Origin of the sequence: Mycoplasmopsis agassizii (assembly GCF_002272945.1) — a bacterium.
GTDB classification, from domain to species: Bacteria; Bacillota_I; Bacilli_A; order Mycoplasmatales; family Metamycoplasmataceae; genus Mycoplasmopsis_B; species Mycoplasmopsis_B agassizii.
In genome coordinates this window covers 263,662-358,395 of record NZ_NQMN01000002.1, presented here as the reverse complement: position 1 = coordinate 358,395, position 94,734 = coordinate 263,662, and the positions used below count along the sequence as shown (strand labels likewise).

General features: G+C 28.3%; 70 protein-coding genes. 24 read left to right on the top strand and 46 right to left on the bottom strand.

Annotated elements, in window-relative coordinates; translation table 4 throughout:
• From CJF60_RS05240 to rpmH, 12 genes are all read right to left on the bottom strand, one after another.
• On the bottom strand, positions 1-311 hold a 311-nt coding region (locus tag CJF60_RS05240; protein WP_180737981.1), incomplete at its 3' end, for a hypothetical protein.
• Positions 312-629: 318 nt separating this feature from the next.
• Positions 630-1,952 (bottom strand): hypothetical protein, encoded by a 1,323-nt coding sequence (locus tag CJF60_RS04065; protein ID WP_084232853.1) that lies wholly within the window; start codon positions 1,950-1,952, stop codon positions 630-632.
• Positions 1,939-3,939 carry a S8 family serine peptidase gene (locus tag CJF60_RS04060; RefSeq protein ID WP_095279149.1) on the bottom strand — a complete coding sequence of 667 codons (2,001 nt, stop codon included), beginning with the start codon at positions 3,937-3,939 and terminating at the stop codon, positions 1,939-1,941. Before CJF60_RS04060 ends, CJF60_RS04065 begins: the two co-directional genes overlap by 14 nt.
• A gap of 253 nt (positions 3,940-4,192) precedes the next feature.
• Positions 4,193-5,530, bottom strand: coding sequence for a hypothetical protein (locus CJF60_RS04055; RefSeq protein WP_084232828.1), 1,338 nt, complete (start codon positions 5,528-5,530; stop codon positions 4,193-4,195).
• A gap of 400 nt (positions 5,531-5,930) precedes the next feature.
• Complete coding sequence (locus CJF60_RS04050) at positions 5,931-7,241, bottom strand: hypothetical protein (protein ID WP_084232829.1); 1,311 nt, start codon at positions 7,239-7,241, stop codon at positions 5,931-5,933.
• The gene (locus tag CJF60_RS04045) at positions 7,228-7,530 is read right to left on the bottom strand and encodes a hypothetical protein (RefSeq protein ID WP_084232830.1); all 303 of its coding nucleotides are present in this window, start codon (positions 7,528-7,530) and stop codon (positions 7,228-7,230) included. The genes CJF60_RS04050 and CJF60_RS04045 overlap by 14 nt, the downstream gene beginning before the upstream one ends.
• 256 nt (positions 7,531-7,786) lie before the next feature.
• Entirely contained in the window at positions 7,787-9,121 is a 1,335-nt protein-coding gene (locus tag CJF60_RS04040) for a hypothetical protein (RefSeq protein WP_084232831.1), read from the bottom strand.
• Between the two features lie 397 nt (positions 9,122-9,518).
• Positions 9,519-10,772 (bottom strand): hypothetical protein, encoded by a 1,254-nt coding sequence (locus tag CJF60_RS04035; protein WP_084232832.1) that lies wholly within the window; start codon positions 10,770-10,772, stop codon positions 9,519-9,521.
• Positions 10,773-11,398: 626 nt separating this feature from the next.
• The gene (locus tag CJF60_RS04030) at positions 11,399-12,913 is read right to left on the bottom strand and encodes a lipoprotein 17-related variable surface protein (protein WP_084232833.1); all 1,515 of its coding nucleotides are present in this window, start codon (positions 12,911-12,913) and stop codon (positions 11,399-11,401) included.
• Positions 12,914-13,205: 292 nt separating this feature from the next.
• The gene (gene yidC, locus CJF60_RS04025; RefSeq protein ID WP_084232834.1) at positions 13,206-15,224 is read right to left on the bottom strand and encodes a membrane protein insertase YidC; all 2,019 of its coding nucleotides are present in this window, start codon (positions 15,222-15,224) and stop codon (positions 13,206-13,208) included.
• A complete protein-coding gene (gene rnpA / locus CJF60_RS04020) occupies positions 15,211-15,540 on the bottom strand; it encodes a ribonuclease P protein component (RefSeq protein ID WP_084232835.1) in 330 nt (109 codons plus the stop codon). The genes yidC and rnpA overlap by 14 nt, the downstream gene beginning before the upstream one ends.
• A 2-nt stretch (positions 15,541-15,542) precedes the next feature.
• Positions 15,543-15,689 (bottom strand): 50S ribosomal protein L34, encoded by a 147-nt coding sequence (gene rpmH, locus CJF60_RS04015; RefSeq protein ID WP_084232836.1) that lies wholly within the window; start codon positions 15,687-15,689, stop codon positions 15,543-15,545.
• Between the two features lie 153 nt (positions 15,690-15,842).
• Here rpmH and CJF60_RS04010 point away from each other — a divergent pair, with 153 nt between their 5' ends.
• Positions 15,843-16,670: a Cof-type HAD-IIB family hydrolase gene (locus tag CJF60_RS04010; protein ID WP_084232837.1), complete on the top strand. Its 828-nt coding sequence runs from the start codon at positions 15,843-15,845 to the stop codon at positions 16,668-16,670.
• Positions 16,663-17,832 (top strand): amidohydrolase family protein, encoded by a 1,170-nt coding sequence (locus CJF60_RS04005; protein WP_084232838.1) that lies wholly within the window; start codon positions 16,663-16,665, stop codon positions 17,830-17,832. The genes CJF60_RS04010 and CJF60_RS04005 overlap by 8 nt, the downstream gene beginning before the upstream one ends.
• 74 nt (positions 17,833-17,906) lie before the next feature.
• On the opposite strand, the gene CJF60_RS04000 is transcribed toward CJF60_RS04005, so the two are convergent.
• Positions 17,907-18,668: an Mbov_0400 family ICE element protein gene (locus CJF60_RS04000; RefSeq protein WP_084232839.1), complete on the bottom strand. Its 762-nt coding sequence runs from the start codon at positions 18,666-18,668 to the stop codon at positions 17,907-17,909.
• Positions 18,669-19,241: 573 nt separating this feature from the next.
• Here CJF60_RS04000 and CJF60_RS03995 point away from each other — a divergent pair.
• Positions 19,242-20,270 carry a hypothetical protein gene (locus tag CJF60_RS03995; RefSeq protein ID WP_084232864.1) on the top strand — a complete coding sequence of 343 codons (1,029 nt, stop codon included), beginning with the start codon at positions 19,242-19,244 and terminating at the stop codon, positions 20,268-20,270.
• A gap of 292 nt (positions 20,271-20,562) precedes the next feature.
• On the opposite strand, the gene CJF60_RS03990 is transcribed toward CJF60_RS03995, so the two are convergent.
• The 5 genes from CJF60_RS03990 to CJF60_RS03970 all read right to left on the bottom strand — a co-directional run bounded on the left by CJF60_RS03990 (position 20,563) and on the right by CJF60_RS03970 (position 25,833).
• Entirely contained in the window at positions 20,563-20,931 is a 369-nt protein-coding gene (locus tag CJF60_RS03990) for a hypothetical protein (protein ID WP_143823439.1), read from the bottom strand.
• Positions 20,932-21,044: 113 nt separating this feature from the next.
• Positions 21,045-21,515, bottom strand: a complete 471-nt coding sequence (locus tag CJF60_RS03985; RefSeq protein WP_084232867.1) for a hypothetical protein — start codon at positions 21,513-21,515, stop codon at positions 21,045-21,047.
• A 336-nt stretch (positions 21,516-21,851) separates the two neighbouring features.
• A complete protein-coding gene (hinT, locus tag CJF60_RS03980) occupies positions 21,852-22,199 on the bottom strand; it encodes a histidine triad protein HinT (protein WP_084232464.1) in 348 nt (115 codons plus the stop codon).
• Between the two features lie 2 nt (positions 22,200-22,201).
• The gene (locus CJF60_RS03975; RefSeq protein WP_084232466.1) at positions 22,202-23,542 is read right to left on the bottom strand and encodes a HinT-interacting membrane complex lipoprotein P60; all 1,341 of its coding nucleotides are present in this window, start codon (positions 23,540-23,542) and stop codon (positions 22,202-22,204) included.
• Positions 23,542-25,833: a HinT-interacting membrane complex protein P80 gene (locus CJF60_RS03970; protein WP_084232468.1), complete on the bottom strand. Its 2,292-nt coding sequence runs from the start codon at positions 25,831-25,833 to the stop codon at positions 23,542-23,544. The genes CJF60_RS03975 and CJF60_RS03970 overlap by 1 nt, the downstream gene beginning before the upstream one ends.
• A gap of 77 nt (positions 25,834-25,910) precedes the next feature.
• Here CJF60_RS03970 and CJF60_RS03965 point away from each other — a divergent pair, with 77 nt between their 5' ends.
• Positions 25,911-26,609, top strand: a complete 699-nt coding sequence (locus CJF60_RS03965) for a hypothetical protein (RefSeq protein WP_084232470.1) — start codon at positions 25,911-25,913, stop codon at positions 26,607-26,609.
• Between the two features lie 36 nt (positions 26,610-26,645).
• On the opposite strand, the gene CJF60_RS03960 is transcribed toward CJF60_RS03965, so the two are convergent.
• The 7 genes from CJF60_RS03960 to CJF60_RS03930 all read right to left on the bottom strand — a co-directional run bounded on the left by CJF60_RS03960 (position 26,646) and on the right by CJF60_RS03930 (position 48,890).
• Entirely contained in the window at positions 26,646-34,589 is a 7,944-nt protein-coding gene (locus CJF60_RS03960) for an ABC transporter permease (protein WP_084232472.1), read from the bottom strand.
• Between the two features lie 4 nt (positions 34,590-34,593).
• The gene (locus tag CJF60_RS03955; protein ID WP_084232473.1) at positions 34,594-35,472 is read right to left on the bottom strand and encodes an ABC transporter ATP-binding protein; all 879 of its coding nucleotides are present in this window, start codon (positions 35,470-35,472) and stop codon (positions 34,594-34,596) included.
• Positions 35,473-43,017 carry an ABC transporter permease gene (locus CJF60_RS03950; protein WP_084232475.1) on the bottom strand — a complete coding sequence of 2,515 codons (7,545 nt, stop codon included), beginning with the start codon at positions 43,015-43,017 and terminating at the stop codon, positions 35,473-35,475. It abuts the gene before it with no gap.
• A gap of 213 nt (positions 43,018-43,230) precedes the next feature.
• Positions 43,231-45,189 (bottom strand): ATP-dependent zinc metalloprotease FtsH, encoded by a 1,959-nt coding sequence (gene ftsH / locus CJF60_RS03945; RefSeq protein ID WP_408633941.1) that lies wholly within the window; start codon positions 45,187-45,189, stop codon positions 43,231-43,233.
• Positions 45,190-45,337: 148 nt separating this feature from the next.
• Entirely contained in the window at positions 45,338-46,219 is an 882-nt protein-coding gene (gene tilS, locus CJF60_RS03940) for a tRNA lysidine(34) synthetase TilS (RefSeq protein ID WP_084232479.1), read from the bottom strand.
• Positions 46,219-46,776 carry an aminoacyl-tRNA hydrolase gene (gene pth / locus CJF60_RS03935; protein WP_084232481.1) on the bottom strand — a complete coding sequence of 186 codons (558 nt, stop codon included), beginning with the start codon at positions 46,774-46,776 and terminating at the stop codon, positions 46,219-46,221. Before pth ends, tilS begins: the two co-directional genes overlap by 1 nt.
• The gene (locus tag CJF60_RS03930; RefSeq protein ID WP_084232483.1) at positions 46,767-48,890 is read right to left on the bottom strand and encodes an ATP-dependent DNA helicase; all 2,124 of its coding nucleotides are present in this window, start codon (positions 48,888-48,890) and stop codon (positions 46,767-46,769) included. The genes pth and CJF60_RS03930 overlap by 10 nt, the downstream gene beginning before the upstream one ends.
• A gap of 97 nt (positions 48,891-48,987) precedes the next feature.
• Here CJF60_RS03930 and CJF60_RS03925 point away from each other — a divergent pair, with 97 nt between their 5' ends.
• From CJF60_RS03925 to rplA, 15 genes are all read left to right on the top strand, one after another.
• Positions 48,988-50,370, top strand: a complete 1,383-nt coding sequence (locus CJF60_RS03925; protein ID WP_084232485.1) for a DnaA ATPase domain-containing protein — start codon at positions 48,988-48,990, stop codon at positions 50,368-50,370.
• A 112-nt stretch (positions 50,371-50,482) separates the two neighbouring features.
• The gene (locus tag CJF60_RS03920; RefSeq protein ID WP_084232487.1) at positions 50,483-51,607 is read left to right on the top strand and encodes a beta clamp domain-containing protein; all 1,125 of its coding nucleotides are present in this window, start codon (positions 50,483-50,485) and stop codon (positions 51,605-51,607) included.
• Complete coding sequence (locus CJF60_RS03915) at positions 51,607-51,822, top strand: RNA-binding S4 domain-containing protein (protein WP_084232489.1); 216 nt, start codon at positions 51,607-51,609, stop codon at positions 51,820-51,822. The genes CJF60_RS03920 and CJF60_RS03915 overlap by 1 nt, the downstream gene beginning before the upstream one ends.
• Before the next feature lie 171 nt (positions 51,823-51,993).
• Positions 51,994-52,743 (top strand): ATP-binding cassette domain-containing protein, encoded by a 750-nt coding sequence (locus CJF60_RS03910; protein ID WP_159444207.1) that lies wholly within the window; start codon positions 51,994-51,996, stop codon positions 52,741-52,743.
• Positions 52,744-52,745: 2 nt separating this feature from the next.
• On the top strand, positions 52,746-53,930 hold the full coding sequence (gene cypl / locus CJF60_RS03905; protein WP_159444208.1) for an ABC transporter thiamine pyrophosphate-binding lipoprotein p37/Cypl: 1,185 nt from the start codon (positions 52,746-52,748) through the stop codon (positions 53,928-53,930).
• 72 nt (positions 53,931-54,002) lie between these two features.
• Positions 54,003-55,625 (top strand): hypothetical protein, encoded by a 1,623-nt coding sequence (locus tag CJF60_RS03900; protein WP_143823409.1) that lies wholly within the window; start codon positions 54,003-54,005, stop codon positions 55,623-55,625.
• Entirely contained in the window at positions 55,597-56,262 is a 666-nt protein-coding gene (locus tag CJF60_RS03895) for a phosphotransferase family protein (protein ID WP_159444209.1), read from the top strand. The genes CJF60_RS03900 and CJF60_RS03895 overlap by 29 nt, the downstream gene beginning before the upstream one ends.
• Positions 56,263-56,284: 22 nt before the next feature.
• Positions 56,285-57,610, top strand: a complete 1,326-nt coding sequence (gene mnmE / locus CJF60_RS03890) for a tRNA uridine-5-carboxymethylaminomethyl(34) synthesis GTPase MnmE (protein WP_084232498.1) — start codon at positions 56,285-56,287, stop codon at positions 57,608-57,610.
• 105 nt (positions 57,611-57,715) lie between these two features.
• Positions 57,716-58,519: a hypothetical protein gene (locus CJF60_RS03885; protein ID WP_084232500.1), complete on the top strand. Its 804-nt coding sequence runs from the start codon at positions 57,716-57,718 to the stop codon at positions 58,517-58,519.
• 33 nt (positions 58,520-58,552) lie between these two features.
• On the top strand, positions 58,553-59,332 hold the full coding sequence (locus tag CJF60_RS03880; RefSeq protein WP_084232502.1) for a TatD family hydrolase: 780 nt from the start codon (positions 58,553-58,555) through the stop codon (positions 59,330-59,332).
• A 64-nt stretch (positions 59,333-59,396) separates the two neighbouring features.
• Entirely contained in the window at positions 59,397-61,076 is a 1,680-nt protein-coding gene (locus CJF60_RS03875; RefSeq protein ID WP_084232504.1) for an APC family permease, read from the top strand.
• A gap of 223 nt (positions 61,077-61,299) precedes the next feature.
• Positions 61,300-62,907, top strand: a complete 1,608-nt coding sequence (locus tag CJF60_RS03870) for an APC family permease (protein WP_084232505.1) — start codon at positions 61,300-61,302, stop codon at positions 62,905-62,907.
• Between the two features lie 132 nt (positions 62,908-63,039).
• Complete coding sequence (locus CJF60_RS03865; protein WP_084232507.1) at positions 63,040-64,233, top strand: AlbA family DNA-binding domain-containing protein; 1,194 nt, start codon at positions 63,040-63,042, stop codon at positions 64,231-64,233.
• An 873-nt stretch (positions 64,234-65,106) separates the two neighbouring features.
• A complete protein-coding gene (rplK, locus tag CJF60_RS03860) occupies positions 65,107-65,721 on the top strand; it encodes a 50S ribosomal protein L11 (protein WP_095279147.1) in 615 nt (204 codons plus the stop codon).
• On the top strand, positions 65,718-66,410 hold the full coding sequence (gene rplA / locus CJF60_RS03855; RefSeq protein ID WP_408633940.1) for a 50S ribosomal protein L1: 693 nt from the start codon (positions 65,718-65,720) through the stop codon (positions 66,408-66,410). Before rplK ends, rplA begins: the two co-directional genes overlap by 4 nt.
• A gap of 85 nt (positions 66,411-66,495) precedes the next feature.
• Here rplA and CJF60_RS03850 read toward each other — a convergent pair whose 3' ends face one another.
• The 19 genes from CJF60_RS03850 to CJF60_RS03760 all read right to left on the bottom strand — a co-directional run bounded on the left by CJF60_RS03850 (position 66,496) and on the right by CJF60_RS03760 (position 85,868).
• Positions 66,496-67,263: an Mbov_0400 family ICE element protein gene (locus CJF60_RS03850; RefSeq protein ID WP_143823410.1), complete on the bottom strand. Its 768-nt coding sequence runs from the start codon at positions 67,261-67,263 to the stop codon at positions 66,496-66,498.
• 798 nt (positions 67,264-68,061) lie between these two features.
• Complete coding sequence (locus tag CJF60_RS03845; RefSeq protein WP_084232513.1) at positions 68,062-69,000, bottom strand: hypothetical protein; 939 nt, start codon at positions 68,998-69,000, stop codon at positions 68,062-68,064.
• The gene (locus CJF60_RS03840; RefSeq protein WP_084232515.1) at positions 68,981-69,331 is read right to left on the bottom strand and encodes a hypothetical protein; all 351 of its coding nucleotides are present in this window, start codon (positions 69,329-69,331) and stop codon (positions 68,981-68,983) included. Before CJF60_RS03840 ends, CJF60_RS03845 begins: the two co-directional genes overlap by 20 nt.
• Before the next feature lie 300 nt (positions 69,332-69,631).
• On the bottom strand, positions 69,632-71,287 hold the full coding sequence (locus CJF60_RS03835) for a type 2 periplasmic-binding domain-containing protein (protein WP_084232516.1): 1,656 nt from the start codon (positions 71,285-71,287) through the stop codon (positions 69,632-69,634).
• A complete protein-coding gene (locus CJF60_RS03830) occupies positions 71,274-72,203 on the bottom strand; it encodes an ABC transporter permease (RefSeq protein WP_084232518.1) in 930 nt (309 codons plus the stop codon). The genes CJF60_RS03835 and CJF60_RS03830 overlap by 14 nt, the downstream gene beginning before the upstream one ends.
• Positions 72,196-73,059, bottom strand: a complete 864-nt coding sequence (locus CJF60_RS03825) for an ABC transporter permease (protein WP_095279146.1) — start codon at positions 73,057-73,059, stop codon at positions 72,196-72,198. The genes CJF60_RS03830 and CJF60_RS03825 overlap by 8 nt, the downstream gene beginning before the upstream one ends.
• A gap of 3 nt (positions 73,060-73,062) precedes the next feature.
• A complete protein-coding gene (locus tag CJF60_RS03820) occupies positions 73,063-74,661 on the bottom strand; it encodes an ATP-binding cassette domain-containing protein (RefSeq protein ID WP_095279145.1) in 1,599 nt (532 codons plus the stop codon).
• A gap of 282 nt (positions 74,662-74,943) precedes the next feature.
• Positions 74,944-76,449 carry a sugar ABC transporter ATP-binding protein gene (locus tag CJF60_RS03815; protein ID WP_084232520.1) on the bottom strand — a complete coding sequence of 502 codons (1,506 nt, stop codon included), beginning with the start codon at positions 76,447-76,449 and terminating at the stop codon, positions 74,944-74,946.
• Positions 76,449-76,859: a D-ribose pyranase gene (gene rbsD / locus CJF60_RS03810; RefSeq protein ID WP_084232522.1), complete on the bottom strand. Its 411-nt coding sequence runs from the start codon at positions 76,857-76,859 to the stop codon at positions 76,449-76,451. The genes CJF60_RS03815 and rbsD overlap by 1 nt, the downstream gene beginning before the upstream one ends.
• Positions 76,852-77,793, bottom strand: a complete 942-nt coding sequence (locus CJF60_RS03805; protein WP_159444210.1) for a ribokinase — start codon at positions 77,791-77,793, stop codon at positions 76,852-76,854. Before CJF60_RS03805 ends, rbsD begins: the two co-directional genes overlap by 8 nt.
• A complete protein-coding gene (locus CJF60_RS03800) occupies positions 77,780-78,793 on the bottom strand; it encodes a substrate-binding domain-containing protein (RefSeq protein ID WP_084232526.1) in 1,014 nt (337 codons plus the stop codon). The genes CJF60_RS03805 and CJF60_RS03800 overlap by 14 nt, the downstream gene beginning before the upstream one ends.
• A gap of 12 nt (positions 78,794-78,805) precedes the next feature.
• Positions 78,806-80,584, bottom strand: a complete 1,779-nt coding sequence (locus CJF60_RS03795) for an ABC transporter permease subunit (RefSeq protein WP_084232528.1) — start codon at positions 80,582-80,584, stop codon at positions 78,806-78,808.
• A 246-nt stretch (positions 80,585-80,830) separates the two neighbouring features.
• Positions 80,831-80,998 (bottom strand): hypothetical protein, encoded by a 168-nt coding sequence (locus CJF60_RS05235; protein WP_159444211.1) that lies wholly within the window; start codon positions 80,996-80,998, stop codon positions 80,831-80,833.
• A 315-nt stretch (positions 80,999-81,313) separates the two neighbouring features.
• Positions 81,314-81,547: a hypothetical protein gene (locus CJF60_RS03785; RefSeq protein ID WP_084232532.1), complete on the bottom strand. Its 234-nt coding sequence runs from the start codon at positions 81,545-81,547 to the stop codon at positions 81,314-81,316.
• Between the two features lie 65 nt (positions 81,548-81,612).
• Entirely contained in the window at positions 81,613-82,731 is a 1,119-nt protein-coding gene (locus CJF60_RS03780) for a hypothetical protein (RefSeq protein ID WP_084232534.1), read from the bottom strand.
• Positions 82,732-82,830: 99 nt separating this feature from the next.
• A complete protein-coding gene (locus CJF60_RS03775) occupies positions 82,831-83,052 on the bottom strand; it encodes a hypothetical protein (RefSeq protein WP_084232536.1) in 222 nt (73 codons plus the stop codon).
• Between the two features lie 225 nt (positions 83,053-83,277).
• Positions 83,278-83,925: a hypothetical protein gene (locus CJF60_RS03770; RefSeq protein WP_084232538.1), complete on the bottom strand. Its 648-nt coding sequence runs from the start codon at positions 83,923-83,925 to the stop codon at positions 83,278-83,280.
• A gap of 109 nt (positions 83,926-84,034) precedes the next feature.
• On the bottom strand, positions 84,035-84,298 hold the full coding sequence (locus tag CJF60_RS03765) for a hypothetical protein (protein ID WP_084232540.1): 264 nt from the start codon (positions 84,296-84,298) through the stop codon (positions 84,035-84,037).
• Positions 84,299-84,620: 322 nt separating this feature from the next.
• Complete coding sequence (locus CJF60_RS03760) at positions 84,621-85,868, bottom strand: hypothetical protein (protein WP_084232542.1); 1,248 nt, start codon at positions 85,866-85,868, stop codon at positions 84,621-84,623.
• 1,171 nt (positions 85,869-87,039) lie between these two features.
• Here CJF60_RS03760 and CJF60_RS05400 point away from each other — a divergent pair.
• From CJF60_RS05400 to CJF60_RS03735, 5 genes are all read left to right on the top strand, one after another.
• Positions 87,040-88,503, top strand: coding sequence for an HsdM family class I SAM-dependent methyltransferase (locus CJF60_RS05400; RefSeq protein WP_200807541.1), 1,464 nt, complete (start codon positions 87,040-87,042; stop codon positions 88,501-88,503).
• Complete coding sequence (locus CJF60_RS05395; RefSeq protein ID WP_200807542.1) at positions 88,472-88,987, top strand: DNA methyltransferase family protein; 516 nt, start codon at positions 88,472-88,474, stop codon at positions 88,985-88,987. The genes CJF60_RS05400 and CJF60_RS05395 overlap by 32 nt, the downstream gene beginning before the upstream one ends.
• Positions 88,980-89,189, top strand: a complete 210-nt coding sequence (locus CJF60_RS03750) for a restriction endonuclease subunit S (protein WP_084232544.1) — start codon at positions 88,980-88,982, stop codon at positions 89,187-89,189. Before CJF60_RS05395 ends, CJF60_RS03750 begins: the two co-directional genes overlap by 8 nt.
• 363 nt (positions 89,190-89,552) lie before the next feature.
• Positions 89,553-90,596, top strand: coding sequence for a restriction endonuclease subunit S (locus tag CJF60_RS03740; RefSeq protein WP_084232548.1), 1,044 nt, complete (start codon positions 89,553-89,555; stop codon positions 90,594-90,596).
• Positions 90,597-90,916: 320 nt separating this feature from the next.
• The gene (locus tag CJF60_RS03735; protein WP_084232550.1) at positions 90,917-91,519 is read left to right on the top strand and encodes a hypothetical protein; all 603 of its coding nucleotides are present in this window, start codon (positions 90,917-90,919) and stop codon (positions 91,517-91,519) included.
• Between the two features lie 420 nt (positions 91,520-91,939).
• Here the strand turns inward: CJF60_RS03735 and CJF60_RS03730 are convergent, their stop codons facing one another.
• Both CJF60_RS03730 and CJF60_RS03725 read right to left on the bottom strand, forming a co-directional pair.
• Positions 91,940-93,136: a hypothetical protein gene (locus CJF60_RS03730; RefSeq protein WP_084232747.1), complete on the bottom strand. Its 1,197-nt coding sequence runs from the start codon at positions 93,134-93,136 to the stop codon at positions 91,940-91,942.
• A gap of 416 nt (positions 93,137-93,552) precedes the next feature.
• A partial coding sequence (locus CJF60_RS03725) for a hypothetical protein (protein WP_214608179.1) occupies positions 93,553-94,734 on the bottom strand: 1,182 nt, incomplete at its 5' end.

Genomic DNA, 94,734 nt, shown 5'->3' with positions numbered 1-94,734 from the left:
CCTTCTAATGAATTTACAAAATTTTGATTTTGTAAAATATATTGTTTAGTGATAGGAGAAATATCTCGGGTTTTTTCGTATTCACTAAAATCAACATGATCCTTAATTCTAACAAGAACTTCGACTGACTTATTCAGTCTTGAAAGTCTTAGATTCTCATCGTAACCATTTCTAGTTATTTTGAATAAATTTTCAAAATTAAAATCCTGTAAATGATTATTGGCTTTTTCTGTTTGCACAGTTGAAACAGTTTGGATTGGTAATACAGATGTGCTAACTATATTAGCAATACTTAAAATAACTTTTGCCATTATTTATTCTTTCCAATTATTATTTAAATAAATAATAATTTTTTTATAGTTTTGTAGTGACAATTGACAACTACACCAATATCATATTCTTTTGTCAAAAAAAGCAGATTTAATTAAAAATAAATTATTTTTTTAAAACTTAAAAATTTGAAAAAATAAAAACCTTAATAAAATTAAAGAAGCGTTAGTCAATAATAAAATTATTCAGATTTTTGTTTCTGTCAGTTGGAGAGTATTAATATTTAAATACATCGATAATTTAAAAATAGTTTGTAGACCAAATTGAGGGCTACAAACTATTTAGATAAAATATAATTTTTAAGAATCAAATTCAATAGTTGTTCTTAATTTATTTAAATCTTTTATTAAAGATTTTGGTAGTTTTAGAAATTGCGTGTGCGAGTAATTATCATTGTATCGATGTCATCCTGCAGAATTATAAGCATAATTTGCATTTACTTTGTCAGGGACTTCCTCGGGCATTTCTGGAGGATAGTCGAGAAAAAATATTTCAAACTTTAAATTATTTCCTTCTAATTTTAAATCATATGATTCTTCCACATAATCATACATTAGCCATGTGTGTCCTTGTCAATTACTTCCAGATAGCAAGACTAAAACATTATCATTGAAGAACTCATCTGAAAAATCGTTATTAATTTTTTCATACGTTTCTTTAGGAAATTCTTTTGAAAATTCTTTTTTATAACCAATAGTGAAATTTTCAAGAAGATTGTTTAGTTCAGACTTTGTTTTAATAATAGTTGTCGCATAATCCCCTGATAATGATTTCTTATCTCAAATTATATGTTCTTGATCTTCATACTTTGAAAGATCCTGCGTTATATAAGAATAATAATTCAAAAATCTTTTTGTCATTTTGTTTTCAGGGATGTAACCGTATATTTTTTTTATAATGATGTAATTACCAGGGTTTATATTAAACGTTTTTTTATTTAAAAAATAGACAGCCGAATATGCATGAGTATCGTTTTCTTTGATAGGTGAAGAACTAGTTCAAAAATAGTCCAAAATTATCTCATTTTTTTTCTTTTTTACTCAGATTCTGTTTAAATTTTTAATTTCTTTATCATCATTTACTAGTGGTTGTATTTCTCCACCAAAATCAATTACAATAATATTTTTTTCAAAGTAGCTATCATTAAATTTATTTATGATGTCGTTTTTGTTTGAAAGTAAGTCTTGGACTAAAACATCTTTTGTGAGATTAAGAGAATCTGCAAAATTTTTATCTGAATTAAATTTCTTTAAAACTATTTTTTTTCAATTGTCCATTAGGTTATTTAAATCTTGTTTTGTTTTTAATACTATCGGTTCTAATTTGGTTATATCACTTCCATAAATTTTAGACACTGTCTCAGGATCAAAAGTTATCACACCTAGTTCTTTTTCGCCATTCACGATATTTTGTTCAACCATCGAAATATTGAAAAAAATTGCTGATTTTTTATCTTTAAGATCAGCAACATCTGGCTTTTTATCTTTAAGGTCAACAACATCTATTGGTTTATTATCATTAATATCAACAATATGTTTTGAACAACTAATTGCAACTAAAGTAGATGAAAATAATGAAACAAATGTAAAAATTAAAAACGATTTCTTTTTAAGTGATGACATAAGTTATTGCACCCTTTGTATCTGTTTTACCTTTTGTAGGACTGTTTTGCTTTATAACAACTCTATATTTACCAGATTCCTTGATTTCTAATCTAATAAATTCTATATTACTAGTTAAAGAAGATGAATTAGATACATCTTCTCAAGTATCAGAAAGTTCATTTCATTTTTCTAAATAAATATTTATGTCAGTAGGTATATACCAATTTTCTCCGTATTTTCTTTTTAAATAATCTGTAAAGTTTCAAAATTTTTTATCTTTATCTTTGGCTAGTGATAAATAAGTTTTATCAAAATCTTCATAAGTAGCAGTTTTTTTGACATATGAAGGGTCAAATTCAGAAAATTTTAAATATCCTGCATCGAACAATCATGCAGTAGAAATTGCAATCATTTGCCCTTTGGATAATTTAGGTAATAGTATTTCTTGTCTTTTGTTGTTTTCGTTCACATGTATGCTTTGAACATTATCTGCAGCTTTTTGCATCAATTCATAATTTACTAAGCCTGCACCCACTTTTTCATTTAAGCCATTAGCTTTTTTAGATTTGTACTTACTAATAGGGTTAGATCCTGCAGTTAAAATAGCAAGGATTGCTTCAGGTTTGCCATATAAATTGTAATTATTTCGAATTAACATAGTTATTAAGCCTGTAACAATAGGTGCTGAATAACTTGTTCCTCTTTTCGGCTTACTAAGTGAATTATCATTTTTTTCAAAGGATGGAAAACGATATTCTTCACCAGGAGCAACAATTAGTGGCTTTGCTAATATTTTTTCATCAAAAAATTTATATTGAGATATCGTACTTAATTCATCTCCTGTTATATTGGTTGCTCCAACAGCAATACTATTTTGTGATAAAGTACTACCGCCTGTAACAAATGTGGGTTTATTACCATCATTACCTGCTGAAAATACATTTATAATCCCATATTTTCTGGCTATGAAATCCAGATAATAAGCTCTTTCATTGTATTTATATGTATTAATTTCTTCTAGGGCTTTGTTTCTATCTCCTTCTATTCCGTAACTGTTATTTATAACTTTAACTCCTGATGATATTAGTCAATCAAATTTTTCAATTCTTTCATAAACGAAATCACCTGTTTCTTTTCCAGTTTTAGTATCAAAATTATTTACATGAACACTATATATATCGTCAATAAATGTGTCTAATCCATTTGTTCCTGCAATTATTGATGAAACCTTATCTGCATGACTTGATTTTTCAAAGCTATGTTGAGTAATTCCGTTTTTACTATAAAAATGAAGATTTTTATTTTTAAAAAGAATGTTGTCTTTGGAGATATTATTACTTGCTTCAACAACACCTAATTTAATTTTATTTACTTTATTTTTAAATGAATATCTTTTTTGCAGATCGCTAACAAGAGCATCTTTTTTTCTTCGATCCAGTGCGCCTACCAACTTAAATTGTTTTTCAAATACTGATTGGTCGTAATCATATTGATAACTTAATAGAACTGAACCTGCTGACATATTTCTCTGTGTTTTATCTAATTCATTATCTTCATATGAATTAATTGATACAGAATTTTCTTTGCTTGCAAGTAATAGCAAATTATTTTCTAAATTTTCTCTGCTTTTAAAAACAAAGGTAATGTAAGGTGTTGTATTACTGATTGTATAAAAGGAAAGATCCAATAATAGTCCTTCTAATGAATTTACAAAATTTTGATTTTGTAAAATATATTGTTTAGTGATAGGAGTAATGTCTTTATTTTTCTCATATTCACTAAAATCAACATGATCTTTAATTCGAACGAGAACTTCGACTGACTTATTCAATCTTGAAAGTCTTAGATTCTCATCGTAACCATTTCTAGTTATTTTGAATAAATTTTCAAAATTAAAATCCTGTAAATGATTATTGGCTTTTTCTGTTTGCACAGTTGAAACAGTTTGGATTGGTAATACAGATGTGCTAACTATATTAGCAATACTTAAAATAGCTTTTGCCATTATTTATTCTTTCCAATTATTATTTAAATAAATAATAATTTTTTTATAGTTTTGTAGTGACAATTGACAACTACACCAATATCATATTCTTTTGTCAAAAAAAGCAGATTTAATTAAAAATAAATTATTTTTTTGACACCCTAAAAATAACTTATATCATTATAAATTTATTGCAAAATATATTTGATTTTTAGATCTTTAAAAATAAACTTGCTGATTGAACAGCAAGTACAAAACAATTTTTATAACCAAATTACTCAGTGTAATCTTTATATTGTTTAAGCGAAATATTTGTTTTTAATGATTCAATATTTTTTACTTTATTTTTATCAATTGCAAAGAATAATCATGCATTTGATCCATCATTATTTTTATTTAGATCAATTGCATTATAAAATTTCTCTTCTCTTATAAATTCAGGATTAACTGAAAAACCAAACTTTTCTTGATTATTGCTATCTTCATCTTTGTCGGGTTCATAAAAGGTAATCTCTAAAATATTACCTTTTAAATTTGCATGATAATCTTTTGCATAAACACTATCACTTTGAATTCTTTTTCTAGCTCATTCTGATAAAGAAACCACTACTAAAACATTATTCTTAAAAAAGAAACGATCAAATAATTGTTTCATATTATTCACTACATAATTAGATAAGCCACTTTTTTGATTCAACTCTTTTGCTTTAGCTTCATAATGATCCTGATAAGTACTGATTAAAAGATCAAAATCTTTTTTAGTAGTAACTATTTTGGAAGCATCATAAGGTAAATCAGTTATTCGCTTAACTTCGTTATAAGGTTTGAATTCTCTTTTAATTTTACTTCAATCCTTATATTTATTCTTTAAATATGAACTAGCTAAACCTAAATTAAGATAAGCAAAAGCATTAACTTCTCTATCTTCAAGTTTAACTTCTTCAACATTTGTATCTCATTTTTTAGTTACATGATAAGTTTGATTTTCTTTAAGATCAAAATCTTTATTTTTCATTTCTATTAGAATTGGAAAATAAAGATCGCTTTCATATTTTATTGCAGGTTCTTTATAAACTAGATCAATTTCTTGATCCTTAACAATTATTTTATCAACTGCAAAAGCCTTTTTATTTTCAATTAAAAGTGTGTCACCATGATTAGTTGTTTCTGTACCAATTAGTCCACCATAATCTATTAAAAGCGTATTTTCTGAAAATCACTCTTTTGTATAATGAGCAAAAATAGCTTGAAGTCCTTCATCAAAACCTTTGGTAACAAATAAGGTTTTGGGATTTTTATAGTTAGTTATGTTTTTATTAAAATTGACTCTTCATCAACCTAAAACACTGTAAAGTTTAGCTACAGAATTAATTACATCAGGTTTAATTTTTAAATGATCTTTATTGCTTCATTCATTTTTAGTTGAAATATATTTAGGTAGTAAATTATTAAATGCTGCATATTGGATTCTTTTACCATCTACTATAAATGTATTTTTCATTAATAGATTATCATCAGTTTTTGATGTACATGATACGTGTGAAATAGGTAGTACTAAAAGTGTTGTGCTAGCCATTGCTAGTAACAATAATTTCTTTTTAGTTATTTTCATAATTGAGAATTTACTTTTATCCTTTCTCTTATTTAACTGAATTTTTAAAATAAAAATTCACTTTCTTACTTTTAATATTTACTACATTGCGGTTAATTGCAACTTGGATAATTGCTCGTTTTAAAGTTGTAAATAGTAAAAGTTTTATTAATTTGCGACTTATTTGATATCGCAACCATATTATATTATTTTTGCAAAAAATACTTTTTTTTAAAATTAGTATGAAATAATTAAAAAATAACATTTTAATAAAATAAATTAAAGAAAACCATCTTTTTTGTGTTTCTCTTATTTAGAATAAAATTGAAACAGCAATTAAAAACTCTTATCTCTACTTTTAATAGAAATAAGAGTTTTATTTTTGGGTTTAGTTTATTTACACAAATACATTTATTAATTACTATTTTTGATACTCATATATCTGAGTTTTTGCCTTTTCAGTATCAGATAATTTACTTTTACTAATTGGTATAAAAAGTGTCGCATCTTCACTGGGAAAAGATAATTTTATAGGAATACTCTCAAACTTATTTAAACTAGAACTAAATACTAATTCTGGCTTTTTGCTTGTTACAATATCTGTTCTAACAAAGTTAGTAAATAAAGTTATAGCAACTTCATTATTTTTAATCAAGACATTATAATCATCTATGTAGGGTGAATTTTCTTCATGAATTCAAGATGTTCATGATGATACTGAGACAATTGCTAAAAAATTGTCCTTAAAAAATTCATCATCATAATAAGATAAAACTTTGTCAAACTCTCTAATGTTTTTTTTCTGATCTGGATTCATTTTTAAAAATGAAGATTTTGATTTCAATATTAAATTATCAAACTCGAGCTTTGATTTCAACAATTTACTTTTACCATAAAAACGAACATTGTCATCTGTAATTTCCTTTTGTCAATCTTCATTATAGTAATAAAGATTCGTATTTAAATATGAACCCGCATTAAACTCTCTTTTGCCTTTCAATACTTTTGTGTCTGTATTTCATAACTTGAAAACACTATAATTTTCTTTGCTAGACAACCCAAATGTTTTATTTTCTAACTCATAGATTATGGGTGATTCATATCTAGAATCCTTTTGTTCTTCATCTCTCTTATAAGTAATTTCAATATCTCTTAGGTTGCCTGAGTGATTTACTAAAGAAATATCCATTAGGTTCTCTATCTCTGTTTTCTCCATAAAAAAACGGTTGCTGTCGCTTTTTAACTTAACTTTCTTGTGTCCACCATAATCAATCACTAGTGAATTTTCTTCAAATCATTTCGAAGTATAGACTTCTTCTATTTTTTTTACATTATATTTGAGATCTTCCATACGTATTGAATTGTCACCACGAAAATGTTGCTTAGAAGTTAAATAATCTGAATAATTTTTTTGTCATGAATTAGTTATGGATTTCAGCTTGTCTGCATTATTTACTAATTCAACTTCAGCTGCTGGTTCTTTATCATTCTTATAGTCATTCTTACGAAGATCATCACCATTTTTATTAAAATAACTAAAAAAAGAACTATTTAATGCTGTGTATTTAATTATTTTTTTATTGGATAAAATCACTTGATCTTTACCTATATATGGTGAAAAATCATACTTGCTCAAAACTGAACAAGAAACAAAAACAGTGGAAAATGATAATACAGATGCTAGAGTTATAATTACAAAAAATCTTTTTTTGTTTGTTCTAGTTAATAACATAAGTTAAAGCATTTATAAATGAAGTAATTGAAGATTCATTTTTATTATTATAATGATCTGTAACTTTATGAATGTCCATGGCTTCAGCATCGTTTTTATAGATATCCTTTATTTTTATTCTACTTAAGAATACTAAGATTTTTTCATTACTTTCACTGTTATAACTCACTATATAAGAATCAAAAGATAATCCTATGTTTGCTTGAACTTGGATTATAACCCTTGATTTTTGCAAGGCTTTGTCAACAACATTAGCATTATTCATTAGTGTAAATAAAAACTTGTTCATGTTTATCCTTTTTTTTAATTATCAGGCTATACATGCCATATTAACTTTAACAAGTTAATAAATGGTAAAAGAAGATAATTAGCAGTTATGATTTTTCTTTTTTCATATAGTCGTAATAATGATACGCTTTTGTCTTTTTTTGCCAAAATATTTAAAAATATTTTTTATTTTTAAAACTTTAAAATAAGTGATAACAGAGTAAAAAAATACCAAGCAAAAGTGCTCGGTACTGTTTTTAAGATTATTTTGATTTAGTTTATATAGTATAATTTACAGTGAATGATACATTGATTCTAGAAGTATCAATGTTAGTAAATTTGTTTCTACTTATTGCCATAAATAAGGTTGCGTCTCTATCAGGTCATATCAATGTTATAGGTGTAGTTTTATACTTTTCTGGTCTTGAAGTAAATTTAACTTCTGCTTTTGGATTTACATATTTGCCAGTGATAACATAACTGTATCAAAATAATTTTATATCAACATTATTCTTCACAATATCAGCATTATAATCACCTACAAAGCGATACTCAGATTCTCATCTATAATGATCAAATCAATTATCAACAGCTAAAATGCTTAAGACATTATCTTTAAAAAAATCACTATCAAAATATGTTATAACTTTGTCAAATTCTTCTATTGCTGAATTATCTTCAGCATTAGATTTTAAATATGATTCCTTAGTTATTTTAATTAAGTTTTCTAATTCTTCTTTTGATTTGATGAATCTAGTAGCAACTGAATTGTTTGCTACCTGTATTTCTTCACCTTCACGGGCGTTTGATTTAGACTGAATCAAGTTTTCACCAGGTAGGTTTCATCTTGTTCAACCATTACTATTGTATTTTGAAACATCGATATTTAAGAAAGAACTTGCATTAATCACTCTTTCAGTTTTCAACACTTTTGAATCATCAAGTGAGTATTTTTTAACTAAATAATTTCCTGAACTTGTCAGTTTAAAATCTTTATTTTTTAATTCATAAATTACAGGGCTAATTGTACGAACATATTTCTTATCAGCATAAGTTATTTCAATTTCTTTTTCATTATTAGCAACATTATCAGCATATTGAACAACTTCGATCTTGGCTAAATTTTTAATTTTTGTCTTTTCATTGAAAAAAGAGTAATCGATTTTTTCCAAATTTGCATACCTAGTTCCACCATAATCAATTACTAATGTATTATCTTTAAATCACTCTTTTGTATAAACAGTTCTTAGGTCTCTAGCTGCTTGCAATAATTCTCTTTCATTAGCTTCAAGATTATGTGATACATTTTCTAGCGATCTTTCATATCTAGCATAATTATTAACTCAAGATTGTAATACAGTGTTTAGTCCATCATCACTCGAAATTACTTCGCTTAATTTATGATTCTTACCTTGTTCGTTTAAGTATCTAAAAAATTTTTCGTTTATTGAAGTATATTTAATAACCTTTCTATCATCAGTTAACACTTGATCCTTGCCAATATATGGAGAAGAATCATAACTGCCAAGATCACAAGCAACATATATAAGTGGTAAAGTTGTTATTGATAAAATACCTGCTGTTAATAATATTGTCTTTTTATTTAATTTCATACTTCTGCCTTTCAATTATATAACTAGTTATAATCTGATTGTATTAATTCTATCCTCTAAATTAATAAACTACCAAAACTAAGTGGAGAGGAAAAATTTAAATTTTTATTTTTTTGAATTATTTATTATCCTTGTTAGTGAAGTGAGAATGTTTTCTTTTCTAGGATTTATTCTTTCTATTATTATGTTTCAGTTAAATTATTCAAAAACAAGTTTACACTGATAACAACCCTTTACATGAGTTTTCATTGACTCAGGATTTTTATTACTCAACGAATAAACAACCTTCCTATTTAAACTAGAAAGGTTGCTTTATTAGTGTTAATTAATAGTTTTTATTTCTAAAGTTTAGTAAATAACTAATTCTTTGTTTAAAACATTTAATTAAGTTAGGTTACTATAAACTATTATCTTTACTTAGTGGTTTTACAGTAAGTATAGAATTAGTATTTTCAAGATTTCTAAACTTATTTTTATTGATAGCCATAAATAGTGTTACATCAGGCGAAGAATCTTCAGAAGGGATTCTTTTTGAAGCAAATTTATCAGTTGAATAATTAAAAATAGGGTTATTACTTAGTTCAATAAGTTCTGTATTAACATTAACTGCACTTCTGTATAAAGTTATCTCTACATTATTATCAATAACTTCAGCATTATAATCTTCAATGTATAAAGAATCTCCCTCATGGAAATTATTTACTCAACCATTTACAGAAACTAAAACCAAGATGTTATCTGAAAAGAAATTCTTATCAAAATGATCGCTCATTTTTTGAAGTTGTTCATTTACTTTTGAATCTCATTTTTGATTTTTAGCTAATAACTTACTTTCAGTTATTAGGCTACTTAATTCAACTTGATTTTTAATAATGGTAGTCGCTATAGAATCGTGCTCTAAAATTTTATTATTTATATCTTTAGCAAGACTTCAGTTGTGATTAGCTTGATATAGTGATGCTGTAAAATTTGCTGATGAATTGATTTCTCTGTCTTCAATTTTCACTTTTCTAGTAGTAGTATTTCATAAAGTTTTGATTCCATAGTTAGTACTACTTTCAAGATTGAAATCACTATTTTTTAATTCATACAAAACAGTATTAAATTTTTGGTTTACTTTCAGATTTTCAGGTTTCTTATAAACTATTTCAATAGAATTGTTTGTGAGAGAGATACTTTGTAAGTTTTGAATCTTTACCTTTTCATTTCAAGAATTAACTTTATGATCTATTAATGCACCTTTTTTGTCACCATAATCGATAAGAATTGTGTGTTTTTTAAATCATTCACTATTATAGGTTTCTTTAATTTTATGAATTGTATCACTTATTTGGTCTTTTAGCTTTTCGTTTTCATTACCTGAAATGAGTTCATGAAATTTCAAAAATTCATATTTCAAAGAAACCAAAAAATTTGATAATTTGTCGCTATTATTGATGACAGTAGGAACAGGTAATTGATAATTTTGATCAGATTCTCATGAATAAAAATTATCTAGAACTGCGTAATTGATTTCTTTATTATCCAATTTCATTGAATTCTGAATAATGTTTTCATTTGAAACATTACTGCATGCAACGGATATTAAAGAAACAGAAGTAAAAACTAAAACGCCAGATGTAATAATTAATTTTCGTTTAGTTAATAGCATGTGCTACTCCAGAATTATTTGTTTGTGTCTTTAATGACATAGTTTCTTCAGAGTGTTCACTTGAGAGACCTGTTGTATTTAGTATATTAAAAAGTTTTTTGCTCATTAAATACTCCTTTATATATAGGTTAAATTATTTAGACTATTTGAACTCACAACAAATCTAATTAATTTAATTATTTAAATAGTAATAAAAGTTTTGAATGTTTTTAATAAGCAAAGGTTTTAACGTAGTCTTATAAATTATACTACATCGGTATCCCTATTTAATTTTATAAAGTTTTATTTTTTATTAATTATCAGTTTTTTTATAAAAAAATTAACAAGAAAAAATAACTATGATTTTCAAAGTTTTTTGTATAATTACATAGCCTAAATTTTATCTTAACAAATTTAGGCTATAGAATTGTTTGTAATAATCTTTTTAATTACTTATAATTTCTCGTTTCTGCCTATATCAAGGCGCCATTATTTTTTAAACTCTTTCTAGTTTTTATCTAGAGAGAGTTTTTTATTACTTTCAGTCTCAATTAAATTTATTTTAGCTAGCAAAACCTATAAATTACATTTCAAAAACAAAAAAATAATTACGTGTAGAACGTAATTATTGTAGTTAATAAAATATTTTAACTAGTTACTGTTGCATTACCGATATTTTGAAAACCTTTTAAAACAATTAGGACATCTTTTTGTTTTGTTGTATCAGTATTATCAGCTTTTTGGATTTTAAATTTTAGTTCTAAATTAAAGTTGTTATCAGCAACTTTAGTTAGTTTGCTGCCTAATGAAGCGGGTACTAAACTATAACCATCTAATAAACCAGGTAAACCATTAAAGCCACTTACATTTTGTAAAGCTAATGCTAGATCATCCATTGTTGCAGTAGCTTTATCAGTTGCTACCACTTTTCATAAATCATTAAATAAGTCAATATTTGATTTACCTTGACTATCTAATGTTACTGACTGAAGCAGTGAAACTTTAGTGTCTAAAGTTGTTTTGAAACCACTAATAATATATTTGAACTGATGTGAATAACTTGGTGTAGAAACACCAAGTACTATTTCTACAGTACCTTCTTCATCATTAGCTTTTGCACTTACTATTTCTCAAGCAAAATTTTTGTCAATTTCTAAACCATCAGTGCTAAACTTGAAGTTTTTCTTCATTATAGCGAATATGTCATTTAATTCTTCTTCTTTACCAGGCAGTGGTTTTAAGTGAATAGTTTGGATAACTCGTGTTGGTAATAGTTTTAATAATTCAGCATCGTTTAAAGCAAGTTTTTCATTTTTAAATTTGGTAACTTCTGCATCAAATTTTGCTTTAGAATCTGCATCATCAGTAGGTGCTGTAAAGTTAACTGTTGAACTATTATTGAAGGTAAAAGACATGTCTTTTGTATCTGTAACTATTGCTTCTTTTAATTTAAAAGTAACAATTAATTTATTGTCTTTAACTTCAGCATTTAAAGTAGTAATACTTTTATCATCTAGAGCAAAACTGAATTCTTTAAACCTGTCAACGATGTTTTTCTCAGATTGAACTTTTTCTAATCATGCTAAAAAATCTTGTAAAGTAGTTTTGTACTTTTCAGTGATTACTAGTTTAACAATTTCTTTTGCTAGGTCCTCAGTTAATAACTTATCATCCATTTTAATAGTTTTTAAAAATTCTGATTGTTCTTCAATATTTCTCTTTAATCCTTTGACTATTACATGAACTTCTTTAGAAATTAAAAGAGTAGGTTCAACTGATTCATCTGCAAATAATGCTTCAAGAAAAACATTGATTATTCCATTTTTGTCATCAGCTTCTTGGCGTTTTAAATTTAATTTTAAGGTATTATCAAATTTAAGTGCTTTGCTTAATCTGATTTGACTTTTGAAATCTTCAAATGATTTAAATGGTTGGTCTTTAATGAATTTACTTGGTAAAATATTTTTAGTTTTTGGATCTCTTAGAGTTCCCCATAAACCTTGTTGGTGAAGTACTTTTGAATAAAAACTTTTCTTCAATGCAGGGTCAACAGTCTTACGCTTGGTAGCCATTGGACTACATGCAATCGCTGCTGAAATTGCAACAACACTAACTACTCCTAACATACTAAAGACTAAAGATCTTTTATTTAATTTTTTCATATTAATATCCTTTCAAACATTTTAGAAATTAATGTTTCTAAAATGTTGTTATATCTCCTTGTGCATAGAATACAACTTTTCCAAAAAATGCCTAAAATTAAAAGTTAATTTGAAAAAATTTCAAATGATTTTGACCAAAAAGCAGGATTTTCTTATTTTTATTTACAGAAACGTGATATTTTTTCAAGTTTTGAGGAACTAATGTATTTTTTATAATTATCCGTTTTATAGATAATAAATAACTAATAGTATAAAAACGGTAATAAAAAAATCACATCAAGTGATGTGATTATTATACTCTTCAGCGTACAAAGCGTTCTTTGGATAAATGATCCAAAATTCAGCCTTTGTAGAATTTGGTTCGCTGAATATAGAAGACAAATAGGTGTTGACCGATTGTTCAGATCGCTCCGATGATTCAATAAACTTGAACCCCTGCTTGCAGGATAACCGTGAAAATCAAGAACATAATCAAGACAATATTTTGAGTCCTATTAGACTTTTTAAGTTGCTGTTGTTCAAAAGCGTTGGTTCTTTCTTTCAGTCGTTTCCGCGCTAGCAGTCTTGGTAAAATTTGGGAGACGATTTGGAAAATAACGGCTAATAGAATAACGGCAATGTATTGATATTGTTGCTGATTTAAGACAGCTTGATATGAAGTTGTCGCAAAGTTAATTCCTAAAATTTCATTGGCTTTAATTTGGGGAACGGATTGAATCGTTCTTCAAACAGCTAGGAAAATAGGGGTTGTGTAGAGAATTGAGATAAAGGTATCCGACTGATTAATTCCAGCTCTTTTATAAAGCTGTGAAACTTCTTGTCGTTTACGTTGTTGCATTACTTTATTGCTTTTATCGTATTGAGAATATTTAGCCTCAATTTTTGCTTTCTTAGCATTTAAGTCCATCATTCTTTGGGTTCCAAAAATTCCTCTATATGTTAAGAAGAAGACAGCTAAACGAGAAAGTAAAACAACTAAGATAATTGCTAGAACAACTCCTCAACCACTTTGTCCGATAGCACTAGTAATTGCTGCTGTCACTTGAGCAAAAGGATAAATTATTAGAGCGTAAAACGGTCCATATAATCAGGCTTGATCAAAAGTAACAATTGCTTCAGATGTGCTTTCACCATAACCAAAGTTTCTATAAGATTGATTTGGCGAAGTCAAGTTAGTAGTAATTGTTGAGATACTTTGATTACCTAGTGTAGAAGTATTTGCACTTGTAGCAATGTAACCTGCATCAATAACAACTTGATTAATACTTAATAAAGTATTATAAGCAGCAGCCTGGGTAGGTGTTAAACCTACTCCTGAAAAAATAGTTGTATTATTAAGATCAGTTATATAGTTAGTTGGATTTGCGATAAATTCTAAGAATTGTTCTAGAGTTTGTGCATTTCCACTGACATCAACAATCTGATTAAAGACAGGTTTTGCTATAGTTCATCTTCATAAAGTTTCAACAACATCACGATTATATTTAACTACAGCAGGAGTGTTGGAGTCTTGTTCTAGAGTAACTCTTAATAAGTAAGGTCTTTCTAAAACATAGACAGGATTACCGTTTGCATCGTTTGTAGGTGTTAAAGCATTTGATCTTACAAGCGCATCTGGTGATTGTGAAATTGCATAGATATTACTGTAACTATCATAAAGATTTGTTCATGAAGTGAATTCATTATTAAAGAATAAGTAACGTTTTGTTCCATCTGCAGCTTCTCTATAGAAAACTGATGCAGTGTTTTCACTTTGATTATCAGTTTTTACAGTCTGGAAGTTATTGTTTGCATCCATTCAAATACTTGTATTAACTGAATTAAAGTTAGTTGTATTTGTGTTTGTTAAACTAATTGCACTAGTGATATTTCCTAGACTTGCATAATTTGCACCATGATTTTTAGCTTGCACTTCTAAATCAGAAGTGACCGATTTATTAACAACTACATAGTTAACGTGTGAATTAACAACTGCATTAGCGATTGAATTTTCTGTGTTAACAAGTGTTTGTCCTGCAGAATTAGTTGTTGTCGGTGATACTTCAGCATCTGCTGTTGCATATAAAGTTGTATAAGGTGAAACGTTTTGAGTTGAATTATAGAATTCAAGCCCTTGTCCAGTTTGAGTAGTATTACGAATGACAAAAGACTGCACACAACCTGTTAAGGTCAGTCCAGCCAAAACTACATATAAAAGAATTTTGAAAACAAACAAAATTCTACGAATAATTGTTTTACGTTCTAATTTAGGATCATTATCTTTTTTTCCTTGGAAAAAATCATAATGTTTAGAACGATTATTTTTGTTCACTCAAAATCCTTTCCAGCATTGCTATTAACTCATGCTTTTTCTTTTCGTAAGATAGATTAAAGAAGTTTTTTCTAGTAATAATCACTAAAGTAAAATTTAAAGCCTGATAATTAAAGCCATCAAGAATTGATTTGATTACTCTTTTATTGTAATTACGATTTACTGCATTGGCGAATTTCTTAGGTACACTAATACCTACTTTAAACTCAGTTGCTTTTTTATAGTAAATAACTAGATTCTTATTATTAATCTGTGTTTTATTATCAATAATTTTTTGAAACTCTCAATTCTTTTTCAGGATGAAAGTTCTCTTCATTATTATTTATCTGAAACAGTTAGTTGTTTTCTTCCTTTGAAGCGACGTGCTTTTAGCACTTTACGCCCATTTTTTGTAGCCATACGAGCACGAAAACCGTGTGTTTTGGCGTGTTTGCGTTTTTTAGGTTGATATGTTCTTTTACTCATTTTGTTCTCCGTATTTGATTAAATAGTGGTTTGCCACATAATTTAAAATAATGCAAAATTGCATTTAAATATAGTTTTTATATTTTACAAATTTTTTTGAATTTTTTATGAAAAGTTTTAACAAAATTTGCCCTTCTTATTTATTATTTAAATATGTCTAAATACGCCTTTGTTTTCGATCTTGATGGCACATTATTAAGAAACGACAACACAATTCACCCCCTTACTTTAAAAATGCTCCAAAAACGCCACCAAAATGGTGACATTTTAGCAATCGCAACTGGTAGAGGGATTAAAAAATGTCTAGATGTCATGCAAGAACTGCCCTTCTTAAACTATTTCTTTACAAGTAATTCGACAGTTATGAAGAATTTAAAAACTAATCAAATAACTGTCAACGGTAATCTAGAACTAGATGCTTATGAATTTTTAAAAAATCTTGCGATTAAAGAAAACTTAATCATGCAGATGGATACTTTAGAAGATTCTTACATCCTTTATGATCCTAATAAGCATGCTCACCTAGTTGATCCTAATCGTTTAATGGATTTACAATCAGCTGTTTTAAGCACTTGAGAAAATGCTGATCAAGGTATCTATCAAAGAAAAGAAACTATTTTGCAAATTGCGCTTCGTACTAACGAAGCTATTTCTGAAAAATACTTAAAAGCAACTAAAGAAAATCTTGGTAAAAAATACGAAGTAGTTTTAACTAACAAAATATTTGTAGATATCAACCCTAAAAATATTTCAAAAGCGCTTGCTATTGAATACATCAAAAAACACCATCCTGATACAGAAATTTTTGCTTTTGGCGATAGCAGTAACGATTATAAAATGCTAGAAGCTGCAGACTTTGCAATTACTTTAGAAAATGCAACCAATGATTTAAAAGAAATAGCAAACGTTATTATCGGTGATAATAACACTGATTCAATTGGTACTTTTCTACAAGGTCTAGATAAAGAACAAGATGAATAAAAGAGTTCTTAAAAACATTTTGCTAGCTAATCATGATAGCGAAAAAATAGTCGATATCACTATTATAGATAACAAGATAGTAGAGATTACTAATTCAAAAATCAATGATTTTGAATTAGTAATGATGCCGCCTTTTATCGATGCACATACCCACGGTGGGTATGGTTTTTCTTTTGAAAATTTCTATGATTTAAATAACTATGAACAATTAAAAAAAGACTATTTAGAATATAGAAATAAGGTTTATCAAGAAGGTGTTGCTAGAGTAGTTTTTTCAAGTGTCGTTGCTGATTTAAAGAGTTTAGAAAATTCTTTTATTAACTTTATGAAACTAAGAAAAGATATTTCTGATCAATTTAATTTAGCATGACATTTCGAAGGTCCTTTTATTTCAAAAACCAAAAAAGGTGCTCATGATGAGAGTTTAATAATTCCTGCAGATTTTGATTTTCTCAACAAAATTAAAGAATTAAAACAGAATTTAAAGGTCGTTTTTACAATTGCTGCAGAAGATTCTCAAAACATGTCAGCAATTGTTAAACACAATAAAGACTTTATTTTTTCTTTAGGTCACAGTACTGTTAATGAAGAAACTGCTAAATTAGCAATTAAAAACGGAGCAAAAAAAGTTACACATTTTTTCAACGCAATGAATGGTTATCACCACTCAACTAATAAAAGTCTTGTTAATTTAATCCTAGAAAACGAACACAATTCACTAGGTAAAACTAATGTAGAAATAATTACAGATGGTATTCATATAGATGATACAGTGCTTCGTTTTATCTATAAAAATGTAAACATAGATAACCTATCAATTGTATCTGATTCACTAGTTGCTAAGGGACTAGAAAATGGTAACTACGAGCTAGGAACTTTAAAAGTTAAAAAAATAGATGGAGTTTTCTACCTAGATGATTTATCTTCTTTAGCAGGTAGTGCCAATAAATATAATGACTTACTTAGACATTTTAAAAATGCTACGAGTTGCTCATGAAGTGAACTAGTAAAACTTAGCTCTTATAATCAAAAAGATGTTTTCGATCTTGATTTAAAAGATGTTGAAATTAATGAAAATCAACTAAACAACTTTGTATTAGTTGATAAAGATCTTAATGTTGATGAACTATGAAGCAAAGGTGAATTACTTTATAAAAAGTAAATTATTTTTAAACCTGTTTTGAATTGAATAATAAAATTTTAAGAGTGATTTTGCTATATAAGAGATGTTAATATTTATTTACGATTCGTATCTTTGAGTTCACCTAGAGAAATTTTCTTTTCCAAATTTTTTATTGTTACACTAAAAAAACCAAGATATTTTTTCTGGCTCTGGAGCTTGTAAAAATTTTTTAATATTTGGGACTTAAGTTGATTAATCTCGAAAAAAATTTCCGATTTATTCATGTTTGGTTTATGAATAAAATTATCTGATAACTGATTTTTAGAATAAAGAGAGTTAAATTTGTCTTTCAATGATAAATATTTGTTTAGTCTTTTTCTTGCTGCGTTTTTGTATTGCTTTAAAACACTATTCTCTGCATAAATTAGTTGTGATTGTGTTGATTTGTTCTTGTCAAATGTTATTTCTACTAATGCTATTTTAGGTGGTCGACTAATCATTCTCGTAGATAAGTCTCTCAAAATCTGTTCAATTTCTATATCATTAATGATTCTTACCTTGTTTTTATTTCTTGAAAAAACATTCTTCTGGAGCAATGACTTTTCAACTTTATAGATAATATCATTGTTGATAACACTGTCTTTTGACATTTGATAATGATCGCCTTGCCCTTTTAAAATTATTTTTTTATACATGGAGATTTGTTTATCATATCTGCTTTTGTAACTTCTAAGAGTCATAAAATAATAATTAGTTTCACCTTCAAAAGCAATTATCGGGTGAACATTTTCAACCGGCATATTAAACATATCTCTAAAAAATTTTGGATTTTTAATCATATAAGGATGTAGCATTAAAGGGTCTTTATTAGTCATAATTAATATATTTTAGCAAATAAAAAAGAGCCGTCAAGGCTCTTTTTTTCTGGCGCATGCATGCATGCCAGCCCGTTCCACACTTGAGAACATACTAGTTAGCCAGTTAAATAAATTTAACTCTATCTCATATCTTATGCCTTTAGCAACTTCTATCACGGCAACGGGGCAATACTGATGTGATAGCTTTAACACTAATGTGGCGGATCAAATTGCATAGTAAATAAAAACTAATTTATTTAATATAACCTATGCTTTATAATTATACAATAATTTTTTTGTAGTACCAAAATTTTGAAATTCATTTTTTTATTTTAGCTTAAAACAAATTAGATATTAAAAGTATACAGATTTGTTGTTTTAGGCTAAGCCAAAAAATAAAAATCTGGTTTTTTAAGGCGATTTTTGGATTAATTTTATAATTTGCTCGATAAAGCAAAATAAGAAATTTTAAATGAGTGCAACTCTTAAGTTTGAGTTATTGCATTCTGGCAATACAAAAAAGGAAGTACTATGAGAAAAACTAAAAAAATAATTTGTCTAGAAGAGAAAATGATACAGGTGTGAGCTTAAATGTTGCACTTACCTATTCTGAGTTATAAGAAAAATCGCAAAAAATTGTTTCTTTTTTTACTTTCAACTTTAACTTTTTCATCACTGTTACCATTAATTGCTTGCTCCTATAGAGAGCCTGGTGAACCATTAAAAAAAGGTGCTGCAGTTTATTCAAAAAGAACGCAGAATGGAAATAAACCTTATACACAAATAAATCTGTATGGATATATTGATTATACATTTAGCAATTATTATCCAACATATCAAGATGTTGAAGAATTTGATGGCTACGATGTAGTAGTTAGAAATAGCAGTGAAAAATCTGAAGATCCAAAGTTTGACCACTTCAAAGTAAGAGGCATATTTGAATTAGGAAAAATATCTCCTGAACAAGTCGAGATACGAAAAACATGAGGTATGTTTGCTGCAAAAAAAGAGTGGATATATAAAGATTCTCCTATTTACAATTCTTTAAGTGATGAACAGAAAAAGAATTTTTATTTAGTCGATGCTCTTGAACAGACTAATGAACCTGAATATCAAAGATTTATTAGTCTTATAAAAAATGAAGAAGATTTAAAGTTAAATCTTAGATTAAGTGATGAAGATCAAAAGGTCTACGATGAATATTTAAAAGTTCGTGACTATAAAAATTTAAATGACATGGTTGCTATAAGAAAAGAATATTCACCCTGATCCGATTCATTTAATTATGAATCTGTAAAGCAAAAACTAGACTTAAATAATTCCGACTATATTTTTATTAAAGATTTATCACAATTCATTCGCAATAAAGGTACTCCAACTGAATATTTTCTAGATGGTGGCCTTGAAATAAAAAATTACAAAATCGATGATATAAATAAGACAATTTTGGTTGATTGGGGATGATCTCCAACAACACCATTTGTTAATGGTTCAGTAAATCTTGCAATTCAAACAGGACTTCCAGAAAGATTTCATTCTTTCTTAATTCCTGTTGAAAAAGGAAAAATATTTAATTTCAATGTTTTTGATTGAAAAATGAAACGTTTAACTAAAACTTAAATCTGAGAAATAAAAAGAGTCTTATGCGCAAAGACTCTTTTTATTTCTGAACGCATGCATGCATGTTCGGCCTGTTCCACACTTGAGAACATACTAGTTAGCCAGTTAAATAAATTTAACTCTATCTCATATCTTATGCCTTTAGCAACTTCTATCACGGCAACGGGGCAATACTGATGTGATAGCTTTAGCACTAATGTGGGGGAGCAAATTTTGCTTTGAATTTCAATCTAACTCAACCAGAAAGGTTGAGTAGATATTTCTTTATTGATTGTTTTCTTTAGGCACTTCTTTATTTATCTTTCTTTTTAAGTAATTCTAAAATTACTTCAAGTTTTTCATTTGTTTCCTTGTTTTGTTTTTCAACTTTATCAAGTCTTTTATTGGTTTGCTCAAATTTTTGATCTATTCTTTTTTCCCTTTGTAGACCTTCATCACGCAAAATAGTTACAGCCTCACCTACTGTTAATTTTATTTGCTTCAGCACCCATTCTTTGTTAAAAGCTTCACCATCATCTCCAGGACCAGGTGGAGGAGGTACTACAGGTGGTAAGGGATCACCTTCGGCTTCATATTTATATTTAGCCTTATTTGTGATTGGGTGAATTTCTACTGAATTAATTGTTTCTTTCATATCATGTGTCTTTGTTAACTTTTTCACTTCTGCACACGGTCTATTTACTACTATTTTTGAATCTTTTTAAATTGTAATATCTAACTCAACCAGAAAGGTTGGGTAGATATTTCTTTGGATTGTATTCTTTAGGCGCTTCTTTATTTATCTTTCTTTTTAAGTAATTCTAAAATTGCTTCCAATTTTTCATTTATGTCCTTGTTTTGTTTTTCAACTCTATCAAGTCTTTTATTGGTTTGCTCAAATTTTTGATCTATTCTTTTGTCCGTTTGCTGTCTTTCAGACTTTGACTCCTCAAATTTTTGATCTATTCTTTTTTCCCTTTGTAGACCTTCATCACGCAAAATAGTTACAGCATCACCTACTGTTAATTTTATTTGCTTCAAAACCCATTCTTTGTTAAAAGCTTCGCCATCATCTTCAGGACCAGGTGGGGGAGGTACTACAGGTGGTAAGGGATCTCCTTCAGCTTCATATTTATATTTAGCTTTATTTGTGACTGGGTGAATTTCAACTAAATTAATTGTTTCTTTCATATCATGTGTCTTTGTTAATTTTTTCACTTCTGCACACGGTCTATTTACTACTATTTTTGAATCTTTATTGCTCATATTAATTTAATTATAACTAAAGAAAATAACTATTAAGTTGATTTTTTAGTTTTTTCATATATTGAGTAAAATTTCAACTCATATTGCATGCCAAAAGATCTATTATAATTCTTAAATAAAAAAGAGTCTTTACGCATAAGACTCTTTTTATTTCTGAACGCATGCATGCATGTTCGGCCTGTTCCACACTTGAGAACATACTAGTTAGCCAGTTAAATAAATTTAACTCTATCTCATATCTTATGCCTTTAGCAACTTCTATCACGGCAACGAGGCAATACTGATGTGATAGCTTTAGCACTAATGTGGGGGAGCAATTTATATGTTTATTATAGACTATTTTTCCTTTTTATCTTTTGGATAAAAAGGAATTATATGAATGTGAAGATGGTCAATAACTTGTCCTGCATCTCGACCATTATTAACAACAACTTTGAAATCTTCAAAGTGTCCTTCTTTTCTTCTGATATTTGCTAGTTCAACTGCTTTTGCAAAAGCATAAGTCATATCATCAGTTTTACTATCTTTTAAGTTAACTGAGTGATTCTTAGTAATTACTAAAAAATGACCTGGATTATAAGGAAATTTATCCATGATTGCAATTACTTTATCATCTTCATAAATGATTTCGCTAGCAAGTTCACGGTTAATAATTTTTTTAAATGTTAAGTGTATTTCTTCCATAATTAAGCGTAGTACTCTTCTCCTTCAATATTTTTCTTCAGTGATTCAATATCAGTTGAAACACTGTAACCTAAAGCTTTATAATGAGTTAAAGCTTTAGTAATTAAAGTTGAATCAATCTTATTTAATCAGAAAGTAATTAATCTTTGTTGTTCATTACTTGCTCAAGGTGTACCTGTGAAAGTAAAGGTTTCACTAGTTGTATTAAATAGTGGAGCAATCTTAATTGCATAGGTTGCATTCACTGTAGTTGTACCATTAGTTTCACTCATAACTGTAACTTCTGTAACATCATCTGTACTTGCAGTTGCAGCATTAGCTGTCAATTGTTGTTGAGTATAAAGTACATTACTTGGTAAATCTTGGAATCCTTCGACAATGCCATTACTTGCTGTTCTTGCTTTTAAACTATCCATGGTTCAAGAAAAATCACCTGCAGGAGTTGCTGTTTCACTGAAATTGACAAACCCTTGATAAGCAAATAAAGCTGCTAAGTTATCAGTTGAAGCACCATTAACTGCAAAATTAGTGTTAATTGTCTTTAACTGTTGTGCTGAATCAGTCACAATTGCATTATAATCAGCAACTGATTTAACAGTTGCGATTACACCAGAAGTTATCTGTGATAAAGGCGGCGTAGATGTATATTTTCACTGATTAATAATTTTTGCATCACTTAATAAGTACTTCATTAAGAAGAAATCACTAGTATTTTCTACATTAATTGACTTATAAAGAATTTTAGTTGCATCTGTTTCAGCAGTTGCATCACTCATAATTGTGTCATAGTTAGTTAAAGATTTTTTAACATCTTCTAGAGATTGGTTCAATAAATAACGTTTCACTAATAAGTAATTTACTAGATCATTTCTTATTGTAGAAGTTTGATTCAAGAATAAAGTCTTAAAAGTATTTGCTGATTGATAGTTGTTATCTACATTAATTGTGTTAGTTGTATCTTTAAAATTATATGAAGAGATTCCATTAGTATCTCAAGTACTGCGTTGTTCTTGGAATCAGTTAATGTTATTTAAGATATTAGTTGAAGCATAGAACAATCATGCTGAATAAGCATCTTGATAGAATTCACTATTTGCATCATCTAGGTAAGTATCGTTATTTTGTAAACTATCAATGCCATATAAATTAGCTAAAATAGTTTCTTTATAAAGGCTAAAAACGGCTGCTTTGACAGGTGCTCCACCTAGTGTTCCATCTTGTGTACCTTTTTCTGTTGAATCAACAACCTGCCCACAAGCAACTGCTGAAACTGCAACTGCAGAAAGACCAACTAGTGGTAGTGATAACTTTAAAAAACTTTTTAAATTGAACTTTTTAGCCATTAGTTTGTCCCTTCTTGAATTGCTTTCGCACCTAGTTGTGAACTAAGTTGTCTAAAGATTTGTGTGTTTCAATTTCTTGTAATTTCTACAACACTTGGGAAAGAAGAGTTGTATAGAAAATCTACATAAGTACCTCTTGAAATTGCTGTATTTAAAGCGTTTGTTGCAGCATCAATTACTGTTCTTGAACTAGTAATTTGGTTAGAAACTGCATTGACTCTGACATATTGTTGATATTTAGCATAGTCATTAACGATTGAAGAACCATCTGTTGTACCTAGTTGAGTTCTTAGTGCTGAAAGTAGTTGTCCTTCGTTAGCATTAACCTGTGGTTCCAGTAGCCCTACATAGTATCCGTTATTAATATATTCGCTATTTAATGACTGTAATTTAGTGATTGCCCCAAAGCTAAATCTCTGTGATTCATTAGATAATAAGTTAGCATATAAGTCGTTAATTAAGTAATTGTTAAATTCTGATTTTGTCTTGACAGAATTTGATTTAACAACTCTTAGCCCTGCAGAATCTAGCACAATATATAGATTATTAGTTGCATCATAGTACTGAATTTTTCTAGCATTCTGAGTTGCTTTTTGATCAGCATCATTGGTTAGTGTTTCGTTATATCTTTCACTTACTGAAAAGGCTTGATTCATAACTGCATTGATTGCATTTTGGAAATCGTTTGTAGGAATGTTATCAATCTTATCGTTCATTTCTTGATTCAATTGCACTGCATTATCTGCAGTCACTGTTTCACTAGAAAATAGCGAAGTAAAGGTAGAATGACCCTGAATAGCAGTAAATAACTTAGTAATAGGATTTCAGGCACTATTATCAGTTGCCGAAACTGTTACATTTGTATTAATTAAATTATTTGCAGGTGCCTGTGCTGTACTTGCATTAATTCTTAATAATGCAAGTAATAAAATTGCATCTGTAGTTGCAGCAGGTGCTGGTGTTGCAGGGTTTGTAGAAGCTGCAGGTGCAGGGTTAACTGCATTATAAAGGTCTGCAATTGTTCCAAAACTTAAGAATCCATGGTTAGTTTTACTTGTGTTTGAACTTCTTGTATTAAATCAGAAATTATCAGTAGCAACTTGTGTCTTTTCTGCCTCACTAATGGTTGAATTAGCAAAAACTGTTGCTCCACCATATTTTAAGACTCCGTCATTACTTAAGAAAGTAACTGGGTTAGAATTTCTAATGGCATAGTTAATTAATTTCTTGAAAGTCTCTTTAGAAACTGTTCAATTACCTGTCAAGGTATCAGGTGCTTTAATATCAATATTAAAGCTGCTTACTGTATAAAGTTCACTGTATTCTTGTAAATATCTATCAACTAAAGTGGCTGCTGTAGGTACATTATTAGCAGTTACAACTGATTCAGGTAAGAAGTTTAAGAAACTATTTGTAGAGAAGATTCTTGTTGCTCTAGCACCTTGTGTACCGTTAGGGTTAACTATATAGTTTTGTAGTTTATCGCCTGTAGTAGTTGCGTAATAATTTTGGAAAATCTTGCTTCCACTTGCTAAATAAACATCACCTTTTTTAATCCCTAATGAAGGAATATCACCTTCATAAGTAACATCACTTGTAACAGTTGCGTTTAAGAATGTTTCACTAAAAACATTCAAGACTTGAGCATTGAATCTACGATTTGCATCTGCTTCAATTGCTTTTAAAACTAGATAATTAAAAGCACCTTCTTCGCTACCTGTTTTACCATATTTTTCATCAGTTGCTAATAAGTTGTTTCACTGTGTTAATCAGTTATTGAATCCAAATTGTTGCTGAGTGTTTGCTTTTTGCTCATTAATAACTTGGCGTTGATTAGTCTTAATAGTTTCTAAAGAATTTAATTCAGTAAAGCCTGTTGGTGCTGCAGTTGAAGCAAGTGAAGAAGCTGCAAGCGCTTTTGAAAAAGTTAAAGACATTACATATTCTTCTTGATAAGCAACTTCTGCTAGTGCTTGATTATACTTTGTATAAGTTTGCTGGTTAACTGTTGCTGAAGTTAGACTTCTATTGATCAGTTCATCAATATTGACAACCTTTTTATTATCCCCTGGTAAGTTGATAGTAATTCCTGGATTAGTGCCACTTAAAGCAGGTATCTGCGTAACTGTATTATTAACAATTCCTACTGGTACACCAATACCAATAGCAACTGCCACACCGACTCCACCTAGAATTGATCAGGTCTTAATTGTACGCTTGCGCGACTCATCTTTTTTCTTTGACTTAAAAAGATTTTTAAAATTCAGTTTTGAGAGATTATTTTTTGCCATAGATTTCCTTTTTTTGATTATATAAAATATAATGCATAATTTTCGAGTTTCTCTTAATATAGACTAAAATAAAAATTATGACCAATGATAACGTTATTTCTTTATTGAAATTATTCGATGAGATCTGTTTAAAGCACGATCTCTTTTATTCACTAGCCCGTGATGCTGCCTTTTCTATCTATAAGCAAGATGCTTTTTTAGCATCTGCTAAAAACATCGATGTTTTTATGCGTATCGAGGACTATGAAACTTTAAAAAATTATTACCCTCAGTTCTTTGTAGATTCTTTGAGCGATAGTAATTATAAAATATTAAAACCTAGATTCCTAAGTGATAATAATAATTTTAAGACTGCTGATATATATATTAGCATTTTGCTACTAGTTCCTACAAAAATAATAAAAATAGGAAATTTTGATAACCTTTATTTTAAATTATCTCGTGTCTGGTCACGTTATCAGCAAGATAAAAGTGTTTTTACCTGAAGATTTAAACTAGTGAAGTGGTTTTTCTTACTATTTAAAAAGCACTGAGTACCGATGAATTATAAATATGTTTATGAATTACTTTACGATCGAGAATTTGAAGGTTACTATTCAATTTCTTCGCCTAAAGAACTGAGAAACGTGAACTGAATTACTCACCTAACTTTCACAACCCACCGCTACCAATATGGTGGTAATTACTTTAATTTATTGAATGAATTCAAACTTCACTTTCATAACTATTTTGGTACTGAGTGAGAAAGTATTGAATACGATCCAAATCGAAAATAAATGTGCTCTCTTTTTGAAAGCACATTTTTTCTGTAGTTAGCCAGCACTCATCAACGTGATGGCTTTAATCTTGACAATCCTGATGAAGGATAACATGATTGAGAATAAGACAATAGCTAGCACAATTGCAAATGCTAAAACTATGTGTCATCATTGGATTGAATCAGGTAGTGATAAAGAAGAAGTTTTGGTTAAAATCTCATTTAAAAGCCTGAAGAATAAATAAGTAGCACCAACTCCAATAGTAAAACTTAAGAGCGTGTACGGTAAGAAAATTGTTAAGAAGATTCTTAGTTTTTCTTTAATGTTGTATCCTAGGATAGAGAAAATAGCTATATTTCTTTCATTTTCATTAATGATTAGTGCTGAAATCAAGATTAAAATAACGATTGAAATAACTGTTGTAATTAAGACGATTCAGTTGATAAATCTTGATAGAGCATCAGAAACTGAGCGAGCAAAACTTTCTTCTAATGTACGGTTAGAAACATCTTGAAGTTGCGTTGTATAGATGGCGTTATCATAGAGCGTTATATATTTAGCAACTGCTTCTTCAGTTAAAACTGTACTTGCTGCAATGTCACTTAATGAGTTAACATTAGCAATATTTAATCAGTCTAAAATCTGTTCTTCAGTAAATCCTTTTGAAAGTAGCAAGCCACCTTGTCCAAAAATAGTTTCAAATAGTTGGCTTCTATTGGCTACAGGATAACTGAAGATCGCTGGGTAATATCCACTTTTTGAATAAAAAGCAATGCTTTTTGTTGATAAAGGTGAACTTGAATCGCTAGTTAAAATCCCGTTATAAGGTACTTCTCCTGAAGTTCTTAAGGTTTCTAGACCAGTTATTCTATTAACTATATTTCTTAAACTGATAAATTCATCAGAAACATAAGTGTTATTGATTCCTACAACTTTAAAGTAATAAGTATGTGAAGGGTTAGTTTTTAAAATCTGTTCTCTGAAGCGATTTACATGGTTTTGCACATCAACTTTAAAGAAACTTCCAACTTCTAAATTGTAACGCACTGAACTTACATGGTTCACTAAAATTGGAAAGACTTCTGTAGTTGCACTGATAGAAGGGTCGATATTTCTAATTTCTTGAAGTGCAGAATCTGCGTCAAAATTAGCTAGAGCATCACTTAAGTTATTACTGAATTTATCTCTTAAGGTAACAAAGCGAGAATTATCTTGATAACCATAAATTTTGATTTCTGGTTTTGTAATAGGTGTATCTTTTTGATTCAGTCTTTCTAAATTTGCTCTTGCATAAGAATAAGTTTCATCGGTTTCAGGGTTAAAACTTGAACCTGCAAAAGAAATAATAAAGTCACTTTCTCCATTTTCTTCATACAGCCTTCTGTAACCATCGACTAAGAAATCACGCAGTAAATCTCTTGAAGAAGTATTTTTCTTTTGATAGAAATTATATAGTGTATCACCATTGGTTATTGGTCTAATAGTTGTTTCTTCAGTCCTTTCATCATAGTGAACTAAGAAGAAGGCTGAATAATCAATTTCAGGATTGTCAGGTGCAAAGTTAATGTAAGAATAGATTTTACCTTCTGCATCAACTAAATTATCTCAGTTTTGATCATAAAGACCTGTCGTAGGGCTAGGCAATCTGACAATTGCTCCACCATTAAGTGCTGAAGTTTGATATTTAACTAACTTAGATCCTATGGCTTCTAAGGACAAGTTAATTCTTGATCGGTAAATTTCAGGTAACTGCGTAAATGAAGCGTCTCAAGGGTTAATAGTTGTTGCTCCAGTTAAGGTAAGTGAAGCAGATGCCTTAGTAATAACATGGGGGTCACTACTTGTAGGACTACCGTTTGTAATTCTGTCTGCATTATTGGTTGTGTTACTATTAGGACTATATCCAGGGCTAAAATAATTAGCGCTGGTTGTGTCTGCTTCATTTAAAAGACCAATTGGAACATATAAATTATTTTCTAAGTTAGCCCTATTATAAGAAACAAAAGCACCACCTTCTGTGGTAGGAGTATCTAAATCTTGTCGATATTCATACTTCCTATTTTCATAAGTTAAACTGATTGCATCTGTAAAAGTCAAGCGACTACTAAAGGACAGAATCACAACTATTGAAGTTAATGTTATTCCTATTACTAGTCAAACCAGTTTATAAAAACTGTTGAAGAATAAAGCAACTGAGAATTTACTTTTAATTGTTCTTCTGTTTTTAATGCTATTAATTTTCTTAATAGTTCGTGAGAAAATCAACTTATCAGCCTTAGACATCAAGTTAATTGATTTTCTTTGCAAGAGAACAATGACACTGAAAAAGAGCACGAAAAGCATGAAAACCAGAGGTAAAACAACTGCTATTAAAAATGAAGTTATATCAAAATTAGCAATTGGTGAAGGCGTACTAGTTCAAAATCCCGTTAATAAGGAGATAACTGGTTTTTGGAAAACATAACCTATTCCATAACCTAGGACTCCACCTACTAATGTTGCAGCAATTGCAAAAATTGATGTTGAACTCGCAATTTGGAACTTACTATAACCTTGTGAAATTAAGATCCCTAAAACGGTTGATTTGTTATTTACATAGCGGCGAATTGCGAAAATGAAGGCAATTGAATTTAATGCTAATAATAAAATTATTACCATTAAATTGAAATTTAAGACATATTGAATTAATTTTGCAGGAGTAGTAATTCTTAATGAACGTTCAGGATTAAGTGAATCTAACGCTGTTGCTGCATATACATTTTCAACGTTTTGTGAATCAGAAATAGTTGATGACAATAGACTTCTTGCTTCTTCAACACTTTTTGTAGTTGTAACATTTTCTTTATTTTTAACTAATAAATAATCTTTAACAACTGTTGAAGAATTTAAATTAATTCTGTCTCATCCTTTTTGATTTAAGAAAACAATTGCTTGATAAGTTGTATTAACTCTTAAGTTATTTTCATCAACAACTGGATAAATATAATCTGAAGTAATTCCTGTCCCGATTATTAAGAATGGTAATTGATTAATTGAAAGAACAAATTTTTTGTCTTTATTTTCGTTCATGAAATTAGCCATCTCGATAGTGTTTGTTGGGATTTCTCCATTGTAAACTTCAAGATTATTATTTGATAAGAAGGTATCGTTAACTTTAATTAAATAAGCTGCTGTATCTAAATATTTTCCACTTTCAGCAGTTGCTTCTTCTAACTCGGTGAAAACATCTAAAATAGAATTAAAGATGGCATTAGTTTGGATGTCAAAAAATAAAAAATCTGTTTTAGATGCTGCTTGAGAATTTTTATAATCGACTATTCCTAAACTAATTAATAGATCATAATCCAGTGCAATGCTTTTTGTATCATTAACTTTTTCAACTGCCTGTTGCTGTGGTGCGAGTTGAGCAATTTGATAAAGCATGACTTCACGAGATGCACTACTTTCAGTTATATCAATTATTGCCTGTGCAAAATCAGAAGGTATAACATTATAGATATTTCCATCAACTACTCATGATAAGTCGTCTGTATTAATTCCTAAAATACTTGCAAATAATTTCCCTAAATCTTCATTCGTAACCGATGAAAAATTAAGTAATTTATTATCTACTAAATAAGCTAAATTTGAGCTTCATCTTAGTTCCTGTGAAGTTGAATTTCTATCTGCGGCAACATCAGAGATAAATCATAAAGTTACTTGTGGAAGAGCAGCATTAAATAGTGTATTTAATAAAGTTGAACTTAAATCAAGGCTATTAAATAACTGAGAAGTTTTTTCATTTGAAACTAATTCTTGATAAATTTTTTCAAATGATTTTTCATTTGTAATAGCTGTATTTGTATCGCTAATTAATCAATTATAAAAGTTAACACTTGTGCTTGCTTGTCCTGTTTGAAACACCGATAAAACATTAGGATTAAATTCTGCAAAAGAAGCTAAAATAGCTACATTCTCAACGAACTCATTTTTAATTGATAAAATTAATTCTCTTGTTTTTAATGCTAAAGATTTGAATCATGAATCAAAAGATGCATTATCATATATACCATCTTTTTCACTAAATAATTCGTTAGTGAATAACCTATTAGAAGCAAGCGCTTTTGAAATTTTAAAGTTAACATTTAAAGCAATATTATCACTTGTTGTTGGGTATAAAGTTTTTGAATTTAAGTCATTCATAAATCCAGTTATAAAACTTAATGATCCATTGTTTATGCGGCTATTAAATAGTGCAATATATTTAGCATATTCATCTTTAAATTGTTGTAGATCATCTTTATATAAATAACGTAATCTAAGAATAAAACTATATGCTAAAAATGACTGTCTTGCAACATCATAATTGAAGTCTCCGTTTGCAGCAATTAAACTAACGGGATTTTCTTTTAGAATTTGATTTTTAGCTTGTCTATAAATCTCATCATCAGCGTTTGTAGTCAAGATAACATTAGCTATAGATGCAAAATTATGTTCGCCTTGAACAACCGCATATGCTCTTAAATAATCAATGTGATTTTGAATTAAATTAATAGCTGTTTCTTTATTAGTAATAGTGCTGTAATTAAAGTTATCAATATTATTTATTAATCAATTTAATTCATCATTTGTAAGTTCTGTTTCATTACTAATTTTGGCAGATAAGTTTGTTGTTGTTTGCAATAAATTATTTCAATTATTTAAATTGGTAACAATTCCAGAAGTGGTTGATTGTGCCCTATTTACCGATGTTTCCGTATTATTTCCATTTGTTGCAGAAGGTGGTGCATTTGGGCTTACTGCAGGTTTAATGTTAGATAAATAAGCCATTACTGTACCTATTACAGAAAGGTCAGAAATTGCTATGTGAGTATTGTCATTAAAATTTGGAATGTATCCAATTATGTCATTAAATTCTCCAGCATCTGATAAATTTAATAACTTAATAATTGAGTTTTTAAATGTCTTATCATTACTTGAATCTTGATCATTTGCATTAATTACTAATGATGAAACAAATGAAGAAAGTAATGCATTTGTTGGTATTGTTTTAATTAAATAAACTCTTGTATTTGTGAAATTAGGAAGTTGTTGATAAACTACATTTTGCTTTAAAAAAGAAGCAAATAAATTAGCGTTTCATAAGTCTAAAATGTTTGAGAATTCATCTGCAAAATTAGAATATGGATTTGCTGTTGTGCCACCATTTAATTTTTTAAAAAATGTCTTAACAGTTTCATTATCTTCACCATTATTTGCAACTGCTTTTTGGTATAAAGATGATGTTAAATCTGGGTTCAACATTTTATTAAAATCGATATTATTAAATATCTTTTTAACTTCATTTTTAAAGACTGTAAAATCAATATTATCAAGTAATGGTAATACTAAATCATAAGCTGTTGCTCTAATAATTCTTCCTGAAATTTTCTTACCAACTTGATTATTAAAAAAATCATTTACTTGTGAAACATATTCAACAAAATTAATTGATCGAATAATCTCAATTAACGAAGTTAAGAAAATTCTGGGGTCTTTTATTCATTCAAAAATGTCATCTATATTTAAATTAAAAGGAAGCATTTTTAATAAATCTAAACCAAAATTATTTACAAAAGAATTTAAGTTCTTTAACTGTGTTTTTGTAAATTCAATTTGTTCTTCTAATGAACCAGATGAAGCATTGATTTTGTCAATTAAAGTATTTAAAAAATTAGTAAATAAATTTTCAAATTTATCTTCTCCATAATCATTTACAAAATGATAAACAATGTCAAATGCAAATTTAAGCATTAGATCATTTGAAAGTCTGCTGGTTGCAACTGCAGCAACTAAATTATTTTCATAAACTGATTTAAACCCTGAATTAACAAGTTGATTTATTGTCTCAGCAGTCATGAAACCTTCAGTTGCTAAAGATGTTTTTAAAAGACCTTCTTTAATATTTTGAGCTGAAGTGTCTGCTCTTCCTGTTTCAGAAAATTCTTTTAAAATTGAACGATTAATGGTAACTAAATAATAAGGTAAGTACGCATAACTACCTGATTGTTTTGCCCATGATTCAGCATGGGTTTCTGAAATAGTTAAATTTTGTTGCACAAAATATTTTTGAATCATCGCATCAAGTTGACCTGCATTATAAGACTCTTTTTGATATCAAACACCATTTTCTTTTTCAGCATAAACATAACTAATGTTTTCCTGTGAAAAGAAAATTCCTGCAACAACTTGCTTAGTAGTTTTATCAATAACTTGGATAATTTTTTGTGAAGCGCTTGTGTAAACGTTGTTGAACTGATCAAAATAACTAACTGGTTCTCAGATGTAGTTAACTTTTACATAATCTGGATCAATGAAAAAACTTAATAAACCTCTTTCAATGATAGTATGTAATAGCCCACTAGGTAAAAATTCAGATTTATAAAAATCTGTATTTTCTGATGAAATAGAATTTAGTGAATGTGTTCCACTAAAATCTATTAACTTACCAACATTAGATGCTGTGCCTGCAACTTTGCCTTCTTGATCACCAATATTTACAAAGTGATATAGATAGTTGTTAACTTGATTATTAGCAGTTTCAATTGTACTTAATGTTGTTGTTTGTCTTCTACCAATGTTTGAAGCACCTGAATAACTACTCATTTCTTCAACAATTCTGTCTTTAATATTTCCTGAAGCAGTTGTTTTAAAATTAGCTTCTAATTTTGTTAAAGTTTCTGTATCACTGATAAATCCTAAAGTAACTGGAAGTTGAATTTGTGAAATGTCTGACAGGTTTTCTAGTGTTCTTAAATTGGTTTCAGTAGTTGCTCCTTCTTCAATAATTGCTAGATCTAAATCAGATCTAGTTAACACAAAACTTGTTTCTGAAGATAACTCACCATTGATATAGTTTTTAACTTTTTTAACTCAGAAATAATCTGATTTTAAATTTGGATATTCACCACTATTAATTTTTCTAGCCAAGACTTGATAGATTCCTGAATACTCTTCATCAACAAAGTTGAAATCATAAGTTGTTTTAACAAACTGAACTTCTTGTCTAGTTTCTTTAATGTCATCTTTAGGAAGGTTAAAAACTTCATTAGCATTAACTTCCAATAATTGATTTGCTTGTTGAATGTAGTTAGTTGTTAAAAAAGATAATGAAAATTTACCTGTTAATTCAGCACTATAACTAAGTAAATTTTCATTACCATTAGAAAAATGATTACTAATAGTAATTGTTTTTAAAGGGTTATTGTTATATTCATAAAGTCCATTACTTGTTAATGAATAACCCATTAAATTAGCTAGATTTTCACCAGTTAAAGTGTAAAGTTCATTATCAGCAGCTCAAATCTGTGATTTAGCAAAACTGCGTGTTGCTTCTTTAGTTCTAATGTTTAAATAGATAGAACCAACATTTGAAATTTGATCTTTTTCATTTGTTTTTAAATGAATGTTAACTAAGTCTCTTAAAAAGATGTTTTGATCAAAAGTAAATTCTGTATTGCTTGCAATTGTATAAACAGTTGAAGCAGCAACAAAATTATTACCTACCTTGTTGTAAAGGGTAAAAGTTGTAGGGCTTGCGAAAGTTAAAGTATCACTTTCATAATTAAAATTGAAAGCGTTATTAACTTTTTCTTGATTATAAGTTCTGGTAATTTCAGTAGTATCTATATAGATATTTTCTGAAGCAGCACTACGAAAACTGGATAAAGCTTGGTATCTATTAGGAAATAATAGTTGTTTCTTGGCTTCGCCATTATTGGCTCTATTATAGGTCTTAACAGAAGCGTTATAAAGTCCTTTTTCGGGTAGATTACCTGAAGGGTTGATTTCTAAACCAACTGTGTAATCAGGATTTCCTGAAATGATATTTGTTTCGTTGTATTGAAGTTGGTATGCAGAACGCACATTAAAAATAACTGTTAAAACGGCAGCAGTTAAAAATGCTAGAATACTTAAAAGTAAAATAGTAAATTTATTTTTAAAAAACGATCTAAATACTTCCTTAAACAACTTTTTCATTATTTTATCCTAGTTTCAATTCTGATGGCTTTTTAGGATTAGGGTTGATGACAATGCTTTCAACTGAACCATCTTTTAAATTGATAATCTTATTAGCCATTGCTTTCATCGAACTATCATGGCTAACCATCACAATTGTAGTGTTATATTTTTTATTAGTGTCATACAGAATTTGTAGGACAATTCCTGCTGTTTTTTCATCTAAAGCACCAGTAGGTTCATCAGCAAAAATTATGTCTGAATTTTTTGCTAGCGCCCTTAAAATAGAAACACGCTGGCGTTGCCCCCCTGACATTTGTGCAGGATATTTATTTTTAACTTCAGTTAAATCAAAATAGTCAAACATCTTATTAATGTCAAGTTTTTTAGCTTTATCTTTTTGTAGATATGAACCTGTCTCGACATTATCATAACCTGTAATATTTTCTAGCAAGTTATATGATTGAAAAATAAAAGAAACATACTTTCTTCTAAATAGAGTTAATTTATTGTCACTTAAATAAGGTAAATTAGTGTCGCAAACAATCACGTGTCCTGCAGTTGGTCTATCTAGCCCTGAAATCAAGTTTAAAAGTGTTGACTTACCTGAACCTGATTTACCATAAAGCATGGCAAATTCGCCTCTTTTAATAGAAAAAGAAGTGTTTTTTAAAACAGGGGTTACTAAATTTCCGTTGATGTAACTTTTAGTTACACCAACAACATCGATAATATTACCACTACGATTAGGAGTTGCAATATACTTATCCTTTGGTCTTTTCTTATCGTTAGCTCTTTTAAACTTTCTTAAGTTTTTCTTGCTAACTGTAATTTCTTTATTGGCACCTAAAGAAATTTCTTCAGTTTTGACAAAAGTATTTTTTTCTTTCTTTTTAAAAAACATTTAGGCTCTTTTCATGATCATGATCGGTTTTATTTTATTAATTCAAATTCAACTTAAAGTGGACATGACTAGCAAGATTAAGATAATTGCTACCATTGTCAAGAGGATGTGTCACCAGACAATATTAATAGGTAAGGCTAAGGATGATGATGAGATTAATATCCTATTAAAAATTGCAATAGCACCTATTGAAATAAATGTGGCGACTGTGATTGCGATTCCAATTACAGGAGCAAAAATTGCGAAAAACAGTCTAATTTTTTCCCTAGTATTGTACCCTAAAATTGAGAAAAGGGCTATATTTCTCTCGTTTTCACTAATCATAATGTTGGTGATAATGATCAAAATTATGACTGAGATTAAAATACTTGCAATGATTACGTTATTTAAAACGTTATTGATTAGACTTGTTAAATTACCTGTAAAACCGCTTTCAATATCTTTACTATTGATGTATGTAACAAGGGTTGAATATAGAGAATTTTCATAAAGAGTTGCGTATTTATTTAAAGCTAAACTGATGTTATTTGGATTAGTTTTTATCTCTGCTAATGAATTTACATTATCAAGATCTAACCATCTAATAATTTCTGATTCAGTTACACCTTTAGACTGCAATGTCCCGTTATTTCCGAAGATATAATCAAAAACTTGATTTTGATTATCAAAGTTAAATCCAGTTAGAGCAGGCATATATCCTGAATTAGAATATAGAGAAGAACTAGCAGTAACTTGATCAGGATTTTCACGCTTACTTAAGATTCCGTTGAAGGCTTGTTGCATTGGAGTTGAATCAATTCCAATTAATTTATTAGCAATTTCTTGTGAAGTTACAAACTCATCATTAATATAAGTAGCATTGATTCCAACGACTCTGAATTTGACATTTGTATTAATGTTTTGGTTCTTAATTTGCGAAATAAATCTTTGGCTATGATTTGTAATGTGAGCATCAAAAGTTGAACCTACTCCTAGGTGAAAACGAGCTGCACTAACTACGTTAACAATTACTGGATAAACATTTTCTTCATCTGTTTTAAAGTTAACAACATTGTCCATTAAATTGTTTCCATATTCATCTTTTATAGTTAAATATGTAGAGTTAGGTTTATACCCATTTATCTTAATTGCACTACCTTCTAAATTAGATGAAACATAGGTAAATGTTTCATCAAAACGGTCATCAAAAAGTACTCCTTGGAAGATAATTAAATAGTCACTTAAATTTTGATTTCTAAATAATTTTTGATATCCTGAAATTAAAAATTGACGATATAAATCTCTGACTTTATGGGTCACATTTTCGCTATCAATATAAGTTGAATCTGAAGTAATTGATTCAGGTATATATCTTTTTTCTAAAGCGTTTCAACGTTCATAAAAAATACCGTTTGCGCCATTTAAATTTGAGTAGTAATTAAAGTAATTTAATGGTCTTTCAATTGAACCGAAATAGCTCCTATTATTTTCATCAACAATTAATTTAATTGTTGATTCATCATCTCATTGTGTTTGAGAAAGTAGTGGTCCAATTTTTTGGGTGATCTCATCTATTCTAGTTTTTTGTGTGTCAGGTAAAACATTATAAGTTAATTCTCATGGGTTAACTTTTAGTCCAATATTAACTGCAACACTTGCTCCATATTTAGTAACAATTTTTGAATTAGCAATTGTTGGTACACCATTATTTAAAGCATTAATTGTTCCGTTAGGATTCAATTCTCCGTTAACTGCAATTGAATATCCAGGAGCAAAATAATCGTTATATTCTAGGTTAGCTTCACCTGCATAACCTATTGGCATATATAATGAATTTTCAAGTGAATTTGCATTCGCTTGATTAATTAATCCACCTTCAGTTGTAGGGCTTGTTAAATCAACTTTATAGTTGTAATGTCGGTCTTCATAAGTCTTAGATGCAGCACGTGAAAAGACGTTGCTTGAAGAGATCGAAATCATGATTACAACACTAGTTAAAATAAAGGAAATTGTTAATCAAAATAGTTTGAAAAAACTATTCATTAATAATGAAATATTATATTTAGTTTTTATATTTCGTTTTCTAAAACGAACATAAAATCAATTAGTTAATGAATTAATTTTAACTTCAGAAATACCTGACATTAAGTCAATGCTTTTTGTTCTTAATTGTCATAATGCAATCAAAATGATGAATGCTGACATCGCTAAAATAGGAAGGATAATTGTTAATATAAATGAACCAAAATTAAACGTTTGTAAAGTGGTTGGAATCGACCAATAATTAGAGAATAATTGAATCACATATGATTGTAAAAAGTGACCTGTAATATAACCTAAAACACCACCTACAACTGCCGTAATTAGGGCAAAAGTGGTTAATGATAGAGATATTTGCATTGGTGTATAACCTTGCGAAATTAGGATACCTAAAACAGTTGATTTTTTCTGAATATATCTACGAATAACGAAGATAAAAACGATACTTACTAAAACAATTAAAATGATTAAAGAATATAAATTAAAATTATTAATTGCACGAATGATTGCACGTGGTGCACGTATTCTTAAAGAGCGTTCTGGATTAAGTGGATCTACTTGATTTGCAAGGTATGATTTTTGAATTGTTGTTCCGTCACCTTGTTGACTTGATCTAGTGTATTGATTAATTTCATCAACTATTTGTTGGTCAGTTTTTGCTGTTTCATTTTTAACTAACATGAAGGTTTTTACAGTGCCTGATGCAAACGATTTTACACGGTCAAAACCTTTTTGATTTAGGTAAACAACTGCCTGGGTAGATGTATCAACTTGGATGTTACTTTCATCAATAACTGGGTAGATAAAATCTGATGTAGTTTCAGTTCCGATGATGACAAATTTTGAACCACCAACATTTAAAATTCAATTAGCTTTTTCATTAGCATTTAATCACGCTTGGAAGGTTAAAGCATCAGTTGGAATATCACCTTCATAGACTGCTAAATTATTATTTTTTAAATAAGCAAAATTTACTTTTGCTAAATATGATGAAGGATCTTCGAAGACAATTAGTGAATTATTTCTTTGTTCATAAGTGATTGTATTTAAAGCATTGAAAATAAATTCTTTTACGTTTAAACCAAAAAATTTATTTTCATCAGATGCTGCACCTTCTGCTGAAATTCCTATTTTATTAAAATAATCTATGTCCATTAAAATAGTTGTAACTGCATTAGTTTCTGCAGGACTAGACATCATTTCAGCAGGGAAAATCATTGATGTAATTAAGTCTAATTCTTCATTAGTTAATTCATTAAATTTAATTATTTTATCGTTTAATAAATAAGCTAAATTAGCACGATTTTTTCTCTCTTCTAAAGTGGTATCTTTACTAATTTTTGAATCACTTGTAAATCAAATTACGGCTTGAGGTAAAACTGTTGTACCAAGTGAATTTAGTAAAAAAGATGTGATGTTAATTCTGTCTAAAAGATTGCTTGTTTTAATGCTATTTTCAATATTAAAAGTTAATATTTCTTTTAACTTTTCATCACGGTTAAAAATAGAATTTTGTCCATTAATAATACTTAAAAATGAACGTCTACTTGATGATGTAAAAATTTCAAAAGCGTTAGGATTATATTCTAAAAGACTCGCTAATAAGGCAAGCATTGAAACAAATGATTGTTGATTTTCAATAATTGTTTTTTTGCTTTCTTCACTTAGTGAATCTAGGAAATTCATTAGTGATTGATCAGGATTTGATGCATCAAATAATGACTGTGTAACTTTTCTATTTGCTGCTAAAGCAAGCGAAATATTAAAGCCACCTAAATTAATATTTTGAGCAATATCGTTGTATAAATCTTTACTATTAATTGTATTTAAAAAACTAGAACTAAAAGTAATTGTATTATTATTTTTTGTTGCATTTTTAAATAAAGCTATTAATTTATTATAGTCACTTTCATAAGTTTCAGCATCTTTTGCTTTTAATTTTAAGTAAACTAAAAATTTAAATAAATCAACAAATGATTCACCATAGCCATAATTTATACTTCCATCAGGGTTAGTTGCATTAACAGGGTTTGCTTGTAAAACTTGATTTCTAGCTTGTTTATAAACTTCGTTATCAGGTTCACTTGATAATAAAATATTTGTTAATGAAGCAAAATTTATAAAGTTATTATCAAAAGCATATAAGCTGATTAAAGCGTTATATGAACTAATGTAACTTCTGATTTCTTCATAGTTTTCTCTTGTGAAGTTAGTTATAAAAGGAAACTGACTTTTAAGCGTTTGAATATCTGCATTGGTCAAAGTTGATGTTAAAGTCTTAGCAGAAATTAAATTTAATTCTGCTAATAAATCATTTGTACTTACTTGAAGTTCAGTTAAAGCAGATAAACTTGCTAGACCTAGTTTATTATCGTTTTTAAATAATGGCAAGTAACCTGCTAGGTCGTTAAATTCTCCTGCATCTGATAAATTTAATAACTTAATAATGGCATTTTTAACTAAAATGTCATTATTAGATACTGTTAAGTCTGATGAAATTTTGGTTGCAGCAACAATGAATGAAGATAAAACATCAGTAGTTTTTACACCAAAATAACGATATGGTGTTTCATCATCTTCTTGAAAATGATCTACTCATTTTGCACGTGATTCTAGTTCACTGATAAAGACATCTAAGTTAAAAATATTAATTAATTCAATTAAACCTTCACTGACATTTTTGTAATTATTACCAGCATTAACGTTTTTAAAAACAGTTCTTAAATTAACTAAATTAGGTTTATCAACTGAAAGTTTTGAGTAAATTGAACTATCTAATTCTGGGTTGAAGATTTTATTAAAATCTATATTGTTAACGATAGATATTAAACCATTTTTGATTTCATTCTGATTTGCATTTCTAAAAAATGGTACTAACATGTTGAAATCAGAAATTAGGTTTTGTTTACCATCAACTGTTTTTTGTCAGTTTTCACTATATCAATTTCTGATTTCAGCAATTGCTGAATCAACATCAAAACCATTGACAATTGTGATTAAACCGTCAATCATGCCAACTGGATCAATTGTGTAATTTAAAATGTCTTCAATTGTAATATTTAAAGGTAAGATTGATAATAAATCTGAACCAAAACTTTTAAATACTCCAAGTAATGATTCAATTTGAGTCTGAAAATATTGCTTTTGAGCTTCTAAACCACCTTGTGCTTGAATCATTGCCTTCATGCGACTCAAAATATTATTGACAAAGTTTTGGAAAGTATGTGAACCATAATTTTGGTTCATGTAGTAAATAATATCGATATAGAATTTAGGGAAAACATTTGCGTTTGCTCTCCCTACTGAAAGTAGTTTTTCTATCTGATTTGCTTTAGCTGCAACTGAAGCACTATTAATAAAAATTTCTAGAAATTGCTCTGTAAAAAACCCATTTTCATACAGAGCACTATTTCTAATAGTCTGAGTAACGTTATTAGCAATTGTGGCAAAGTTACCTGTTGTTAAGATTTCATTTAAAACTTCAGGATAAGGTACTCTAGCGACTAAAGGCAAGGTAATTCTGTAAGAATTATCAGGGTCAGTTCTTGCTCAAGCACCATTGATTGTTTTAGAATCAATGGTTAGTTTATTATTAATAAAGAAACTAGTTAAAGCTTGTAAATCCATTGCTTCTTGAGGTCTGATAATTCAGTTATTATCTTCTTTAACAACTGCATAGAATTTATCTTTGTCAGAAATTACACCTTGATTTTGTAAACTAGTTGTTTGTTGTTCTTTAGTAACAACAATTTTTTGATTAGGTAAAGTTGAAACAGTTCCATCAGTATTTTCTCTTAAGACAGGTTCGTATAGAACTGTGGTTACTAAATAGTTAGGATCTAGGTAGTAATTATCAAGTACTCTTCTTGTTAGTGATGCAGAAATATTTGAATCAAGTTCATCGCTTTTGAAGAATAAATCATCTTGAGTAAATTCAGTATTTAGCTTTGTAGGGTTAAAATATTCGTTATATAAACGACCTACATTTTGATTAACGCCTTCTACAGTAAAGTTTTTATCACCTGTGTTGACAAAAGCATAAGAAACGCTTTTGTTTTTTTCTTTATCTATATCGGTGTGAGAAATAGTTTGTCTGATTCCAACGTTTTCAACACCTACTTTCTTAATAACTTCGTCAATTAAGGCTTTTTTAGTAATTGTTTTTGATAAATCAACAATAATTGCTAACCTTTGGTTAGCAATATCGACATTAACTAATTCAGAAAATTCTTTAGCATCTAGGTTAAGTGGATCATTAATATGTTCGATTTCTGCAATTGAAGTTTGATTTTGGTTTGGATTTACAATTGAAGATTGTAAATCTTGGCGAGTTAAAACAACTTTGTTTGTTGAACTTAAAACACCGTTCAAGTAAATAACTTGAACTTTTTCTCAGTAATGAAATGATTCAATTAGTTTCTTTTGATCTTCATTTTGTAATAAAGATTCAATTGCTTGTAAATAGTTACCACTTCAACCAGTTGTGTCATTTGGATCATAATTTAGTTTATAGTTATGTTGCAGAAAACGTTGTTCAGAACGCATCTTTTTAATGTTTTCAAGAGAGATTCCATAACTTCCGTGCAATATTTCATAGTATCTATTTGAAGTGTGATCAATTACAGCATTACCTAAATAAGACAGTGAAAAACTACCACTCATTTTAGTAGCAAAACTAATAGTTGTTCTATTAGTTTCTACCTGCACAGCAGGTGTTAATTTAATTTGTGGCGTAATATTTGTATCTAAAAAGTAGTAACCACTATTTGCTTCTCTTTCACTAAAACCTAATAAGCGAGCTAGGTTCTGTGAATCAATTACATAGAGTTCGCCTCTACTTTCTCATTGATGTGCTTTAGCAGTATCGGTTGTTGCTTCTTTAGTGACAACATTCAAAAATAAAGAACCTAAATTACTTAAAAAAGCAACGTTGTTCTGTCCTGTATTAATTCTAGAAACTAAGTTTAAATTAGTTTCTTTATCAAAAGTAAAAACATCGCTACTATTAATAGTATTATTAATAGTTTCTCTGACATATTGCTCACCGACTTTATTGTATAAAGCAATTGAATAACCTAGATCTGAAATAATGATCTGATTATCTGTGTAATTAATTGAAATTTGTTCAGTATTTGCGACTGAATTATAAAGATCTTTAAAAACTGTTGCATTAATATATTTATTAGCAGGTGCAGCAGGAAATAGTTCTGTGGCTAAAATATAGTCACCAGAAAAATCTAAAAAGTTAGTTTCTGCTGAAGGATTGGTTAAAGTATAAGTCGTTACACTTTCATTAAACGTTCCTTGTGAAGGAGTGCGACCAGCACTTTCAACTGATAGATCGACTGTTAAATCTTGTAAACGGCTGACATTTGTATATGAATCTAGCTGGCTTTGATAGGCATTACGTACATCTCAAAAAAGAGTGAAGATTAAACTTGATAAGAAAACAAGGACTGAAATACCAATGACAACAACCTTGCTATGTTTTATCGAGCGAAAAATTTCCTTGAAAAGCCTCTTCATAAATAATATCTCCTGCTTAAAAGTTTTACCTTTAAGGGTTACTACATTTTACTAAAAAATCTTATAAGCAAGCGAAAAAATATTTTTCCTTATTTTCTAAAACTTGAAAATTTTTCAAGTTTTAATTGGTACCTATTTATCTTTTAAAAGCCCTCAAAAAACAATAAAAAAGTAAAAAATCTGTCTTTTAAAGACAGATTAATGTATTTTTTACTATTCAGTTGTTTCTGAGATTAGATCATCTAAAGATTTTTTCTCTGCAGCTTTTTTAGTTTCTTCTTTATTTTCAGGAGGTAATTGTAAATGTTTTGCAATGTAGTCGATTTCTTCGGCCACAATGGTTTCATTTTTAAGCAGAGCTTCTTTAATCAGTTCTAGTAATTGAAGGTTTTCTTTAATAATTCTTAAAGCTTCTGTTTCACCTTCAGAAATCAATTTACGAACTTCGACATCGATTTCGTGGGCGATTTTAGATGAGAAACTTCCTTTAGCAATATCTCTACCTAAGAATGGGTTTTCAGTATCTTCTTCATACTTAATAGGTCCAAGTGGTGACATACCTCACTCAGTAACCATTCTTCTAGCAATTTTGGTTGCTTTAGCAAAGTCGTCTGCTCCACCTGTTGAAACGTTATCTTTACCGTAGATAATTTCTTCAGCACTACGACCACCCATAAATGAAGCAATCATTGCTTTTAATTCTTTTTTAGAAGCATTATACTTTTCAGTTTCAGGAAGCATTAAATTATATCCACCTGCATTACCACGGGGAATAATAGTAATTTTTTGAACTTTATTTCCACCAGCCATTTTAATACCAACAACGGCATGTCCTGCTTCGTGGTAAGCAATTGAAGTCAATTCTTCTCTAGAAATAACTCTATTTTTCTTAGCTGGTCCAGACATAACACGGTCAATACCTTCATCAATTTGTGATGTAGTAATAACGCCTGTTTTTTCTCTAACAGATAATAAAGCCGCTTCATTGACAACGTTTTCTAATTGAGCACCAGAAAATCCCGGAGTTCTTTTAGCAACTCTTGATAAGTCGATATCTTTCGATAAACGTTTACCTTTAGCATGTAGTTTTAGAATTTCTTCACGCTCTTTAATATCAGGTAAACCAACTAAAATATTTCTATCGAAACGCCCTGGTCTTAATAAAGCAGGGTCAAGCACATCAGTTCTATTGGTTGCAGCCATGATTAGAATTCCAGAATTTTCTGTAATTCCATCCATTTCCACAAGGATTTGGTTAAGAGTTTGTTCTCTTTCATCATTTCCTCCACCAATTCCTGATCCACGGCTACGACCGATAGCATCAAGCTCATCGATAAAGATGATTGCAGGACTTTCTTTACGAGCTTCTTTAAACATTTCACGTACACGTTTAGTTCCAAGTCCTACGTATAATTCAACAAATCCTGAAGCAGAAATGAAGAAGAATGGCACATTAGCTTCACCAGCTGTTGCTTTAGCTAATAAAGTTTTACCGGTTCCTGGAGGCCCACCTAATAAGATACCTTTAGGAAAGCGAGCACCACTTGCTGAATATTTTTTAGGATTTTTTAAATAATCAACTAATTCAGCAACTTCTTCAATTGCTTCTGAATTACCTGCGATATCTTTAAAGGTTTTATCACTCTTAATTAGAATAGCTTGGTTTTTACCAGGATTAAATAATCCTCCACCAGCGCCACTTTGAGCCGACATTTGAATTCTTAAATAGAAGATAAATAGCGCAGCAATTATTAAGATAGGTAATAAACTTCTAAAAATTGATAAGGCGGGGTTTTCAGGTAGAGATGAAAGTGCGCCTAGTGAATTGAAGTTTGCGCCACCACCATTTGAATTAACCGATGTACTTGCTGATTGCAAGACATTTCATCAAAGTGTTGTTGCAGTTGTGCCATTACCAATTTGGTCAGCAACTGCCTGACCAATCTCGGCAGTTGTATAGAATTGGAAAATTTGACTACTTGCTCCAACTCGGTAGGAAACCGTTGTGTTACCACTAATGTATGTAACAATCAGGTTTTGATATTGATTTTGGAATTGAATCTGACTAAAATAAATGTCGTCAGTTGTGCTACGTGCTGCATTAATTAAGTCAGTTTGAAACTTACTTGCACTTTCAATTGGGTATCTGTATTCGATACTTGTAAAATGCATAACAAGTCCTCAAATAATTCAAGCAGCAGCGATTATTAAGAAAATTGCTCAAAATCAACTGAATTTTAATTTTTTCTTTGGATTTTTCATTACGCTCCTGTTTTTTATATAAGTCTAGTATTTTAAAACGGTTTAAATTATATATTAATTAACCAATTTTTAAAGTTTTGTTTTTTTTATACAAGAAATGGTTTTTATCTATTTTATAGCGTTTACTTTCGTTGTTAAAAGCAACTACATAATCGACCATACTTTCTAGTTTTTGACTAGAAAGTTGCACGTTTTCTAGGTATTCATAAATAAATTTAAACAGTATTTGCTTTTGTTTTTTTGTTTTTTTAAAAAACTTAATAGAATAATTTTCTTCAGATCAATTTTTGTAAATTTGATCAATTTTTTGGTTTTCAAATTTTTTAAAAAAGTTTTTAAAAAACAGCTCAGTTATTAGTTTTATTTTAAAAAAATAATTTTCTGAAATTATTTTGTTGTTTTTATTTCTTGTATAAATATCTAAGTCATTTGATTCATCATGACCAAAAATAATTTTTTCTTTAATCAATTTTTTAATTATTGAACTTTTACTTATTTTTAATAAAGGTCTTTCAATAATCATATTTTTAAAGAATCTTTTTTTTCTAATTCCAAAAAAAGATGGATTCCTTTTTTTATTTTTTTGTCACAAATAAGTTGCTAAATTATCATCAAGATGATGAGCAACATACAATTTCTGAAAACTATATTTCTTATATAAATCAGAAAAAATTTTATATCTAATTTCCCTGGCTCAATTTTGAAAATTAATATTTTTAAAATCATCTAATTCGTATATTTTTGGATTAATAGTTTTTATAAAAAGTCTTATATTTTTTATATGACAATAATTTTCAACTATCTTTTGATCACGAATTGCTGTTTCTCTTTTTGAATAATTAACATGTGCAACTGCAATTTTTTGATTGCCATATTTTTTAAAAAGATGATTCAAAAGATACATTGAATCAGGACCACCTGAAACAGCAATTAAAAACATTATTCCGCCTTTTTTAAATCTTTAAATCTGTCAACTACAACCTTCATATCATTAAATATAAAAGTTAAAATGTTTTCACTAACTGCATCAATAACTTTATTAAATTTTTCTCTTTCACCAGAAGCAAAGGGACTTAAAACATGATCAGTCATTGATGTGTCAGGTTGACCTATCCCAACTCTAATTCTTTTTATTTCTTCAGTACCTAATTTATTAATTATGTCTTTGATTCCTTTTTGTCCAGCACTACTTCCTCTTGGTTTAAAAACAGCTTGTCCAACTTTAAAATCTTTGTCATCATAAACAACTAAAATTTCACTTATATCAATATTATAAAAATTTTTTATAGCAACAACAAAGTCCCCTGAATTATTCATATAAGTAGTAGGTTTTGCTAATATAAAATCCTTTTCTTTACAAAAAACTCCGTTAAATTTTTCTTTATTAAAACTTAAATTTAATTTTGCTGCAACAGAGTCTAAAACCATAAAACCTGCGTTATGCTTAGTGTTTTCGTATTCTTTTCCAGGATTCCCTAGACCAACAATTAATTTCATTTCTTGCCTCTTTCTTTTAAATATTTTTCTCTTAAATTTGTATCAATTATTTTATCTTTTAAATTTGGAATTAAATTATTTAAAAAATAATTTAAGTCTCCAACTAAAATAATTTTTTCTTTTGCTCTAGATAATGCTGTATATAAAAGTTTTTTTTCATTCATAAAAGCATACTGTCTTGAAACTGGAAAAATAACTGTTTCAGTTTCGCTACCTTGATATTTATGAACTGTATTCGCATAAGATATTTCAAGGCTTTTTAGAGCTTGCCTTGTGTTTTTGGTTAATTCAATTTTACTTTCTTCTTTGAAAAAGTCTACTATTATTTTCTCATTTTTTGGGTTCTCTTCATCTTTAATTATTTTGACAATTTTCCCTATTTCTCCATTAAAAATTTGTCTGTCGTAATCATTAACCATTTGCATAACTTTATCACCAACAGAAAATTTTCTTTTGTTTAAAATAAGAATATCTTTTTCATCTTTTTCTTGTTTAATTCTTTCATCTAAAAGTTCATTAAATTTATTAGAACCAAAATCTTTATTTCTTAAAGGTATAATAATTTCTTTATCAAAATTGTTTGTGTCTTTTGTTTTGTTAATATAAATATCAATCAATGTTTCAAATAATTCATCATCACTTGATTCAACAAAAAATACATTTTGTAAATTTTTAAAATCAGTGCTTGAATTATTAATATGATTAAAAAATTCAAAAATGTCTTGTTTAGTTTTGCTCCTAAAATTTTCTTTTAGTTTAGAAACATTATCAGGAAAAAGATTAATTAAATCTTGCATTAAATTTCCTGATCCAATTGCTGGTAATTGATTTTCATCACCAACAAAAACTATTTTTTCTAGGTTGTCTAATTTTTCTAAAACGTCATATAAAACATTAAGTTCAACCATACTAAACTCATCAATAATTAAAAATTTTACAAATCCATAATCAAATTCATCTTCATCTTCTTTTGCTAGTAAATCAAAAAAACTATGAATAGTTTTACTTCTATAATTAATTTTTTGAGAAAGTTGTGAAGATGCTTTTCCTGTTGGAGTAACAATTGCAATTTCTGATTCAGAATATAATCCTTCACCTAAAACTTGATTTAGTATTTCTTTTATTATTGTACTTTTACCTGTTCCAGGAAACCCTGAAATAATTCAAAAATTTTTTTCTAAACTTTTTGTTATAGCTTCTTTTTGTGCTTTTGAATAAAAATTATTATCAGAAGTTTCTCCTCATAAAATGGAGTTATTTTTACTTTCAGAAATTTGTTTAATTTTATGGTAGATAAACATTTCTTTTTTGTAGGTTTCACTTCTTGTCACTCTTTCATCATCTATTTGAATAATTATTTTTTTGTTTAACAAGTCATGAAAAATGTCATCATTTTCATCGAATTCAACTTCATGGTTATTTCTTATGTCATCAATTATTTTTGTTTTTTTTAAAATTGTGTCGTTATTTCTTTCTAATTTTTGAAGTGAGTTATTTATAACTTCAAATCTTCTTAAATCGCTATCAAAATCACCTCACATAACATCTAAATAAAATTTATCTAGATCAGCAAATCAAAAACTTCCAGGAAAAACTTCTTTTAATTTATATGGATTATTTAATGAAAAAAAGTTTCTTTTAATCGAATTTGAAATATAACGAATTGCTCTTAAATACAAGAAGAAAAAGTTGTCGCCAAAATCTTCTTCATATTTACTTAATCCTGTGTATCTAAGTAAATTTTTTACTTCTTTATTTTGAAATTTAGAAACTTCTTCTTTTTTAATCAATCTTAATTTATTTATAGCTAACACAACATAATCAAAATATGTCTTTTTCTCGGTATCAAAATCACTTTTTGCTAGTTTTTCTTTGTTCTTCCAAAATGACTTGTCATCTTTTACTCAAATTAGAATTCCTTTATCGTTTGAAAAGTAATAATTTTCGCTTTTGCTATCTCACTCAAATTCTAAAAAATAGTAGGATTTATTAACAAATAATTCTGCATTATTTTCTGTTGATAAGTTAATTGTTAATTTTTCCTTTTTTTCGTTTGAAACGACCAAAAAGTTACTTTTTTGGTCAATTTCTTCAATAAAAATTACTTCTCTCATATTTTCCTTTGTTGATAAGTGTGTTGATAAAGCCTTGTAATCAATTTATTTATTAACATTTTTAAATTGTTCTAAATTTATTAATTAAAATAAAGTTATGAAAAAAATAGACATTAATAAAGATTCGTTGTCTGCTCAGACAGATATTTTAAAAAAACATCTTCAAAATAGTTTGAAAGGCGACGCTTTCTTTATTAATAATATTTTAAATTCACTAAAAGTTGAAGCAGTTAATAATAATTTTGTGTCGATTGTTTTAAGTGATGAAAACGACCAAAGTGTTTTGGAAAACTACCTTAATAAAATTTCTCCTTCAATTCGGGATTTATATGGCGATTCATATGATTTTGGAACTATTCTAACTGATGACAAAATGAAGATTACAAAATCTAAAGAAAAAAAGATTGCTCAGCTAAGTGAAATAAAAAGAAGTTCTCTAAGATCTTTAAACCAAAAAAATATTTTGTCTAACTACATAATATTACCTTTTAATAAAGATATTCATCATTCAGTAAATAAAATAATTGAAGATGATTTTAATTACAGTTGTTTATATATTTATGGTGAAAGTAGTTTAGGTAAAACTCACGCTATGCAAGCTGTTGCTTTAAACTTTCTAGAGAGTGAAGATAAAAGTGTAATTTACTTACAATCTAATTTTTTTGCTCATTACATAGCTAAAAAATTGCAAGAAAATAATAGCGATGTGAAATTAGAAATTCAAGAAGAATTATTTGATGCAGATTTATTAATTTTTGATGATTTTCAAACTTATTTTCAAGGTGATAAAATTCAAACATTGAATTTTATCTTTGGTGTAATTGATGAAAGAATTAACGCTTCTAAAGTTACAGTTTTTGTTTCAGATAAAAATATTAGATCACTTCCACCGATGGACGACAGGATGAAAACAAGATTACTTAGTGGATTATCAATTGAATTAGGTTTACCTTCGATCAATGAATATCGAGAAATTTATAAATTTAAAATTTCAAAATCAAATTTATCTAAATACAATTTTGATGAAGATGCAATCGAATATTTAATTAGAAATACGACAGGTAAATTTAGAGAAGTTGAAGGCTTCATTAGTAAATTAGATTTTGCTGTTTCTCGGCTTGAAAAAAATATTTCAGAAATTACTTTGCCTTTTGTAATTGAAAATATTGGTATTAAAGAAGTTGAACAAAAAAATATAACTCCTGATAGGATTATTAAAATCGTTGCTGATTATTACAGATTAAAAATTGGTGATATCAAAGGAGAAAGCAGGAAACCTGAATTATTTAAAGCTAGAACAGTTGCCATGTTTATGATGAGAGATTTACTAAAAATGACTTTAGAAAAAATTGGATCTTATTTTGGTCGCAATCATGCAACTGTAAAAAATTCTTTAACAGTGTTTGAAAAAGATTTACAATCTGTTCAAACAAAAAGAACTTACGAGCAGTTATTAACAAATGTTCGTAAACCTAGCTAGCAGTTTAATTAACATCTTATTTTGATGAAAACGCCGTATTATAGGGGTTTTTAGAAACTTATTAACATATCAACAACGATTAATATTAATTATTAATTAGAAAGTAGAATTTATGAAGATATATGTAAAGAAAAGAAATTTCTTAAAATTTTTGGATAACAATTTTAGAATTGTTGATCATGGAAATACCAACATGTCTATGAGAGCAATTTATTTTGATGTCTTAAGTGACAAAATAATTGCAACAACAACTAACAATGAAATGTCTATTCAAAATATTATGGATCTGGACAATATTAAAAACCGTTCTGAAGGAACAGGAAGTTTTTTAGTTTTAGCAAAAAACTTGAAAGCTATTTTAAATTACTGTGATGAAGATATTGTTTTGACAATTAAAAATAATTCTTTAAACATAACTTCAGGATCATATGTAACAGATATTAGTTTATTAGAGACAGAAAGTTTCCAAGAAATCAACTTCGTTTTACAAAGTAATAAATTTGATTTTGAAAGTGAATTATTAATTAATGCAATTAAAAAAGTTGGTTATATTGCCATGAACCATCCTGCAAAAGAAGATTTAATTCTTTCGTCATTAAATCTAAATTATGCAAATGGAAAATTAGAAATCATTTCAACTGATAAAAAAAGAATTGCAATGGAAACAAGAACTATCAATTACATTGAAGAATTTAATATTTCTTTACATTCAAAAACAATTAGATATTTACAATCTTTAAGTTTTGAAAAAACAATTGAAATTTATCCAGGAAGTTATGAATTAAAAATTAAAAATGGTAGAGAAATAATTAAGACAAAAATTGTAAATTTACCTTATCAAGATTTATCAACCAATAACCCTTTTAAATGAGAAATGGATATCAGAATTGAAATTGAAAAACAGCATTTAATCAATTTAATTGACAAAGTAACTGTTTTAAATGATTCAAAAAATAATATCGTTAAGTTCAAAATTGAAAACCGTGAAAATCAACAATCACTTGGTTTATCTTCATACATTAGTGAAGGTGGAAAATTTGAAGTTAAAACTGAAAGTGTAAAAATTCAAGGTGAATCTTTTACAGTTAATTACAACGCTCAATTTTTAAAAGAAGCATTAAATGTTTTTAACGGAGATATTGATCTATTTATTAATAAAGCAAGAGGTGCTTTATTGATTGTTTCAGCAGAATATCAAGAAAATAAACAACTGATTGCTTCGGTTAAAGGTTACTAATGAATATTGAAATTAGAGGTAATGAAATAAAAGTTGGTCAACTTTTAAAAAAAATCGGTGAAATTCAAACAGGTGGAGCAGCTGAAGTTTTTTTAACTAAACATGTTGTTAAGGTCAATGGTAAACGAACTATGAGTCGTGGTTCTAAAGTTAGAGACAAAGACATTGTTTGAATTGATGAAAAACTTTATAAGATAGTTTCGATTCCTGAATAAGATTTTTAGTAAAAAAATTACAAAACGGCAAAAAAGTTATAAAATAGAATTATCAGGGGTGCTAGTAATGGCTGAGAATATACTCTTTTGACTGATACAGGTAATGCTGTCGTAGTTAGACTTTTTTTATTTTCAATTCATTTTAATTACTCCTAGAAAGGAGTAATTTTTTTGTCTTTTATCGAGTTAAACAATATTTCAGCATCATATAAAAACAGTAAAGAAGAACTGCTGAAAAACATTAATTTAAAACTAGATATAAACGAATTTATAGCAATTATTGGTTCATCAGGAGCTGGTAAGACATCGTTATTTAATCTATTAATTAATCATTTAAAAATCACTGAAGGAGATTTTTTAGTAGATGGGGAAAACATTAAAAAGTTTTCCAAAAACGATCTCAAAAAATATGTCAAAAGTTTTGCTTTCTTAAATCAAAGTCCAAATTTAATTTTTGAAGATGATGTTTATAAAAATCTTAAAAGATTTTATAACTTGCAAGAAAATAAATTTTTTAGATTCTTCAACATCATCACAAAGCGAGATTTTGAAAATATTAAAAAGATTTTAAAAACTTTAAGTATTGAAGATTTTATCTTCACACCTGTAGGTAACTTATCTGGTGGTCAAAAACAGCGAGTAGAACTATCTAAGATATTTTTACAAAAGCCACAAGTCATCTTAGCTGATGAGCCTACAACTGGTCTTGATGTCAATATTGCTGAAGATGTGATTAACGCTATTAAATACGTTGCCACAACTGAAAATATTTTAACCTTAATCAATATTCATGATTTAGGTTTGATCAACAAACAAGTCTTCACCAAAGTGATTGGTCTTAAAAATGGAATTATTTTTAAGACATGAGAAATCGATGATTTCTCAATTGATGAAGCAAAAAAAATATATCAAAAGGAATAACAATGAAATTAAAAAGTAAAAAATTACTATTCACTTCTCTGGGGATTGTTTCACTAATAGGAGTTTCAACAGCAATAGCGTGTTCAAATGCTGAAGATCCAAATATTAAAAAAGTGAACCTAACTCTAGGGACAGAGTGATTTACTCAAAAAACTGGCTCAACTGCTGTTGCAGATTTTACAAAAACACTGAATAGCAAAATCAAAGAGTTAAAAGAAAAAGATACAGACAACAAGTATAAGGATGCAAAAATTGTTGAAGTAAAAATTGCATCAAATGAAGAAAAAAAGGCTAGTCTAAATGACTTAAAAGCGGGTAAATCAGCAATGACAATTATAAATGTCAGACACGCTGTAGAAGAACCAGATATTAAAAATGTTGAGTACCTAGCAAGAACTGAAACTCGCTCATTTAAAGATGATACAAAGCAAATGTTTTATAAAGATGAGGGTGGGCCTGAATACTTAAAAAACACTGCAAAATGAGTAAATGATTATTTAAAACTACACCCTTATCAAACATGAGATGACACCCGTGAAAAATGAGATGGAGTTAAATGAGAGTTTTTGTATGGTGATTTAACAACTAAAGATGGTAATAAAAATACTACTCCTTATTACCGTGGAATGGTTGCAATAGTTGGTAATGATGAAACTATTGAAAAAATTAAAAAAGCTTGAAATGACAAAAACTGACAAGATTTTTACAATTTTGGAATCGTTCATGGAAAAACTGAAAAACAAGGAAAATATATTATCCAAGAGAAGTTGTTTAAAGATCATTTTGGTGATCATGCAACAATAGCAAGTATTCCATCAGGTAAACATAAAATAGATGATGGAAATACAATTGGAACATTAAGTGGATACAGAATTTTTCTAGATGACATGTACTCATTTGCGTGACAACACAACAAAGATGGAGGTACAAAGAAAAATATTTTCAATCCTCCACAAGGAGAAAGAATCGAAATTCTTACCCTAACCAACTCTTTATTTTATGACATAGTTGCATTTAATAAAGATTTATTAAATGAACAAGAAAGAAAATTGCTTCTAGATGCTTTCATAGCACTTTCTTTAGAAGATAAAGATTCATTTGGTAAAGGTAGTGGTTATAACTTCTACAGATATATAAATGATTTTAATAAAGAGATAAAGGAACCTTACGAAAAAGCTATAAAATAAAAAATGATTTGATATAAAAAAGGTAGGAAAATATTTTTAAATCCTAATTTAAAAATATTCTTGTGATTAATTGTGTTGACAATAGTTATTTATTTAACTATTTATATTTCATCACGCTTTAATCCAGCAGGAGTAAGTTTATTTAATGAATTTATTTCAGATCTTTTTAAATATACAGATTCAAGTAATTATTTCCCAGGACAAAATCTTTGAATATTATCCTTACAACAAATGTGAGTTTCGATTCGTTTGATAGTTCTAGGAACAATTGTAGGTTTTTTGGTTTCACTTGTTTCTTCATATTTTGGAGCTAGAAAGATACACAGTTTTTTTGCATTTACTTTCTACCGATTTTTTATCATACTCCTAAGAGCCCTTCCAATTATTTTATTTGCAAGGGCTTTTTCTAACGCTTTTAGAGCTAATGATGCAGCATTTTTAACTTACTCATGATTTACGTGGTTATGAGTTCACAGATACTTAGTTGATATGATTAATAATTCTGATTTACAATATTTTTATAAATCACTTAGTTTAAGAAATAGTAAAATAAAAAGTTTTTATTTAGAAGTTTTTTGAAGAATAAAAATAAGAATTTTAAATTTGTATTTTTTTTCTTTAGAGTCAAATTTTAGGTGAATATCATTGCTAGGGGCAGTAGGAATAATCGGTACAGGAACTTTAATTTATACACCTTTAAAAAATTCTGTTTATGATCAACTGGGAGCACCTTTAACAATCTATTTCATTTTTTTATTATTAAATGAATTGATGATTTTTTTAATAAAAAAATACTTGTTTCACGGCATCAAATTTAATGCTAAAACAAATAGATATTCAATTCATTACAATCACCAAAAAATTATTTTATTAATTTTTGGATTTATTAGTTTTATAATCGCTGTTATAGCTCTTGCAAATTTAGAATATGATTATTCAAATGCAAAAGTAATAACCAATTTATTAGAAAGATTTTTTCAAATAGATCTTGCAATAATTTTTGATTCATCAGGAAATTCACCAATAAGTTTAGTTTGAGATGTCTTATTACAAACAATTATAATTTGATTTTTTACTTTTATAATAGGAACCACAATTGGTATTTTTCAAAGTGAAAAAATTAATAAGAAAGCTCAGTCATTGATATTTAAAATAATTGGTTTATCAGTTAGAATAATTCCGAGTTTGTTAGTTTTTTATTTATTAAATATTTTATGATTCGAACCAATAACAACTATATTTTTAGTTCTAGTTTTACACTCATCTTTTAACTTTGCGGTAATTACAAGTTCAACATTTAATAAAATTAATTTTCAAACACTTGAAACATTAAGAAAACAAGGTTTTTCATATTTTAAAATATTGAGGGTATGAGTAATACCTGCATCAAAAAAAGAATTAATTATTAACGGAAGTTTTTTATTTGAAAATTTATTACGAGATGTCGTATATTTCGGTGTTTTCGGCGCAAATAGACTAGGCGCCGCAATTCAAGTAAACATCGATAGATCAACATTTTTTGAGCTTGCAAACTTTTCTTGACCACTAATTTTTATAACCATTGTGTTAGAATATATAACAAATTATTTAGTAAGCAGAAACATCGCAAACAAAGAAACTTTCATAAATAAAATTAAGGGGTATTATGCTTTATATAAAAAGAAAATTGCCAAAAAAAATATTCAAGCAAATTAGCAAAATAAAATTTCATTATAAAGGTTTTCATAATCGAACTTATATTGCTTATTTAAATGATGTTAAAGTTCAAATTAGAATTGCAATAAATAAAATTGCTGATCATAAAGACGAAATTATTTTTTTAAAAAATAACGAAGATTATATTTATGTAACTCCATATATTGCAATTAAAAAATGATATGAAGGAGACATCTATTTAAAAAAATATCAGACAAAAGAATCTGATTTTTTATTATTAGATGAACTTCAAAAAGTTTGAAAGACAAATTTAAATTTGTCAAAAATGAATTGACATTTTTATAAAACTAAAGACAAAAAATATTTAGAAATAGTTGATAAATATAAAGATGATTTTAATGAAGTTATTCACGGAGATGTAAGACCAAAAAATACTATTTTTACAACTGATAAAAAAATAAAATTAATTGATTTTGAATGAACAAGAAAGGGATCAAAATATTTTGATATAGTTTCATTTTTGAAGTTTTCTATTTTAACAAAAGATGAAATAATTGACTATTTAAAATTAGATAAAGAAAAATTAGAAGACTATATTTATATAGTAAATTTATTTAATAAAACTTCTTATGAAGTTGTCTATGATCACATAAAAGATTTTTATGTAAATAGCTAAATATATTACATATAATTAAAACATGTTTGATACGATATGCGCAATTTCTTCAGGTGGTGTAGTTAACCAACCTATAGGTATAATTAGAATAAGTGGACCTGATACTTTTACAATTATTAAAAAAATTTTTAAAGGTAAATTTGAAAATAAGAGAGGTATTTATTACGGTCATATTCATGATAAAAACGAAATAATTGATGAAGTTGTTTTAATAACTTTTGAAAACCCTAATTCATATACTGGAGAAGATTTAGTTGAAATAAATGCACATGGTGGTTTAATTGTTTTGCAAAAAATAATTGAACTTATTTTTACTAATGGGGCAAGAGCAGCTGAGCCAGGAGAATTTACAAGAAGAGCTTTTTTAAATGGAAAAATTGACTTAATAAAAGCCGATGCAATTCATGAATTAATTTTTTCTAAAACAGAAACACAAGCTAAAGCAAGCGTGAAAAAATTTAGTGGTCAAACATCTAAATTTATTCAAGAATTAATTTCTGATTTGCAAATGTTAATCGGACATTTAGAAGTTAATATTGATTATCCTGAATATGATGATATTGAAATTCTTGATGAAGAAAAGTTAATAAATAAAGTTTTAAAAATTTTAGATAAAGAGAAAAAAGCAATAGAACTTAGTGAAAAAGCTTCAGTTATTTTTGAAGGAATAAAAGTTGCAATTGTAGGAAAACCTAACTCAGGAAAATCTAGTTTATTAAATTTATTATTAAATGAAGAAAAAGCAATTGTCACAAATATACCAGGAACAACTAGAGATATTATTAATGGTGAATTTCAATACCAAGGAATTCTTTTTCAAATTAATGACAGTGCTGGAATTAGAAATCATAGTAGTGATGTTGTTGAAAATATTGGAATTGAAAGATCTTTAAAACTGATTAATGAATCAAAAATTATTATTCATTTAATTGATGCAATTGAAGGTGAAACTGAAGTTGATAAATTAATTACTGAGCAAAGCAAAGATAAAAAATACATAAAAGTTTTTAGTAAGTCTGATTTACTAGAAAAACTAGATGCTGAAAAAATTTATATAAGTTCTAAAGAAAAAAATATTGATAACCTACTTGATTTAATGGTTTCTGAATATAAAAATTTAGATCTTGACAATGAAAAAGTTTTAATTGGCGCAAGACAAATGTCTTTACTAAAGTCATCTTATGAAGCGTTAAATGATGCATATAACGCCTTATCAAATGGTTTAACTGCAGACATTGTAATCACCGACATTACAAAAGCCTGAGAAGATTTGATCAATATTTCTGGTAAAGCAGATAACGAGTTATTGCTAGATGAAATTTTTAAAAACTTCTGTTTAGGTAAGTAAAAAAAGCAAGGATTTTTTAGTGCTTTCTACACGAAAATCCAAAAAAGTTTTCAAAAAACCAAATATTTAAAAATTTATGTAATTAAAAAGATTATAATAGTAATAGTGGATGATAATTTCGCAAGAAGATTAACTAGAAAATCTTATCCAAACGCCAATAGCATGATACAAGCTTTTGTTAGTGCTAAGAGTTTTTTGCAGTCTTTTTATAAAGAACATCCTATCGAAAACTATTCAAAAATATATGATGTAATTCATTCTGCTGAGCATAATTATTTTAAAAAATTAAGAGCAATTTTTGAACACGAAAAAATTGAATCAGTTGTTGTTAAACAAATTTGTTCTTACTTAAGAACAAGAAATTTAAAACACGATAACTTAAAAATAAAAATTGATCGAGATGGAACTGTGCAAATCAGTAGTTGACATTCTTTTTATTTACAAGTGATTCAAAATTATGAAATATTCGAACAACGAGATGAATATATAAATCATTTTAATGAAAATTTTATGAAAAAAGAATTTTCAAAATATCAAGAAATTCATGACTTATTAACTAATGAATTTCATTCAAGTTTAATTGATAAAATCAAAAACTTAATGACAATGAGAAGGTATAGCATTAACGAAGCAAAAGATAATGTTTTGGATAATGAAATAGAAAAACATAAGAAATCTTTGCACTCAAATATTCAAAAACTTTTTTATAAATATCATTTAAATGGTAAAGGTTTTGAATTTGAAATTCACTTAAATAGCAAAAAAGGTGTCAAGATTTTGAAGTGACCTGCTTACGAAGAATATCAACAAGTGATAAAAAATTCTAATTTTTTTAATGAAGACACTTCACTTTTTAACACAAGAATTACGCTCAAACACTACCTGAAAAAACGAGGTTTAATTATTTAAAATTGTATTGCTGAAAGTGATACAATCTTTTTTATGTCAAAACTAAAATTTATTGATTTACATACTCATCCTTACTTAGAGTATTATGAAAATCCTATTGAAGAAGTTCAAAGTTGAATTGATACAAATGAACTAGAAATGATTTTTTTCACAGGCGTTTCTTTTAAAGAAATTGAAGAAATTAAAACAATGAAGAAGGCATTTCCTAATTTTGTTCAAGAAGTTTTAGGAATTCACCCTATGGAAGTTAAAGGTAAAGAAGACACTAATAAATTGACAGAATTTATTAGTGAAGATACTGTCGCAATTGGTGAAGTAGGGCTTGATTATTACTATAAAGAAAACCCAAGTAAAGAAATTCAATTTGAAAGTTTTATTGCTCACATTGAAATTGCTAAAGCAAGAAACTTACCAGTTGTAATTCATAGCCGTGATGCTTTTAATGATATTTTTGAAATCATTTCTAGAGAAGAATATCAAGATGTTAAATTCATTTTCCACACTTTTAGTGGTGATAGTTTTGAAGCTGAAAGATTCTTAAAACATGTCAAAAATATTTACTTTTCTTTTTCAGGAGTAATTACTTTCAAAAATAATCACGCTTTACGTGAAGCATGTAAAATAGTTCCACTTGATAGAATCTTTTGTGAAACTGACACACCATATTTAACACCAATGCCTTTTAGAGGTAAACCAAATAAAAGTCCTTATGTTAAATATGTCTATGAAAAAGTTGCTGAAGTTAAAGGAATTGATCTTGAAACTTTAGTAAAACAAGTTAGAAAAAATGTGAAAGACGTTTTTAACATTTAAGTGATTATTGCTAGTCTTAAAAAATATTCACTAGATTATCAGATAATTGATTATCATATAACTTATGAAACAAAAAGAAACTGATAAAGCAAAAGCATTTGCTAAAAAATACAAAAAGAAAAAAATTTCTTTTTTTTCAGCAATGCTGCTTGTTTTAGGTTCCTCAATTGGTGCTGGTATTTTCTTTAAATCAGAAACTGTTTTATCAATGAGTCAAAACTCATTGATACTTTCTTTTTTTTCTTGGATAATTGCTGCAGTTGCTGTAATTGCGATGGCTCTAGCTTTGATAGAAGTTGCTTCTGCAAAAAGAGACAACTTATCACTAATTTCTTGAAATAAAGTTTTTAATTCAAGAACAGTTTTTAAAGCAAGTAAAAACTTTATGGTTTTTATTTATTTACCATTAGCTTTCTTTTTTGTACCTTTTTATATTATTTCTTCTTTGCAAGATGGCTTAGGGGCGATAGTTTATAATCAGATTAGTGCTTATAGGTTCAATTTGGGAGTTGATTCTGAATATGACTGATTAATTTGAGCATTGATTGCTTTTTTATTAGCTATTTATTTCATTATTTTTTCAGGTTTATCTTCAAAGTTAGCTGATTGACAGAACAAAATAATAGTTATTTTAAAGTTTATTCCTATAGTTTTTATTGTGATAGTTGGCTTTATTGTTGCTTCGCAATATCCTTCAAATACTAGTGCTTTAGTGCAAAGACCTACTGATTTAACTATCGCTTCAGGAGCTTCAATTGTAAGATTTGCGCCCGGTTTAGGTTTATTTATTTCGCTAGGGGCAATCTTTTATGCTTTTGATGGTTTCTATGTTTTAACAGGTGTTCAGAGTGAACTCGAAAATCCTAAAAAAGCACCACTTGCATTATTTTTGGGTCTTGTAATTGTGACAGTTATTAACTTATCAATAGCAATTGCAATGACAATAAATGGTGGTTCTTTCTTCTTAATGGCAGACAAAATTAGACAGTTATTTGGCACAAATAGTAGTGGTCAAAATGTTGGAATAATTCTCTTTGGAATAGTCAACATTATCATTGCAACAAGCATCATGGGAATCCTAAATTCTTTTTCTGTATGGAGTCCAAGGTATTTAGAAGAGTTAATTGCACACGGAGAAATACCTTTTTCTGCAAAATTAAGAAAGACTTTAAATAGCGATAAACCTTGAACAGGAGTTAAATATTCGCTAGTTTTGGTGATACCTTTTTTCATTATTTTTACTTTAATTGGTGCCCTAGGTTATATCAATACTTACTCAAATAGAGGTTATGATGAAGCGATGGCTAAGCTATATTCTTTTGCTGATTTAATAGCTAACTGAGTAACTGTTTTTACCTTTATGTTCATCATTTTTTCGATCTATGGAGCGATCGTGAATCGGCGAAAAAACTTTATTAAGGTCGAAAAAATCCGCTGTTTCCTACTTTTTGCTTGAATAGCAGTTGCGACTGTGTTTCTGTCTTTAGCAGTAACTTTGTTACTGCCTATCATTGATTTTTTTCTAATTCCACAACTAGAAAGCCAGTTAATGACTAATTATTCTGATGAAATAATTAGCCGAGTCTTATTAGTTGTTGTGCTTTTAATTTTTGTCTTCTTCACTTTTGGCTATGGCAGAATTGAAGATTTATTAATGAAGAAAAAATTTAAGAATTTTAATAATTACAAAATTTGAAAAGCAAGAACCTTTAATTTAGACCTACATGAAAAAAATAATTTCTAAAAAAATTTATTTTTCTATATAATTCACCTAATTTACAAATAAAAAAAGTTGGTCACAAATGAAAATTATTATTAAACTTTTCTTTGCCGAACAAACAACCTATCAAATGTTTGGATAGGGGTTTTTGTAAATTAAATTTTTAAATAAAACACAAGAAAAAATAATACAAAAACCCTTAACAGACATACTCTAGTTAAGGGTTTTTTATTAAGAAAGGAAAAACGTGTCACAAAAAAGTGTACGCAAAATCGGGATGCTAGTCGCTATTTCGCTAGTTGTTGGTTCGATTATCGGTATTGGTATCTTCTTTAAAAACGGATCAGTCAGTCGTACTTCAAGTGGTGAAAGTATAACGTGATTATTAGCCTGATTTGTTGGTGGAATTATTGCTTTATTTTCAGCTCTATCATTCAGTGAAATTTCATCATTAAAAGTCAAAAAGCTTGTGGGAATTAGTTCTTGAGCTTACCAAAATGGAGGTAAAAGATACGGTTACTTCGTAGCATATGGTTGATCATTTTTCTACTGAGGGATCTTATTAATTACTTTAGGATCTTTCTCAAGCGAAATCCTTGTTGCTTTTCTAGCAGCAGTTGCCGATTCAGCAACTGCAGCAGCGATTAACTCTGCAGTTAATCACGCATGATTCCATTTTATTATTGGAATCATTCTAACTTTTGCCTTCTTAGGTTTAAATATTATTGATCCAACAGTTAGTGGAATTTTTGCAACTGTTACTACAGGATTAAAATTAATTCCTTTAGTAATAGCAATTGTTGTGGGAATTGTCTTTGTGAATCAAAGAACAATTACTACAAACGGTGTTACAGAAACTGCTAATGCTTTCGTAACTCACCCACAATTTTCATTCCAAAAAATGATTCTAGCGTTGCCGGGAGTTTTATTTGCTTTCGATGCTTTCTTATCAGTTGGTTCAGCTAGATCAAGAATGAAAAATGATGGAAAACAATTACCGCTTGTAATTTTCTTCGGAATGGTTATTGTTTTAGTTATTTATGTTTTAATAGCAATTTCTTCTATTCTACAAACCCAAGGAAATATCGGTGGCTTAATTAGTATCTCTTTAGGTGGATCAAATGAATGAGTAACAGGATTTGTTTTCTTCTTCATTTTCATTTCTACTTTAGGATTATTAAACGGATTAACTGGATTCATGATTCAAGATTACTCGCGTGCTGTGCAAACTAGATTATCACTAGGTAGCGACTGATTAATCAAAAATATTAGAGCAAAATTCAATGGTAGAGATATTAGTCATGAAGTTAGAGCATTGGTCTTAATTGCAATCTACATGTTGTTATGACTCTTGCCAATTTGATTACCTGCTTTCATCTTCAATTCAGATGCATTTCTTGATGGAGCAACTAACTGACCTACTTTATTATTCTTCTTTAACTATGCAATTATCATGGGATTATATGCATACAAACGCTTTAAAGGTCACTTTAAAGAAGGAGAAATTAAGAAAATCAACAACGTTGTCTTCTATGGTTCAACTATCATTGCAATTTCTTTAATTGCAGTTGCTGTGATTGCATTCATTTACTCAACCGTTAGCACAGCAGCAATAGATCCAGAAGGTTCTGCTAGTTGAGGATTATTTGCAGATGGTGGATTTAAAGCAACTAATTTCTTACGGTTTATTTTATTCATTGCCTTTACTTTTATAATGTTATTAGCACCATTTGTTAATGCCTTATTAATTAAAGCAATTGAAAAAAGAGATGTGATTGAAGATTTAGCTAAACTTGAAGAAGGTGTTGATGAAAAAACTCCTTCATTACAAGTTAAACAAATCAACAAGATTTAATTAAACAAATTTGAATAAGCCATTTTTGGCTTATTTTTATTTTCAAAAATAATGAAATTTTGAGAAAAATAAAAAAATAATTATTTTTTGATTTACTGAAAAATTTTTTTGCAAATTTGTTAAAATAAAAATGTGAAAATAAAAGTCGGCGAAGACGAATCATACGAATTCAAATTATTGTTGAATTATGATTCAAAAAAGTGACTGAAAACAGTTGTTGGTTTTCTCAATAATGGTTTCGGTGGTAATCTTTATTTTGGGATTAGGGACGACGGCGAAATGGTTGGTTTAGAATTTTTTCAAAAAGATCAACTTAGCCATAAACAAGCCTCGATAATGAATCCTATTCATTTTTGCAGTGACGAAATTTTTAAATGTGTCGATCGCACTATCATCTATATAAGTAACGAGATATCTAAAAATATATATCCTTATTTACTACCCTTCTTTTATAAAATTTCGCTGCGCTCAAAAGATCCTTACATCATAGAATTACGAGTTAAACCAACTCGTGAAATCATCTACTCACTAGTAGATGATCAAAAAAATAAATATCCAGGCAGTGTCTACTTAAGAGATGGTAGCCAGACTATTAAACTGAAAAAAAATGAAATTAACGTTCTAGAAAAAAACCGTGAAAAAGAAGTTAATTACTCATATTTACAAAGCAATAATCAGTCACTATCTTTTGTTCAATTATATAATCACATTAAAACTGATCAAAGTTATAAACAATTTGTTCACGAAGAATTACGCATGAATGGCTTTCTAATTTCTACGAAAAACACGTGGAATTATGAGGCTTTTTTATTAAGTGACAGAAGTGAAATCAAAACAACTATTAATAATTTTTCAAATCATTTAGAGCCTGAATATAATAACAAGCAAACAATTATTTGAAATCAGTCCTTATTAATGCACTTTTTAAAAATACACGAAATTTTAGAACCGATTTGATATTTGAGTGTTGAATCTGACTTATTAAAAGCAGCAATTTGAGCAGTTTTAATGCAAAATGAATACTTTGATTTTTCAAATAATGGACCTGTGATTGAAGTTTTTGAAGAGTACATAAATTTAAAAGCATTTGTCAAAAGCGAGTACACATTTTTTGAAACATTACAAAAAGGAAGCAATAAATATCCACACGTAAAACTACTGCTTAAGAAATATTTTCCTGAAATTGCAGCAAAAACAATTACTCAAAATTACCTATATCAATTTGGAGAGATTTATAGTAAAGATTCAATTAGTTTTGAAATTAAAGTTCCACTTTACAAATATAAGAAACCCAGTAAAAGCATTCCTGAATACAAAGAAAACTAAAGTTTTGTTAGCTTAAAATCAATAAAAACAATATTAAAAATCTCTTGCACACACAAGAGATTTTTTCAAATTAAGTAATGAGCATTTTTAAAATCCTAAACAAGAAGTTAAATATTGCTTTGAAATTTTAACAAAAACTTTTTAGCGATATTTTTGACATGTCATTTTATGTTTTGTTTAGCAAAACCTATCTTAATAATCCAGAACAATCTAATACTATCAGATTTAAAAAAAACAAAAACCCCCTGAAAAAACCAGGGGCTTAAAAAAGATTAGATGGACAAATCAACTAAGCCATCTGTTGTAATATAAATCTGCCTAGCGCTAAAAAATTTAAAATTGTAACTATCATGAAAAATAAGAATGCTAGGCAATAAAATTATAATACTAATTTTATTTTTAAATAAAAAACCCACTCAAATAAACAAGTGGGTAAACTTTTTAACGAATTTCTATCTTTATGTTTAAAAAATAAAAAATTAAAATTTGCCTAGTACGTTAACAAACCTTTGAAATTAATTATTATGAGTAAAAAGACAAAGAAAAATAGAACTAGGCAAAATAATTATAAATAATTTTTCAAAAAATTGTCAATTTTTAGGCTTTTTATAAGTGGTTTTGTTTCTTTATAAATTAGATCCAAAGCACTTTAATAACTAAAAATAAAAAATTAAATGCTCATATTTTACTAAAAAACGAGCAATAAAATTACCTAAATTTTCTGAATTAAAAATTCAAAAAATCAAGGTTTTATATTAAAATAAAAAAGCATTTTTATTCAGTTTAAAAAAAACTGAAGAATGCGACCATAGTCGTGGGAGTTAATTATACAAATTAACAATCGAACCACAAATAATCGAAAGGATATGACAAATGGCAGCACCATTAATCAGAAACGGTAAGAAAGTCGCTAAAATTGCAAAACTGCAATTTAACGCTGGACAAGCCAAACCAGGACCAGCACTTGCTGGTGTTGGAATCAAAATGCCAGATTTTACAAAGGCATTCAATGATCAAACAAAAGACAGAGGGAATGAACCAGTTCCTGTAGAAATCACAGTTTATACAGATAAAACTTTTGATTTCAAATTATTTACTTCACCTGCTTCATACAAAATTAAGCAAGCAGCTAAACTAAAAAGTGGTTCAGCAAATGCAAAAGCAAACATTGCAGGAGAAATTACTTTAAAACAACTAGAAGAAATTGCACAATATAAATTGCCAGATTTAAATACTCGTGATTTACATGCAGCAATGTCTTCAATTGCTGGAACAGCAAGAAACATGGGTGTTTTAATTCAAGGATGAGATGATATTGCAGCAGCAAAAGCTAAAGCAGCAGCTGAGAAAAAAGCAATTGCTCGTTCAGAAAAAATGGAAGCAGAATTAAAAGCTGCTGAACATGATTTAGTTGATTCTAAAGATAAAGAAATTAAAGTTGTTACTCATGCAGATGAAAAAGAAACTTCTGAAGGAGGTAATCAATAATGGCTAAAATTGGAAAAAAACTAAAATCAGCTAAAGCACAAGTTGACAAAAATATTGCATTACCTTTATTAGAAGCAATTAAGTTGGCAAAAGAAACTTCATATGCAAAATTCGATGCTTCAATCGATTTAGCAATTCGTTTAAACCTGGATACACGTAAAAGTGATCAACAACTTCGTGGAGCAGTTTTACTACCAAATGGTAATGGTAAAACTACTAAAGTGCTTGTTTTAACAGAAACACCAGCTTCTAAAGAAGCAGCACTTCAAGCAGGTGCAGATTTAGTTCTTGACCGTCAAGAATTTGAACTATGAATGAAAGAAGCAAAATTCGATGTTGATGTAATTGTTGCAGATCCAAAAATGATGCCAGTTTTAGGTAAATATGGAAAACAACTTGGACCTAAAGGGTTAATGCCTAACCCACGTTTAGGAACAGTTACTCCAACTCCTGAAAAAACAGTTGTTGAACTGAAAAAAGGAAAAGCAAACTATCGTGCTGATAAGTTCGGAATTGTGCACTCATTAATTGGTAAACAATCAATGAGTGATCAAGCACTTAGTGAAAATGCTAAAGTATTACTTGATACAATTAAAAGACTTAAACCGGCAGCTGTTAAAGGTGTATACATTAAAAATGTAACTGTATCATCTTCAATGGGACCTTCTGTAAAAATTGCTTTTGATTAAGAAGTAAATTAAAAATTAAAAAAACATCTTCAATGAAAAGAAGGTGTTTTTTTATATGTTGAAATAAAATAAACTCAAAGATTAGCTATCTTTTGGGACCACCCATAGTTAAAGAGCGAACTAATTTCACTTCTTCTTTTAATTTTTCTATTTCTTCATCTTTCACGATTATTGATCGTTTTCTTTCTATAGAAAGTTTTAATTCATCATAAAGAACATTTTTTAATAACTTTATTTCTTCTTCAATTTCTACTTTTTCTAAAACTGGATTAATGACTAATTCATCAGAAATTTGTTTATAGTCTGACAAATCATTTATTATTCTTTCGGTTTCAGGGTTGTAATTTCTATCTTTTTCAGCAGCATTTCTATATTGTTCAAATGTTTTTTTATCGGAATATATAAATTTAGAATGAGTTCGGTTATATTGGTCTACATCTAAAACAGCAAGTGCTATTCTTGGCGGATCTTGAGTTAACCTATGCGTCATATCCTTTAAAATTTTCTGTATCTCAATGTCCTTTAAAATTTTAACCATTTTCTTATTTTCTCCAAAAACATTTTTGTTAAGAAGTTTTTTATCTACTTTATATATAACATCAGAATGTAGAATGCTATCTCTTGTTAGGTGGTATTGTGCTCCTTGCCCTTTTATTTTAATTTTCCCAAAACTTTTAATTTGCATTTCATGTTTTTCCTTAAAAGTACTTAATGTCATAAAAAAATAATTTATTTCATCCTTAAAAACAATAATGGGATGAACATCACTAACAGGCAGGTTAAACAAGTTTTTAAAAAAAGTTGGATCTTTCAGCATATAAGGAGTAAAGGTTTTTAATTCATTTTTTATCATTATAAAATTATATATTAAAAAATAAAAAAAGAGCAATGTGCTCTTTCTCTATTTTTCTCTAGGTCGCCTTTTAGCCCTAGACAGATCCACGACTTGAGTGATACCGCAGTTAGGGTGCTATAAAAACACTATCTCTGATCCATGTATACTTTAGCAACTTCTATCGCAGGATGTCTGGCGCCCATTGCGATAGCTTTAACACTAATGTGGGGGATTATGTTTTTGAACCTTTGTTCTTTTATATTATACAAAAACTTGAAATTTATTGTAAAAATTAAAAATAAATTGTAGAATACATCACGAGTTTTTAAACCAAATTACATAACAAAAATATTTACTAAATATGATTTAGCTGGTTATAAAGTAAAAAAACTAATGTTATGATTTATGAATATATAAAAAAACTTATTTAGTTGCAACCGATTGTATATAAGATTTGATAATTGAACATCAAATAGAAAATATTACCACAAAAATGTTTAATTATCTTTGTCAATGAGTGGTCAATGATCAAGCATTTAGTGAAAATGACAAGCATTACTTGACACAATTAAAAGACTGAGACCAGTAACTGTTAAAAGTGTATACATTAAAAATGTGGATGTATCATCTTCAACGAGTCTTTCTGTAAAAATTATTTTTTGACTAGGAAGTAAGTTAAAATTAAAAAAACACCTTCAGCAAAAAGAAGGTGTTTTTGTATGACTTATTTACTTCAAATATTTAAATGATCAATCATTAAAATCGAAAGAAGTTAGTTTATCTTTTTCAATTGGAATCAGAAAAGACGTAAGTCTTTTAGGGTTTCAAATTTGTATAGTTTCCGATACTTCTGTTGAATCGTTTTCAAATGTAGTTGGTGTTCAAAAAAAACTTAATTCTAATGGTTTTACTAGCAACATCTATTTCATATTTTGCAATTTCTGTGCCACCCTCAAGAATTGATTCAGGCGAATCATTATAAGCAATTAAGTTGGCAAAATCCTTAATAAATAAGTAATTTAGATTTTTAAAATCAAGTTTATTTTTAATTGCTTCGTAATTGAAATTATTTGATCACGGGCTAAAGTTATCATATAATTCTTTGTCAGTTTTATCACTTAAAACTATTTCTCTGAAATATTTTTGATAATATTTTTTGCCTGATTCATCTACCCTTAAAGCAGATTTTAGGTCGCCATCATTTTTAATTAGACTGACGGGTTTTAAATAAAAGGGCTCAGATTTTTGCATCTCTTTAGTAGCATAAAAGAAATCGCCATATTTCGATTCTGCAGGTTTTCCTTGTAGTTGATCGCTTGTATAAGAAGCCTTATATTTATTTCCGAACCACTCTTTTGTTACGTTTGTTGAATTAGAATCTGCGATATTTTTATCATTATTGGAATTTTCAGATTTTACTTCTGGTTTTTCGGAGGATTTAACCAACCATTTTCCTGTTTCATTTCTCATTGGTATACCAAATTGTTCGGCCTGTTCTTTAACTGAAGGACCTTCTCAGTATCAATTACTAAATGTATAATATTTAGAACCATAAGTACTTATTTTCAAATAAGGTTTATTATCTTCGCTAGAGTTTTTTTGATAAATTGCAGCGTCTTTTTTAAGATGCGTATATTTAAAATCGCTATAACTACAAGAAGCTAAAGCAATTATTGATAAAGCACCTATACTTGCAGAAGCAATAAGCAACAATTTGTTAAGTTTTTTATATTTCTTAATAGGTGAATACAACATCTAATTCCTTCTTTCTTGTTTCATCGTTATTAGATATAGTAACCGGCATTCACGCATCAAGCCCTGGAGTAATTTCTGCTGTTTTGTTTGTGCTATTTGGCTTTGAACTTTCATATTTTTTGTATTCTGCAAATGAAACTTTTAGTACATTTTCAAAAGAATCTGACTTTTTTATTTGTTTCAGTAGCAAATTTTTTTCAGAATCAGTTTGATTATTTTCAACTTTTTGTTGATTATCAATAGCTGATACACCTGAAATAATAGATAAAACTGTTATTCCAGAAATTAATAAACCTAAAAATATTTTAGGTTTGATTTTGCTTTTTTTCATATGTAATCATTTTACACTTGTTTGTATTTAAGGTAATCATGCTCACATATAAGAAATAGTTTAAGAAATAAATTGAACACCAAATTTCTTTGCTAACTCGCTTTCATTCGTAAGTCTACTTCATCAGCGAAAATAGTCAGTGCATTTATAAAAGATTTTTTTAATTTTCATTAAATGAATATTGGTAGTAGAATTGAAACCTGATTTTTTTAAAACAGACAAATAGTTCTTTAATACAAAAATAAAAAACCCTTAGTCAAATTTAAGGGTTAATTTATAAATAAAGTTTTTATTTATTTACTAAGTTTTAAACCTGTTTACATAGTAAACTTGAGCAGCTGAAACCAATAAGTCACTCGCTGGATGCATAAAAGCAGGAACTTCTATACCATCAAAATTAACTACACCCATTTCTGAAGCGATATTAACGAATTTAGCAAAGTCACTATTATCATAATTTTCAGTTGGTTTTTCGTATCCATAATCTGATTGCTCTAATTGTCAAGCAATATAATTATCTTTATATAGTTCACTTTTATTGGCTAGTTGCTCTGCACTAGGGTCTGCAACTTGATTATAAAAAACAATGTTATTAGCGATCTTAGTAGGTGGTGTATAGTTGACAAAGAAGAAATTTTCAAAACCAGGTTTTGAAAATGATTCTTCATCTTCATCATACATCGCTACTTCTTCGGTTGAATCATTATCTTGATAAGTGCCTAGTAAACCAGTTGGTAAACCTGATGTGCCGTTATAATCTTCAGCATATCAGCCATCATAAATGTCTTGATGTGCTAATCTAGCAACTTCGTTAGCTTCTTGATCAGTTAAATAAGAAGGAATAATGTAACCATCTGTTAAAGTAATACGACTTTTTAGGTTAACAATTCTGATAGGGGTTCGCTCGTAACCTGATGAATTTCTTAAATCATCATCATTATCAACTGCAAAGAAAGCATCTAAAGCATCACCATTATAAATAACCCCTACAGAAGTGTTTAAATTTTGATCAACTAGTGAGTTTAAGATATTGCTACTATCATTATTAAATAAGATACGAGCAGTATCTTTTAAAGTGGTATTTAGACCACTTTGTACGTTATTGATAAAATCATTAACGTAGGTTTGATATGTGCTTAAACCTAATTTCCCATCAAAATTTTCCTGATTTTGAGCAACTACATCTTCAGAACCATAGGCAATATTATCACGCATTTCATCATGAATTTGGATTAATGAATCTTGTGGGATAAAGTCTCTTAAAATGGTAAAAAGATTTTTAAAATCTCTACCATTTGCTTTTTCTTGTGCAGTTAAAGTTGTAGAATTAGCAATTCTTGTATCAAAATCAATTTCAAAATTTGCTTTTTCTTGATCAGTCAATTTGGACTGATCAATGTCACGATAATCATAAGCCAAGATTTTATCTTGAGTAAAATAAGGAACCATAAAGTTTCACATATGTAGTGGTTGGTCAGTTCCATAACGCTCTTCTAAAGTCTTTTTCAACTTCTCTTCTTGAAAGAATTGATCAAAAAAACTTAGCTGTTGAAAGACTGCATCTGTATATGTTGCACGTGCTCAATCAGCGTTATAAAAAGCCTTGCCTCTAGCTGCATCACCTTCTAAATTAAAGAAAGCATCATAGTTAATAGGTCTTACTAAACCTAATTCAATGAAGGTAAAAATTTGATATGAACTAGTGATACCTGCTGCAATTTTTTGGCTTAATAACTGGTCTCTAAAGTCGTTAATATCTGCATAGGTACGATATGTGAAATTTTCAGAAATTTTTGCAATGTTACTGTCTGCTGCGTAGTTTGCAAAATTCAAAAAGACCTTTTTAGGAGGGTGAACTGATTTAAAACCGATGGCTCCTGCAACTCCTAAAGCAGTTAAACCGATCGTTGATAATGGAAGAAGAATTTTTAAAAGTCAAGTCTTACGATTCAACATTGTTGACTTCCTTTTTATTTTTTCTAACTAGATTTGTCAGTTGTTTTACAGTAATTTTAGAAATTCTAGAAGCACGTTTTTCATTGTCTTGAACCTCTTTTTTGATAGCAATATTTTTCTTAATTTTTAATAGGATATAAACAATATTTCCAATTAAAGTTGCTGCCAATAAGAAGGTACCTAAAGCAAGTGCTCAAGGTCTAAAAGTACCCCCATAAAGTTGTACTCCTAAGGTCTCAACATTTGATGTAATACGTGCCAGAATAAAGTCATCAAAACTAAGCACAACAGTAACAACAGTTGCTAGAAAAATAGGTAAAGCCATGTATTTTAAGTAGGTATTAAATCAGGTTCTGATTTTTCCATAACCTAGATCTTGACTAGCTTTAAATAGGCTAGGATTGAACTTTTCACTACGTGGAAAAAGCATTAAAATGACAAACGGTAAAATAACAACTACGTGTGAAATTACTGCTCTAATTAGCCCTTCATCTGTTAAAGAAAAAGCGCCAAAAAAGCTGGTCATTAAAATTCCTAAACCTAGTGCTGTAATAATATCTGGGTTAACTAAAGCAATATTAGCAAGCCCTTCAACCACAACACGGTGTGCTTTTTGTCTTTGTCTTCATAGACCAAAGACAATTAATAAAGATAGAGGAATAATAATAATAACTGTTAAAAAAGCAATAATTGTTGAATTAGCGATTGCATTTAACACTGAATCAGAAAATAATTCTGCATAAGCACCTGTATAAACTGAACCATCGCTTGTATAGTTAAAGCTTGTAAAGCTTAAAAAACCTCTTTGTGAAGGTGATGAAAAAGAAAAGACAACTGCAAAGAAAATAGGAATATAAGTCAATAAAACTATTAAAGAAATGAAGATTAACTTTCAGATATTTTGAATCTTAAACATTTTTAAATCCTTTCAGTTTCATGATTAAACGGGGAATAAAATAGATCAGTAAATAAGCGAGTGTCATCAGTGCTAAAGTGATGATAACAACGTTTGAAACTGATGCAACTTTGAAGATATTTGCAGGCACTGCAAAGGTATCTATTAAGTTACCAACTAGCTGAGTCTGGCTTGCATTTGGGAGCAATTTATGACTAATTCCTACGCTTGTTGCACTTAGTAAAAACACTAAAACAAAGCCTGATAAAATAGCCTTAATTGAGTAAGGTAAAACGACTTTTATGAAGGTCATAAATAGGTTATATCCTAGGTCTTCACTTGAGTTAATAATGTTTTTAGGCATGTCACGAAAGACTGTATAAAGGGGAATGATTGTGAATGGTAAATAAACATAAATCATTCCGATAATTAAGAAAATTTCATTGTTTAATAATGCTTCATTACCACTGATTGCAGTTGAGACTCCGCGCAGTGCAAGCACACGCACCAATGTTAAAATAAACATTGGAGAAATGATTAAAGATAAGCCTGCAACCCTGAAAATTGAGTTGTTGCTACGGGCTATAAAATATGAATAAGGCAGTGCCACCATTAAAGATAAAATTGCTGCAACTAAACCTGTTCAAACTGAACGACCTATAATATTTCACAAATTTTCGTTAATTAAGTTGTAGTTATCATTAACGACAACTTCGCCATCTACAACCTCAGAAATAGGTGTAAAAGCTTTTACAAAAATGAAAATTAAAGGGATTACAATAAAGATAATTGCAAAGATTAAAAAAGGAATAACTAGTGATAGACGAATGTTTAAATCTAGTTTTTCAATTAAAAACTTTTTAGTTTTTAATAACATAAGTTAAACACTAGCAGGTGAAAATTCACTGGTTTTGCTAGTTCCTTCTTCAATTGCCATTAAGTGCATATCATCAATATCTCAGGTTAAATAAACTTCTTGATCAACATCAAAAAAGTCTGTTGATTCAGTTTGTAAAACACGATCATTGATTTCTACATCAGTAATATAGTAACTTCCTTTATAAGTTCAGTTAACTACTTTTCCTTTAAATAAACCTTGTTTTTTATTCAAGTGAATATCTTCAGGTCTAATTAAAACATCGACTTTGTCACCTTTGTTAAATTCTTTATCAGTATGAATAGTTTTAAAGGTTTTGTTTAAGAAAGTAACAAAACCATCACCTTGATAAACTCCATCAAAAAAGTTTGATTCACCAATAAAATTAGCCACTCACTTATTAACAGGAAAATCGTAGATTTTTTCAGGATGGTCAAATTGTTCAATTCTTCCATCTCTAACAACTATTACTCTTGAAGATAATTCAAGTGCTTCACGCTGATCATGAGTAACAAAAATAAATGTTAAACCTAGTTCCTCTTGTAGAGAAACTAAAAGTTTTTGCATTTGTGATCTAATTTTTGCATCTAGAGCTGATAAAGGCTCATCTAGTAATAAGATTTTAGGACTAATAGCTAAAGAACGTGCTAGCGCCACACGCTGTTTCATTCCCCCTGAAAGTGCCAAGATATTTGAATCAGCACTATCTTGCAGTCCAACTAATGAAAGCATTAGGTGGACTCTTTCATCGATTTCTTTTCTAGTTAAAGCACGACTTGTTTTACTTTTTGTAAACTGTTCAGTTTTTAAGTTAACGAAGTTTTCTCAGTAAGAATATTTAAAATCACTATCATCTAGTCATTTTTGCATTTTCTTACGTTTGCTTGAACTCATTGAAGTTCTTAAGTCTTTTTCTTTTTCCTTAAAAACTCGTTTGATTTCTTTTTTTTCTGCTTCAGATGTTGCAGCCTTGATCTGGCTTTGATATTCTGCTTGTAGAGATTTTTTCTCTTCGCTAGTTAAAGCACGACCACTAAGTTGTGCACGGTATTCTGCTTGAGTTTTATCAAGTTTACCCATTTCAGCATCTGCTTTTTGTGATCAAGCTTTTTGGTTTTGCTTTAAGACATCTTTATATTTTTCCACTAATTCAGCAACTGGCTTGCGAATTAGTTTAAGACCGTATTTAACATTACCTTTAACATCCAAGTGTGGAAATAAGGCATAGTCTTGAAAAATAGTTGATGTCGGTCTTTTATATGAAGGTAGGTCTTTAACATCACGCCCTTGGAAAATAATTTCTCCACGAGTTGGATATTCAAAACCACCTAGTAAGGATAGGATTGTACTTTTACCTGATCCAGAAGGACCTAGAATTGTAATAAATTCACCTTCATAGATTTTGGCATTTACAGATTTTAAAACTTTTTTGCTACCAAAGTTTTTCTCTAAATTTTTTAGTTCAATAATTGGTAACTTTTTAGCTTTCTCGGCAAGAATTTGCTCTTTTTTTTCGAGCTTTTCTTTAATGTTTTTATAAGTTGTTTCGTTTGTAACTTCATCAGGAGACGGATCTTCTGAAAAAAATGCTTGCTGGTTCATTCACCCCTCTTTTTTAATATTGATATATAAAATAAAATGTTGTTTTTATTAAGATATTTCTTTCAATGCTCGCACTAAAAACTGTCCGTAAAGATAAGTTTTACTTAATTCAAAAATTCTATAAAAAAAATCAACTTTTACGTAAAAAAAGTCAATTTTTTCATATTTGGTTGAATTATTTTCACAAGGGTTTTATGAAAATCTTTTGATAGACCACAAACTGAAAAATAAATGGTTTTTGTTTTCAGTTTTACTAGTTTATTTTCTAAAAGTAATTAGTTTTTAAACGAATTTATTTGTTACTCCAAAAGCATATTTCATAATTTCATTTTGGTCTAATTTGTCGTAGGTATCATGCATGATTTTTCCTTCACGCATAACTATTAAGCGATCATATAAACCAATAACTTCAGGTAGATCTGATGAGATTACAACAACTGCTTTTCCTGTTTTTTTTAGCTCATGCATTAAGGTGTAAATTTCTTTTCTAGCGCCGACATCAACACCTCTAGTTGGTTCATCAAAAAAGATAATTTCAGGCTTAGTTAAGAGTGCTTTTCCAATAGCAATTTTTTGTTGATTACCACCTGATAAACTATCTACATTATTTAAACTGCTTGACATTCTAACTTTTAGTTTATCAGTAATAAATTTATTTTCAATTTTCTCTTTTGCTAAATTAATTAGTGAAGTATATTTATTTGAAAAACTTTTTAAGGAAGCTAAAGTTAAATTAAAAGCAATACTTTTTTCTAAGTGTAATCCTTCTTCTTTTCTGTTTTCTGACAAGTAATAAACACCATTATCAATTGCATTTTTAGGATGATTAAAATAAATATTTTTATTTTTATATTCGATTGATCCATAATCAAAAGAATAATAACCAGCAATAGTTTTTGCCAGTTCACTTCTTCCTGATCCGACTAAACCACTAATAACTAATATTTCATTTGCTTTAATTTCAAATGAAATATTTGAGACAAATTTATTACCTAAATTATTTATTTTCATTAAAATAAATAATTCATCATTTTGAAATTTAAGAGGAAATTGTTGTTCCAATTTTCGACCAACCATTTGCTCAATTATTTTGTCTTCATTAGTATCTTCTATTTTAGATTCACTAACAAAATTTCCATCTCTAAAAACGGTAATATAATCACCTATTTTTTCTAATTCATTCATCCTATGGGTTATGTATAAAATTGCTACACCATTTGCTTTTAATTTATGAATTATTTTAAATAGTTGTTCACTTTCTTCAGGGCCAATTGATGAAGTCGGTTCATCTAAAATTAAAACTTTAGATTTTTGTGAAATTCCTTTTGCGATTTCAATCATTTGTTTTTGTGCAATTGAAAGATCTTTAACTAAAGTTTTTGGATTAAGATCCATATCAATTGATTTCAAAATTTCTTTTGTAATTGCATACATCTTTTTATAATCAATCGTTTTAAAAATAGTAAGTGGTTCACGAGTTAATAAAATATTTTCAGCAATACTAAGATCATCAACTAACTTTAATTCTTGATGAACAATTGTAATTCCTAACTTTTTAAATTTATTGATTGAAAAATCTTCAATTCTTTTTCCTTCAAAATAAACGCTCCCACTATCAGGTGCAAACACCCCAGAGATGATATTTAAAATAGTAGATTTTCCTGCTCCATTTTCGCCCATTAAGATGTTGACTTTTGAACGAAAAGCCCTGATTTCACCGTTGTTTAAGGCTTTTACACCTGAGAAAGTTTTGACTATATTTTTAGCTTCTAAAATTACTTCATCCACTAAAAGTTAACTCCACATTCGATAATAGCATTAGCATATGGACTTGTTTCAGATGTTCTAATTATCAACATTGTTTTAGTTAATAATTCTTTTAATTCATCATGATTAGAAACAAATGTAATTTCTCTATTCGCATTATCTAAAATAGTTTTATAAATAACTGGATTTATTTCTTCAGTTTCAGGAGCCACATAAATTCTTTGATATTCCAATTCTTCTAAAACTTTTTTAAATACATCACTAAAAGATGGAACTCCTGGATAAAAAGATAAATCGATAATTTCGATATTTTTCTTTTTATAAGGAAGTGGCATTCCTGCATCCACAACTGCAATTAGATCAAAGTGACCTAACTTAGCAATTGATGCTACCAATTTTGGATTTAATATTCTATTTCTGTCTTTAAACATTTTTAAACCTTTCTTCAACTTCTTCTAAAGTTGGAATTGATTCACTTGAACCATTTTTTGTCACACTTATACTTGCGACTTTGTTAGCAAAAATAATTGCTTCTTCAAGAGTTTTATGATCGCTTATTTTTTTAATAAAACCAGAAATAAAGCTATCTCCTGCAGCCGTTGTATCAACTACTTTTATGCCTTTAATTACTTCGACATTTTTTAATTTATTTTCTTTTAAAAAGAAAACTCCTTTTTCTCCATAAGTGACAACTATTTTAGTATTTTGAAATTTGTCTTTTAATTTAATTAATTTATTTTCTAGTGTTTCATTAATTAAATTTTCATCTGAAAATAGTAAATTAAATTCCGTTTCATTTGGAATTAAGTAGTCACATAAATTAATTATTTCTTCATCTAATTTAATTGCTGGAGCAGGATTTAAGATCGTAATTTTATGATGTTTTTTTGCTAGTTTTAAAACATCAAAAACAAAATTAAGATCAATTTCTAATTGTAATAAAACAATGTCTGAATTTAAAATTTGCTCTTCGTATTTAATTGCTTTTTCGTTTGCAAAATTTGCATTTGCACCTGAAGTTAAAATTATAAAGTTATTTCCTTTTTCACTTACAGGAATAAATGCTCTACCTGTAAAACTATTTTTGACAATTTCAATTTCATCTAAATTTAAATTGTTTTTTATTAAATGTGGAAGCAAAATATCTTTATCTTTTTCGCCGATTTTAGCGATAAATTTACTACTCACTTTTAGCTTATTTAAAGCGATTGCCTGGTTTAATCCTTTACCACCTAAACTTTCACTATAAGATCTTGCGTGCATCGTTTCACCGACATTTGGAAACCTGTCTAAATTGATAAAATGATCTCAATTAATTGAACCAATTGTGAGCACTTTCAATGGTTCTTTTTTATAAGTATTCATCGACATTTTCCTTACTTACAATTACTGTATCTGCTGCTTTAATTTCATCTATGGTTTCACCATTTAAAAGTGAAACCATAGAATTGAAAGCAATTTCGCCCATCAGTTTTGGTTGTTGAGCAACAGTTGCAACCATCTTATCTTCTTTAATGGCGTTTAAAGCATCTGCATCACCATCAAAACCTAGGACATAGTAATTATTACCTATAACTCTTTCAAATGGTTTTTTTGTTGAAACATTTTTATTTGAAGTAGTAATTGCATTAATTGCTCCAAGTGCCATTTGGTCATTATCTGCAAAAATTACACTGAAGTTATTACCTTGTGAAGGTAAAGTATTTTGCGTTACTTGCTGAGCAGTTGCACGGTTAAAATCACCACGCTGTTCAACTGCATAAGGACCACCTAGACCTTCTAGAAAACCTTTAGAACGGTCGTTTGCTGCTTGAGCTCCAGCAACACCTTGAAGGTGAAAAACACCTTCGTTATAAGTAAAATTATAGTTTTGTAAAAATCATTGTGCTAGTGATTTTGAAGCTGCTACATTATCTGAAGCAATTGTTTGTTTAACTGCTCCTGTTGTTGCATTATTAACTCCACGGTCGACTGCAATAATAGGAATATTATTGCGATAAGCAGCCGCTAGCGAACTATTTCAAGCAGTTTCTGAATTAACAACGTTAATAATAATACCTTTTACACCTTGAGAAATGGCGTTATTAACGTTTTCAATTTCTTTTTGCTGATCATCTTGTGAATCAAGAATTTGCACTTTGTATTTTTTATTATTAACTGCAACACTATTAACACCATTTGCAACTGCTGCAAAATAGGGGTTATTACGTGTTGATAAAATTAAAGCAATGGTTTCTAATTTTTCACTCTGACTAGATACACCTGCTGCAATTCCTGCACCAATACCAGTTGCAGCACCAACTGCTACTAACAAAGTAAGCCCACTAGTTTTCAGGAATTTTTTAGTTATTAGTAATTTAAACATTTTGATTCCTTTCTAAACTCTTGATAGTTTCATAACAACTCTTTTGACTTTAGTTTTAAAGTCAAAATTTTTGTCTAATAAAACTGCTACCAAGATAATAATTCCTCTGAAAACTAGTTGTAGGTTTGAATCCACATTTAAGAAAACTAAAGCGTTATTTAAAACACTGATTAATAATCAACCAATAATAGTTTTAGTAATAGTACCTTTACCACCTGTTAAGCTTGTACCACCAAGTACAACAGCAGCAATTGCTGATAATTCAAAACCGTTACCTGTTTGTGGTTCAACTGATTGCACGTTACCGATATAAGCCACACTAGCTAGACCTACTAAAATACCACCAATTACAAATGCTGAAGTGATAATTCATTTAGTTTTAATTCCACTTGCTTTAGCAGCGTTTTTATTAGATCCTGTTGCATAAATATATCTTCCAAATCTTGTGAACTTTAAAATAAATATTAAGAATATAGTTATGAAGATAAAGATAAATAATGCTGAAGGTAAGACTCCGATTGTACCTGTATTTAAAAAACTGATGGTATCATTATTTGAAATTGAAACAGGACTACCACCTAGCATAACATTTAGTAAACCACGGAAAACTAGTAAGCCAACTAAAGTTACAATAAAAGATCGTAACTTTCCATAGGAACTTAAAAACCCGTTAAATAAACCAATGCTAATTGCTAGTAAAAAACCTATAACTATAGAGCCACCTAGATTAATACCGACTACCTGATTTAAATATAACATTAACCCTGCTGAAAAACCGATAGCACTACCAACTGATAAATCTATGCCACCAGTTAAAATAATAAAAGTCATTCCGATGGCTAAAAGACCTACTGCAATATTTTGATTTAAAATATTATTTAATCAATTTTGTGAACTAAAAAATAGAGGGTGAATTGCACCAACTATAATTGCAAAAATGATGATTACAAAAATTAATTTATTATTTAAAATTCATGTTTTGATTTTCTTATCAAAATTAATTAAATTATTTATGCTAAATAAATTTGCAAAATAATTACTAATTCTTTTTTTAAAAATTAAGGCTTCATTTTTAATGTTGTAAATAGTATTTAATTTTTTAATTTGTTTTTGTTTTTTATTTTGTAATTCTAGAATTTTGATTTTTTTATTTTCATCAGAGACAACATTTTTACTAATTGAATTAATGTAATTAATTTCTTTTTGATAATCATTATTTATTTGATTTTCTTTTACAGTTAATTCATTAGCTAATTTATCAAAACCAGTTTTTAATTTGCTAAGTTGATTTTCATTTTGTTTTTTGATTTGATGAATTTGTTTTTTTAGATCATTAGATTTTTTCAAATTATGATCTTCTAATTCTTTTTTAAGTGTCTCAACTTTTGATCTTTGCTTTTTAGTAAATTCTAAAAGTTGATCATCAAATAATTTGTTTTTTGAAATGTATAAATTTTTGAAATATAATCTGGTTTCTCTGATCTTATTTAAAAATTCCTGTTTGCGTTTTTTGAATTCTTCATCTGAAATTTTTTGACTTAAATATGCAACATCTAGTTTATTTATTTGCATATTTAATTTATTAATTTTGGTTTGCGCTTTATTGACAATATTTTCTTTTTTGTTATTAAGTTTCATTGCCAACTTATGAACTTTATCTTGTTCTTCCAAAACTAAATTTTCATATTTTGATTTATTTAATTCAAATTCTTTTTCGAGATTATTAATACGATCCATGTCAATATTTTCGAATTTTTTAATGAACTGATTTTCCATAAAAAAATTATACATGTTACGCAAATAAGGCTTTAATAATGAACTTAAAAATCCCTAAAACAGGGCATAATCGTTAATATTTAATGAATTTGTGAAAATCTTTTCACAATTTTAAAAAATTCAAATAAATGCTTTTATATTTTATTTTTTGAGTTAATATTTGTCATTACATATTTCAAAATTAAATACTAAAATTATATAACCAATAAACGGTATAAAAATAACCCTAAATTAGTTTCGGGTAATTAAAATAAAATCTTGTTATTCGTATTCTAATTCTTCATCCTTATGGTTATAAGCTAAGTTATCGTAATATTCTTGAGTTACTCTGTCGTTTTTAACATATGTTGATCTAGGTTCCAAAGGTGTATATCTTAAATAGGTTACAAAATCTTCATCAAAAAAATATCCATACCTGTGATAATCCAAATTATGGTTAAATCTCCACTCTTCATATCTTGCTTCAGAAAGAAAGAATTTTATTACTGATAAAATATCTCATATTAATTTTAATATTCATCATATTATTTTTAAAGCAAATTTAAATACCAAAAATATAAAAGTAAAATACACAACTATAACTTTTAAAAATATACTTAGCATAATTCACCTTGCCTTTTATATTTAGATAACAAAAACCTTTTTACTAGTTAATTAAGTTCTATCTTAGCGTTAGCAATTTTTGATCTCTTCAAATTAACTGACAATATAAGCCTTAATTTTATTTACTTTCTTTTACGTTTTTTAATATTTTGAATACTCTACAAAGTCATTATCAAAAAGATATTTAACATCTTCGCTTTCTAGTTCTCAATAACTATATTTTTCAACATATCTTGCTTCTTTTATAATGTAAGTAAGTTCAGCTAGTAAAAATCATATACCCTTCAAAATCGCTCAAGCAAAGCCAGCTAAAAATGCTAGTGCATAAAAAACCATTTTGAAATATCAAATTACTGCTGCGAATAATATATGCATAATTTACCCTTTTATTTTAACTTTTGTATAACAAATAAAATTTTTCGTAAATCATATCGAGACTCTTATCAATCAATTAATTCTTGCATTGCTTTTTCAACTTTTTTATAGCCTTTTTCATTTCTGTATCTTCTTTTAATTCTTCTATATATTCAAGTTAATTCATTCATTTTTGAATAATCGACAACTTGTGTTTCTACATAGTAATCAAACAACTCTTGAAGATATAAATCAATTATGTATTGTCATCGTTTTAAGAAAACATTCCTTCTATTTTTATTTTCGATTTCTTGAAAAATATAGAGTAATTGCCTTTTAAAATTTCTGTTATCAAGGTTAATGTTTTCAGCATTTTTATGTATTTTGTTAAATTCTAAAAACACCTTATTTAAAAGAAAAGAATTACCATATTCAATAAATCTAAAAATCTCTCTTAAAGTATCTTCATACTCAGGCAAAAAGTTTTGAACTCGTTCTTCCTTATTTTTAATAAATTCATGTTTTGTTTTATCCTCATGAATTAAAAGGTATTTTCGTATTTTTCGCCATTCCCTTTTTTGTTTAAATGTTTCTTCCATAGGATGAAAATCAATAGTTTTTCTTTTTAATTCATTATTTGTATTTAATTTGTTCAGGCTTTTTTTACTTACTTTATTGTGCCATCTAGCAAGACCAATTTCACTATAGTTATAATACTCATAAAATTTCAAAACATCTCGACTGCTAAGCATTAAATTTTTAGCAAAAGAAAAATTCCAATCAAACTTGTCTTTTCGGTAGCAGAATTTATGCATTCTTTTAATTAAAAAAAATTCTTCACATTCAATTAAATCACTAGACATTCTTTCGGCGTTTGGTTGATTCATGTTTTTCAATTCTTTAACAAAAAATCTGAGAATTTCTTCTATGTCCTCTTTATTCATTCTGATAAGATGTTTATGGATTTTTATTGTTGTAAAATCATCATCAGGATGGTCATAATATTTTTTTAGTCTACCTAAATTCTTGTTGAAAGCATCCTTATAAATGGACTTAACTTCTACGACCCTTTTTCTAGAAATAGTGCTGTTTGCTTTTGAAAGATATCTATTTCAAAATTTTTTCTTGACTTTTTTTATTCTTCAAATTAATCTTCTTGTTTTTTTATTTACAAATATTTTTTTCAATGAATTTTTTACTGCCATATTAAAACTCCTATTTAAAAAATAAACACTAAGTTATAGTGCGTATCATTTTTTTTGTTTTATAGAGTTTATGAGTAGGTGAACAAAATTAATTTTTTCTTACTCATAAATAATTTCATTTTTTCTCTCTTTCATTATTTTTGCGATTAAATCTAATACGGTAACCAAATTAGTATTAACCATAAGATTATTTGCAACAGCTACATTTTTATTTTGAAATAATTCCACCCATTGCAAAAGATCTCTTTTGTTTAATTTATTAGTTAATTTTTTAACAAATAATTCACTAGTTTTAATAATCCTTTGATTAACTAAAACCATTTCTGTAATTAGATATTGTTTAAAATAATTTACTTTCTTTGAAATGTTGAATAAACATTTCAAAGTTATATAAGAACTATCTAGTTATCAAGCGATATCTAGTCTGAATCATTGTTTTTAGGCTTTTTAAGCCACTTTATTAATTAAGTAATAAATTTGCTTGAATAAAGTTAATCGGTGCCTTGAAAGGCTTATAAATAGTTAAACTAATGCTTCTTGATCAAACTACCTAATGTTGTTTTTTTCTAGAACAGCATCAATTCGTTTAACATCTTTTTGAAGCTGCATAACATTTTTCTCGTTACGCTCGTTATACTCCCGTTGTTCCTTCATAAACTCTCTGAACTCTTGATTAAGTTCTGTCTGGTTTATATTGAATTCCCTTTGTTCCTTCATGAATTCTCTAAACTCTTGATTAAGTTCTGTCTGGTTTATATTGAATTCCCTTTGCTCTTTCATGAACTCTCTGAACTCTTGATTAACTTCTCTTTGCTCTTTCATAAAAGTTAAAACAATTTGATTAATTTCTCTTTGTTCGTCCATGAATGCACTAAATTTTTGATTCATTAAAGTTTGTTCTTTCATAAAAGTTAAGAAACTTTCATTAATCTTTTTTTGATCATCAATGAAATTTGCAACTTTTTTATTAATAATTGCTTGATCTTTTTGAGCGTCGATAATTATTTTAGATAGCTTTTTCAAGTCCATATCTTCCTCCTTTTCTTCTTTTAAGTCATTAGTTCAAAAACTGCAAAATAGCAATAAACCCTCTTTTTCAATACATTCTAGCTTAATGTTAGTATAAGCTGTTGTGATTGCTGAAACTTGCTTGACAAGCGTTTTTGAATCTTTGAATTCTTTTGACAACTCCATTGATTGCTCCTTACAAAATATCCTGAGTTATATTTTTATTATACTTATAAATTTTTAACTTGCTTTACTTTGCCCTTGATAATTTTGTAACTCTGCAAAATTTTCATTTTTAATTTGCCAAAATTAAAAAAAGATGATTTTTTCAATCATCTTCTTGATTATTGTTTTCGATTTTTAAGCCTTTATCGTCATAGTAATAAAGATAGTTTGAATCATCTTCATAATAACTATAAAAACCTTCATCAATGGCTTCTCTTAAAACTTTTGAAAAGTCACCATTTATATATTCAAGTAAATCAGAAGTATCTATATCTAACTCACCTCAAGCCATGTCTGAAACAGATTGAATGACATCTGATAAGTGTTGGAACACTTTTCAATCTACTTTGGATGCTAAATATTCAAATAAAACATAGTTTTAAATTGGCTTTTTAATTTTAGGTTCATCATTAACTGTGTATAAATCAGTTTTAGAATCATATGTAACGTTTGAAAAATAAGCTTTTAGGAAGAGAAAAAACAGGTCCTTCAAATCTTCTTCTAAGAAATAAAATACATTTGCTACTGCTGATTTTTTGATCTTAAAAGGTCTTTTTAAATCTTATCTGACAAAGTAGTTACTGCTTTGCTTATATCTTGTTCTGGATTACTTGTACTCATCAAATACCCAAAACTCTCAATAATATTGTTTATCATTATTTATTCCCTTCATTAGCAGCTAATTCTTCGCTGCTTGTTTTAAACATTCAATTAAACCTAGTTTTATAATAAGTTATTAAACTATCAATATTTTCTTGTTCTGTTTTAGAGATTTTCTCTAAAACATTATTAACAGTATAAACAGGTTGTTTAAACTTATCAGTTAATAAGGTAGTCGCTAGATCTAGTTGTTGAGAATTAGCACCACTGATATTAGGTTGATTGCTATCTTCTCCAATCGCTTTTGCAAAAGGTGCGATTTCCTGATTATTGATTTCTAATAATAACTTGTAGTAAGTTTCACCGTGTCCTATAAACATTTCTTTAGTAGATCGCATGTATTGTCCTTCTTTAAGATTTAAGAATTTGTTATATGCATTAAGCATATTGCTTATTGCATTAGCAGCTTTATTATTATCACTTGGTTTAAAGTAATCTTTGAATGATAAGTTGCTTGTGCGTGCGTTTAATAAAGCGATTTTGAAATATACGTATTGTTGCATGAATTCAACTATATTAATAGCATATACATAAGACATAGCAGGTACGATAAAAAGTTCTGCAAATGTTGCTAATGATTTTTTATCACCATCAAAAGCAACTGTTTGTTCATTAGTTAAACTATCTTCTCAAAGTTTAGTAGGTGTTGATGAATTTGTTTTTGTGACAGTATCATAACTATCAATCATTCTAAAAACAAAACCGTTAAGGTTTCTTATTCCTATATAAGCCTGATAAATTTCTTTTTCATCCTTTATTTGTGGCATACCCCAAAACTTTGTTTTTTCAATTTTTTTTAAAATTGATCTGATCCCATAATCTTTAACAGTTGCAGCTTTACCATCTCATGTTCTTAACATGTCATTTGTAAGTGTGTCTGCAACTTCCTGATACTTGGCTAGCATTTCTTCAGGACTAATTAATTTATCAGTTTCATTACCTTCACCATCTAAGGCTTTTAAATTTTCAATTCCTTTAATGTATTTCATTCAAGGAACTAAATTTAAAGTTAGTTTATCATCTAAAATGCTAGGCATTTCTCTGATAATAACTTGTTTATCATCTTCAGGGTGAGAAGTAACAGGATGATCCTTTTTAGGATCATCCTTAACAGGTTGATCATTTGATGGTGGAGTAACACCACTACCATTATCATTACTGCAGGCAACTAGAGTTGCAGCAGTCACTGAAGTTAATAAAGTTAATGTTGATAATATTAATAATTTTTTAGTTTTGATTTTCATAAATACTCCTTAATTAAGACTAAATTAATAGTTATTTGATAAGTACTTAATTTAGTCACTTTTATAAGTTATTATAAACTAGGAAATAGGATTATAGATTCTGATTTATCAACAAATAAAAATCATTTATATTAATGCTAATCAGTTAAAGGCTTGAGATAGTATCTATAAGCCCTTAGGAGCGATAGTTTTACTAATAAGATAATTTTCTCTAAAGGACTTAATTCAGTTAATTTTAAAGTCGTAGAACTAATCACAAAATATTTACTGTCTATTACACAAAATTAAAAAAATCTTGTATAATTATTTCATAAGGTTTTGAAACTTATATTCATAAGTCCCAAGATAGAAAAACCTACTTAAATAAAAGCCTGCTTGCCTAGTTAGCAGGTTTTTTATTTAATTTGTTAGTAAGAATTTTTTAGTTATCTTAGATATTTTTTGAATATAATATTATTATGAAATCATTATGGTTTCTAATTTCATTAAGTGTCGCTTTCATGATTGATGAAATTTAAAATTTTATATATTTAGTTAAAAAGAAATTACCTTTATTATGTGTAACTAATAAAGGCTTCAAAAAGTGCTAGAGAAATCTAGCACTTTTTCTTTTACATCATTTTTAAGCAGATATAAGTAAGTACAGTCCAAAAACTATCTTATTTTCACTGTCGTGAAGCAATAAAAAATACCTTTCTGCATAAGCAAAAAGGTATTAAAATTTTAAAAAAGGTTTTTGCATTTGGAAAAGATGTGTTTTATTTAGTTACTAATATTATTTAAGTAGACAGATCTCTACCTGAATTTGTTTGTGTACCAAATGCAAAATGCACATTGCCTAAAATAATTTCTTATTTTAGGCAATATAATTATAACATATATAAAAAAGTTTAATACCTAAAAATAACAAAAATCAGTTTTTGCAACTAGCATTTATTACCGTTTTAAAAACAGCAGGATACTTATTCTATAAAGCTAGTAAAACTTTTAAAAACTAATTCAAAAGTAAGTTTTTTATTTTGATTATTTTTGACTATTGTTACTCTAAAATATATTAAGTTTTAAAAAGAAAAAAGTAAACTTCAAAACTAAAACCGAAAAATGTTTTAATTTTAAATTATTGAATGATCAAAGTTTACTAAAAGATACATTTCTAATTAAAGAGGTAATTATGGCTATAAAAGAAGTCGAAACAGATGTTTTTGTTCGAAATGTGCTAGAAAAATTAGATATTTGAAAAACGGGGAATTGCAGTCAACACGGAAGTAATGTCAAAGAGATTGAAGAAGCTTTGAAAACTGCATCAAAAAGTAAAACAGGTTATCGTGGAGTACCTGAATTTGTTTGTGTTTTAGAAAATTTTGTGCTTGTCATTGAAAATAAAGCAAGCTTAAGCAGGCATATTAAATTAGATAAAAATGGTTCTATCGGGGAAGACAAAAATTCCGTGAAAAATTATGCAGTTAATGGTGCTTTGCATTATGGAAAACAAATAGTAAAAAATTCTGCTAATTATAAAAAAGTATTTGCAGTTGGTTTTAGTGGTTCTGAAGATCATCATACAATTACACCAATTTTTATTAATTATGAAGGAAAATATAAGAGATTAGATGATCTAAAATCATTTTCTAGTTTTCAAAAAAACAATATCAATAAGTATTATGAATCTGAAGTTTTGAACCATATATCTAAAAGTGAAAAAGACATAACCACTGAAGAAATAATCAACACAGCAAAAAAATTAAGTAATGAACTAAGAAATTTAGGAACTTTAATGGAGTCAGAAAGACCTATAATAGTTTCAGGCATTTTTCTTGCTTTATCAGAAATTAGATACAAATCTTTTAATATTGATAGTTTGAATAGTGATAGAACTAAATCTGATGGTCAAAAAATTTACGATGCAATCAGTGCTAATTTAAGTAGGTCTAAAATTCCAACTGAAAAACAAAATAAAATGTTGAGTCAATTTAAAATTTTTATAGATAATGAGAAAATTAACACTTACACTAAAGAGTTAGATGGTACTCCATTAATGAGGTTTACAAAGACCTTATACAATAAAATTTTTAATACGTTGTCATATGAAAAATCATCAGAAGATTTTCTTGGTAGATTTTATAGCGAATTTATGTCATATAGACCAGGTGATGGACAAAATTTGGGAGTTGTATTAACTCCTAGACACATTACTGATTTATTTTGCGATTTATTAGATTTGAAAAAAACAGATAAGGTTTTTGATCCTTGTTGTGGAACAGGTGGATTTTTAATTTCAGCAATGCAGTATATGCTTTCTAAAACAGATGATGATATAGAAAGGGATAATATTCGTACCGAACTACTAGTGGGAGTAGAGTTGCAGTCATACATGTTTACTATCGCAGCAACAAATATGCTTTTGAGAGGTGACGGTAAGAGCAATTTGCACAATGAAGATTTTTTAAAAAAACCTTCATCTGAATGACAGAAAATGAAATTTAGTAAAGGGATGATGAATCCACCATACTCTCAGAATAAAGATAAAAACACTGAAGAACTTCATGAAATAAATTTTGTTAATCATTTATTAGACAGCATAACGAAGGGGGGGGGCAGCAGTTATTGTCCCCTTATCAACATTCACCAATTCTAGTAATTATGTAAAAATAATGAAACAAAAAATTCTGTCTAACCACACTTTGGAAGGTGTAATTACATTAAATAAAGATACTTTCGCGGGAATTGCTAGTGTTGGAACTTGCATCGCAATTTTCACCACAGGTGTGCCACATCCAAAAAGCAAAAAAAGTAAGTTTATAAATTTCGAAAATGATGGTTATTTAAAAGCTAAATCAACGAGCTTAATTGATGATGGAACTGCAGAAGAAAAAAAGGAATATCTTCTAAATGTTTGAAAAGAGAAATTTGAAGCACCAAATAATTTCTGCGTTAAGTCAACTATTGAACCCACTGATGAATGATTGCACTCATTCTATTATTTTAATGATAGTATTCCGACAACTGAAGATTTTGAGAAGGTAGTTGCTGACTACCTTACTTTTGAAGTCAACATGATAACTCATGGCAGAGGTTATTTATTTGGTTTAGAAGATGATGAAGAGGAAACTGATGAATAACAGAGAATACAAGTCATTTAAAATGGATGACCTTTTCGAACTTAAACGATGTAATTTAAGTAATATCAGCAAGTTAAAGCAAGGTGATGTTCCTTATGTTGGTGCTACAGATAGAAATAATGGAGTTATGAGTTTTGTAGAAAATAGTGAAAAGCACTTAGTTAAAGGAAACTGTATGGCATTTATTTGTAACTATTTGTAACGGTGAAGGTTCAGTAGGTTTATCTGTTTATAAAACTCATGATTTTATAGGAAGTACTTCAATTTCAGTAGGCAGACTTAAAAATAAAAAACTCAATCTTTTTATCGGCTTATATCTAACTGCTGCTTCAAATACTGTAAGAGGCAAATACAATTTCGGATATGCCAGAAAAATGGAAAGACTATTAAATGAACGTATTCAGTTACCAACTAATGAATTAGGAAACATAAACTGAAATTTTATTGAAAATTTCATAAAAAAATTTTATAGCAAGAAATTCAAAGCTATTGCTATCTATTATAAATGAGTTAGTCAAAATTATAATTTAGAAAATAATTTTAAAATGACTGGGGGGGCTACAAAATGAAAAATAATCAATGAAAAACTTTTTCTATAACAAAATTTTTTAAACTTGAACTATCTAAAGGTGATAACAAACCTGACTCATTGCCAGAAGGAAGAAAACCACTTGTTTCAGCTGGTACAAAAAATAATGGTTACATAAAATTTATTAGAGAAGGTGATGGGAAAAGCCTTCCTTTTAAAGGTAATGCGATTACAGTTGACATGTTTGGAAAACCATTTTATCAGGAAAAAGATTTTTATGCAGTGTCTCACGGAAGAATTAATATACTTACGCCATTAATAAAACTGTCAAAATTTCAATTTTTATTTATTGTAGGTACATTGGAGATCAGTCTAAAGAATATCTTTTCGTATAATAGAATGTGTTCACAAGAAAGATTGAGAAAAACCCAACTAGTAATTCCAGTGACTAAAGATGGCAATCCAGACTGAGACTACATGGAAAATTTCATAAAAGAAATCTATAAAAAACAAGCTAGAAAAGTTGCTGAATATTATCAAGCACAAACTCCTGAAATCGTGGGGGGGGGGTATAGTTTAGGTAACTATAAAGACTTTACCATTTCTTCTGTATTTCAAGTCTCAGGAACAGAAACGACACATCCTTCAAAATTAATTGCAAATGGAAAAGTGCCAAGAATCACATGTTCATCACAGGATAACGGTTTTGATAATGTTTATCAAAACCAACCAACTGAAAAAGGTAGTGTTATAACTATAGATAGTGCAACTGATGGAATTATAAATTGACAGCCCACTGATTTCATTGCAACAGATCATGTTGAAAAAATTTCTTTTCTTGATAATAAAATAATGAACAAGTATCTTGGGTTATTTATAAAAACTAGTCTAATTGTTGCTATTAAAAACAAATACGGATATGGATATAAATTTAGTCAAAAAAGAATTAGGCAACAAAAACTTCTTTTACCTATAGACAAGAGGCAAAATATAGATTATTCGTATATGGAAAACCAAGTTAAAAATATATTAAACAAAAAAGCAAATGCTATCATAAAGTATTATTCTGATTTAATTTAATGTTACTTATAAGCGCTAAATTAATCATTAAAAGCAAGAATAGTTTTTTATAAAATTTAATGAGTGATATGAAATATTTTTTGGTTTTATAAGTTAACTAGCAATGCAAACATATAAAAGAATTTTGATTATATTGACTCTTAAGTTTATAAAAATTTGAATAAGAAAAAGCAACCTGAACAGTGCTCCAAATTACAAGCGTTTTTCAGCCCCCTAAGCTTGCAAATTGGCTCATCCTTATTCACCAATTTTAATTTTATGTATGAAAAAACTGAAAAATCAACTTAATAGTTATTTTCTTTAGTTATAATTAAATCAATATGAGCAATAAAGATTCAAAAATAGCAGTAAATAGACCGTGTGCAGAAGTGAAAAAGTTAACAAAGACACATGATATGAAAGAAACAATTAATTTAGTTGAAATTCACCCAATCACAAATAAGGCTAAATATAAATATGAGGCTGAAGGTGACCCTTTACCACCTATAGTACCACCACCACCTGGGCCTGGTGGCAATGATGAGCCATTTAACAGAGAATGGGTGCTGAAGCAAATAAGATTATCTGCAAGTGAATTAAGATCTGAAATGAAAGAAGGTAACGAACAGATTCGCTTTGAGATGAATGAAGGAAACAAACAGATTCGTTCTGAAATGAGAGAGGGTAATAAACAAATTCGCACTGAGATGAAGGAAAGTAATAAACAGATACGCTCTGAGATGAATCAAAAATTTGAAGAAGCAAAGAATGAAATGAATCAAAAATTTGACCAGTCCAAAGCTGAAAACTTACAAATGGAAAAAAGAATAGATCAAAAATTTGAACAAACGAATAAAAGGCTTGATAAAGTTGAAAAACAAAATAAAGAAACGAATGAAAAGCTTGAAGCAATTTTAGAGTTGCTAAAAAAGAAAGACAAGTAAAAAAATACTAAATCACATAAAGTTGTTAATTTTCATAAAATCTAAACAAACATTTCTGCAGAAATACATTGCAAATTATAAAAACTTTGTATAATTACAGAACATAAGTTAGAGATAACTATATGTGAAATATGAACCCCCACATTAGTGTTAAAGCTATCACTCAGTACGCCCCATTGCCGTGATAGAAGTTGCTAAAGAACAGAAGATATGAGAAAGAGTTAATTTATTAACTGTCTAACTAGTGTGTTCTCAAGTAGTGGATTGGGCTGTCAATAAGCGGCAGAGAAAAAGAGCCTTTTTCAGGGCTCTTTTTTATTTACTAAAATAAATTAATATATTAAGGAGAAAGGCGAAGGTGATTAAAAACAAATTACTTATTATTTATAGTGTTTAATAATTTTCACCAGTTTATTAGTATTATTCTTTGCTTGTTTTGAAAAGTCACTTAAACCTAGTTTTATAGCGAGTAATCACACTGTCTAAATTTTCAGTTTCTGTTTTATTGGTTTTTTCTAAAATGTCTCTATCAGTATAAACAGTTTGTTTAAACTTATCTATTAATAAGGCATCGACTAGCTCTTGACGATAAACTCAAACATTAACTTCTGGAGTATAAAAACCAACATTTCCCATTGCTCTTGAAAATGGAGCTATTTCATTATTTGAAATATCTAGTAACAACCTTCAATAAGTCTCGCCATGTCCTACAAACATCTCTTTAGTAGATCTCATATATTGGGATCTTCACATAATCAAAAAATCATTATAAGCTGCAAGCATAATGCTTATTCAGTGACTTGCGCCTGTATTTGCTTTAAAGTATTCTTTAAAAGTTAATTGGCTAGTTCGAGACTTCAATAAAGTTATTTTGAATTCAAGGTAGCCTAGCATAAATTGAATAATATTCTCTGCATACACGATTGGCATTGCTTCAATTATTAAATTTTCAGCATCTTCAACACTAGTAATAAAATCACCGTAATATTTTTTTAATTTTTTACTTCACCGACTGGCTAACGTTATTTTTTCGTCACCTTCATCGGTGCGTGTTTCAATTAATTCATTTCTAAAAAAACGTTCTGACTCTAAATCAGATTTCATAAAAAAATCATATGGTGTTATATATTTACCTTCTTTATCTCTAACTGAATGTTTTTGTTTTGCTTTTTCTACTATTTCAGAATATTCCAACTTTCGATAGTCTTTTCATTCTACTTTGTCTTTATCATGTGATTGTGATAAAATTCAAAACTTAGGCCAGATTTCCTGATACCTTGCAAGCATTTCTTCAGGGCTAATTAATTTATCGGTTTCATTACCTTCGCCATCTAGTTCTTTTAAGTTTTCAATACCCTTAATGTATCTTATTAAGGGTACTAAATTAAAATTTAGTTCTTCATCCAATATATCAGGTAAATTTCTAATAACAACTTCTTTATTTTCATTAGGTTTGTCTTGTTCCTTAGTAAGATCATCCTTATTAGGTTGGTCATTAGATGGTGGTGTAATTACATCACCAGAATCTTTTGAACAAGACACTAATGTTGTTGTAGTTATTGATGTTAATAATGTTAATGTGGAAAATAATAATAATTTTTTAGATTTGAGTTTCATAGATACTCCTTGATTTAAAAGTTTTACAGGCAATTACAAATATTTAATTCAATAGGATAACTAGATTTAATATAAAACACATACCATATCTATAGTAATTCAAACACAGTTGTAACAGTGTCAATTTACTATTAAGATTTAATTTCTCGTGTTATCTACTTGAGTTTGTAATTAAAATACCTTCATGAATATGAAGGATAATTCAAATTTATTAATGCTTGCAGTTTGAAATATTAGTGTCTTATTTACATATTGGTTTTTAAAACAACAAATTTCACCTAAAGTTGTTCGTTTTCCAAAATTACATACATTTTTCTAAAATAATTCATGCTTTGGAGAAAGTAATTGATAATGCCATAGGAGAATTGCTTGCCCATGTACAAAGTAAGATTTTTAATTCTAATAAACAACAGATTTTAAAAATTTCATCTAAATTTTGTTTTGTAGCGGTTGATTAAATTTTTTGTAATTAACTGTTTTTCTGATCCATCAATACTACGACCTGAATAATTTTCAAAACCTTTAATTTCTTCTAGTTTGATGCCGTTGTAAGTTGTTTCTTTAAAAGTGTCTGCGGCAATTTTTCTTAACGCTATACTTTGACTACTCCGTCCACAATCGTATCCAGAATATCCACAACTTTCTCAAGCGTACATATAAGAAGAAACACCCACTACTTTTGCAAAATGCATAACTTCATTATTTGAGATTTCTAAAAGTCTAACAAAATAATCTAAACCTCTACCAGTAAAGAATTCTTTGTCAGTTCTTGCATATTGATTTTCGAGTTTCATGAAATCTTTAAATGATCTAGAAAAACTATTTGCAGCATCATATACATTTGATTGATTTTTGAAAACGCTATCGAAAGAAGAATAACCATCACTTCCTTCGAGTAATGCTAGTTTGAATTCTGCGTAACTTTTTATAGCATCACTAACATAATGAGCATATATTATGTGAAACACATCTTTAATCATTTGCTCTGCTGAATCAACCGTAAGACCTCTTTTTTCAATATCCTTTTTCTCTCATTCTTTTCTTCTTGAATTACTAAAATTTCTAAAAGGGTACCAATAAGAATTTCTAAGACTGCTAAATCATTTCTCAAAAGTTTTGTTATAAGAATCATTAGTTTTTTCAGTATATTTTTTTCTAATTACTTTTCAGATTTCACCATCATTCTCATAATAATATACAAGCCTAGACGAGTAAAAAGGGATGCCTTCTACTCTTGTTTTTTCTACTCCCTTTTTGACTAATTCCAGGACTTCTTCATATTTAGATTTCATTTCTGAAACACTAATATAGTTATTTGTTTCATTACCTTGAGAATCTAATTCTTTTAGATTCTCAATATTCATAACATAATCCAGCAAATCGACTAGGTCAAGTTTTCCATTTTTCATATAGTCAGGAATGGTTCTTATAAGTTTATCTACAAACTTATATGGTTTTTGTTGTGAAGGAGCCTCTGATTCTTTTTGATTGTTTCCATCATTTGTTTTTTGATCTCCTCCGTTTACAGGATTATCTACTGCAGGTGGTGTCGGAGTAGAAGAGGCGGCCGGGCGCGGAGAGGCGTCGCCGTGAGGAGG